The 111,591-nt window shown below is 71.9% G+C and carries 102 protein-coding genes and 10 pseudogenes (1 of these 112 only partly in view); 55 read left to right on the forward strand and 57 right to left on the reverse strand.

The window, feature by feature from the left end; translation table 11 throughout:
* On the forward strand, window positions 1-378 hold a 378-nt coding region (locus ACZ4O3_RS32865), incomplete at its 5' end, for a DNA-directed RNA polymerase subunit alpha C-terminal domain-containing protein (RefSeq protein ID WP_467725706.1).
* Between the two features lie 209 nt (window positions 379-587).
* On the opposite strand, the gene ACZ4O3_RS32870 is transcribed toward ACZ4O3_RS32865, so the two are convergent.
* The gene (locus ACZ4O3_RS32870) at window positions 588-1,031 is read right to left on the reverse strand and encodes an ATP-binding protein (protein WP_362719868.1); all 444 of its coding nucleotides are present in this window, start codon (window positions 1,029-1,031) and stop codon (window positions 588-590) included.
* Between the two features lie 222 nt (window positions 1,032-1,253).
* On the opposite strand from ACZ4O3_RS32870, the gene ACZ4O3_RS32875 reads away from it, so the two are divergent.
* From ACZ4O3_RS32875 to ACZ4O3_RS32905, 7 genes are all read left to right on the forward strand, one after another.
* Window positions 1,254-1,616 carry an STAS domain-containing protein gene (locus tag ACZ4O3_RS32875; RefSeq protein WP_362719856.1) on the forward strand — a complete coding sequence of 121 codons (363 nt, stop codon included), beginning with the start codon at window positions 1,254-1,256 and terminating at the stop codon, window positions 1,614-1,616.
* 80 nt (window positions 1,617-1,696) lie between these two features.
* Window positions 1,697-2,548 carry an STAS domain-containing protein gene (locus ACZ4O3_RS32880; protein ID WP_362719853.1) on the forward strand — a complete coding sequence of 284 codons (852 nt, stop codon included), beginning with the start codon at window positions 1,697-1,699 and terminating at the stop codon, window positions 2,546-2,548.
* Complete coding sequence (locus tag ACZ4O3_RS32885; protein ID WP_362719850.1) at window positions 2,545-2,916, forward strand: STAS domain-containing protein; 372 nt, start codon at window positions 2,545-2,547, stop codon at window positions 2,914-2,916. Before ACZ4O3_RS32880 ends, ACZ4O3_RS32885 begins: the two co-directional genes overlap by 4 nt.
* Window positions 2,913-3,335, forward strand: coding sequence for an anti-sigma regulatory factor (locus ACZ4O3_RS32890; RefSeq protein WP_362719846.1), 423 nt, complete (start codon window positions 2,913-2,915; stop codon window positions 3,333-3,335). The genes ACZ4O3_RS32885 and ACZ4O3_RS32890 overlap by 4 nt, the downstream gene beginning before the upstream one ends.
* On the forward strand, window positions 3,323-4,381 hold the full coding sequence (locus tag ACZ4O3_RS32895; protein ID WP_362719843.1) for an ATP-binding SpoIIE family protein phosphatase: 1,059 nt from the start codon (window positions 3,323-3,325) through the stop codon (window positions 4,379-4,381). The genes ACZ4O3_RS32890 and ACZ4O3_RS32895 overlap by 13 nt, the downstream gene beginning before the upstream one ends.
* 22 nt (window positions 4,382-4,403) lie before the next feature.
* Window positions 4,404-5,861 carry a sensor histidine kinase gene (locus ACZ4O3_RS32900; RefSeq protein ID WP_467725710.1) on the forward strand — a complete coding sequence of 486 codons (1,458 nt, stop codon included), beginning with the start codon at window positions 4,404-4,406 and terminating at the stop codon, window positions 5,859-5,861.
* Window positions 5,833-7,455 (forward strand): SpoIIE family protein phosphatase, encoded by a 1,623-nt coding sequence (locus ACZ4O3_RS32905; RefSeq protein WP_467725712.1) that lies wholly within the window; start codon window positions 5,833-5,835, stop codon window positions 7,453-7,455. Before ACZ4O3_RS32900 ends, ACZ4O3_RS32905 begins: the two co-directional genes overlap by 29 nt.
* On the opposite strand, the gene ACZ4O3_RS32910 is transcribed toward ACZ4O3_RS32905, so the two are convergent.
* The 6 genes from ACZ4O3_RS32910 to ACZ4O3_RS32935 all read right to left on the reverse strand — a co-directional run bounded on the left by ACZ4O3_RS32910 (window position 7,436) and on the right by ACZ4O3_RS32935 (window position 16,901).
* Window positions 7,436-8,323, reverse strand: coding sequence for an alpha/beta fold hydrolase (locus ACZ4O3_RS32910; RefSeq protein WP_467725714.1), 888 nt, complete (start codon window positions 8,321-8,323; stop codon window positions 7,436-7,438). The genes ACZ4O3_RS32905 and ACZ4O3_RS32910 overlap by 20 nt on opposite strands.
* Window positions 8,324-8,398: 75 nt before the next feature.
* Complete coding sequence (locus ACZ4O3_RS32915; protein ID WP_467725716.1) at window positions 8,399-11,209, reverse strand: helix-turn-helix transcriptional regulator; 2,811 nt, start codon at window positions 11,207-11,209, stop codon at window positions 8,399-8,401.
* Between the two features lie 99 nt (window positions 11,210-11,308).
* The gene (locus ACZ4O3_RS32920) at window positions 11,309-14,080 is read right to left on the reverse strand and encodes an AAA family ATPase (protein ID WP_467725718.1); all 2,772 of its coding nucleotides are present in this window, start codon (window positions 14,078-14,080) and stop codon (window positions 11,309-11,311) included.
* Window positions 14,081-14,224: 144 nt separating this feature from the next.
* Window positions 14,225-15,046, reverse strand: coding sequence for an SDR family NAD(P)-dependent oxidoreductase (locus ACZ4O3_RS32925; protein ID WP_467725720.1), 822 nt, complete (start codon window positions 15,044-15,046; stop codon window positions 14,225-14,227).
* Window positions 15,043-15,855: an alpha/beta hydrolase gene (locus ACZ4O3_RS32930; RefSeq protein WP_362731743.1), complete on the reverse strand. Its 813-nt coding sequence runs from the start codon at window positions 15,853-15,855 to the stop codon at window positions 15,043-15,045. The genes ACZ4O3_RS32925 and ACZ4O3_RS32930 overlap by 4 nt, the downstream gene beginning before the upstream one ends.
* Window positions 15,856-15,995: 140 nt before the next feature.
* Complete coding sequence (locus ACZ4O3_RS32935) at window positions 15,996-16,901, reverse strand: LysR family transcriptional regulator (protein WP_467725722.1); 906 nt, start codon at window positions 16,899-16,901, stop codon at window positions 15,996-15,998.
* 135 nt (window positions 16,902-17,036) lie between these two features.
* Here ACZ4O3_RS32935 and ACZ4O3_RS32940 point away from each other — a divergent pair, with 135 nt between their 5' ends.
* Both ACZ4O3_RS32940 and ACZ4O3_RS32945 read left to right on the forward strand, forming a co-directional pair.
* On the forward strand, window positions 17,037-17,879 hold the full coding sequence (locus ACZ4O3_RS32940) for an inositol monophosphatase family protein (protein ID WP_362726743.1): 843 nt from the start codon (window positions 17,037-17,039) through the stop codon (window positions 17,877-17,879).
* 40 nt (window positions 17,880-17,919) lie between these two features.
* Window positions 17,920-18,516 carry an NADPH-dependent F420 reductase gene (locus ACZ4O3_RS32945; protein ID WP_362726745.1) on the forward strand — a complete coding sequence of 199 codons (597 nt, stop codon included), beginning with the start codon at window positions 17,920-17,922 and terminating at the stop codon, window positions 18,514-18,516.
* 81 nt (window positions 18,517-18,597) lie between these two features.
* Here the strand turns inward: ACZ4O3_RS32945 and ACZ4O3_RS32950 are convergent, their stop codons facing one another.
* Together ACZ4O3_RS32950 and ACZ4O3_RS32955 are read right to left on the reverse strand one after the other, a co-directional pair.
* Window positions 18,598-18,987, reverse strand: a complete 390-nt coding sequence (locus ACZ4O3_RS32950) for a VOC family protein (protein WP_362726748.1) — start codon at window positions 18,985-18,987, stop codon at window positions 18,598-18,600.
* A 238-nt stretch (window positions 18,988-19,225) separates the two neighbouring features.
* Complete coding sequence (locus ACZ4O3_RS32955; protein ID WP_467725725.1) at window positions 19,226-19,576, reverse strand: hypothetical protein; 351 nt, start codon at window positions 19,574-19,576, stop codon at window positions 19,226-19,228.
* A gap of 86 nt (window positions 19,577-19,662) precedes the next feature.
* Here ACZ4O3_RS32955 and ACZ4O3_RS32960 point away from each other — a divergent pair.
* The 4 genes and pseudogenes from ACZ4O3_RS32960 to ACZ4O3_RS32975 all read left to right on the forward strand — a co-directional run bounded on the left by ACZ4O3_RS32960 (window position 19,663) and on the right by ACZ4O3_RS32975 (window position 21,774).
* Window positions 19,663-20,558 (forward strand): annotated as a pseudogene (locus ACZ4O3_RS32960) (YihY/virulence factor BrkB family protein).
* 183 nt (window positions 20,559-20,741) lie between these two features.
* Complete coding sequence (locus tag ACZ4O3_RS32965; protein ID WP_362726759.1) at window positions 20,742-21,113, forward strand: phage holin family protein; 372 nt, start codon at window positions 20,742-20,744, stop codon at window positions 21,111-21,113.
* Window positions 21,110-21,502: a DUF3618 domain-containing protein gene (locus ACZ4O3_RS32970; RefSeq protein WP_362726754.1), complete on the forward strand. Its 393-nt coding sequence runs from the start codon at window positions 21,110-21,112 to the stop codon at window positions 21,500-21,502. The genes ACZ4O3_RS32965 and ACZ4O3_RS32970 overlap by 4 nt, the downstream gene beginning before the upstream one ends.
* Before the next feature lie 5 nt (window positions 21,503-21,507).
* Window positions 21,508-21,774 (forward strand): DUF4235 domain-containing protein, encoded by a 267-nt coding sequence (locus ACZ4O3_RS32975; RefSeq protein ID WP_467725727.1) that lies wholly within the window; start codon window positions 21,508-21,510, stop codon window positions 21,772-21,774.
* A gap of 100 nt (window positions 21,775-21,874) precedes the next feature.
* On the opposite strand, the gene ACZ4O3_RS32980 is transcribed toward ACZ4O3_RS32975, so the two are convergent.
* Together ACZ4O3_RS32980 and ACZ4O3_RS32985 are read right to left on the reverse strand one after the other, a co-directional pair.
* Entirely contained in the window at window positions 21,875-22,030 is a 156-nt protein-coding gene (locus tag ACZ4O3_RS32980; protein ID WP_384994342.1) for a DUF6131 family protein, read from the reverse strand.
* Window positions 22,031-22,768: 738 nt separating this feature from the next.
* Window positions 22,769-23,398 (reverse strand): diguanylate cyclase, encoded by a 630-nt coding sequence (locus ACZ4O3_RS32985; RefSeq protein ID WP_362725788.1) that lies wholly within the window; start codon window positions 23,396-23,398, stop codon window positions 22,769-22,771.
* Between the two features lie 138 nt (window positions 23,399-23,536).
* Between ACZ4O3_RS32985 and ACZ4O3_RS32990 the strand changes: the two genes are divergently transcribed.
* The 3 genes from ACZ4O3_RS32990 to ACZ4O3_RS33000 all read left to right on the forward strand — a co-directional run bounded on the left by ACZ4O3_RS32990 (window position 23,537) and on the right by ACZ4O3_RS33000 (window position 27,340).
* Window positions 23,537-24,493, forward strand: a complete 957-nt coding sequence (locus tag ACZ4O3_RS32990; protein ID WP_467725729.1) for an LLM class F420-dependent oxidoreductase — start codon at window positions 23,537-23,539, stop codon at window positions 24,491-24,493.
* 66 nt (window positions 24,494-24,559) lie between these two features.
* Window positions 24,560-25,123 (forward strand): cysteine hydrolase family protein, encoded by a 564-nt coding sequence (locus ACZ4O3_RS32995; protein ID WP_467725882.1) that lies wholly within the window; start codon window positions 24,560-24,562, stop codon window positions 25,121-25,123.
* A 414-nt stretch (window positions 25,124-25,537) separates the two neighbouring features.
* Window positions 25,538-27,340 (forward strand): thiamine pyrophosphate-requiring protein, encoded by a 1,803-nt coding sequence (locus ACZ4O3_RS33000; RefSeq protein WP_467725731.1) that lies wholly within the window; start codon window positions 25,538-25,540, stop codon window positions 27,338-27,340.
* Window positions 27,341-28,368: 1,028 nt separating this feature from the next.
* Here ACZ4O3_RS33000 and ACZ4O3_RS33005 read toward each other — a convergent pair.
* Window positions 28,369-28,871: pseudogene (locus tag ACZ4O3_RS33005) on the reverse strand (Ppx/GppA phosphatase family protein); the annotation flags it as partial.
* A gap of 158 nt (window positions 28,872-29,029) precedes the next feature.
* Here ACZ4O3_RS33005 and ACZ4O3_RS33010 point away from each other — a divergent pair.
* Window positions 29,030-29,356, forward strand: coding sequence for a plasmid stabilization protein (locus ACZ4O3_RS33010; protein ID WP_384994327.1), 327 nt, complete (start codon window positions 29,030-29,032; stop codon window positions 29,354-29,356).
* A 374-nt stretch (window positions 29,357-29,730) separates the two neighbouring features.
* Here ACZ4O3_RS33010 and ACZ4O3_RS33015 read toward each other — a convergent pair whose 3' ends face one another.
* A complete protein-coding gene (locus ACZ4O3_RS33015) occupies window positions 29,731-30,402 on the reverse strand; it encodes an HAD family hydrolase (protein WP_362720876.1) in 672 nt (223 codons plus the stop codon).
* 17 nt (window positions 30,403-30,419) lie between these two features.
* Complete coding sequence (locus tag ACZ4O3_RS33020) at window positions 30,420-31,385, reverse strand: LLM class F420-dependent oxidoreductase (protein ID WP_467725733.1); 966 nt, start codon at window positions 31,383-31,385, stop codon at window positions 30,420-30,422.
* Window positions 31,386-31,822: 437 nt separating this feature from the next.
* Between ACZ4O3_RS33020 and ACZ4O3_RS33025 the strand changes: the two are divergent.
* A pseudogene (locus ACZ4O3_RS33025) lies at window positions 31,823-32,635 on the forward strand (molybdopterin-dependent oxidoreductase); the annotation flags it as partial.
* Between the two features lie 187 nt (window positions 32,636-32,822).
* On the forward strand, window positions 32,823-33,026 hold the full coding sequence (locus ACZ4O3_RS33030; protein ID WP_467725889.1) for a hypothetical protein: 204 nt from the start codon (window positions 32,823-32,825) through the stop codon (window positions 33,024-33,026).
* Here ACZ4O3_RS33030 and ACZ4O3_RS33035 read toward each other — a convergent pair whose 3' ends face one another.
* Window positions 33,027-33,746: an SMI1/KNR4 family protein gene (locus tag ACZ4O3_RS33035; RefSeq protein WP_362726873.1), complete on the reverse strand. Its 720-nt coding sequence runs from the start codon at window positions 33,744-33,746 to the stop codon at window positions 33,027-33,029. It lies immediately after the preceding gene.
* A 104-nt stretch (window positions 33,747-33,850) separates the two neighbouring features.
* On the opposite strand from ACZ4O3_RS33035, the gene ACZ4O3_RS33040 reads away from it, so the two are divergent.
* Both ACZ4O3_RS33040 and ACZ4O3_RS33045 read left to right on the forward strand, forming a co-directional pair.
* On the forward strand, window positions 33,851-34,384 hold the full coding sequence (locus ACZ4O3_RS33040; RefSeq protein ID WP_362726875.1) for a GNAT family N-acetyltransferase: 534 nt from the start codon (window positions 33,851-33,853) through the stop codon (window positions 34,382-34,384).
* A 382-nt stretch (window positions 34,385-34,766) separates the two neighbouring features.
* On the forward strand, window positions 34,767-35,843 hold the full coding sequence (locus tag ACZ4O3_RS33045) for a fatty acid desaturase family protein (RefSeq protein ID WP_362726878.1): 1,077 nt from the start codon (window positions 34,767-34,769) through the stop codon (window positions 35,841-35,843).
* Between the two features lie 32 nt (window positions 35,844-35,875).
* On the opposite strand, the gene ACZ4O3_RS33050 is transcribed toward ACZ4O3_RS33045, so the two are convergent.
* Entirely contained in the window at window positions 35,876-36,130 is a 255-nt protein-coding gene (locus tag ACZ4O3_RS33050) for a Smr/MutS family protein (RefSeq protein WP_467725735.1), read from the reverse strand.
* A 637-nt stretch (window positions 36,131-36,767) separates the two neighbouring features.
* Between ACZ4O3_RS33050 and ACZ4O3_RS33055 the strand changes: the two genes are divergently transcribed.
* The gene (locus ACZ4O3_RS33055) at window positions 36,768-37,436 is read left to right on the forward strand and encodes a class I SAM-dependent methyltransferase (protein ID WP_467725737.1); all 669 of its coding nucleotides are present in this window, start codon (window positions 36,768-36,770) and stop codon (window positions 37,434-37,436) included.
* A gap of 69 nt (window positions 37,437-37,505) precedes the next feature.
* On the opposite strand, the gene ACZ4O3_RS33060 is transcribed toward ACZ4O3_RS33055, so the two are convergent.
* On the reverse strand, window positions 37,506-38,603 hold the full coding sequence (locus ACZ4O3_RS33060) for a ketopantoate reductase family protein (protein WP_467725739.1): 1,098 nt from the start codon (window positions 38,601-38,603) through the stop codon (window positions 37,506-37,508).
* A 398-nt stretch (window positions 38,604-39,001) separates the two neighbouring features.
* On the opposite strand from ACZ4O3_RS33060, the gene ACZ4O3_RS33065 reads away from it, so the two are divergent.
* Window positions 39,002-39,505: a methylated-DNA--[protein]-cysteine S-methyltransferase gene (locus ACZ4O3_RS33065; protein WP_467725741.1), complete on the forward strand. Its 504-nt coding sequence runs from the start codon at window positions 39,002-39,004 to the stop codon at window positions 39,503-39,505.
* A 676-nt stretch (window positions 39,506-40,181) separates the two neighbouring features.
* Here the strand turns inward: ACZ4O3_RS33065 and ACZ4O3_RS33070 are convergent.
* Window positions 40,182-41,213: a nitrilase-related carbon-nitrogen hydrolase gene (locus ACZ4O3_RS33070; protein ID WP_467725743.1), complete on the reverse strand. Its 1,032-nt coding sequence runs from the start codon at window positions 41,211-41,213 to the stop codon at window positions 40,182-40,184.
* A 198-nt stretch (window positions 41,214-41,411) separates the two neighbouring features.
* Between ACZ4O3_RS33070 and ACZ4O3_RS33075 the strand changes: the two genes are divergently transcribed.
* The 5 genes from ACZ4O3_RS33075 (at window position 41,412) to ACZ4O3_RS33095 (ending at window position 45,285) form a co-directional block, all read left to right on the forward strand.
* Window positions 41,412-42,527 (forward strand): GAF domain-containing protein, encoded by a 1,116-nt coding sequence (locus ACZ4O3_RS33075; protein ID WP_467725745.1) that lies wholly within the window; start codon window positions 41,412-41,414, stop codon window positions 42,525-42,527.
* A 124-nt stretch (window positions 42,528-42,651) separates the two neighbouring features.
* Complete coding sequence (locus ACZ4O3_RS33080; protein WP_467725747.1) at window positions 42,652-42,930, forward strand: hypothetical protein; 279 nt, start codon at window positions 42,652-42,654, stop codon at window positions 42,928-42,930.
* A gap of 371 nt (window positions 42,931-43,301) precedes the next feature.
* Complete coding sequence (locus ACZ4O3_RS33085) at window positions 43,302-43,820, forward strand: allene oxide cyclase barrel-like domain-containing protein (protein ID WP_467725749.1); 519 nt, start codon at window positions 43,302-43,304, stop codon at window positions 43,818-43,820.
* Window positions 43,821-44,166: 346 nt separating this feature from the next.
* Complete coding sequence (locus ACZ4O3_RS33090; RefSeq protein WP_467725751.1) at window positions 44,167-44,643, forward strand: MarR family winged helix-turn-helix transcriptional regulator; 477 nt, start codon at window positions 44,167-44,169, stop codon at window positions 44,641-44,643.
* Between the two features lie 78 nt (window positions 44,644-44,721).
* Complete coding sequence (locus ACZ4O3_RS33095) at window positions 44,722-45,285, forward strand: GNAT family N-acetyltransferase (protein ID WP_467725753.1); 564 nt, start codon at window positions 44,722-44,724, stop codon at window positions 45,283-45,285.
* Here the strand turns inward: ACZ4O3_RS33095 and ACZ4O3_RS33100 are convergent.
* The 4 genes and pseudogenes from ACZ4O3_RS33100 to ACZ4O3_RS33115 all read right to left on the reverse strand — a co-directional run bounded on the left by ACZ4O3_RS33100 (window position 45,257) and on the right by ACZ4O3_RS33115 (window position 47,870).
* Window positions 45,257-45,727: an SDR family oxidoreductase gene (locus ACZ4O3_RS33100; protein ID WP_467725755.1), complete on the reverse strand. Its 471-nt coding sequence runs from the start codon at window positions 45,725-45,727 to the stop codon at window positions 45,257-45,259. The two genes, ACZ4O3_RS33095 and ACZ4O3_RS33100, sit on opposite strands and share 29 nt — an antisense overlap.
* 89 nt (window positions 45,728-45,816) lie before the next feature.
* Window positions 45,817-46,059 (reverse strand): annotated as a pseudogene (locus ACZ4O3_RS33105) (SDR family NAD(P)-dependent oxidoreductase); the annotation flags it as partial.
* A gap of 34 nt (window positions 46,060-46,093) precedes the next feature.
* Window positions 46,094-46,954 (reverse strand): DUF427 domain-containing protein, encoded by an 861-nt coding sequence (locus ACZ4O3_RS33110; protein ID WP_467725757.1) that lies wholly within the window; start codon window positions 46,952-46,954, stop codon window positions 46,094-46,096.
* A gap of 46 nt (window positions 46,955-47,000) precedes the next feature.
* Window positions 47,001-47,870, reverse strand: a complete 870-nt coding sequence (locus ACZ4O3_RS33115) for an alpha/beta fold hydrolase (protein ID WP_362726051.1) — start codon at window positions 47,868-47,870, stop codon at window positions 47,001-47,003.
* A 199-nt stretch (window positions 47,871-48,069) separates the two neighbouring features.
* Here ACZ4O3_RS33115 and ACZ4O3_RS33120 point away from each other — a divergent pair, with 199 nt between their 5' ends.
* Window positions 48,070-48,585, forward strand: a complete 516-nt coding sequence (locus tag ACZ4O3_RS33120) for a CGNR zinc finger domain-containing protein (protein ID WP_467725759.1) — start codon at window positions 48,070-48,072, stop codon at window positions 48,583-48,585.
* A 61-nt stretch (window positions 48,586-48,646) separates the two neighbouring features.
* On the opposite strand, the gene ACZ4O3_RS33125 is transcribed toward ACZ4O3_RS33120, so the two are convergent.
* From ACZ4O3_RS33125 to ACZ4O3_RS33160, 8 genes and pseudogenes are all read right to left on the reverse strand, one after another.
* Entirely contained in the window at window positions 48,647-48,931 is a 285-nt protein-coding gene (locus tag ACZ4O3_RS33125) for a GMC oxidoreductase (RefSeq protein WP_467725761.1), read from the reverse strand.
* A 7-nt stretch (window positions 48,932-48,938) separates the two neighbouring features.
* Window positions 48,939-49,310, reverse strand: a pseudogene (locus tag ACZ4O3_RS33130) (nitronate monooxygenase); the annotation flags it as partial.
* Window positions 49,231-50,109: a menaquinone biosynthetic enzyme MqnA/MqnD family protein gene (locus ACZ4O3_RS33135; protein ID WP_467725762.1), complete on the reverse strand. Its 879-nt coding sequence runs from the start codon at window positions 50,107-50,109 to the stop codon at window positions 49,231-49,233. The gene ACZ4O3_RS33135 and the pseudogene ACZ4O3_RS33130, both read right to left, overlap by 80 nt.
* Before the next feature lie 48 nt (window positions 50,110-50,157).
* Window positions 50,158-50,571, reverse strand: a complete 414-nt coding sequence (locus ACZ4O3_RS33140) for a cytidine/deoxycytidylate deaminase family protein (RefSeq protein WP_362724572.1) — start codon at window positions 50,569-50,571, stop codon at window positions 50,158-50,160.
* A 116-nt stretch (window positions 50,572-50,687) separates the two neighbouring features.
* Window positions 50,688-51,457: pseudogene (locus ACZ4O3_RS33145) on the reverse strand (DUF4142 domain-containing protein).
* Window positions 51,458-51,669: 212 nt separating this feature from the next.
* A pseudogene (locus ACZ4O3_RS33150) lies at window positions 51,670-52,077 on the reverse strand (glycosyltransferase); the annotation flags it as partial.
* Between the two features lie 302 nt (window positions 52,078-52,379).
* Window positions 52,380-54,677 carry a heavy metal translocating P-type ATPase gene (locus ACZ4O3_RS33155; protein WP_467725763.1) on the reverse strand — a complete coding sequence of 766 codons (2,298 nt, stop codon included), beginning with the start codon at window positions 54,675-54,677 and terminating at the stop codon, window positions 52,380-52,382.
* Complete coding sequence (locus ACZ4O3_RS33160) at window positions 54,674-54,937, reverse strand: hypothetical protein (RefSeq protein ID WP_362716431.1); 264 nt, start codon at window positions 54,935-54,937, stop codon at window positions 54,674-54,676. The genes ACZ4O3_RS33155 and ACZ4O3_RS33160 overlap by 4 nt, the downstream gene beginning before the upstream one ends.
* Window positions 54,938-55,263: 326 nt before the next feature.
* Between ACZ4O3_RS33160 and ACZ4O3_RS33165 the strand changes: the two genes are divergently transcribed.
* Entirely contained in the window at window positions 55,264-55,479 is a 216-nt protein-coding gene (locus ACZ4O3_RS33165) for a heavy-metal-associated domain-containing protein (protein WP_362716434.1), read from the forward strand.
* 106 nt (window positions 55,480-55,585) lie between these two features.
* Here ACZ4O3_RS33165 and ACZ4O3_RS33170 read toward each other — a convergent pair whose 3' ends face one another.
* The 3 genes from ACZ4O3_RS33170 to ACZ4O3_RS33180 form a co-directional block, all read right to left on the reverse strand.
* Window positions 55,586-56,206 carry a sigma-70 family RNA polymerase sigma factor gene (locus ACZ4O3_RS33170; protein WP_362716437.1) on the reverse strand — a complete coding sequence of 207 codons (621 nt, stop codon included), beginning with the start codon at window positions 56,204-56,206 and terminating at the stop codon, window positions 55,586-55,588.
* Between the two features lie 174 nt (window positions 56,207-56,380).
* Window positions 56,381-57,046 carry a hypothetical protein gene (locus ACZ4O3_RS33175; RefSeq protein WP_467725765.1) on the reverse strand — a complete coding sequence of 222 codons (666 nt, stop codon included), beginning with the start codon at window positions 57,044-57,046 and terminating at the stop codon, window positions 56,381-56,383.
* A 153-nt stretch (window positions 57,047-57,199) separates the two neighbouring features.
* A complete protein-coding gene (locus ACZ4O3_RS33180; protein ID WP_362716443.1) occupies window positions 57,200-57,808 on the reverse strand; it encodes a CGNR zinc finger domain-containing protein in 609 nt (202 codons plus the stop codon).
* A gap of 448 nt (window positions 57,809-58,256) precedes the next feature.
* On the opposite strand from ACZ4O3_RS33180, the gene ACZ4O3_RS33185 reads away from it, so the two are divergent.
* From ACZ4O3_RS33185 to ACZ4O3_RS33195, 3 genes are all read left to right on the forward strand, one after another.
* Complete coding sequence (locus ACZ4O3_RS33185) at window positions 58,257-58,520, forward strand: hypothetical protein (RefSeq protein WP_467725767.1); 264 nt, start codon at window positions 58,257-58,259, stop codon at window positions 58,518-58,520.
* A 67-nt stretch (window positions 58,521-58,587) separates the two neighbouring features.
* On the forward strand, window positions 58,588-59,772 hold the full coding sequence (locus ACZ4O3_RS33190) for a hypothetical protein (protein ID WP_467725769.1): 1,185 nt from the start codon (window positions 58,588-58,590) through the stop codon (window positions 59,770-59,772).
* Window positions 59,773-59,994: 222 nt separating this feature from the next.
* Window positions 59,995-60,234 carry a hypothetical protein gene (locus tag ACZ4O3_RS33195; RefSeq protein WP_467725770.1) on the forward strand — a complete coding sequence of 80 codons (240 nt, stop codon included), beginning with the start codon at window positions 59,995-59,997 and terminating at the stop codon, window positions 60,232-60,234.
* A gap of 168 nt (window positions 60,235-60,402) precedes the next feature.
* Here ACZ4O3_RS33195 and ACZ4O3_RS33200 read toward each other — a convergent pair whose 3' ends face one another.
* A complete protein-coding gene (locus tag ACZ4O3_RS33200; protein WP_467725772.1) occupies window positions 60,403-62,475 on the reverse strand; it encodes a glycosyl hydrolase family 28-related protein in 2,073 nt (690 codons plus the stop codon).
* Window positions 62,476-62,667: 192 nt separating this feature from the next.
* Entirely contained in the window at window positions 62,668-63,642 is a 975-nt protein-coding gene (locus tag ACZ4O3_RS33205) for a GlxA family transcriptional regulator (RefSeq protein WP_467725773.1), read from the reverse strand.
* Between the two features lie 134 nt (window positions 63,643-63,776).
* Here ACZ4O3_RS33205 and ACZ4O3_RS33210 point away from each other — a divergent pair, with 134 nt between their 5' ends.
* Window positions 63,777-64,415 (forward strand): HD domain-containing protein, encoded by a 639-nt coding sequence (locus ACZ4O3_RS33210; protein WP_362716459.1) that lies wholly within the window; start codon window positions 63,777-63,779, stop codon window positions 64,413-64,415.
* 54 nt (window positions 64,416-64,469) lie between these two features.
* Here the strand turns inward: ACZ4O3_RS33210 and ACZ4O3_RS33215 are convergent, their stop codons facing one another.
* Together ACZ4O3_RS33215 and ACZ4O3_RS33220 are read right to left on the reverse strand one after the other, a co-directional pair.
* Entirely contained in the window at window positions 64,470-65,321 is an 852-nt protein-coding gene (locus ACZ4O3_RS33215) for an aldo/keto reductase (protein ID WP_467725883.1), read from the reverse strand.
* Between the two features lie 77 nt (window positions 65,322-65,398).
* Window positions 65,399-66,068, reverse strand: a pseudogene (locus ACZ4O3_RS33220) (zinc-binding dehydrogenase); the annotation flags it as partial.
* On the opposite strand from ACZ4O3_RS33220, the gene ACZ4O3_RS33225 reads away from it, so the two are divergent.
* Complete coding sequence (locus tag ACZ4O3_RS33225) at window positions 65,998-66,225, forward strand: hypothetical protein (RefSeq protein ID WP_467725891.1); 228 nt, start codon at window positions 65,998-66,000, stop codon at window positions 66,223-66,225. The pseudogene ACZ4O3_RS33220 and the gene ACZ4O3_RS33225 overlap by 71 nt on opposite strands.
* 252 nt (window positions 66,226-66,477) lie before the next feature.
* Complete coding sequence (locus ACZ4O3_RS33230) at window positions 66,478-68,103, forward strand: CehA/McbA family metallohydrolase (protein WP_467725775.1); 1,626 nt, start codon at window positions 66,478-66,480, stop codon at window positions 68,101-68,103.
* Here ACZ4O3_RS33230 and ACZ4O3_RS33235 read toward each other — a convergent pair.
* The 3 genes from ACZ4O3_RS33235 to ACZ4O3_RS33245 all read right to left on the reverse strand — a co-directional run bounded on the left by ACZ4O3_RS33235 (window position 68,097) and on the right by ACZ4O3_RS33245 (window position 70,417).
* The gene (locus tag ACZ4O3_RS33235) at window positions 68,097-68,276 is read right to left on the reverse strand and encodes a hypothetical protein (RefSeq protein WP_467725776.1); all 180 of its coding nucleotides are present in this window, start codon (window positions 68,274-68,276) and stop codon (window positions 68,097-68,099) included. The genes ACZ4O3_RS33230 and ACZ4O3_RS33235 overlap by 7 nt on opposite strands.
* 3 nt (window positions 68,277-68,279) lie before the next feature.
* Complete coding sequence (locus tag ACZ4O3_RS33240; protein ID WP_467725778.1) at window positions 68,280-69,302, reverse strand: SDR family oxidoreductase; 1,023 nt, start codon at window positions 69,300-69,302, stop codon at window positions 68,280-68,282.
* A 65-nt stretch (window positions 69,303-69,367) separates the two neighbouring features.
* On the reverse strand, window positions 69,368-70,417 hold the full coding sequence (locus tag ACZ4O3_RS33245) for an aldo/keto reductase (protein ID WP_467725780.1): 1,050 nt from the start codon (window positions 70,415-70,417) through the stop codon (window positions 69,368-69,370).
* Window positions 70,418-70,492: 75 nt separating this feature from the next.
* On the opposite strand from ACZ4O3_RS33245, the gene ACZ4O3_RS33250 reads away from it, so the two are divergent.
* Window positions 70,493-71,029 carry a TetR/AcrR family transcriptional regulator gene (locus ACZ4O3_RS33250; protein WP_362731924.1) on the forward strand — a complete coding sequence of 179 codons (537 nt, stop codon included), beginning with the start codon at window positions 70,493-70,495 and terminating at the stop codon, window positions 71,027-71,029.
* A gap of 50 nt (window positions 71,030-71,079) precedes the next feature.
* Here the strand turns inward: ACZ4O3_RS33250 and ACZ4O3_RS33255 are convergent, their stop codons facing one another.
* From ACZ4O3_RS33255 to ACZ4O3_RS33285, 7 genes are all read right to left on the reverse strand, one after another.
* A complete protein-coding gene (locus ACZ4O3_RS33255; RefSeq protein WP_467725781.1) occupies window positions 71,080-73,200 on the reverse strand; it encodes an MMPL family transporter in 2,121 nt (706 codons plus the stop codon).
* Between the two features lie 162 nt (window positions 73,201-73,362).
* Entirely contained in the window at window positions 73,363-73,869 is a 507-nt protein-coding gene (locus tag ACZ4O3_RS33260) for a MarR family winged helix-turn-helix transcriptional regulator (RefSeq protein ID WP_362722073.1), read from the reverse strand.
* Window positions 73,870-73,985: 116 nt separating this feature from the next.
* The gene (locus tag ACZ4O3_RS33265) at window positions 73,986-74,300 is read right to left on the reverse strand and encodes a hypothetical protein (protein WP_362722076.1); all 315 of its coding nucleotides are present in this window, start codon (window positions 74,298-74,300) and stop codon (window positions 73,986-73,988) included.
* A gap of 216 nt (window positions 74,301-74,516) precedes the next feature.
* Window positions 74,517-75,626: a hypothetical protein gene (locus ACZ4O3_RS33270; RefSeq protein WP_467725783.1), complete on the reverse strand. Its 1,110-nt coding sequence runs from the start codon at window positions 75,624-75,626 to the stop codon at window positions 74,517-74,519.
* A gap of 38 nt (window positions 75,627-75,664) precedes the next feature.
* Window positions 75,665-75,838: a hypothetical protein gene (locus ACZ4O3_RS33275; protein WP_467725785.1), complete on the reverse strand. Its 174-nt coding sequence runs from the start codon at window positions 75,836-75,838 to the stop codon at window positions 75,665-75,667.
* An 81-nt stretch (window positions 75,839-75,919) separates the two neighbouring features.
* Window positions 75,920-79,201, reverse strand: coding sequence for a trypsin-like peptidase domain-containing protein (locus ACZ4O3_RS33280; protein ID WP_467725786.1), 3,282 nt, complete (start codon window positions 79,199-79,201; stop codon window positions 75,920-75,922).
* Window positions 79,198-79,524, reverse strand: a complete 327-nt coding sequence (locus tag ACZ4O3_RS33285) for a trypco2 family protein (RefSeq protein ID WP_362719058.1) — start codon at window positions 79,522-79,524, stop codon at window positions 79,198-79,200. The genes ACZ4O3_RS33280 and ACZ4O3_RS33285 overlap by 4 nt, the downstream gene beginning before the upstream one ends.
* Window positions 79,525-79,629: 105 nt before the next feature.
* Here ACZ4O3_RS33285 and ACZ4O3_RS33290 point away from each other — a divergent pair, with 105 nt between their 5' ends.
* Window positions 79,630-84,183 carry a tetratricopeptide repeat protein gene (locus ACZ4O3_RS33290; RefSeq protein ID WP_467725788.1) on the forward strand — a complete coding sequence of 1,518 codons (4,554 nt, stop codon included), beginning with the start codon at window positions 79,630-79,632 and terminating at the stop codon, window positions 84,181-84,183.
* Window positions 84,184-84,241: 58 nt separating this feature from the next.
* Here ACZ4O3_RS33290 and ACZ4O3_RS33295 read toward each other — a convergent pair whose 3' ends face one another.
* Window positions 84,242-84,448: a hypothetical protein gene (locus tag ACZ4O3_RS33295; RefSeq protein ID WP_362719052.1), complete on the reverse strand. Its 207-nt coding sequence runs from the start codon at window positions 84,446-84,448 to the stop codon at window positions 84,242-84,244.
* Between the two features lie 171 nt (window positions 84,449-84,619).
* Between ACZ4O3_RS33295 and ACZ4O3_RS33300 the strand changes: the two genes are divergently transcribed.
* The gene (locus ACZ4O3_RS33300) at window positions 84,620-84,751 is read left to right on the forward strand and encodes a hypothetical protein (protein ID WP_467725789.1); all 132 of its coding nucleotides are present in this window, start codon (window positions 84,620-84,622) and stop codon (window positions 84,749-84,751) included.
* Window positions 84,752-85,040: 289 nt separating this feature from the next.
* Window positions 85,041-85,169 carry a hypothetical protein gene (locus ACZ4O3_RS33305; RefSeq protein ID WP_362719048.1) on the forward strand — a complete coding sequence of 43 codons (129 nt, stop codon included), beginning with the start codon at window positions 85,041-85,043 and terminating at the stop codon, window positions 85,167-85,169.
* Window positions 85,170-85,199: 30 nt separating this feature from the next.
* Here the strand turns inward: ACZ4O3_RS33305 and ACZ4O3_RS33310 are convergent, their stop codons facing one another.
* The 3 genes from ACZ4O3_RS33310 to ACZ4O3_RS33320 are packed head-to-tail and all read right to left on the reverse strand — an operon-like array spanning window position 85,200 to window position 86,970.
* Window positions 85,200-86,261, reverse strand: a complete 1,062-nt coding sequence (locus ACZ4O3_RS33310) for a DUF6215 domain-containing protein (protein ID WP_467725792.1) — start codon at window positions 86,259-86,261, stop codon at window positions 85,200-85,202.
* Window positions 86,218-86,727, reverse strand: a complete 510-nt coding sequence (locus tag ACZ4O3_RS33315; RefSeq protein ID WP_467725794.1) for a nuclear transport factor 2 family protein — start codon at window positions 86,725-86,727, stop codon at window positions 86,218-86,220. Before ACZ4O3_RS33315 ends, ACZ4O3_RS33310 begins: the two co-directional genes overlap by 44 nt.
* 39 nt (window positions 86,728-86,766) lie before the next feature.
* Entirely contained in the window at window positions 86,767-86,970 is a 204-nt protein-coding gene (locus ACZ4O3_RS33320; protein ID WP_467725795.1) for a hypothetical protein, read from the reverse strand.
* A 282-nt stretch (window positions 86,971-87,252) separates the two neighbouring features.
* Here ACZ4O3_RS33320 and ACZ4O3_RS33325 point away from each other — a divergent pair.
* Window positions 87,253-87,477: pseudogene (locus ACZ4O3_RS33325) on the forward strand (LysR substrate-binding domain-containing protein); the annotation flags it as partial.
* A 228-nt stretch (window positions 87,478-87,705) separates the two neighbouring features.
* On the opposite strand, the gene ACZ4O3_RS33330 reads toward ACZ4O3_RS33325, so the two are convergent.
* Window positions 87,706-89,715 carry a CASTOR/POLLUX-related putative ion channel gene (locus ACZ4O3_RS33330; RefSeq protein ID WP_467725796.1) on the reverse strand — a complete coding sequence of 670 codons (2,010 nt, stop codon included), beginning with the start codon at window positions 89,713-89,715 and terminating at the stop codon, window positions 87,706-87,708.
* A 948-nt stretch (window positions 89,716-90,663) separates the two neighbouring features.
* Here ACZ4O3_RS33330 and ACZ4O3_RS33335 point away from each other — a divergent pair.
* Window positions 90,664-91,104 carry a hypothetical protein gene (locus tag ACZ4O3_RS33335; protein WP_384994403.1) on the forward strand — a complete coding sequence of 147 codons (441 nt, stop codon included), beginning with the start codon at window positions 90,664-90,666 and terminating at the stop codon, window positions 91,102-91,104.
* A gap of 172 nt (window positions 91,105-91,276) precedes the next feature.
* On the forward strand, window positions 91,277-91,948 hold the full coding sequence (locus ACZ4O3_RS33340) for a lysophospholipid acyltransferase family protein (protein ID WP_467725798.1): 672 nt from the start codon (window positions 91,277-91,279) through the stop codon (window positions 91,946-91,948).
* A 39-nt stretch (window positions 91,949-91,987) separates the two neighbouring features.
* On the opposite strand, the gene ACZ4O3_RS33345 is transcribed toward ACZ4O3_RS33340, so the two are convergent.
* The 3 genes from ACZ4O3_RS33345 to ACZ4O3_RS33355 are packed head-to-tail and all read right to left on the reverse strand — an operon-like array spanning window position 91,988 to window position 95,815.
* Window positions 91,988-93,250 (reverse strand): acyltransferase family protein, encoded by a 1,263-nt coding sequence (locus tag ACZ4O3_RS33345; protein WP_467725799.1) that lies wholly within the window; start codon window positions 93,248-93,250, stop codon window positions 91,988-91,990.
* Complete coding sequence (locus ACZ4O3_RS33350; RefSeq protein WP_362729849.1) at window positions 93,247-95,421, reverse strand: glycosyltransferase; 2,175 nt, start codon at window positions 95,419-95,421, stop codon at window positions 93,247-93,249. The genes ACZ4O3_RS33345 and ACZ4O3_RS33350 overlap by 4 nt, the downstream gene beginning before the upstream one ends.
* 25 nt (window positions 95,422-95,446) lie before the next feature.
* Complete coding sequence (locus tag ACZ4O3_RS33355; protein WP_467725801.1) at window positions 95,447-95,815, reverse strand: hypothetical protein; 369 nt, start codon at window positions 95,813-95,815, stop codon at window positions 95,447-95,449.
* Window positions 95,816-96,033: 218 nt separating this feature from the next.
* Here ACZ4O3_RS33355 and ACZ4O3_RS33360 point away from each other — a divergent pair, with 218 nt between their 5' ends.
* A complete protein-coding gene (locus ACZ4O3_RS33360) occupies window positions 96,034-97,044 on the forward strand; it encodes a glycoside hydrolase family 26 protein (RefSeq protein ID WP_362731964.1) in 1,011 nt (336 codons plus the stop codon).
* A gap of 115 nt (window positions 97,045-97,159) precedes the next feature.
* Complete coding sequence (locus ACZ4O3_RS33365; protein ID WP_467725803.1) at window positions 97,160-98,788, forward strand: outer membrane protein assembly factor BamB family protein; 1,629 nt, start codon at window positions 97,160-97,162, stop codon at window positions 98,786-98,788.
* A gap of 101 nt (window positions 98,789-98,889) precedes the next feature.
* Here the strand turns inward: ACZ4O3_RS33365 and ACZ4O3_RS33370 are convergent, their stop codons facing one another.
* Window positions 98,890-99,717: a PepSY domain-containing protein gene (locus tag ACZ4O3_RS33370; RefSeq protein WP_467725805.1), complete on the reverse strand. Its 828-nt coding sequence runs from the start codon at window positions 99,715-99,717 to the stop codon at window positions 98,890-98,892.
* Window positions 99,718-99,866: 149 nt separating this feature from the next.
* Between ACZ4O3_RS33370 and ACZ4O3_RS33375 the strand changes: the two genes are divergently transcribed.
* The 7 genes and pseudogenes from ACZ4O3_RS33375 (at window position 99,867) to ACZ4O3_RS33405 (ending at window position 108,256) form a co-directional block, all read left to right on the forward strand.
* Window positions 99,867-100,556: a response regulator transcription factor gene (locus ACZ4O3_RS33375; RefSeq protein WP_467725807.1), complete on the forward strand. Its 690-nt coding sequence runs from the start codon at window positions 99,867-99,869 to the stop codon at window positions 100,554-100,556.
* A gap of 13 nt (window positions 100,557-100,569) precedes the next feature.
* Complete coding sequence (locus ACZ4O3_RS33380) at window positions 100,570-102,153, forward strand: sensor histidine kinase (protein ID WP_467725808.1); 1,584 nt, start codon at window positions 100,570-100,572, stop codon at window positions 102,151-102,153.
* Window positions 102,154-102,388: 235 nt separating this feature from the next.
* Complete coding sequence (locus tag ACZ4O3_RS33385) at window positions 102,389-103,246, forward strand: endo alpha-1,4 polygalactosaminidase (RefSeq protein ID WP_362730701.1); 858 nt, start codon at window positions 102,389-102,391, stop codon at window positions 103,244-103,246.
* Window positions 103,247-103,326: 80 nt separating this feature from the next.
* Window positions 103,327-103,955: pseudogene (locus ACZ4O3_RS33390) on the forward strand (LysE family translocator).
* A gap of 305 nt (window positions 103,956-104,260) precedes the next feature.
* Window positions 104,261-105,355, forward strand: a complete 1,095-nt coding sequence (locus ACZ4O3_RS33395) for a DUF1996 domain-containing protein (protein WP_362723731.1) — start codon at window positions 104,261-104,263, stop codon at window positions 105,353-105,355.
* Between the two features lie 11 nt (window positions 105,356-105,366).
* Complete coding sequence (locus tag ACZ4O3_RS33400; protein ID WP_467725811.1) at window positions 105,367-107,133, forward strand: discoidin domain-containing protein; 1,767 nt, start codon at window positions 105,367-105,369, stop codon at window positions 107,131-107,133.
* A gap of 82 nt (window positions 107,134-107,215) precedes the next feature.
* Window positions 107,216-108,256, forward strand: a complete 1,041-nt coding sequence (locus ACZ4O3_RS33405) for a LacI family DNA-binding transcriptional regulator (protein ID WP_467725812.1) — start codon at window positions 107,216-107,218, stop codon at window positions 108,254-108,256.
* Between the two features lie 107 nt (window positions 108,257-108,363).
* Here ACZ4O3_RS33405 and ACZ4O3_RS33410 read toward each other — a convergent pair whose 3' ends face one another.
* A complete protein-coding gene (locus ACZ4O3_RS33410; protein WP_384994198.1) occupies window positions 108,364-108,732 on the reverse strand; it encodes a hypothetical protein in 369 nt (122 codons plus the stop codon).
* Between the two features lie 402 nt (window positions 108,733-109,134).
* On the opposite strand from ACZ4O3_RS33410, the gene ACZ4O3_RS33415 reads away from it, so the two are divergent.
* The gene (locus tag ACZ4O3_RS33415; protein ID WP_467725814.1) at window positions 109,135-110,841 is read left to right on the forward strand and encodes an MFS transporter; all 1,707 of its coding nucleotides are present in this window, start codon (window positions 109,135-109,137) and stop codon (window positions 110,839-110,841) included.
* A gap of 205 nt (window positions 110,842-111,046) precedes the next feature.
* Window positions 111,047-111,591, forward strand: the 5' end (the start) of a protein-coding gene (gene ligA, locus ACZ4O3_RS33420) for an NAD-dependent DNA ligase LigA (protein WP_467725816.1). It continues 1,549 nt past the right edge of the window; the window shows 545 of its 2,094 coding nt (coding positions 1-545); its start codon is at window positions 111,047-111,049; its stop codon lies beyond the right edge, outside the window.

Consider the following 111,591-nt stretch of genomic DNA (forward strand, 5'->3'; position numbering starts at 1 on the left):
CTGGTCGAGCTGTTCGGTCTCGCCCGCGAGCTGAACATCGACGCCGAGGGCATCGACATGGGCCCCTCGCCCACGGACGCCGCCCTCGCCGCCGATCTCGCGCTGCCGATCGAGGAGCTGGAGCTCACGGTCCGCTCCTACAACTGCCTCAAGCGTGAGGGCGTCCACTCGGTGGGTGAGCTGCTGGCGCGTTCCGAGGCCGACCTCCTGGACATCCGCAACTTCGGTGCGAAGTCCATCGACGAGGTCAAGGAGAAGCTGGCCGGCATGGGCCTGGCCCTCAAGGACAGCCCGCCCGGATTCAACCCGATCGCCGCTGCCGACGCCTTCGGCGCCGACGACGCGGACGCGGGCTTCGTGGAGACCGAGCAGTACTGACCGTCGCGCCGCGGCGGCTTCGCCGACGCTTCGCGTGAGGGGCAGGAGAGGAACACCTCCTGTCCCTCACCGGGCAGGGCCGCCTCGTGACCGCCACGTTCCGATCGCGATGAGCCTGTCCCCCGTGGCCTTCACCGATCGGACCGATCAGGTGTATTGATCCCGGTCGTTCCCGGAAACGCGCTTCGGCCCCGGCGAGCCCGTGACCGTCACCGGGGGCCGGGCGGAGCGTCCGCGCGACGCGTACCGTCGACGGTGTCGTCGGCCAGGGCGATCCGGGCGGTGACACTCTTGCCGGAGGGTTCGAGGCGGACGTGGAACGCCTCGGCGACGGCCATGACGATCTCCAGGCCGTGCTGGCCGACCCTGCCGGGATCTCCCGGGCGGGCGGCGGGCCGCACACGGGCGCTGTCCCGTACGGTCACCTCCACCGCCCCGTCCGCGAGGCGCAGTTCCATCCACAGAGGTCCAGGGGCGTATTTGCGGGCGTTGGTGACCAGTTCGCTGACCACCAGCCGGGTGAGGTCCACGGCTCGCCCCGACACGGCCACGCCGTGGTCCGTCCTGGCGTTGTCGAGGAAGTCCGCGGCGAGCTGCCGTGCTCGGGCTATGCAGGCGTCGTTGTCGTCCAGGGCGACGGCGGTGGTGGTCATCGGACGGGAACGCGACTCTCCTTCGCCGTCACTGTCGACAGACTGCACGCTTTGTCACCTTCGTTTCCCTTGTCCGTCGGCATCAGCCACGTGCACTGCGCCTCCTGTTCTTCTTACTCCAAGTGCCCGGTTCCACGAACGCTGTTCCCCGTAGTATCTGCGGTGACTCCCCACACAGGAGTTGGCGGCCCCGCCGCTCCAGCGAACGCAGTCGAGGACTCGGTGACAGACGCTCAGCCGGAGCAGCACGGCCAACTCGCAGTCGGCGAATCCACCCTCGACGGGGTCCGGGTCGTCGCCCTGCGCGGCGAACTGGACCACACCACGGGCGATCTCGCCAGGCAGGCACTGAAGCCGCCCGCCGACGAAGCCTACCCGCGGACCGTCGCCGATCTCAGCCATCTGACCTTCATGGACTCGGCCGGCATCAACGCGCTCATCGCCGCTCACCGCGCGGCCGCGGACGCCCAGGGCTGGCTGCGTGTGGCCGGTGCGCAACCCGCCGTCCGGCGGGTACTGGAACTCGTCGGCATCGACGCGCTCATCCCGTGTCATCCCACGGTGAACGAAGCGCTGAAGAGCTGAAGAGCCGGCCTCGGAACAGGTGCCGTAGGCTGCAGGAGCCATCCATTGGCACATGTTTGCGAATCCGAAGGAGCATCCGCATGGCGAAGCCGGGCAACACCGTGGAACTGGTGAGGCTCCTCTCGGACGACGACCGGGATCTCGCCACGGTGTGGATCGCCGAGGTGTCGAGGTCGCTGGGCAGCCGTGTGAGCGCGGCCGAGGTCGACCGCGAGCTGCGCGAACTTTACGAGGCCTTGGTGTCGGCGTTGCGGGAGGGCGCGGTCGACGTCCACTCGGAGCAGATGTACGAAGTTCGGGCCCTGCTGACCGAACTGTCGCGCAACCGCGCCCGGCTGGGTTTCTCTCCGAGCGAGACGGCCGTCAGTGTCTTCGCGCTGAAGCGGGTCCTGGAACCCCTGCTGGCGGACGGGTCCGCCGCGGAGATCCAGGCGTATCTGCGGCTCGTGGTGATCCTGGACGGGCTGGGTCTCTTCACGATCGAGACCTACACGCAGACGCGGGAGGAGCTCATCACCGCGCAGGCCGAGCAGCTCCTGGAACTGTCCACGCCGGTCGTGCGGTTGTGGGACGGGGTGATCGCCGTACCGCTGGTCGGCACCCTGGACTCGGCGCGGACCCAGGTGGTGATGGAGAAGCTGCTGCAGGCTCTCGTGGACACCGGCTCCGAGCAGGCGATCATCGACATCACCGGGGTTCCCGCCGTGGACACCCAGGTCGCCCAGCATCTGCTCAAGACCATCGTCGCCGCCCGGCTGATGGGCGCCGAGTGCACCGTGTCGGGCATCAGTCCACAGATCGCGCAGACCATCGTGGCGCTCGGCATCGAGTTCGACGGGATCGTGACGAAGGCCAGCCTGGCCGACGCGCTCAAGCTGGCCCTGCGCCGGTCCGGTGTGGACATGGTCGCGCACCAGAGCGCGCAGCGATGAGCGAGCGCATTCCGATCCTGCGGATCGGGGACATCCTGCTGGTGTCCGTCCAGTCCGACCTGGAGGACCAGACCGTACTGAATCTCCAGGAGGATCTGGCCGAGCAGATCGTCGCCAGGTCGGCGGGCGGTGTCGTCATCGACATCAGCGCCCTGGAGATCGTCGACTCCTTCGTGGGCCGCATGCTGGCCACGATGGCCGCCATCTCCCGCATGCTCGACGCCCGCACGGTGGTCGTGGGCATGCGACCCGCCGTGGCCATCACCCTCGTCGAGCTGGGCCTTTCGCTCGGCGGTGTCAGTACGGCCCTGGACCTGGAGAAGGGCCTGGCGAAGCTGCGCCGCTCCTCCGGTTCGGCCCCGCGATGACGGCGCTCTGGACTGCCGAAGACGACCTCCAGGTCCATCCCATCGCGCGCAGCGGCGACCTCGTCCATGTCCGTCAGGTCATCCGGACGCTGTCCCAGCAGTGCGGCCTCTCCCTCGTCGACCAGACGAAAATGATCACCGCGGCGAGCGAACTCGCCCGCAACACACTGACCTACGGCGGCGGTGGCACGGTCCGGACCGGACTGGTCACCGCGCGCGGCAGACGGGGGGTGGCCGCCGTCTTCGAGGACTCGGGGCCCGGTATCGCCGACGTCGAGCAGGCGATGACGGACGGCTGGACATCGGGCAGCGGCCTGGGCCTCGGGCTGAGCGGTGCCCGTCGCCTCGTCGACGACTTCGACCTCGCCACCGTGCCGGGCGAGGGCACGGCCGTGACCATAGTCAAGTGGGTACGGTGACCACGACCATGCTGGACGGCGAGGACGTGACGTGGTTCCGGGACAGCGACTCGCTGGCGCCGGCCGCCCGGGCCGCCGCGGCCACGCTGGCCCGGCGGCTGGGGCTCACCAGTCACCGCTGCGCGGAGGTCGCCCTCGCCGTCACCGAAGCCGCCACCAACCTGCAACGGCATGCCGTGGACGGAGCGTTGCTGCTGCGCGTGGTCCGCTCCGAAGGCGAGGCCGGAGTCGAGTTCCTCACCATCGATTCGGGTCCCGGCATGGCAGACGTACCCGCCGCCCTGAGCGACGGGACGTCCAGCGCCGGCACCCTCGGGATCGGGCTCGGCGCCGTCTCCCGGCTTTCGGACCATTTCGACCTGCATTCGGTGCCGGGCCGCGGGACGGTGATGACCGCGCGGTTCTGGCCCCGCACCGCCGACGGAAGAGCCGTCCTCACCCGGCCGCCCGCGCCCTCGGCCGCCGGTGTGACCAGGCCCATCAGCGGTGAGAGCGTATGCGGGGACGCGTGGGCCGTTCGTACCGTCGCCGCCGGAAGCGAACCGCCCGTCGTCCTGGTCATGCTGTGCGACGGACTCGGCCACGGGCCCCTCGCGGCCCGCGCCGGCCAGGCGGCGGTCAAAGCCTTCCACGAGGCGCGCGATCCGAGTCCTGAGGGCGTCCTCAACACCGTCCACCCGGCGCTGCGGGGGACCCGTGGCGGGGCGGTGGCCGTGGCGCGGATCGAACCCGGACCGGGCCGGGTGCTGTACTGCGGCATCGGCAACATCAGCGGATTCCTCATCGGCGACGGCCCCCGCCGGGCTCTGCTGTCGGCTCCCGGAATCGTCGGCGCGCACATGCGGCGCCTTCGGACGTTCGAGGAGCCCCTCCCGGACCACGGGGCCCTGGTGATGCACTCCGACGGCCTGACCGAACGCTGGGACCACGCGGCGCTGCCAGGCCTGCTCGGCCACTCACCGCTGGTCGTGGCCGGCCACCTGCTCCGCGAAGCAGGGGTCCGGCGGGACGACGCGAGTGTGGTGGTCGTCAAGGGGGCCTGGTGACCGAGGACGGGACGAGGTGATCATGACGCCCCACGGGTACGAGCCGAGTCTGCGCGCCGGTGAGCGGCGCGAGAGCCACTCGCCCGTCGCGACCCGCCAGGTGACGCGCTTTCGCCTGTTCTCCGCCCAGGACGTCTTCGGCCTGCGCCGCAGCGCTCAACAGGCCGCCGCAGCACTGGCGTTGGACCGCCAGGACCAGGTCCGGCTGGCGACCGCGCTCAGCGAACTCGGAAGAGACCGCGTGGGATGCCACGACCTGGAGGTCGCCTTCGGCCTGGACGCGGCGGACCGGCCCACGGCTCTCGTCGTCACGTTCTCGTGGAGCGGCGGACCGCCGCCCGCCGCGGACACACTCGACCTGGTCGCGAAGCTCGTGCAGGTCGACCACGAGGACGGCACCGCGGTCAGCCGTGTCGTCATCACCCAGCCGCTCCCCGCCGACGGCGGCAGGGCGCACGAGCGGCACGCGCGGCTGACGGAGGCCCTCCACGACGGCACCCGAACCACCGAAGCGGACTATCTCCGCGCCCAGACACGGGACTTGATCGCCACCTTGGAGGAGACCCGGGCCCAGCGGGAGGAGCTCCGCAGGCTCAACGAGGAACTGGAGGAGACCAACCGAGGAGTGCTCGCCCTGTACTCGGAGCTGACCCAGGAGCTCGAGACCACCAACAGCGGTGTGCTGGCGCTCCACTCCGAACTGGAGGAAAAACGACACCAGTTGCAGCAGGCGAGCGAGTCGAAGACCCGGTTCTGGACGAACATCAGCCACGAACTGCGCACCCCGGTCAACTCCGTGGTCGCCCTCTCCAGGCTGTTGCTGGCCCCCAGCTCCCCGGCGCTGACCGGCGAACAGCGGGAACAGGTCGACCTCATCGCATCGTCCGGCCACGCGCTCCTGGCGCTCGTGAACGACCTCCTCGACGTCGCCAAGGCGGAGGCCGGCCACCTGGAGATCCATCCACAGCCCGTCGATCTTCGGCTGCTCGTCACCCACCAGAGCAGGCTGCTGCTCAGCAGTCACGGCCGGGAGGGGGTTTCTCTGCTCACGCCCGAGCTGGAACGGCAGCCGGCCCTCGTGACCGACGAGACGCTCCTGGTCCGGATCCTGCGCAACGTCCTGTCCAACGCTCTGAAGTTCACCGAGCGGGGCGAAGTACGCCTGGACATCACCGCGGACCCCGAACCCACCGCGCCCTCGGTCCTGTTCACCGTCACCGACACGGGAGTCGGTATCCCGCCCGACGAACTCGACCGCGTCTTCGAGGCTTTCTACCAGGTCCGCGGCCCCCACCAGAGCAAGCGACCCGGCACCGGTCTGGGCCTGCCGTACGCCCGTACCCTCACCGAACTCCTAGGCGGGTCCCTCACCCTCAACAGTCAGGTCGGATCAGGCACCCAGGTACGGATACGCCTGCCGGATCTCGGGCACGTGTACACGAAGGAACCCGATGCCGGAAGAACAAGCCGTGACCGGTAGCGCCGAGGACCTGCTGCCCGCAACCGTCCTGGTCGTCGACGACAACGAGACGAACCGCTACCTCCTCACCAGCTGGCTGCAGCGCGCCGGACACACCGTCATCGCCGTCGGCACCGGCGAGGAGGGCCTCGCCCGTCTGGACTCCGCGCCCGCCGGCACGTATCCGGACCTCGCGATCATCGACGTCCTCCTCCCCGACATGAGCGGCTTCGAAGTCAGCGAACGCCTGAAGGGCTCGCCGCGGACTGCCCATCTGCCGGTCATCCAGATCTCCGCGGCCGCCGTGAGCCCGGAGCATCACGCCGAGGGTCTGCGGCGCGGTGCGGACGCCTATCTCGACCAGCCCATCGACCCCGGCGAACTCCTCGCCACCGTCACCGCCACCCTGCGCTACGCCCGCGCCCGCCGCCGCGCCGAACGGCTCGCGCAACGCCTCATCGCGCTGAACAGCGCGACGCTGGACGTCTACAGCGCCGTCGGTTTCCACTCCTTCGCCTCCGCTGCGACCGGCGGCGCGGCGGCCGTCCTCGCCAGTCCGGCCAGCGCGGTGTTCTTCTCGCCGCACGGACAGGCGGTCCACAGCATGATCGAGGGCCCGCAGAGCACCGTACGCACGCATCCGGTCCCACCCGGTCTCCCGGACCAACTGGCGGCTCGCTGCCTGCACGAGGAGACCGGCGTCGCGATCACCCGGCTCTCCGCCGGCCAGTGGCGGGCCCTGCTTCCCGCCGACCGCCTCCCGGGGAAAGTCGCTCTCGCGGTCGCCCGCACCAAGCGCGGCCGCCCCCCGGTCTGCCTCGCCGTACCCGCCACCGCGCTGCACGGCACCGATGACGAGCAGTTCTTCCAGCAACTGGCCAACTCCAGCGCGCTCGCGCTCGAAGCCCTGCGCACCTACAACGAGGAGCACGCCCTGGGCCTGGCCCTGCAGCGCTCCTTCCTCCCGAAGGAAATGCCGGCCGTCCCCGGCGTCGAACTTGCCTTCCGCTACCTCCCGGCCTCCGAACACGCGGAAATCGGCGGCGACTTCTACGAGGCGGTGCAGACGGTCAACGGGCTGCTGCTCGCCATCGGAGACGTCGTGGGCCACTCGCTGACCGCCGCGACCGTCATGGGCGAGGTACGCCACGCGCTCCGGGCGTACGCCATCGAGGGCCACCCTCCCCACCTCGTCCTGCAGCGCCTCGAAACGCTCCTGCGCCAGTCCCAGCCCGGCATCACCGTCACCCTCTGCCTCGCCCTGATCACCCCTGACCGTCGCCTGCACATCGCCAACGCCGGCCACATCCCGCCGCTCGTGATCGACCCGCGGAACGGCCCCCGTTTCCATCATCCGCACGGGCCGCTGCTGGGACTGGGGCTCCCCCATCCGCCGCCCACCGTCCTCGATGCCCCGCCCGGAACCCGGCTGCTCATGGTGACGGACGGTCTCATCGAGGTGCGCACCACCAGTCTCGACACCAGCCTCGCCGAACTCCGCGACACCGTGGCCGACGGCCCGGCGGGACTCGAGAGCATGTGCGACCTGCTGCTCGCCCGCTTCGGGCAGAACAAGGACGACGACATCGCCTTGATCACGGCTCTGTTCGCCTGAGACGGTTCGGTGTCTCCTCACGACCGGAGAAGAAGTCGAGGTAGGCGCGGGCGAGTTCGTCGGGGGCCTCCAGCGGGATGTTGTGTCCGGCGCTCTCGATGACGACGCTGCGGACGTCCTTCGCGACCTGCGCCATCTGCAGCCCCGGCTCCGCGCCCAGGTAGGCGCGGCCGCCGACCGCCAGCACCGGACAGGTCAACCGGTCGGCGAACTGGGGCCGGTTCTGTTCCGCGTCGGTTTCGGTGGCCCGGTACAGCTCGAAGACCGCGTGGTTGCCTCCGGGCTGTTCGAGGCCGCGTGTGTACTCGTCGGCGTCGGTGTCGGTGTAGGCGCTGGGAACCGCCATGATCCGGCGCATGAAGCACGTCCAGAACGCCCGTTCACGGCCCGCGAGGAGCAGCTCCGGGTAGTGCGGCAGGGCGAACAGCGTGCGATGCCAGCCGGTTCGGGGGTCCTCGGGCGGCAGGGCAGCCAGGTCCGGTACCGGCAGACCGGGCAGCCTGGTCTCCTGGTAGACGAGTTGCACCACTCTCGGCCGGTGGAAGGCCGCGACGGCGTACGCGACAGCGGCGCCCCAGTCCTCGCCCACCACGCGGAACCGCCCGTAACCCAGGGCCGTCATCACCCCGGCGACGTCGCCGGCCAGGGTCCGGGTGTCGTAGCCGGACGTCGGGCGCGCGGAGCCTCCGAAGCCGCGGAGGCCGAGCGCGACGACCGTGTGGCGGGGGGAGCAGCGGGATGACGTGGCGCCAGAAGAACATCGTCTTCGGGACGCTGTGCAGGAGGACGACCGGCTCCCCCGAGCCCGCCAGGGCGTAGTGGAGACCGACGCCGTCCACGGTGTGCCGGCCGTGGCGCAGCCGGGCACCCGTGTGGTCGGTCATGCCGTGCGCGCCCTGAGCCGTCATCCCGGTTTCCTCCGCGTTCGGGGAGGCCCACGCCATCACGTGCGGCCGCGGCTCGCACCGGGGTCGGACCCCGGTTCGCCGATCGCGCGGGGTATCTGTCTCCGGGAGGTGATGCCGAGCTTGCGGAACACCTTGTTCATGTGGAACTCGACGGTCGAGGTGGTGACGAACAACCGCGTCGCGATCTCCGCGTTGGCCAGTCCCGAGACGGCCATCGCGGCTACCTGACGTTCCCGTGGTGTGAGATCGAACCTGGTCCCCTCCGTGCGTCTGCGGGCCGTCTCACCCGTGGCCAGCAACTCGGTCCGGGCCCGCTCGGCGTACGGCAGCGCACCGAAGGCGTCGAAGCTCTCGTATGCGGCACGCAACTGCGTCCTGGCGTCGGAGCGCCGCTTGCGCCGGCGCAGCCATTCGCCGAACAGCAGCCTCGACCGGGCCTGTTCCAGGGCCATCGGGACCTGTCCGAGCAGTTCGACCGACTCCTGGTAGAGCTTCTCGGGGTCGTCGCCGCCGGCCGTCAGCGCCCGGCCGAGGGCCAGGGCGCTCAGTGCCCAGGGCGTACCGGCGAGCGGGGCGCGCTCCTCCAGCCGGGCCAGGGCCGCCGCGGCGGCGGCCCGGTCGCCGGTGCGCACACCGGCCTCGACGACCAGCGGAAGGACCAGGTTGCCGAAGGCCAGGGGGTCGTCCGCGAAGACCGCCCGCGCGTGTCTCATGGCCTGCTGGTAGCGGCCCTGCCCCAGCTCGAACAGGGTCAGCGCGTGCTGCGCCAGGCGCTGGTGCAGGCCGAGTCCGACGCTCCGCATCTCCGCGGTCCGCCGCACCGCCGCCCGCAGCCCGGCCTCCCGGCCGGTCAGTGCGAACAGGTGGAGCCGGTTGATGTCTCCGCCGCCGCGGAAGCCGGTGTCGGCCGCGATGTCGTCGAACTCGGCGTAGCGGACCTCCGCCTCCGTGAACCGTCCGTCCCAGAGGTCGCAGCGCGCCGCGACGAGCTGCGTCATGCTCAGCGCGTACAGCGCGCCGGTGTCGCGCTCCGCCGCCGCCAGACGATCGGTGAGTTCCCGCTCGGCCTGCACGTCCCAGAGATCGCCGCTGGCCATGGACAGCATCACCGCGAACGGGCTGTCGGCGTCCTCGATCCGGGCACCGCCCCGCAACTGGTGCAGGGCGGTACGCAGGACGGGCGCGCCCTGCTCGTAGCCCCCGGCCACGCGACGGGCCAGACCTTCCATCAGCAGGTCGCGGCCGCGCACGGCGGGGTCCGGGGCGGGGTCGTGCCGCGCGGCGGCGACGGCCGCCGCGACCTCGGTCGATGTCGTGCCCCGCGTGCAGTCGTGGGCGACCAGTGCCGCGTGCAGCGCCTCGCAGAGCAGTTCCCAGGTCAGCCGTGGGTCCCGTGGGCCGAGCCGGGTCACGGCGTCCATCAGCGTCGCGGGGACGTCGGCGACGGCGATCTGGAACATCTGAGCGGTCGCCCGCATCCGCAGCTCGCGGGCGCGCATCACCGGGCCACGGAGGTCGGCAGCGGCCAGGTCGAGCGCGGTCCCCGCCGCCGTCGCGTCGCCCGACATCAGGTGGGCCCGCGCCGCGTCGAGCAGCCGCTCGGCCCGTTTGTCCGGGTCGCCGGTGAAGTCGGCGGCACGTGACAGGAACAGGGCCTGCTGGGAGTAGCCGCCGCGGGAGCGGGCGCGCTCGGAGGCCGCCTCCAGGTCGTCGGCGACCGCGCCGTCGACGCCTTCGGCGGCCTCCGCCCGGTGCCAGGCGCTGCGGTCGGCGTCCCGTACGGCGTCACAGGCGGCGGCCAGTGCCGCGTGCACCCGGCGGCGGTCGCCGGGTCCGGCTCCGGCGTACACGGCCGAGCGGATCAGAGGATGCCGGAAGGCCGTCGGCCGGCCCCGGCCGAGGATGCCCGCGGCGACCGCAGGCTCGACGGCGCGGGCCGACAGGCCCAGCCTCCCGGCGGCCCGCCACATCAGCCCCGTGTCGTCCGAGGGGGCCGCCGCGAGCAGCAGCAACAGGGTGCCGGTCGCCGGCGGCAGGGCTCGGACCAGGCGCTGGAAATGGTCCTCCAGCAGCCGGCCCACCGGCAGCGGGTCGGGCAGCGGGGCGATTCCGGACAGCTGCTCGGCGGTCAGGGCGTCGGTCAGCTCCAGCAGTGCGAGCGGATTGCCGCCGGTGCCCGCGACGATCCGGTCGGCCACCGCCGGGTCCACCCGCCGGGCGCCGAAGGTGAGCAGGGTCCTGGCCTCCGACTCGGGCAGGCCGGGCACGCGCTGCGTACTCAGCGCGTCGAACAGGCCCTTGTCCCCGAGCCCTTCGCGGACGGCGACGATCAGGCCCAGGGAGTCGACATGCAGCCGGCGGGCGGCGAAGGCGAGGGCCTCGGCCGATTCCCGGTCCAGCCACTGCGCGTCGTCGACCAGGAACAGCAGGGGCTGGTCGGCGGCGGCCTCGGACAGCAGGGTCAGCGTCGCCAGCCCGACCAGGTAGCGGTCCGCGGGCAGCCCCGCCGCCAGGCCCAGGGCCGCGTCCAGCGCGGACCGCTGCGGCTCGGGCAGCCGGGCCGCCCGGTCCAGGAACGGCCGCAGCAGCCGGTGCAGCGCACCGAAGCCGAGACCGGTCTCCTGCTCGACCGCGGTCAGCCGGACCACGCGCAGGTCCGCGGCCTGCTCCGCGGCGTACTCCAGCAACCGGGTCTTGCCGATTCCGGGTTCGCCGGTCAGGACCAGGGCTCCGCTCAGGCCGTCGCGTACCGCGTCGAGCAGCTGTCCGACCGCTTGCCGCTCGGCGTGCCGGCCGACCATGGCCAGGGGCCGCCCAAAGGCCTGCTGGACGCCGTTCCACACCATGGGACCGCTCCCCCACTCGTCGGTCCCGCTGCCGGGGACCCCCGCACGGGGAAGACTAGGAGCGCCGCGCGGGCGGCGGCGAGCGTCATGTGACGGTGGTCAGCGAAGTGTGCTGACCACCGTGCGCAGCTCGGCGCGGGAGACGACGCCCAGCTTGGGGAAGATCCGGTGGAGGTGCGAGCTGACGGTGCGGTGCGAGAGGTAGAGCCGCTGTCCTATCTCACGGTTGGTCAGCCCCTCGGCGGCCAGGTGAACGATCTGCAACTCGTGGGCGGTCAGCTGGTCCCGGGCGTCCGGGGCCCGGCGGCGGCTGGTCTCACCAGCGGCCCGCAGTTCCCGGCGGGCCTTCTCGCCCCAGGGGATCGCGCCGAGCGCGTCGAACATGTCGCGGGCCGCCCGGAGGTGGTCGCGGGACTCGACGCTGCGGCGTCGGCGCCGCAGCCATTCGCCGTAGGCCAGATGGGCGCGGGCCCTGGTCAGGGGCCAGGCGGTGAGGTCCGCGCCGAGCGCGGCGGCGAAGAGCGCGGCGGCGTCCTCGTCGGAGGCCAGCAGGGCCCGGACCAGACGCAGGTCGGCGTGGAGCACCGGCGCGGGGGTCACCGTGGCGACCTCTTCCAGCTCCGTCACGACCGGGAGGACGGCGTCCAGCCGCCCGCAGTGCGTCGCCGCGTCGACGAGGTCGCCCAGGGTGGTCAGTCGCAGGGCGACCTGGAAGGCGGGGTCCGCCGGGTCGTGCAGCCGGCGGAGATGACCGAAGGCCTCCTCGAACCGCCCCGCGGCCAGCGCGGCCAGCCCGCGTGCCAGCGTCGCGGTGGCCAGTACCGGACGCGCCCCGACCGGAAGGCCGATCTCCTCCGCCTCCCCGGCCAGCCGCAGGGCGGAGTCCACCTCACCGCGCAGCGCGGCCAGCTTGGCCGCGGTGGCGGTCATCAACCCGTACATCATCGTCTGGCTGGTCTCGCGTGCCAGCCTGCGTGACTCCTCCGTCGCGCCGATCGCCGCACCGAGGTCGCCGACGACCAGGGCGCCCCACGCGTCCGCACCGAGCGTGCGGGCCAGCAGCCCCAGGCGTCCCTGGGCACGCAACGGAGCCCCGCCGGCCGCCGAGAACGCCCGGGCCAGGTCGAAGCCGCCGACGAGGAGTGAGGCGGTGCTGAGCATGCGGTAGGCGCGGCCGTCGTCGCCCTCCTTCGGTGTGACCGGTACGACGTGCCGGGCACGGTCCAGGACGAACGCGCCGCGCTCGACCGGCGCGGCGTAGGCGCAGATGGCCAGCCGCCACGGATCGAGCTCGTCCAGGTCCATCCGCTCCACGGCCAGCAGGACCCGGCGGCGGCCCTCCGGGCCCGGTTCGGACCAGAAGCACAGCTGCGCGGCGCTCCACAGGATCCGCAGCGCCAGCGCGGGGTCCTCCGCGGCCATCTCCTCGGCGAGTGCCGTCAGGGAGACGGCGCCGGACGAGTGGCTGCGCAGTCCCTCGTCGAAGCTGCCGCGCAGCCAGACGACCGTGGCGTGCTGGCGTCGCGACAGCGGCCCGGTGAGTGCCTGGTCCAGCAGCCGGGTCACGGTCTCGGGGCGACCGAGCTCGACGGCGAAGTCGGCCGCGCGCAGCAGCCGTTCCGCTCGGCGGTCGACGTCCTCGCTGAGCGCGGCGGCCTGTTCCAGGGCCGTGACGGCCGCCGCGACGCCGCCGCGGCGGGCGGCACGGTGCGCGGTGTCCTCCAACGCGGCGGCGACCGTCTCCTCGGGGCGGTCGGTGGCGGCGGCCCGGTGACGTGTCTGCCGGTCCGGGTCCGCGTCGAGTACGGCCGCGAGGGCCGCGTGCGCGGCATGGCGGACGCCGTGCGGCATGGTCTGGTGGATCGCCGACCGCATCAGCGGATGCCCGAACCGCAGCTCGGTGCCCACGACTTGGACGAGCCGGGCGCGCACCGCAGGCTCGAGCTCCGCGGATCCGGCCGTCGTCCCGGTGAACTCCCGGGTCGCGCGGTAGATCTCGGGGAGCGACGGGCTGTCGTCGAGGGCCGCGATCCGCAGCAGGCCGCGGGTGATGTCGGGGAGGGTCTCCAGGCGGTCGGTGAAGGCCCGTTCGAGCCGCTCGGTGAGGGGCAGCCGGGAGAGATGCGGGTCTGCAAGAGCGCCGAGGGTGCGCGACAGCTCGGTCAGCGCCAGGGGGTTCCCGGCCGCCTCGGCCAAAAGGCGCCGATGCGCGGTGGGCCGCAGGTCCGGGGCGCGGTCCGCCAGGAGTTCCGCGGCCTGGCCGTCGGTGAGCGGGTCCAGGGTCACGGAGGTGACCTCGTCGGCGTTCAGCCGCGACCGGTAGCCCTCGCGTGCGGCTCCCACCATGACCACGGGCTCCGCGCCGGCCCTGCGCGCCACGAAGGCGAGGACGCCGGCGGTGGCGTCGTCGAGCCACTGCACGTCGTCGACCAGGACCAGCACCGGCGCGACCGCGGCCGCGTCGGCCAGGAGGTTGAGCACGGCCAGGCCGACCAGGAAGACGTCGGGGACACCGGCCTCCGCGTGCCCGAGGGCGGTGTCCAGGGCCTGCCGGTGCGGCGCGGCGAGTTCGGCGGCCGCCGCGCCCAACGGCCGCAGGAGGAGTTGCAGACCGGCATAGGGGATGTCGCTCTCGGCCTCGGCACCACTGGTGCTCAGCACCCGGTAGCCGAGCCCCTCGGCGAGAGCCGCGGTCTCGGCGAGCAACGCCGTCTTCCCGATGCCGGGCGCCCCGCGGACCAGCACCGTGCTCCCGTGGCTCCGCGGCTCGGTCAGCAACCGGCGCAACAGATCCAGCTGATCGTCCCGGCCGATGAGCTCCACGTCGTCCCCCGTCAGCCCGGGTCCCCGGGCTGGGTCCGCCTGGAGCATCAGGGTACTGCGCCGCGGCCGGCGGTCTGTGCGGGAGAGGGACGGAACGAGCTGCCGCCCCGCCTCAGGGCCGCTGTCGCAGCAGTACGGGACCGCGCTCGTCCGCACGGCCCCGTACTGCTGCGCTGTGTGAGAGAGTGCTCGTCAGAGGGCGTCGATCAGGCCGCCGTCGATCCCGAAGTCCGCGCCGGTGATGTTTCCCGAGCGTCGGCTCGCCAGGTAGAGCACGAGGTCGGCGACCTCGGCGGGGGTGCTGAACCGGCCGGTGACCGCCGCACCGGCGGCGTTGCGGGCCACCTCGGCCGGGTCGACGCCAAGTGATCGCCCGACGGTGTCGGCGACGCCGCCCGTGCCCTGCCAGAGCGCGGTCTCGACCGGCCCGGGACTCACCGTGTTGACGCGGACGCCCTCCGGCCCGACCTGCTTGGACAGTGCCTTGCAGAAGTTCGTCAGCGCCGCCTTGGCCGCGCTGTAGTCGATGACCAGCGGATCGGGCAGCCGGCCGTTGACCGAGGAGACGGTGACGATCCGGCCGCCGCCGCTCGCGATCAGGTGGGGCAGTGCGGCACGGGTGGCCCGCACCGCCGTCATGAAGTTGATCGTGAAGGCCCAGTCCCAGTCGGCGTCGGAGACGGCCTGGAAGCCGTCCACCCGCGGGTGCACCGCGCCGACGTTGTTCACCAGCACGTCGACGCCGCCGTACGCGGCGACCGCCTCCGCCACCAAAGCGGCCGGGGCGTCGGGTTCGGTCAGGTCCAGTTCTACGACGACGAGTTCGGCGCCGCCCTTGGCCAGGGCGTCGAGGCCGTCGGTACGACTCCTGGAGCCCGCGACGACGTGGGCGCCGGCGCCGAGCAGAGCCTCGACGACCGCCAGGCCGATCCCGCGCCCGGCGCCGGTGACCACCGCGCTCTGCCCGGCCAGACCGAGGTCGAACCCAGCGGGGCCGGAGGTGCCGGAGGTCATCGTGTGGCCTGCAGGTTCTGCCGGCCCAGCCAGGCCAGGACCGTCTCGGCGACCTCGTGCCAGCCGTTGTCGATGGTCAGGGAGTGCCCGCGGTCGGGGAAGTTGATGATGTCGGTGACGGCGTCGGAGTGCCGGTACTGCTTGAGGGTGGCGCGGGTGACGGTCTCGGGCACGGTGTGGTCCTTGCCACCCGAGATCAGCAGCAGCGGGCCCCGTCCGGAGTTCCCGGTGGCGACCTTCGCCGGGGAGTGCGGGTTGAAGTTGGCGGAGGCGGCCTCGTAGAGCGGCTTGCCGGGCGCGGGGATGGTCCAGCGCTCGTACAGCTCCGCGGACTCCTCCTCGGAGACCGCGTTGCCGAAGGCGAACCGGAACTGCTCGGACGTCAGGGACACCGCCCGGCGCTTGTTGGCGGGGTTCTTGAACACCGGGAGCGTGGCCCTGAGCGCCGACAGCGGCACCGGCAGGACGCCCTTGATCTGCGCGGCGTCGATCGCGACGGCCGCGGCGGCGCGGTCCTGGCCGAGCAGCTTCTGCGCGATCATCCCGCCGAAGGAATGACCGATCAGGACGGGCGGGGCGGGCAGTTCGGCGATGAGCGCCGCGTAGTGCTCGACGACGTCGTCGATGCCGTGGTCGGCGATGCTCTCCGGGTTCGCCCGGGCCTCCGCCACGGTGTCGGGGTCGCCCGGCCAGCCCGGGGCCGACGGGTCGTAGCCCTGCTGACGGAACAGGTCGATCCAGGGCTGCCAGGAGGCGCTGTGCAGCCACAGCCCGTGGATGAAGTAGACGGGTATCGGCGAGGCGGTCATGGCTCTGCCCTCCGGCGTGACGGCGTGTCGTTCCTGCGGTGCCTCACCCAACCCGGTTCCTGGCGTGCTCGAACCGTGGTGCCACCCCAGTCCTTCACGACCGGACGCCGGACGGCCACAGCCCGTCCGACGCCGTCCCCTCATCTCGTCATCGCGCCGGTCAACGCGGTCCGTGCCAGATCGCGTAGCCAGATGTGCGCGGGATCGGTGTCATAGCGCTGATGCCACGACAGGTACACCGGGGCCGGCGGCAGGTCGAGCGGGAGCGCGAGCAGGACCAGGCCGAGATCGGCGGCGACCGCACGCGCCGTGGATTCGGGGGCTGTGACAAGGAGGTCGGAGCCTCGCGCGAACGCGAACGCGGCTCCTTCGGTGGGCGCGGTCGCCACCACACGCCGGGTGAGGTCCAGCCGCGCGAGAGCGTCGTCGAGAACGTTGCCGAGCCTTCCGCGCCGCGAGACGGTGATGTGCTCGGCCGCCGCGTACCGCGCCGCGGTGACGGCCTTGACGCGGGTGAGCGGATGTCCCCGCCGTACGACGATGACGTGCGGGCTCTCGGCCACCCGATCGGCGCGGACCTCGGGTGCGGCCGGGCTGTCCGCGTTCGCGGCGAGATCGACCTCGCCGCGGCGCAACTCGGGTGTGTCGATGCTCGATTCCGCGATGAAGCGCAGCCGCACACCCGGTGCCTGCTCACGCACGGCGGCGAGAAGCGCGGGACCGCTGAGGGCGACGAGTGCGTCGTGCCAGCGGAGCGTGAAGGTGCGTTCGAGCGTCGCGAGGTCGAGTTCACGGCTCGGCGCCAGTACGCACTGGACCTGCTGGAGCAGGTCGTGCACCTGCTCCCGGACGGCGATCGCGTACGGCGTCGGGGTCATCGTGCGTCCGGTGCGCACCAGGATCTGATCCCCCGTCGTGCGCCGGATCCGGCCGAGGCTGCGGCTCATCGCGGGGGCGGTGACGTGCAGGCGGTCGGCGGCGCCGGCCACGCTGCCCTCCTCCAGGAGAGCGTCGAGCGCGGCGAGCAGATTCAGGTCCAATTGCATGGGAGTCACTCTAGCCGTGCTTGACATGCACTTGAAGTTAACGATGGCCGCTCCTACCGTCGGGATGCGGGCGCGAACGACCTTGGTTCTCGCCTGGTTGGCCTCCATCACCCCTGCTCAGACGGGAGTACCCCCATGCCCGAGTCGATCCGGAACACCGGTGGTAGCGCAGCCGCCGGCTCCGCCGCCGTCGTCTCTGACGCCGGCCTGCTCGCCCAGACCGCGATCGCCGTACGCGCCGCGGGTTCGGCGCTGCGGGAGCGCTTCGGCGAGGTGGTCCCCTACCAGAGCCGCGAAGAGCTGATACGCGCTCTCGCCGCCAACGACGACACGGCCCTCGACATCCTGCGCCCCCGTCTCACAGCCCTGTGCCCGGACGCCCGATGGGTGGAGGACGAGCCGGCGGGCGGCGCTCTGCCGGCCGGCGAATGGTGGGTCGTGGATCCGGCCGAAGGCAACGTCAACCACCTGCACGCCCTGCCGGACTGGGCGGTGACCGCCACCCTCGTGCGCGACAACCGGCCGGTGTTCACCGCGGTCCACCTGCCGCTGACCGGCGAGACCTGCACCGCGCTGACCGGCGCGGGCGTCCACCTCGACGGCCGGCCGCTGCACGTGTCCCGGACCACGGACCTCGGCCTGAGCATCGTGGCCACGAGCCAGGCGAGGCCGGACGAGGACGAGAAGGTCGTACGGCGCGTCGGCTCCTCGGTCACCGAGATGCTGCTGGACGCGCTCGTGGTGCGGACATCCGTGCCCGCCACCCTGCACCTGCTGAACGTGGCGGCGGGCCGGACCGACGCCTTCTGGCAGTTCGCCGGGGCCCGCGCGGACCTGCTTCCCGGTGCGCTGCTCGTCACGGAGGCAGGCGGCCGGATCTCAGACGCCGAAGGCCGCCCCTGGACCCCGGAGAGCGCGAGCTTCCTGGCCGCCGCACCCGGGGTGCACGCCGCTGCGGTCGCCACGCTCTCCCGCTGACCACTCGCGAGAACAGAAAGACCAGGAGGACCAGTTCACCATGAGCACCATCACCGTTCTGGGCGGCGGCCGCGTCGGCGGCGGCCTGGCCACCGGCCTCACCCGCGCCGGGCACGAGGTGACGGTGGCGGACCGCTCGCCGGGCGCTGCCGCCGCCGCTGCCCGGACCGCGCGGATCGTCATCAACGCCACACCGGGCGCGGGCTCCCTGGAGCGGCTCGCCGCACTGCGCACGGAGCTGCGCGACAAGATCCTGGTGGACGTCTCGAACGCCACCGTCGACGGACCGGACGGGCTGCCCGCCGACCTGCTCTACCCCGGCTCGAGCCTCGCGGAGCAGCTCCAGGAGGCGCTCCCCCGGACGCGCGTCGTCAAGACGCTCAACACGATGCTGTACTCGGTGATGACCGCGCCCGGCTCACTCACCCGGACCCCGACCGCGTTCCTCTCGGGCAACGACCAGGAGGCTAAGGAGATCGTCGGCGGACTGCTCGCGGGCCTCGGCTGGCATCCGGAGTGGATCACCGACCTGGGAGGGATAGAGACCGCGCGGGCGGCCGAGGCCGCGATCCTGTTCGTCCCGCACGTGATCCGCTCCAGCGGGTTCACGCCGTTCGCGATCTCGATCGCCCGCTGATCCACGCGCGGACCGGCCAGGTCTTCGCCGGGCCCTCCCGCTCGGAGCCGGGCGGCGCATCGCTCCCGTAGCGGCAGCCGGTCAGCCGAGATAGTCCGTGCGCCCCTCGTCGTCGAGTTCGAAGGGGCCCTCCGGGATGATGCAGAACTCATTGCCCTCGGGGTCGGCCATGACCAGGAACCCGCCGTCCGTGTACTGCTCCAGCCGACGCCCGCCAAGCGCCTCGACCCGGTGCTGCTCGGCTGCGGGATCGGGTGAACTGACGTCGAAGTGCAGGCGGTTCTTGTCCGACTTGGGTCGCGCGGACCGCTGGAACCCCAAGCCCAGGTCCTTCTCCCTGCGCAGCCACACGTACGGGCCCGTACGGCCCACGACCGGCCTGTCGAGCAGTTCGGACCAGAACGCGGCAAGCCGCTCCGGGTCGGCGGCGTCGACGATGAGGGCATTGATCCGTGGAGAGGTGTGCGCCATGCACCCATCTTCTCAGGGCCCCGAGTGGAGAGCCGGGCCGGACCATCTCGGTCCTGCGATCGCCCCGTCCGCTTCCGCTGCTTGCGACGCCGCGCTCACAGCCGGCCGTTGCGCCGAAAGGAGCGGTACAGCCGGCCCGCGCCGAGTGCCCTCACAACCGGCGCGCAGGGGTGGCCGCAGCGCCGGTCCAGTTCGGGCATGTCGTCGAGGTTCATGCCAGGCACTGATGCGGCGCATGTCATCGTTCTGCCAGGTGCCCGCGGTCGAGGTGGGCGTCGAGGACGGATCCCAACAGGTCGTGGGCGTCATCGGCCGGGGTCGACGACCTCATGACGGGGACCAGGGGCCGGACCGCGTCGCGGAACTCCACCACCTCACCTGTGAGCGAGCAGATCCGCTCGGTCAGGTCCTGGCGCGCCGGTGAGAACACGGACCGTTCCAGTTCGGCCGGATCCGCCCGCACCCGGGCGGCCCCATCGGTGTGCGCGTCGACGACGACGTCCGTCACCGCGTGCGGGACGCCTGCCGGTCCGCGCCATGCCATGACCGGCTGCTCGGCGGGCCGGCGGGCCGCATCGGGATCCGCCACTTTCCGTCCCGCCTCGGCGAGTTGCGCCGCGCGGGGTTCCGGCCATCGGGCGGCGCAGGAGAGGCTTCGGGGGGTATCCGGTGCGCATGCGGAGGCTTCGTATTCCACGGCGGGCGGCACACCGGGGCAGCGGCGAGGACACGGGAGGCGACATACCCACGCCCGAGGAGGCGGGCCCCGGACCCCGCGTCGAACGGCGGGCACCGGACACGCCGACGAAACTCCCGAGACGGGCCTTGGGCGCCGTCCTCAAGGGCGCCCTCCACGAGTTCGCGGACGACGAGCTGACCGATCGCACGGCGGCCCTGACGTACTACGGGGTGCTGTCGCTGTTCCCGGGCCTGCTGGTGCTGGTCTCCCCGCCGGGTCTCGCGGGCAGCTCGACCACCGACTCGGTGCTGCGTACCGTGCGGGAGCCGGCGCCGCCGGAGGCGCGGGACATCATCACCCGGGCCGTGAGCAGTTGCAGGGCAAGGCCGGTGCCGGGACCGTCATGGCGGTCGTCGGCCTGGTGCTGGCGCTCTGTGATGCAGGCCGGCGCCGCACGTCGGGGTCGGGGACGGCGCGCTGACGGTGTGGTCGACCGCCAAGTGGCCGGCCCTCGTTCTCCTCGTCACGCTGGTGATCGCCGTCCTGTACTGGGCCGGCCCGAACGCGAAGGCAAGAGGGTTCCGGTGGATCACACCGGGCATGGTCGTCGCCCTGCTGATCTGGCTGACGGCGTCCGTCGGCTTCGGGTTCTACGTCGCCGGCTTCGCTTCCTGCAACAAGGCCTACGGCACGATGGCCGACGGCGTCGTGTTCCTCGTCTGGCTGTGGATCACCAACCTGGCGGATCCTGCTGGGCCTGGAGTTCGACGCGGAGACCGCACGCCAGCGGGCCGTCGCGAGCGGTCTGCCGCACGAGACGAAGCCCTGCGCCGAGCCCCGTGACACCCGGACGTGCGACGAGGCCGAGGTACGCCGGCTGGACGGCGCATGACCGGCCCCGGCACACACGGCTACCACTCGCTGTCCTGAACCCGGTCGTTCGGGGTACTCGCGCGATCGCCGGACCTGACAGGCCCGGCAGGCAGGGACGGAACGGGAGGTGAGTGCCGTGTCGAGTACGGAGCCGCGCCATGCCTCAGCCGGCCGGAGCACGCAGCACGCCGGCCAGGAGCCGGTGAGCGAACTGGTGCAACGGGCCTCGCAGCAGCTGACCGAGCTGGTGCGCGGCGAACTGAGGCTGGCACAGGCGGAGATCAAGGAGAAGGGCAAGCAGTACGGCAAGGGCGGCGGCCTGTTCGGCGGCGCCGGTGTCATCGGCTTCCTGACACTCCAGGCGCTGGTGGTAACCGTCATCGCCGCGCTGGCGACGGTACTGCCGGTCTGGGCGGCCGCACTGATCGTCACGGCGGTGCTCGGCGTGATCGCCGCGGTGCTGGCCAGGAGCGGACGGAAGCAGGTCGGACAGGCGGCACCCCCCACGCCCGAGCAGACCGTCGAGAACGTGAAGGCCGATGTGGCCACGATCAAGGAGAGTGTGCACCGATGACCCAGCCGCCCCACGACGAACCCACCGCCGCGACTCCCGAGGAACTGCGTGAGCAGGTCGAGCAGACCCGCACCGAACTCGGAGAGACGGTGCAGGCCCTCGCGGAGAAGACCGACGTCAAGGCGCGCGCCCGGCAGAAGGGCGCCGAGGTCAAGGAGCAGACCGCGGTCAGGGCCGGAGCGGTGAAGGAACAGGCCGCGGCCACAGCCGACCGGGTCAAGGCCAAGGCCGCCGGCATCGCGCACCGGACCAAGGACCGGCTGCCCGACCCCGTCACGCACAAAGCCGCGCAGGGGACCCGGCTGGCACAGGACAACCGCAGGCTGCTGTGGACGGTGGCGGGCGCGGCTCTCGTGGTGTGGGCGGTCCGCCGCCGGACGAAGGGCTGAGCCGGGTGAAGGCGTCGAAGATCGCCTACAAGCCGGTGGGGATGGCTCTCGGCATGGTCGGCGGCCTGGCCGCGACAGCGCTGTTCAAGCAGACGTGGAAGGTGCTCGGTCACGACGAGGACGCCCCGGACGCCACTGACGAGTACCGGTCCTGGCGCGAGGTGCTGTTCGCCGCCGCGCTCCAGGGCGCGGTCTTCGGGCTGGTGAAAGCGGCCGTCGACCGCGCCGGCGCCACCGGCGTCCGTGGCCTGACCGGCACCTGGCCCGGCTGATCGCCCCAGGAGCCATGCCGCCCCGCACACGTCCGGACGTGCTCGCGCACCGGCCGCCCTCGCCACCGAGGGGGGCCGGTGCGCGGACCGCGCGAGGCGATTACCAGTAGTGGCGTCGGCCTGCGACGGCGTGTCCCATCCCGCCGAGCAGCCACAGGGCGGCTCCGACGACCGCCAGAATGATACCGATGGTCCACAGGATGGATATCCCGGTGACGAAGCCGATGACGAGCAGGATGATGCCCAGGATGATCATGGTCTCTCCTTTGGGGTGTGGTGCCGGCGCCCCGCGAACGGCGGGAGACCGTAAGGGGGTGGGTACACGGGGTCTCCTCGTGTTCCGTGCGGTGGGCGTGGCGGCCGGCGGCTCGCGGACGGGCCTCGGTGGGCTTGCGTGAGGAGCCGGTGACCCGGCGGTCGGTTCGAAGGGGTGCGCACGGGGCGCCGGGGACGGCGCCGGGTGTCGCCAGGGGCAGTCGACCGACCCCGGTGGCTGTCGAGCCCGGCGCGGAGAATCAGCAGGCCACCGCGGAGTGGCACCGGCCCGACGGGGCCCGGCGAACTGCGGTTCACTACGCGTTTCGGCGTCATGGTGTGACTCCGGTGCTGCTGGTTCCTCGGTCAATCGGTGCGTTGTCGTATGCCTACGACGACATGGAGAGGGTCGGCCGAGCCGGCCGCGCTCGTCGCGGGGACGGTGGTGGGGTCTCCCCTCGCCTGCCGGGTCGCGGAACGCAGTTCCGCGATGGGCTCCGCCCCGGTGACGACGCATCCGGATACGAGCCTTGCCACATTCGGGTACCCGCATCTCGGCATCGCATGCCCGGCCTCGACCAGACCGAGGGCGGCGACTCCGGCGAAGCGGGGTGCGCCCAGAAGCTGCGGCGCCGGCACGCCTGCCCGCACCCCAGCCGTCCGCGCTGAAGAAGAAGGGAGCCGGAGCCGACAGGCCCGATCGCCGCCGGGGCGGCCCCCCGGAGCTGCCGACGTTCCCTCAGCCCCGTGCGGCTCGTACGCAGCGCCGCAGCTCCTCTGCGTACGGCACGGCGACTCCCGCGGCGATGATCCCGGCCAGCGCCGCGAGATACGGGGCCGGCAGCGGGTGTTCCTTGGGCAACAGCCGCCAGTCCTGGGGAGCGTGGGCGCCCCGCAGGGTCCTGCGTACCTGGTCGGAGTGGAGGCAGGCGGTGAACGCCAACGCCGTGAGCGGCAGGACCTCGAGGAAGCTGTGGATGTGCTGCTCGATCGGGCGGACCTCGCGCTCGCCAACGGCCAGTGTCACGTCGTACACGGCCGTGGCTCCGTGGGCGAGGGCGGCGCCGCCCATCACGGTGAGGGCGAGCGGGTTGACCCTGGCCAGCAGGCCCATGAGCACGGGCACCCCGGCCTCGGTCATCATCAGGGCGTGGACCGCGGACTCCTTGGTGCCGCTGGTGTGCTCGATCCGGGTCCGCCGGTGCATCCACCAGTCCGCGAGGCCCGGCACCACCCACAGAGGCAGCACGCCGTACAGGAGGAATCGCCGGCTCGCGTCCTCCACGTCGGTCGAGTGGAGTGAAATCCGCTGGTCGGCGGCGTGCCGCCAGTTCCGCCAGGCTTTCCGGGGGAGCACACGCAGAGCCATGGAAACCTCCCTGAAGTCGTCGATCGGGGAATTCGGTCCCCGGTACCTCACCTGATCAGTGCGACACGCCGTGCACAACCTGGCGGCCATCGGGTACTCGGCGGTCGTTCCAGCCACACACGCGGTTCAGGAGGCACCATGGCGCGCTTCGGATACTTCCTCTCGTGCGAGGAGCACGGCCCGGCGGAACTCGTCGAGCAGGCGCGAATGGCGGAGCAGGCCGGATTCGACGCGCTGTGGATCTCCGACCACTACCACCCGTGGAACGACGCCCAGGGCCAGAGCCCGTTCGTGTGGTCCGTGATCGGCGCCCTTTCGCAGGCGGTCTCGCTGCCCGTGGAGACGGCCGTGACCTGCCCGCTGGTGCGTACCCACCCCGCGGTGATCGCCCAGGCGGCCGCCACCTGCGCGGTCCAGCTGGACAGCCGCTTCCGGCTGGGCGTGGGCACGGGGGAAGCGCTCAACGAGCACATCCTCGGCACCGTCTGGCCCGAGGCGGCGGTGCGTCTGGAGATGCTCGAGGAGGCACTGCAGATCATCCGGCGGCTGCTCACCGGCGAGCAGATCAGCCATCACGGCAAGCACTACACGGTGGAGAACGCCCGCCTGTACACGGTGCCCGACGAGCCGGTCCCGATCGACGTCTCCGCCTTCGGCCCGCAGGCCGCCGAGGTCGCCGCGCGGATCGGCGACGGGCTGATCACGATGATGCCGGACGCGTCGGTGGTGGAGCGGTTCCGGCGCGGTGGCGGCGGTGCGAACCCGGTGTACGGCGGGCTGAAGGTGTGCTGGGGCGCCGACGAGCGGGAGGCGGTCCGTACCGCGCACCGGCTGTGGGCCAACGAGCAGTTGCCCGGCGAACTCCCGCAGGTGCTGCCGACCCCCCGTCACTTCGAGCAGGCGTCCGAACTGGTCACCGAGGACCGGGTCGCCGGGTCCGTACCGTGCGGCGAGGATCCCGACGCCCATGTGAAGGCGCTGTCGGAGTTCGCCGAGGCCGGGTTCGACACGGTGTACGTCAACCAGATCGGCAAGGACCAGCAGGGCTTCTTCGACTTCTACCGCGCCAAGGTCCTGCCCGCGCTGCGCGGCTGAGTGAGGGTGGTGACCGCGGTGGACGGCTCAACCGAGGCCGAGGGCACCGCACTCGTCGTCATCGACATGATCAACACGTACGACCACGAGGACGCCGAGTTGCTCGTGCCCGCCGTCGGCCGGATCGTCCAGGCCGTCGCGGACCTGATCGGCGAGGCCCGGAAGGCGGACGTGCCCGTCATCTACGGGAACGACAACTTCGGGCTGTGGCGCTCCCACCACGGCGAGCTGCTCGACAAGGCGCTGGCTCTGCCGCACGCCGCCCTGGTGGAGCCGGTGCTGCCCGACGACGACTCGCTGTTCGTGGTGAAGGCCCGCCATTCCGTCTTCTACGAGACGCCCATGGCGTACCTGCTGTGGCGGCTCGGCGTCGGTCATCTGGTGCTGTGCGGCCAGGTGACCGAGCAGTGCGTCCTGTACTCCGCCCTGGACGCGCACATCCGGCACCTCGATGTCACGGTGCCCCGCGACGCCGTGGCCTCCATCCATCCCAGGCTCGGTGAAGCCGCGCTGGAGATGATGGAACGCAACATGGGCGCCCGCGTCATGGCGGCGCGTGAAGTGGATTTCCTGGGTACCCGGCAGGCGGTACCCGACAGGGACCCTCACGAGACCGGAGACCGCCCATGAGCCCAGGCGTCCCCGCCCCCGGCGACCTGGTGGCGGCCCTGCGGGCCGGCACCGGCGCCGGGGTCCGCTTCGATGCCGCCAGACCGTCACGTCCGTCCCTCGACCGCGCTGCCACCAGCACACGATCATGGAGTTCGAGGCCGACCGTACGCTCAGGGAGCGCGTCCGCATCGACGCGGATGCCCTCGACGAGGGCTGCTGCCGTCTGGCCGGCATCTCCGGTTTCGAACGCGGCCACCACGAAGTGTTCATGAAAACCGGCGAGTCGGGCGTCCGACCGGCCGCCGCTTCCGACCCCGCCCGTTGGGCGGCCACCGCGCCGTCGGCGCCCTCACGGCCGCAGCCGCTCTGGCGGCGGTGCGTCGGCTGCGCCGCGCATGACGTGCATTCCCCTTCCACGAAAGGTTCTCGGCCATGTCGACGAAGGTCTCCGACCATCTCCTCCAACGGTTGCGCGAGTGGGACGTGGAGTATGTCTTCGCCTACCCGGGTGACGGCATCAACGGCCTGCTCGCCGCCTGGGGACGGGCCGGCGACAAGCCCCGGTTCATCCAGTCCCGCCACGAGGAGATGTCCGCGTTCGAGGCCGTCGGCTACGCCAAGTTCTCCGGCCGTGTCGGCGTCTGCGCCGCCACCTCCGGGCCCGGCGCCATCCATCTCCTCAACGGCCTCTACGACGCCAAGCTCGACCACGTCCCGGTGGTCGCCATCGTGGGGCAGACCAACCGCAGCGCCATGGGCGGCTCCTATCAGCAGGAGGTCGACCTGCTGAGCCTCTACAAGGACGTCGCCTCGGACTTCTGCGAGATGGTCACCGTCCCCGAACAGCTTCCGAACGTGCTGGACCGGGCGCTGCGCACCGCCATGGCCCGCCGTGCTCCGACCGCCGTGATCATCCCGGCCGACGTCCAGGAACTCGACTACTCGCCGCCCGGGCACGCCTTCAAGATGGTGCCCTCCAGCCTCGGCACGCCGCACTACACGACGGTCCCGGACGACGACGACCTGCGGCGGGCCGCGGACGTGCTCAACTCGGGCGGCAAGACGGCCATCCTGATCGGACAAGGAGCGCGCGGTGCCCGGGCGGAGGTGCGCCAGGTCGCGGACCGGCTCGGCGCCGGGATCGCCAAGGCACTGCTGGGCAAGGACGCCCTCGACGACGACCTGCCGTACGTCACCGGCTCGATCGGACTGCTGGGCACCCGGCCGTCCTACGAGCTGATGCGTGAGTGCGACACCCTGCTGGTGATCGGATCCTCCTTCCCCTACACGCAGTTCCTCCCCGAGTTCGGCAAGGCGCGTGCCGTGCAGGTGGACATCGACCCGCACATGGTCGGACTGCGCTACCCCTTCGAGGTCAACCTGGTCGGCGACGCGGCCCGGACGCTGCGCCGGCTGCTGCCCCTGCTGGACCAGATGGAGGACCCCTCCTGGCGCACGAAGATCGAGAACAACGTCAAGGACTGGTGGGAGGTCATGCAGCGGCGGGCCGCGGTCGACGCCGATCCCATCAACCCGGAGTACGTCACCCACGCCCTCAACGGGCTGCTCCCCGACAACGTCATCCTCTCCGCCGACTCGGGTTCGGCGGCCAACTGGTACGCCCGGCACCTGAAGCTGCGTGAGGGGATGCGCGGTTCGCTGTCGGGGACGCTGGCCACCATGGGGCCGGGCGTGCCATACGCCATCGGCGCCAAGTTCGCGCACGGCGACCGGCCCGCGATCGCCCTGGTCGGGGATGGCGCGATGCAGATGAACGGCATGGCCGAGCTCATCACCATCGCCAAGTACTGGCAGGAGTGGGAGGACCCGCGGCTGATCGTGGCCGTCCTCAACAACCGGGACCTCAACCAGGTGACCTGGGAGATGCGCGCGATGGAGGGCGCCCCGCAGTTCCTGCCCTCGCAGTCCCTCCCCGACGTCCGCTACGCCGACTTCGCCCGCTCACTGGGTCTGGACGGCCTGCGGATCGAGGAACCCGACGGGGTGGCCGGCGCCTGGGAGGCCGCGCTCGCCGCCGACCGGCCGTGTGTCCTCGACTTCGTCACCGATCCCGCCGTACCGCCGATCCCGCCGCACGCCGCCCTCGACCAGATCGAGGCCGCGGCCTCCGCCGTCCTCAAGGGCGACAGCGACCGGCTCGCCATGGTCCGGCAGGGCTTCAAGGCCAAGGTGCAGGAGTTCCTGCCGCACCGGCACGAGACCGGGCGACGGTGACCGACCGGCCGGTCGTCGAGCGGGTGGAGACCTCGGTCCAGACCGTCCCGCCGGACGCGCCCGCGGCGGACGCCACCCCGACCTGGGACAGCACCACCCTCGTCCTGGTCACCGTCCGCCACGGAAACGTCACCGGCCTCGATCACTCCTACGCTCCGGCAGCGGCCGCGCAGGTCGCCGACGACCAGTTCGGCGTTGCGCACCGCACGGTGCACGGCCTCGTCGGCGCGCGGCACGTCCAGGGCGGGCAGGCCGGTGACGAAGACGGCGGCGGTCTGCCGGGGATCTCGGCGCAGGCGATCTCGGCGACCTCGCGCTGTGGGACGCCAAGGCACGGCCGAGGAGGCCCTCGGCCCCATCGGCGTCTGGAGCAACTGCTTCTTCACCGGTGTGTTCGCGCGCTTGACCGCGATCACCGCCGACGAGCACGAGCGGGTCACCGCCGTCGACCACCGCGGATTCGGCAACGGCACCCGGACGGCCCTCGCCCGCATGGTGCCTCGGGACCGGGACGCCGCAGCAACGTGCGTATCACCGTGGTCCAGATGCCCGCCGCCTGGTCCCCGCGGTCCTCGACCGCCACCTGGCCCGCCCGACTTCGACTCCCAGCAGACCGACGGCCCCCGCCCGGCGGGCCCGGACAACCGTCGTCCCGGCCGACAACCCGCCGCCCTCCGGCCACGGCGCACACGGCTCCTTCGACGACCGCGCCCACCCCCATTCCCGGCAGGCCGCCCTCGTTCGCCACCCGGCCGCGATCGGTGTCCGGCACCGCACGGGAGGTCACCCGTGACCCGCTGTGACCGGCTGGACGAAAACGTTCTCCTCGCGGAGGTCAGGACGCTCAGGGCAGCGCCGCGGTGTCGACACTGAGCAGGTCCAGGAAATGGGCACGGTGCAGACCGGCGATGTTCGCCAGCAGGATGGCGCAGCGGGGCCGTGGCCTCGGTGTCCCGGTGGCCGGGGTCGGTCGGCGGGTCGGCGTCGGCGTCGGCGTCGGCGTCGGCGTCGGCGTCGGCGTCGGGGAAGAACTCGTTGGTCAGCCTGTTGGCCCCGAGGGGCAGGGAGGCCACGAACTCCGGCATCCGACCCCGGCCGAAGGCGACTTCGAGGGAGCCGCCGATGTCGAACAGCGCGAGCGGACCCGACCGCCAGCCCATCCACCGCCGCACCCCGAGGAAGGTGAGCCCGGCTTCCAGTACGCCGGACAGCACGCCGGACAGCACACACGGGCGTACACCCGAGCGGGCGCGCACCGTGCGCAGTACGTCGATCCGGTCCGGTGCGTCGCGTACGACGGCGGTGGGGAATGCCGGCGGATCCGGGGCACCCCAACCCGGCCGCCGCGGCCGGCCGCGTCCAGCGCCTCGACCAGTTCCTCGGTGGCCGCCTCGCCGAGCCGGCCGACCGCCGCGACCTGCTGGGAAAGACGCATCCTCCACTTCGCGGTGTGCACCGGCAGGGGTACGCCGTCCCGCGGCTCGGCGACCACCAGACGAACGGTGTTCGATCCGGCGTCCACCACGCTCATCCTCGTCGCCGCCGCCCACCCCGCGCCCCGGAACCGATACCGGCGGACCAGAGCGAACGGAAACAGGTGGACTGTGGTGCTTCCGTCCTGCCCTGCGGGGAACTCGTCGGACGGCGGACAGACCTGTACGAGACCCACGGAAGTCAAGGTGAGATGCCATGCCGGCTGGATCGAACGCCAAGCGCGAGCGCCAGTACGAACACATCAAGGACAGTGCCGAGGAGCGCGGTGAGTCGACGAAGCGGGCCGAGGAGATCGCGGCACGCACGGTCAACAAGGAGCGGGCCAGGTCGGGCGAGTCGAAGACCGCGAGCAAGACCTCCACCCGCGACCCGAAGTCGGCGTACCAGCGCGGCGGTCAGCGCTCCCACAGCGGCGCGGAGGGACCCACCAGGGACCAGCTGTACGAGGAGGCCAAGAAGCGCAACATCGAGGGCCGCTCGTCGATGACGAAGAAGCAGTTGCAGAACGCCCTCGGGCGGTGAGCAGGCGTTCTCACGCGACCTGGGGAGTCACGGCGTCCCGCGTCCGCAGCGCCGTGACTCCCCGCGCCCGGCGGCGAGGAGCCTGGCGGCCGGCCGGTCCTCCGGGCAGGATGTCGGCCTCGTGACGCGACCGCCCGGCCTTCCCCAACACCGCCCAGACCGACCCCACGGCACAGGATCGCGGCGACGCCCACCCCGCCACGCTGAGACGGGCCGTCGCCTACATCGACGACCACACCGACCAGCCGATCACCGTCGCCGACATGGCGGCCGCCGTCCACGTCACGATCCGCACCCTGGAATACGCCCGCTTCGGAGTGACACCGGCGGCGACTCCGTACCGAGCGCCGGCTGACCGTCCGTTCCCGCGGCCGTCACTCCTTGTCGGCGAAGACGCTGGTGTCCAGGTGGGCAAGGAGGTCGGCCGGATCCCGGTACACGACGTGGGCACCGGCAGCCTCCAGGTCCGCGCGCGGGATCCCGCCGGACAGCACCCCCACCGCGGTCACCGCGTCCCTCGCGGCCGCCTTCATGTCCCAGACACTGTCGCCGACGAACACCGCGCGTTCGCTCGGCACGCCGGCGATCTCCCTGGCCTGCTGGACGGGATCGGGGGCGGGCTTGCCCTCGGAGACGTCGTCCGCGCTGGTGAACCCGAGGATGACGTCGTCCGCGTCGATCGCGCTTCGCAACGCGGCGAGTTCCGCGCCGCTCGCCGAGGTCGCCAGGACGATCTCCCAGCCGCGTCCCGCCAGCGCCCGCAACAGGTCGCCCGCCGAGTCGAGTACGGGCAGCCGCTCGAAGTACGTGGCGTACAGGGTGTGGTGCGCCGCGCTGAGCTGCCCGTCCTCGTCGGGATCGCGGTCGTCGCCGAGCAGGTGCTCCAGCAGGTCGCCGCCGCTGAGGCCCACGGCCCGGTGGATCTCCCGCATGGGAACGTGATGGCCCGCCTGCCGGAACGCCTCCCACCAGGTGACCACGTGCAGGTGACTGGTGTCGACGAGTGTTCCGTCGATGTCGAAGATCGCGGCGCGTTGCGTGCTCATCTCGGACGCCCGCCCCGTCACAGTGCCCGGAGTGCGGGCAGCAGCTTGTGCTCGGCCCACTCCAGGTACGGCTCCTGATGGTCGCCGCCGATCTGGACGAGCGCGACCTCGGTGAACCCTGCCTCGGCATAGGGACGGACGGCCTCGACGACCGCCTGCACGTCGTCGCCGCAGGGAATGGAGTCGGCCACGTCCCCGGGCCGTACGAACTGGGTGGCCGCCTCGAAGGCGGCGGGTCCGGGCAGTTCGGAGTTGACCGGCCAGCCGCCGCCGAACCAGCGGAACTGCTCATGGGCGCGGGCGACCGCCGCGTCGCGGTCGGTGTCGTAGCAGATCGGCAGCTGACCGACCTTGGCCTTGCCGGCGCCGCCGTGCCGGTCGAAAGCGGAGATCAACTCCGGGCGGGGCTCCGTGGCGATCAGCAGATCGGCCAGATGACCGGCGAGTTCGCAGGAACGGTCGCCGGAGACGGCGACGCCTATCGGCGGAGGCGCGTCGGGCAGGTCCCACAACGTGGCGTTCTCCACGTCGAAATGGGCACCGTGGTAGTTGACGTTCTCCCCCGCCAAGAGCGCGCGGATGATCTCCACGGCCTCCTCCAGTTTCTCCAGCCGGACGTGAGCGGCGGGCCAGCCCCCGCCCGTCACGTGCTCGTTGAGGTTCTCCCCGGAGCCGAGCCCCAGCCGGAACCGTCCCTGGGAGAGAAGCTGCATCGTGGCGGCCTTCTGGGCGACGACCGCCGGGTGATACCGGGTCGTCGGGCACGTCACGTACGTCATCAGGGGAATGCGCTCGGTGGCCTGCGCGGCGGCACCCAGCACACTCCACGCGTAGGAGGCGTGCCCCTGTGACTCCAGCCAGGGAAAGTAGTGGTCGGACGTGACGGAGAAGTCGAACCCGGCCCGTTCGGCGCCCACCACATGGCCGACCAGCTGCCGCGGGCCCGCCTGCTCGGTCATCATCGTGTATCCGATCCGCACCATGCCGCTCATCTCCTCGCAGGGGTTCTCGCAGGGGTGCCCTCGCCAGGGCCGGTGTCGGACCCGGGTACCCCGTCCGGCGACGCTCGACACCGTGCGGGCGTTCGGCGAGGTCTGTGCTACTGCCCCGGCGGGGCGAAGGGCGGCCGCCGACCGTCTTGCTCGGGCATCCCGCCGACGGTTACCCGAGGCCGCAACGGCGCCCAGGGGCGAGAGGGACAGCAACGTGGGTGACCGGCACCCGAAGGATCCCGAGAACCGCGGAGCGGAGAGGTGCGGCCCTGCGAGCAGGGCCCTGCCCGACGGGAAGAGGGCCGGGCGGCCCGCATCCGGCGGACCGCCCGGCCGACGCCCCGCGCGCGGCATCCATCCCGGTGGGTCAGTCCGGACATGACACCCACCATCGCTGCCGGGCGTTCCGGCCGCCGAAAGGACGCACCCTGGGTGTGCGCACGTGGATCAGTGACCGGCCCGCGTTCCGTCAGCTCACCGGATCCGACCCGCTGGGCCGGGGCCGCGCCGCCATGCCGGCGCGCACCGGACACCTCGAACCACGCCCGAAGACCGCCGACCGGGTCGTGCGCTCGATGTGCCCCTACTGCGCGGTGGGCTGCGGGCAGCAGGTCTACGTCAAGGACGACGCCGTCGTGCCGATCGAGGGCGATCCGGACTCGCCGATCAGCCGCGGGCGCCTGTGCCCCAAGGGGTCGGCCACGCTCCAGCTACCCACAGGACCGGCCCGTCGCCACGAGGTGCTGTACCGGCGGCCCTATGCCACCGACCGGGAGCCGCTCGACCTGGAGACCTCCATGGACATGGTGGCCGACCGGGTGATCGAGACGCGGCGCCGTACCTGGGAGTGGGAGTCCGAGGGGATGCGCACCGCGCGTACCCTCGGCATCGCCGAGGAGAACTACCTCATCAAGAGGCTGCTGACCGGCCTCGGTGTGGTCCAGGTGGAGAACCAGGCCCGGGTCTGCCACAGCTCCACGGTCGCCGGGCTCGGTACCTCCTTCGGGCGGGGCGGTGCCACCACCTTCATGCAGGACCTCCAGCACGCCGACCGCATCGTCATCCAGGGCTCCAACCTCGCCAAGGCCCACCCGGTCGGCTTCCAGTGGGTGATGGAGGCGAAGGCGCGCGGCGCCCGGATCATCCGTGTCGACCCGCGCTTCACCCGCACCAGCGCGCCGGCCGACCTGCACGTGCCGATCCGGGCCGGCAGCGACATCGCGTTCCTCGGCGCGATCCTGCTCCTCGGCCCGGTGCACGACTCGGTACCCGCACGCGCCGCCGCGGTGCTCGCGGCCGGCGCCGACGAAGCCGCCAACCGGGCGGCCGAGCGCCGGCTCGGCATGGTCGCGGAACCGCCAGGGCCGCGCCGGAACCCTGCTGCGCACCGCGCGTCTGCTCACCGCTTCCGGCGCGGCCACCGCTCTGGTGTTCGGCCACCGCAGCCGCCCGGCGGCTGCCCTCGCGGGCCTCGCCCTCCTCGCGGGCTCGGCCTGCACCCGCTTCGGCATCTTCGCGGCCGGAGTCGCCTCGGCCGAGGACCCGCAGTACACGGTCGCACCCCATCGCGCGGCCACCGCGGCATCCGGGGAAGGTCACCAGCCCGCCCCCGCCGCACACGACACGCGGTGACTACTCGTCGAGCCAGTCCCCCGGGAGCAGGGTCCGGACCGCTTCCAGTGCTTCCTCGGTCCGAGCCCGCGCAAGCACGCAGCCCTCCTCGTCCCGCAGCAGCGCGTCCGCGCCGAGGAACCAGCGGGTGCCCTCGTAACCTCCGGCCGCATAGACCGGAAACGGCAGCTGCTCGCAGCTCTCTTCGATGATCCGCGGGGTTTCGGGGTCGGGCTCGTAGAGGAAGTCGCTCAGGTGCTGCGGTGCGTGCAGGGACTCCGCGAGTACCATCTCGACGGCCATCCACGACACGCGTTCCATGAACGTCTCCCACTGCTGTGCCTGCCGGTCGGCGAGGTCCAGCAGCACATGAACTCCCGGATCGGCCCGGCCCAGATCCCCGAGCAGCACACCCCAGGAGCAGGCGCCCTGGTTCTCCTCCCGGAAGACGAGCGCTTCGCCGCGGGCATCGATGTAGAGCTCGTCCGGCCGCAGCAGACGATCGTGGTTGCTCGTCAGGTCCTGGCGCCGCCCGAGCAGCCGGTACATCTCGCCGAGGGCGGTCGGCAGACCCACGCCGAGACGTTTCTCCGCTGCTCCGAGGTCCTCCTCGGTGAAGCCGTCGCCGTCGGTGAGCGGCTCGACCCACGCACACGCGAAGTCGCGGACGAACCGCCACGCGCCCGCACGGTCCGCGCGCGCCTGTTCCAGGCCCCTACGAACATCGAACATCTGTGTCATGGCGCAGACCCTAACCGCCGCCCGCGACAATCCCGCCGTCACCCCTTTCACTCCCAGGGCCACCGATTACCGCTGAGCCCGTCGCCTTCGGCAGGATGAGCGCCATGACCGAGATCCGTACACCCCGCCTCCTGCTCCGTCGCTGGCAAGACGATGACCTCGCGCCCATGGCGGACATCAACGCGGACCCGCGGGTCATGCGCTGGATCGACGACGGATCGGTACGCGACCTCGACCGCACGGCAGAAGCCATGGAACTGTGGGAGGAGGAGTGGGACGAGGAAGGCTTCGGGCTCTTCGCCGTGGAGTTGCTGGCTTCGGGTGAGCTGGCCGGCGTCACCGGCCTGTCCGTGCCCTGGTACCTGCCGGAGGTACTGCCCGCCGTGGCGATCAGCTGGCAGTTCGGCACACCGTTCTGGGGGCAGGGGTACGCGTCCGAAGCCGCCCACGCCACCCTGGAGTTCGCCCTCCAGGATCGCGGACTGGACCGGGTCGTCAGCATCGTCCGAGCCGGAGACAACGCCTCCGAGAGCGTCATCCGCAAGCTCGGCATGGCCCTGGAGCGAGAGACGGTGCACCCGGTGCACGGCTACCCGCTGCGCGTCCACGCCATCGATCTCACCGAGTTCCAGGCGTAAGCGCCCCGAGCCGTCGACCGACGCGGGGGGAACCGCCGCTTTCGACGGCGGCCCCGCGCATTGATACTGCGCGAGCCTTCAGACGGCTTCAGGGTGAAGTCCGAATGCGGACCGCCACCCGGGCAACTCGTGGCGGCGGTGCCGATCCGGGCTTTCGCGGTGCCGCGTGAACCGGCCGCCCCGTCCGGCCGACGGGGCGGCCGTGGGAAGTGTGGTGGTGATCACCGCCAAGTGAGCGAACCGGTCTGACCGCCCGGGAAAGGACCAGTTCAGCAGGTGTGGGGGTGGGGACAGCCCCATGGGGCGGTGGGGGCTCGGCCCCCCAGCGGGTCTGGGGCTGACAGGCTGTCGCGGTGTGACGGCCGTAGCGAGACTCGACCGCATGACGACTTCCACCCACGCCTCGGTGGCGACCGCATCGGCCGCCGTGCGTCCCCGCAGACAACGCCCCCACGGCGGCAGCGACTTCGCGCGGCTGTCCCAGCGCATCAGCGAGGCAGGTCTGCTGCGGCGGCGCAAGGGTTACTACACGGTACGGCTCACTGTGGTGACCGCGCTGATGGCGGCGGGTTGGGCGGTCTTCGTCGCGCTGGGCGACACCTGGTGGCAGTTGGCGGTCGCCGCTTCGATGGCCCTGGTCTTCGGCCAGATCGCGCTGGTGGCGCACGACCTGGCACACCGGCAGGTCTTCCGGCAGCAGCGCACGAGCGCTGTCTGGGGCCGGCTCTTCGGCAACCTCGGCATCGGCATGAGCTACGGCTGGTGGATGAACAAGCACACCCGTCACCATGCCAACCCCAACCACGAGGAACTCGACCCCGATGTCGCTCCCGACATCCTGGTGTGGTCCACCGAGCAGGCCCGCAACAGCAACGGTCTGGCCCGATTCATCGGCGGTCACCAGGCGTTCCTGTTCTTCCCGCTGCTGACGCTGGAAGGCTTCAACCTGCATGTGTCGAGCGTACGGGCGCTGCTCTCGCCGTCCATGAAGAGCCGTCGGCTCGAGGGGTGCCTGCTCCTCCTGCACCTGGCGGGTTACCTGTCCGCGCTGTTCCTGGTGCTCTCCCCCGGCAAGGCGATGGCGTTCCTCGCCGTGCACCAGTGCCTTTTCGGTGTCTATCTCGGCAGCGCCTTCGCCCCCAACCACAAGGGCATGCCCACCTTCACCGGTGACGACCGGCCCGACTTCCTGCGTCGCCAGGTCCTCACCTCCCGGAACGTGCGCGGTGGCCGGGTCACCGACCTGATGCTCGGCGGGCTCAACTACCAGATCGAGCACCATCTGTTCCCCAGCATGCCCTCTCCTCATCTGCGGCGGGCCCAGGTCGTCGTACGCGCGTACTGCCAGGAGATCGGCGTGCCCTACCACGAGACGGGGCTGCTGCAGTCCTACCGCGAGGCGCTCACACACCTGCACCGGGTAGGGGCACCCATCAGAGAGCAGCAAAAGGCGTCCTGACAGAGCGCGGCCGAACCGCGGCGGAACGGGGTTCAGGAGCGGGGGGCGAAATGGACCAGGATCCGGCCGGTGTTGGCCGTGTCGATTTCCAATCTGTCGTACAGACGTCTGATGTGCTTCTGGCCGAGGAATGCCAGGACGCGCCCTCTGAGCTGCCCGGAACCCTTTCCGTGAATGATCTGCACGACGGGCTCCCCCGTGTGTTTCGCCTGGAAGACGATCTGCCGCAGCGAGAGTTCGATGTCGCGGTTGTTCCGGAAGACCGGATGCAGATCCAATGTCAGCACGTGCTACCTCCCGCTGCCGCCGCCTGTGACCACGCGGTCCAAGTATGCGGCTCCAGGCAGCCTGACGGTCCGAGCACCGCGGTCCGGGACGGCGGAAGCGGCACGGCACGCTCGTCCCCCTCCCGCCTCGATCCGTCGATCGAGATGACCCCTGACAGTGCGGTCGTGAAAAGGGCCGCCCCGGCGCCGTCCCGTGTGCGGTGATCGGCGGAATCCGGCGTTCGAGGCCGACCCGGGAAAGACACCCGACGCACAATTCCACCTCCACCCCCTTTTCATCCTCTACGCTTCCCCGCCCCATAATGTGTGGATTGCCGCGAGAAGCGTGACTGAAGCGCTGCGCAGTCCGCCGCGCCCCCTCGTGCTCGGCTCAGTACTCACCGTCGCGCTCGTCGCGCAGTCAGCTCTGCTCATCTCCCAGCAAATGCGGATCGACGACCTGCGACTGCAGCCCGTCAACGTCCAGGAAAGCCTGGAACCCGGCGCTCCCGGGGTGGTCACCCGTCTCAGACGACATGGACCACGGGGGACATCAGCACGCGTGCCTTGGCCCTCACCTTCCAAGTCGCCGATGTCGGGCCCTGGTTCGGTGTCCCCCGGGTCGAGGTGTGCCGGCTCGTCGCCCTATGGTTGGCCGATGCGCTCACACCAAGTTGACCGGCCGGCCGATCTCGACGTTGTCCGTGAGTCCTACGACCGGGTGGCCGACAACTACGCCGAGATGGTGGCGACGACGGGAATGGGCGACATCCGTCGCGATCCCTGGCTGAAGGCATCGGTCGACGCCTTCGCCGACACCGTGAGCGGGCTCGGGCCCGTCCTCGACGTCGGCTGCGGGCCCGGAACGGTGACCGCCTACCTCGCCGAACGCGGACTCGACGTCTCCGGGGTCGATCTCTCGCCCGGCATGATCGAGAACGCCCGCCGTCTGTATCCGCACTGCCGCTTCAGCGTCGCCTCCGCCACCGAACTCAGCCTCGAAGAAGCCTCCCTCGGCGGCGTACTCGGGTGGTGGTCACTGTTCAACCTCCCGCGCGACGTCCTTCCTCAGGTCTTCGCCCTGTTCGCGCGGGCTCTGAAGCCGGGCGGCCACCTCATCACCGGAACGCACGTCGGCGACGAGGACGTGGTGCGCACGGAGGCCTACGGAGGTGTGTCCGTCCGCTGGACGACGCACAAATGGCGGCCGGAACGGTTCGTCGCCCTGATCGAGCAGGCCGGACTGCGCCCCGTCGCCGAACTGCGTCTCCCGGCAGGTGAGTTAAGCGGGCCGGGTCTGGTCGTCATGGCCCAGCGCCCCGCCTGAGGACCGGACGCCCGAGAGGGTTCGGATGCTGCGGCGGACACGGCATCTGGTCCGGGTGCACAGGTCACCTCATCCAGTCAGCCCGCTCGGGGAGCGGACAGCCGCCTCGGCCTCGTGCGCCAGTCGCACGAGTTCCGCCTCCGGCACCGCCCCGGCCGGCCGCCGCTCACGTGCGAACGTGGTGGCCAGTCGTTGCAGCAGCTCGTTGAGCGGGGTCGGGACGCCGTACAACCGCCCCAACAGGACGATCTCGCCGTTGAGGTAGTCGGCCTCGATCGTGCCCGTGCCACGGGTGAGGGACTGCCAGGAGGAGCCACCGCCCCCTCCTGCCGAACGCACCTTGTCGCCGCGCGCCTCCCGCTGTTCTCGCTCGCTCACGTGGGGGATCCCGGCGGTCCTGAGGACCGACTCGCCCTCCGCGCGCACCCGTTCGTACAGACGCCCGGCCTCCTCCCCGGCGATCGGCCAGCTCAAGGCGTTGATCGCGTTGGCGAGGTTGCCGAGCAGCTTGGCGTACTGCCAGCGCGCCACGTCGGCAACCGCCGGGGCCTCGAAGCGGGCGGTCTCCAGATCGGCGGCGATCCGGCGGACGGTGTCATCGACACCGCGGGGAAAGCGCCCGAGGTGCAGAATGCCGCTGAGCGGAGCGCCGGGCGCGGAGACCACCCCCGGTTCGACGAAGGTGGAGGGCAGCCAGACGCACACGCCGTACACACGGCGGAAGCGGCGCAGGGCGATCCGCTGACTCTCGACGCCGTTCTGCGCGCACACCACAGGCAGCCGCTCCGCAGCAGTGCCGCCGCCCGCCACCGGCGCGGCGCCCCAGGTGTCCAGTGCGGCCTCGCAGTCCTGCGTCTTGACCGTCAGCACGAGTACGTCGTCCGTTCGCAACACGCCCAGCGCGCCCGGGCCTTCGACGACAGGGAGTCGATGGACGCGTTCGCCGTCCGGAGCCCGCAGGCGCAGCCCCTCGGCCTTCATCACGGCGTGGTGCGCGCCCCGAGCGACGAGGACCACCTCATGCCCGGCCTCGGCCAGGCGCGCCCCGATGGTTCCGCCGATCGCCCCCGCTCCGACGATGATGTAGCGCGTGCCGCCGGATTCCGGCACGTCCGACGTGCCCAGGTCGCTGCGGGAGACCTCGGAGGCTCCGGGAGTGGTGTGCATCGTGATCGCTTTCTCGTATGACGGAGACGGTCGTCGCGGCTCGCGACTCGTGAGGGACGATGTCACCGATCCCGGCGGCGCCGAAGCACGTCCTCCTGAGTGCTCAGGTGTCCACCTGCTTCGTGTGTCGCACCCGGGAGCGCGTCTCCTGCGCACGTAGCGCTCTCCCGGGCCCCTCCCGGGCAGGCCGCCACTCGGGCGTGTGATACCGCGGTACCCGTGGCGGTGGCTGACGCGTTCGTCGCCGACCTGGCCGTGTCCGGGGTGGCACCACCGCTGGATGCGCCTGCCGATCAGCGTCGTACTCCCGCGTCGTCACGTCCGGATCCCGCCAGCACCGGTGCTCGCCGGACAGCAGAGTCGAAGGTGACACGAACGCTGACGAGATGGAGGCGACGATGACCACCTGCACGACGATCACCAGCCCGCTGGGCGACCTGCTCCTGACAGGTGAGGACACCGGCGACGGGCTCGCCCTGGCCTCGCTGTCCATGCCCGGCCAGAAGGACGTCCCGGCCGTCCAGCCCGGCTCGCGCCAGGACAAGGAGCCGTTCGCGGACATCATCCGTCAGGTGGAGGCGTACTTCGCGGGCGAACTCACCCGGTTCGACATCCCGTTCGCCCCCAACGGCACGGACTTCCAGCGGCGTGTCTGGCGCGCTCTGGAGGAGATCCCGTACGGCACCACGACGACATACGGCGCGCTCGCCGAGCGACTCCGCCTGGAGCGCGTACGAATCCAGGCACTCGGCGCGGCGATCGGCGCGAACCCGCTGCTGCTGGTGCGTCCCTGCCACCGTGTCATCGGTGCGGACGGCTCGATGCGCGGCTACGCGGCGGGCGTCGACCGCAAGGTACGCCTCCTCACCCACGAGGGCGCCCTGCAGCCGACCCTCCTCTGACACCGCTCCCCGCGAAGCCAGTTCGCGCCCCGGGAGACAACGGCGTCCGAGCAGCGGTTCCCCGGCCTCGAAAGCGTCCGCCAGGCCGTGAACTCCCTCACCCAGCGGGATGACACCTCCCGTTCGCCCGTCATCAGCGCGGCCGACCTCGCCGCCCACGCGGGCGACCTGCCCGTACCCCAGCCGCACACCGAGGCCGAACTCACCACAGTCGTCGGGCTGTTGACCGGGCCGAGGTCCTGGACAGAGACGGTGGCGATCGGACACGGCCGCGCCGCCTGCCGGAATGCGGCGCTCGCGTTCGCGGCCGCGTGGGCGGCTCGCGGCAGCCGGGTGCTCACCGTCGCGGACTGGCCGGAGACGGCCGCCTCGTGGCTGCGCCCGGCGACCCGGCTGACCGCCGAAACCCCCGACGCCTGGGTGATCGCCGGCCCGACACCCTGCACGGGCTGCGCGGTGCGAGCATCGACGGCGGCACAAGCAGTTCGACCAAGGCGAGCGCCGCCGCACGGTTCCGGGAACAGCTCGCCTGACGGGCGGCCCGCAGCGGAGTCCCCCTCCCCCGCCCACAGTTCGCACGGACGGTCCGACGAGACGCGAGTCCGTGCCCCGGGCGCGGGATCGCGTCTCGCCGGTCCGGGTGAAGTCCTGACCTCGCGCCGCCGGCGGCGCGAGGTCAGGACTTCACAGCGGCGTCTCCCGGCAGTCGCACGACACGGTGGTTCACCGGTGTGTCGGTCGACGGGTCGGTCTCGACACGGGGGGCCTGGGCCTGGGTCCGCGTGACGCGCTCGTGCAGCGGCGCGGTCGGCGTGCGGTCGATGTGCAGGCTGAGGAGCTCGGGGCGGGCGTAGTGGCCGATCGTGTCCGCCATGCGCTTGCGCCGGTCGATCATCGTGAAGTCGATGTCGGCGATCACCTCGCCCTCGCCGTGCGTGACGGGCTCTCCGACGATCCGGCCCTCCGGGTCGACGACGGCGGTGTAGAAGCCCTGGGAGAACAGCGCGACGGGAGCGCCGGTGTCCGCGGCGAGCCGGGCCTTCTGATCCTCGTCGAGCCAGGCGGTCGCGTTGACCACGAAGGACGCCGACTCCAGCGCGTGCTGTCTGATGGCGACCTCCATCTGCGGGGCGAAGTTCTCGCCGCCCAGACCGCCCGGGAACATCGCGGCGTGGATCTGCTCGCCGTCGGCGATCAGGGCGTAGCGGGCCAGCGGCTGGTAGTGCTCCCAGCAGGCGAGCTGGCCGATGCGGCCGACGGCGGTGTCCACGGCGCGCAGGCCGGAGGCGTCGCCCTGGCCCCAGATCATCTTCTCGTGGTAGGTCGGCGTGATCTTGCGGCGGCGCTGGACGAGCGCGCCGTCGGCGTCGAACAGGAGCTGGGTGTTGTAGATGGTGCCGCCGTCGCGCTCGTTGACGCCGATCGAGACGACCATGCTGTTCTGGCGGGCTGCCTCACCTATCGCGTCGGTGTCGGCGGAGGGCACGGTGACCGACTCGTCGAGCAGCAGAAGCTGGTCCTCGTGGATGGTGTACGGCGCCTTCACGAAGCCGAAGTACGGGTAGTACGGGATCACGGTCTCCGGGAAGACCGCGAACTCCACCCCTCGCTCCCCCAGTTCGTGGATCTTGTTGACGACGCGCCCGACGGTGCCTGCGCGGCTGTAGAGCACGGGGCTGATCTGGACTGCGGCAACTTTTACGGTCATGTCTAGATTCCTTGGGTGGGTACGGGGGGCGAGTGGCTTCCTCCTCGAAGCAACAATACGAGCATATGCTCATATATGGCGGAGCGGCAAGGCTTCCCGTCGGGTGCCGAGGTGACGGCGGTCTCGTGGATCCCGCGTTCCACCGATGAGAGCCAGGCCGTGAATCCTTCTGCACTCCCCCGGAAGGAGCTGCTTTCCGTGGCGCCCAGCAGCGAAGCCGGTGGACACCGCGGCGCAGACGGGTCGGAGCGGAATCAGTGCCCGGATGCCGCCGTGGCCCTGCGCGGCACTCTCCTCCGGGCGATCCGGCGGCTGCACGCCGTGACGGCGGCGGTCCGTCTGGCGGACGAGGATGCCGCCGCCCTCGACATCGCGACGACCGGGGGCAGCCCCCGTCCCGGTTCACCCTTCCCGGACGCGTGGCCCTGGACTCGCCGTACGTCTCCGCACGAGCAGTGGTCCCGGGGAAACCGGCCGGTGGCGACCGATCCCGATCCGGCCGGTACCCGTCGGCGGCATGTGGCGCCGTACCCGTACGCGGCCCTGTCCGTCCCGCTCTCCGCCGCGGGCCGGCGCTTCGGCGCCCTGACCGTGCTCAGACCGGAGACCTACGGCACTTACCGACCGGCGGAGCACACGGAACTCCAGCGCATCGGGGAGGAACTGGCCCGCGTCCTCGCCCGGCTCGCCGAGTCCGAGGGCGCACTCACGGCCGGGGCCACACCGACGCCGGTGTCCTTCGGCTCCCACGCCGACACCACCGCCCGCACGCCGGGACGGGGGCCGGTCGTCGCCGGCTCCGCGGGCACCAGCCTGATGCACCCGGTGCGGCGGCTCGCCGGTCTGCTGAACCAGGCCATGGCCGAGGACGACATCCTCGCGGCGGCCCGCCACTGCGTCACGACCCCCTTCCGGGCCCGGGCCGTGGTGCAGGCCTCGGCCGACGAGGGCCGTCTGTGGGTCCTGGGCCACAGCGGTGCCTCCGCCGATCCGGTCCGCGATCTCCACGGGACCGGGCCGGACGCGCGGACACCCGCGGCCGAGACCTTCCTCGGACGCCCGCTGTTCTGCCCCGGCGGGCGGCAGGCGGTCGGCGGCGCTGCGGGACGAGGAGAACACGGAGGCCGAGCACGGCCGGGGACTGCTCATCGTCGAGGCCCTGTCCGGATCATGGAACAGCTCCCCCAACGGCCGCGGCAAGACGGTCTCCGTGGAGGTGCCCGTCGGTCCGCCGACGGAGTGACCGTCGCCTCCTCCACGGATCTCCCATCGACGACCAGCGCCCACCCGCGTAGCGAAGAGCCGGGTCAGTGACACCGGTCGGCGCCTCCGCGGACAAGAGCATCCGAATCGCCACACTTGACCGTTCCGAAAATACGAGCATATGCTCCTTTCATTCTCGCCCGCGGCCGGATCTCAAGAAAGCGAGCCGCTTCCCATGACCTTCAAGAACACGGTGTTCGCCGCCGCGGTCACGGTGGCCCTGGCCGGCGGCGTCACCGGCACGGGAACGCTCTCCGCGAGCGCGGTGACAGCACGGTGCGGCTCCCACCGCATCGGCACCTCCAGCAAGAAGCTCGGTACCTCGCGCGACCCGCGATTCGCGGAGACCGTGCACAGGACCATGGCCCGGACCGGCCGGCCGACGGTCCTGCACCGCGCCGGCGGCGCCGACCCGGCGGAGGCCATCCGCCCGCGCCCCGGCAGGACCGTATGAATCGTCGACACCGCCGACTCGGCCGCCACCGCGACCAACGGCCACTTCCCCCTGGTCAACCGTCCCACCAGGGATTTCGCCCACCCGTTCGCGATGACCTGCGCGAGCCACCGCCACCTCGGCCGCACCCGCGCGCATCGGCACCCGCACGCACAGACCGAGGCGCGCGGACTGATGGGCGATCCGAACCGCGTACCCGACAGCCGGCTCCCGGGCACGAACCTCGGTGTCGTGAAGCAGCCCCCGCGCCCAGGCCCGGAACGGACCGGCAGCGGGCGCGTTCGCCGCCGACCGCGACAGCCCCGCCCGCCTCCCCGCCGACCGCCGCCAGGCGGCGGCACCCGTCCGACAATCCCGTAAGGAAGCGCACCATGCGCAAGATCAGTCTCCGTCCCCTCATCCCGGCCGCCGCGGCCGCGGCCGTCCTCGTCAGCACCCCGCCGGCGTCGGCCGCCGCCGAAGACACGCACCAGGCACACCGAGCACACCATGCGCACCAGATACACCAGGCGCACCAGAGCGCCGGCACCTTCCAGCTGGTCGCCAGACAGACGCAGTCCCAGTCGGCAGACGCAGGGAAGAAGGGGCACAGCCTCGGCGACCAGATCGTCATCGCCGAAGACCTCTACCGGAACGAAAAGAAGATCGGCGACCACGCCGTCGTGTGCACCTACGTACACATCGGCCCGGACACCCTCCAGTGCCTCGGCACCTTCTCCCTGCCCCAGGGACAGATCAGCGGACAGGCTCTGCTCCACTTGCCGTCCCGCTCCGCCGTCGACGTCGCCGTCACCGGCGGCTCGGGCGCCTACAGCGGCACCGGAGGCTACGTCCACACCGCACCCGCGGGCACCACGGAGCGCCACCTCACCTTCCACCTCAGCGACTGACCACCCGCCGGCGGCGCGACACCACGGCCTGCGCCGCGCCGCCGGGCGCAGACGCGGACGCGTTCCGGCACGCCCTGGAACGCCTGCACCGGGCGCACTACATCAACGACGGCTCCTACCGGCGCCGGCACGACGCCGGCGAGCCGCTGCTCACCGGACGTACCGTCCTGCGCTGCCCGACCTGCACGGCGTCGGTAGCGGATTCGAAGCTTCGCCAGGACAACTCGGCGTACGAGATGAACCCGACACCCGGGAATACCGCTTAGCAGCCCAAGCCGTTCACAGGGGACTCCACGGGTCAGGGCCGGCCCGGACTTTGCGGTGCGCGCATATGCTCTTATGATGGGTGTACAGCACTCGGGAGGAGATCATGGGCATGTCACCGGTGGATCCCTCCGACGCCTGCAACAACCTGGCTCTGCGCAAGGCCGCCCGGTATCTGAGCGCGACCTACGACAAGGCTCTGGCATCGGTCGGTCTTCGCGCGACACAGCTCAGCATCCTGCAGAAACTCAGCGCGCACGGGGAGATGACGATCTCCCACCTCGCCGACGTGATCGCCATGGACCGTACGACGATGGCCTCGAACCTCAAGCCGCTGGCGCGGGAGGGCCTGCTGACCGTCGAACCGTCGGCGACCGACCGTCGCGCGCGGATCGTGACGATCACACCGGACGGTGTCTCCCGGCTGAAGCAGGCCCTGCCGCTGTGGCAGGAGGTGCAGGCCCAGTTCGAGGAGCGCTTCGGGCCCGGGGAGGCGGCCCAGCTGCGCGGCTTCCTCCAAGCCGTCCTTCAGACCGGCTTCACGCCCTGGGCCGAGTGAGACGCGCCACCCGCCGTCCTCCGCCCGCACCGAACAAAGCCGTTGAACCGGCCGCGACGGCTAGGCATGATCCACTCTGTGGACACTTACCTGGAGACCGAGCGCCTGACCCTGCGCCGCTTCACCGCCGAGGACGCGGACCTGCTGATCGAGTTGGACAGCGACGCCGCGGTGATGCGCTATCTGACCGGGGGCAGTCCGACCGCCCCGGAGATCGTCCGCGAACGCCACCTGCCCAACATCATCGCCGGCTACCGGAAGTGGGGCGGCGGTCTTGGGCTGTTCGCCGCGCACGAGAAGCAGAGCGGCGCGTTCATCGGCTGGTTCTGCCTGCGCCCCGAGCCGCAGGGACCGCCGGACGAGGCCGAACTCGGCTACCGCCTGAGGCAGGCGGCCTGGGGCAAGGGGTACGCCACCGAAGGCTCGCGGGCTCTGCTGGTCAAGGCGTTCACGGATCTCGACGTGCGCGTGGTCTGGGGCGAGACGATGGTGGTGAACCGGGGTTCGCGCAACGTCATGGAGAAGCTCGCCATGACGCTCGCGGAGACCATTCCCACTCCCCCCGACATGGAGATGGTCGAGGGATCCGAGCACGGTGGCGTGCGGTACGAGATCACCAAGGAGCAGTGGGAGCAGCAGTAGCCGGTCGCGGGGCGGCAGGGCGTGGTGCCGCCCGGCCTGCGGGTCGTGTGCCCGTGGCCACCCTGAGGGGCTGGCCGCCGTCGACGGCCAGGCAGGTGCCGGTCAGGAAGGTGTTCGTCAGGGCGAAGAGGACGGCGTGGGCCACGTCCTCGGGGGTGCCGATGCGGCCCGTGGGGTTGCCCGCGGAGAGCCTGGCGAACAGTTCGGCCTTCTTCCGCTCGCCCAGCGGATCCCATGCACCGGTGTCGATGGTGCCGGGCGAGACCGCGTTGACCCGGATCGGTGCCAGTTCCACGGCCAGGGACCGTACGACGGTGTTGACGGCACCGTTGGTCGCGGCGACACCGAGAAAGCCCGGGTCGGGTTCGAGCGCGGCCACACCGGAGAGCAGGACGAAGGAGCCGCCTGCCGGCATGAGGGGCGCGAAGTGCTTGGCGAGCATGATCGGCCGACGACCTTGGTGCGGAACGACAGCAGGATCGCCTCGGGAGCGAGGTCAAAGACCAGTCCGCGGGCCCGGGCGGAGGCGGTCGAGACCACATGGTCCACGGCGCCCACCTGCGCCGCCAGGGCCTTGATCGATCCCTCGTCGGTCAGGTCGACGGTGGCGACCGCGACCCCGGTGTCCCCGTAACTCCCCCGCAGTGCCGCACGGTCGCGGCCGGCCGCGATCACCCGGGCGCCCTCCGCCGTCGCCGCGTCGCTCACCGCTCGGGCGATTCCGCTGCCGCGGCCCACCACCAGAACGGTCTTGTCCTTCAGGTTCGTGGACACGAGAACTCCTCGTTCGTCCGTTGCCGGTGTGCTGTCAGCGGGTTCTGACCTCGTCGGCGTCCAGGCCGCGGTCGGCGCCGTGCGCGACGACGCTCTGCCCGGGTTCGGGTCGCAGCCGTTCGCCGTCCAGGCGGACCTCGACCTTGTCCGCCTCGAAGGACACCAGGTCGCCGATCCGGTCCACCTCGCGGTAGGCGTCGCGGTACGTCCAGGCGGCGCGGTGGGCGTCGCCGATGTCGTAGTAGTCGCACAGGCCCTTGTAGGGGCAGAAGGTCTGGCCTTCGACGGGCCGGAGCATGGTCTCGTCGACGTCCGCGCGGGGAACGTACCAGCGCGGGGCGAACCCGGACTCGTAGAGCACGACGGGGTGTTCGGAGCGGGCGACCAGGGTGCCGCCGGCACGGACCTCCAGCGTGCGCGAGGTCGCGCGGATGTCGATGCGGTGGTAGGCGTCGGCGGCGTGCCCGAGGATGCGTTCGCCCTCCTCGTAGAACGCGTCCATGGCGCGCCAGGCGAACGCGATACGACCGTCGAGCTCGGCGGCGTGCTCGGGCAGTGCGGTGAATTCCCAGGCGGCGCGCTCGGTGGTGCGGTCGCCGGCGCTCACCGAGTACCAGGCGGTGTCGCCCAGGTCCTGGTGGCGGGTGACCTTCCCGCCGTCGACCAGGGCCGTCTCCTCGACGTCCTCGCGGGGGAAGTAGGCGACCGGGTAACGGCCGGGCTCGTGCAGCAGGACGACGTCCTCGCTGTCGGCGATCCAGGTGCCGTTGAACTTCACGCGCATACGGCGGCGCAGCCGCTCGGCGAACAGCAGGCGCTCGGGCAGTGGTTCGGGAGTGAGGAAGTGTCCGATCGCGCCGGTGGAGAGGGGGCCTTGTTGCCAGGACAGTCCCATGAAGCTTTCCTTCCGGGTGCCGGGGTGGGGGTGCTGGGCGGAGCCGTCAGGCGAGGACCCGGCCCAGGAAGTCACGGATGTGCCCGGTGATGGTCTCCAGCTTGCTCTCCAGGGCGAAGTGCCCGGAGTCGAGGAGGTGGATCTCGGCGTCGGGCAGATCCTGGCTGAACGCCCGGGCGCCGTCGGGGCCGAAGATCTCGTCGTTCGCTCCCCACACCGCCAGCAGTGGCACCCGCGAGTCGCTGAAGTACCGGTGGACCCGCGGATAGAGCGCCACGTTGGTGGGATAGTCACGGAAGAGGCTGAGCTGGATCTCGTCGTTGCCGGGGCGGTCCAGGAGCGCCTGGTCGTGGACCCAGTTGTCCGGGCTGACCAGGGTGGGGTCGGCGACTCCGTTCAGGTACTGCCAGCGGGTGCTCTCCAGGGTGAGGGCGCCGCGCATGACGGCTTCGGTCTCGGGGCCCGGGGAGTCGGTGTAGGCGAAGACGCCGTCCCAGAACGGCTTGACGAAGCCCTCCTCGTAGGCGTTGCCGTTCTGCGTGATGATCGCCGTGATCCGGTCCGGGTTGCGCAGGGCAAGGCGCCAGCCGATGGGGGCGCCGTAGTCCTGCACGTACATCGCGAACCGGTCGACCCCGAGCTGCGCGAGGAGGCCGGCGGTGACGTCGGTGAGGGCGTCGAAGGTGTAAGGGAAGGCGTCGAGGCCCGGCATGGCGGACTGACCGAACCCGATGTGGTCGGGGGCGATCACGCGGTAGCGGTCGGCGAGCGCCGGGATCAGGTTGCGGAACATGTGCGAGCTGGTCGGGAAGCCGTGCAGGAGGACCACGGCGGGCGCCGTGGGGTCGCCGGCCTCCCGGTAGAAGACGTCGAGGCCGTTGACGGTGACGGTGCGGTGATGGACTACGGGAACCATAGATCTAACCCTTCGGGCGGCCATTACTGGTTATGCATCCAGTCGAGCACAGGCGATCTAACCAGTCAAGTGAAGTTATAGGGTTAGGTCGACCGGCAGGGGCGGAAGCCGATATCCAGGCCTCATGCCGACGCGCAGCCGTCAGCCCGCCTTGATGTAACCTGTCAAGTCAATCGATGCGGTTAGGAGGCGGGCTGCCATGGTGACCGGCCGGGAGCAGCAGGACGCGCTGCTGGAGCTCCTCAACAGCACACCCGTGGTCAACGGCGCCGTCCAGGACCTGCTGGCCGACCTGGAGGCCGCCAGGGCCTGGCAGCTCGCCCACGGGGGTACGGGCAGTCCGGAAGAGCACGGTCACCTGGTCCAGGCACGCGATCTCCTGCGGGACGTCGTCAGCGGCGACCGGCCCGCCGCCTCGCTGGCTCCGCTGCTCAAGGACGTCACCTCGCGCCCGCGGCTGTCGGCGGCGGGGGTGGCGTGGGAGGTGGACGCACCCGTGGAACGCGGCTTGGCGGTGGCCGCGGTCCTGGCCTGGAGCACACTGCAGGAGACCATGCCGGGCCGGCTGCGCGCGTGCGGCAACCCGGAGTGCCGCCTGTTCCTCATCGACCGCAGCAAGACCAACAGGGCCCGCTGGTGCTCGATGGCCGTCTGCGGCAACCGGATGAAGGCACGGCGCCACTACCAGCGCACCCGCGAGGCCGCCGCCGGGTGACACCCGGCTCCGTCAGGCTGTCGTCGCCGACCGCGCACGAGGCCGCCGGGCGACGCCGGGTTCAGCGGCAGGGCCGCTCCCTGATCAGCTCGGCCTCCCTTTCGGCGATCATGATCGTGGGTGCGTTGGTGTTTCCGCTGGTGACGGTCGGCATGACCGACGCGCCGACGACACGGAGCCGCTCGACTCCGTAGACCTCCTGATCCCGCCCACTTGTCGGTGAACCGGTCGCGGCCGACCCGTTCACCGATGGCCGCCGGCCAGGACAGGCCCGGCACGATGCCGTGGGCCCACGTCCACACCGTGTCGCCGCCATCGCTCTCGGCGACCAGGCGCTTGTGGGCATCGTGCACCTCGAACGCTTCGGGCGTGGCGAGGAACGCCGTGCCCAGCCGCGCGCCGTCCGCCCCGGCCTGGAGGACGGCCGCGAGAGTCCGGCCGTCGCCGGCGCCCCCTGCGGCCCGCACCGGAACATCGGGGTGCGGCCCACGATCCCGGCCAGGAACGGCAGCAGGCCCATCGTGCCGGTATGGCCACCCGTCTCGGCGCCCTGCGCCACGAGGACGTCCGGCCGCTCTTCCGAGCGACCTCCAAATGCGGTTCGGTGAAGGGAAGGAACGGCGTGATGAAGACGACGCCGAACTGCTACGGCCGGAGAACCTCGATCTCCAACCCGGGGTCGAACCCCGCGTCCGAAGCGACCCTCCGGGCGAACTCGCGGACACCCGCAAGCTGGCGTTCGCCGAAGGAGAAGTCGAGGGCCTCGGTGTAGTAGTGGCGCAACGCCTGCTCGTCGAAGGCCTCCCACCGGGCGGCCTGCTCGCACACCTTGTCGACTTCGGCCATCGAGAGGTCCCGGGACTCCACGAAAGCCCGGTGCACTTCACGCACGATGCGAGGGTTCCGCGCCAGGTAGTCCCTGCGGACGGCCCAGGCCGCGAAGACGAACGGCAGACCGGTCCACGCCTTCCACATCTCGCCCAGGTCGTACACCAACAGTCCCAGTTCCTCGGCCTGGTGAAGGTACGCGCGCAGCGCGACGTCACCGATGACCACCGCGGCGTCCGCGTCCTGCATCATCACCGGCAGGTCCGGCGGGCACGTGAAGTACTCCGGGCGGACCCCTTCCCGCTCCTCCAGCAGAAGCCGGGCCAGACGTACCGACGAGCGCGAGGTGGAGCCCAGCGCGACCCGGCACCCGTCCAGCTCACCCAGCGGGACCTTGCTGACGATCAGGCAGGAGGTCACCGCCCCGTCGCTGCCCACCGCGATGTCCGGGAGCAGCACCAGGTCCTCTGCGTGCCTGAGGTACTCCATGCAGGCGATCGGACCGATGTCCAGGGTCCCGTCGACCAGCAGACCGCTCAGCCGGTCCGGAGTGTCCTTGGTCAACTCCAGGTCGAGCAAACTGCCGGTGCGGGCCAGGCCCCAGTAGATCGGCAGACAGTTGAGGAACTGAATGTGCCCGACCCGCGGCCGCTTCCCCGGCTCGTGCGGGACACGAGCTACGTGAGAGATCTCCACGCCGACAGGCTAGTACGTCGTACTCCGCCTCCTGCCCCCGCGTACGGTCTACCCGGCGTCGGGCTGGTGGGCGCCCCAGACGTAGCTTTCGGGCAGCAAGTCGGTGATGCGGACGGTTCGGACCCGGTCTCCTGTGCCGACGATGACCCCGATGTCGGGGAAGTAGTCGAGAAGAGCCTGGCGGCACCTGCCGCATGGAGGGACGACGCCCCGGTCACGGTCGCCCACGGCGACGACCGTGACCAGCTCGTAGGCGCCCTGGGCGGCCGCCGCGCCGATGACGACCAGTTCCGCGCACGGTCCCCCGGTGAAGTGGTACGCGTTCATCGCTGTGACGATCCGCCCGTCCCGGGCCCGGGCCGCGGCCGCCATGGTGTGGTTGTCGCCCCGGCAGCGCGTGCGCGCGAGGTGCGCCGCGGCCTCGATGAGTTCGTGGTCGACAGGGTGGGTCAGCGTGGTCATCTTCTCCGCCTTCGTCAGGTGTCAGGCGACGTTGACCCGACCGGCGACGGTGTGCAAGCGAATATCGGCGGTCTGGAAACGCCTCATGAGAGACCGCTCATGAGGCTGTCCCAGGCTCAGCCGGTCGTCGGACCGGGGCCGGGAGCCGCACCACCCGCGGCCTCACCTCCGGCGACCGCGCCGATGTCCACCGGAGCGGAGGTGGCGCTCGGCGGCGGGGTGAGTACCACCATCGGCTGCCCGAAGGACGGAGGAGGCGGAGTCAGGTCGGACGCAGGCAGCGTAGGCGGACTGGTCTGCTTCAAGAGGATCTCCTCGAAGTTGACCAGGCCCGTCCTCTCCATGACCGTGATGTGATCAAGCATGGTGTCGTCGGACCGGTCCGCCGGAGCACGCACGAGCGTGTTCTTGGGGTGGAGCGGATCTTCGCCACCGTGTTGACAATCGATCCGTGTGTCATCCGCAGGATGTTGGCGAGATCCGTGTCGACCTGCTCGCCGTTGTCGGCCGTCAGCGTGAACACGAATCCCTGCTGCTGGGGGCTCGCGACACCGGGCAGGGAGATGTTCAGCGTGGGTGCGGTCCTGCGGCAGGTGGTGTCCAGTGCGAAGTGTCCGTCGACCAGGTGCTGACTCGCGGTGCCAACGGCCTTCGAAGTGCCCTTCTGCAGACCGATCTGGCCGACCGGGTACTCCCACAGTCCAGCAGCCCGGCCCTTCACGACGAAGTCCCGGTCCGTCTCGGCCCGCGGACCCCACGGCGTCCGGGCGACGACGGTGTCGTGCGAGGCGGAGGCCGCGCCGGCGCCCAACCTGCCCGGATACACGAACGCCGCGAGCACGAGACTCACGGCCCGCCGATCACGAAAGCTCCCGCCACATGCCACATGCCACGTGCGCGGGACGCACGTGGCTCGACAGCCTTGGTGACGGTTCGAGCGACGCGCACCGGGAAACGGACGGGGTGCGTGCGCAGTACGAGCCTCTGCGGGAGCTGTTCAGCGAGCGTATCGACCGACACCCCGGTGATCTGCGGAGCCGTCGCGGCCCCGCCGTCCTCCCGGCAGAACCCTCCCGCCGCCTCCGCGGGCCGTATCGCTCACGCGTGCCTCGGTGGCCTCGCCCGCCCGGCCAGGTCGAGCAGTCGGCGCGCGGCCACGGCCGCTCCGTCGGTGACGACCGCGGCGGCCACCGCCTTCGCCCGCGCCCGGACCCCGGGTTCCAGGGCCGTGCCGAGCGCGGCCGACAGGGACTCGACGGTCGGGGCAGGGCCGTCGTGTGCCGCGCCGACGCCCAGTTCGGCCACCCGGCCGGCCCAGTACGCCTGGTCCCCGGCCTGGGCCACCACCACCTGGGGTGCTCCGGCTCCGGCGGCCGTGGTCGTGGTGCCCGCCCCGCCGTGATGCACGACGGCGGCGACCCTGGTGAACAGCGCCTGCTGATTGGCCTCGCCCACGACGAAACAGTCGTCCTGGTCGTCGATCGCCTCCAGGCCGGCCCGGCCGCGGTCATACGGTGCCGGGCAAGCGCTGTGCCGCCGGGGACGTCGCCCGAGGTCACGCGTATCAGGCTGGCGGCCGAGCCGCCCTCGTTACCGATGCGGAAGAACGCGGCCGTCTGCGCCGCCCCGGCGGACGGCAACAGGACGCGTCCGTCCGTGACTGTCATGCGTGCGGGACTGCCCGCCCTGCCGGTTCCGGTCCAGGCGGTCAGGCCCGCCAGTGCCACGATGCACGCGGCGACGGGAACAAGGACGGCGAGCGCCGTCCCTCAGCCGCCGTCGGTCACCGAGCACCGTCTTCGTCCACTTCACAGAACCGCCGCCTTCCCTGACCGTGTTCCGCGCCCTCGGCCGCCGTCCGGCGCCGGCTGCCAGCCGCGCAGCCGCAGGCTGTTGGCCACCACCAGAACGGAACTCACCGACATCGCGGCGGCGGCGAGCATGGGGGTGAGCAGTCCCACCATGGCGAGGGGCACGGTGACGACGTTGTACCCGAAGGCCCACAGCAGATTGGCGCGGATGGTGCCGAGCGTGCGCCGGGCCAGCCGTACGGCGTCCACGAGCGCCTCGATGTCGCCGCGCACCAGGGTCAGGTCGGCCGCCCCTATGGCCACGTCCGTGCCGCTGCCCATGGCGATGCCCAGGTCGGCGCCGGCGAGCGCGGCCGCGTCGTTCACACCGTCGCCGACGGCCGCGACCCGGCGGCCCTCCTCCTGCAGCCGTCGGACCAGGCCGGCCTTGTCCTCCGGGGAGCAGCGGGCGTGCACCTCGTCGATCCCGAGTGCCTGCGCCACCGCCCGCGCGGGAGCCTCGCGGTCCCCGGTGGCGAGCACCGGGCGCATGCCCAGTCGTCGCAGCCGCTCCACGGCACGGTAACTGCCGGGCCGTACGAGGTCGCCGACGGCGAGCAGCGCCGCGGCCCGGCCGTCCACCCGGACCACCACGGACGTGTACGCCTCCTCCTCCGCCACGGCCAGAGCCTCGGCCAGCGCAGGCGGCAACTCCCCTTCTGGTGCGGCGACTTCGACCGCACGACCGAGCACGCGCCCGGTGACACCCCAGCCCGCGGCAGCGGTGAAGCCGACCACGTCCGGCAGTGGCTCCTCGTTCGCCGAGCGGCGCGCGTACGCCGTCACCGCCCGTCCGATCGGATGCTCGGAGCCCTGCTCCACCGCTCCGGCCAGGCGGACCAGTTCCTCCGGTGCCGGGCCGCCGGGCACGGTGGCCACCCGGACGACGGTCATGTGACCGGAGGTCAGGGTGCCGGTCTTGTCCAGGACGACCGTGTCCACGTGCTGGAGCGCCTCCAGTGTCCGCGGACCGCTCACCAGCACGCCCAGTTGCGCCCCGCGTCCGGTGGCGGCCATCAGGGCGGTCGGGGTGGCCAGGCCCAGCGCACAGGGGCACGCCACGACGAGGACGGCCACGCAGGCGGTGAGCGCCGCCTGCGGGTCGGCACCGGCACCGAGCCAGAACCCGAGGACGGTCACCGCGATCGTCAGCACCACCGGTACGAACACTCCGGCCACCGCGTCGGCCAGTCGCTGCGCCCGTGCCTTGCCCGCCTGCGCCTCCGTGACCAGCCGGGTGATCCGGGCGAGCTGGGTGTCCGCGCCGACGGCCGTCGCCCGTACGAGAATCAGCCCGCCGGCGTTGACGGCCCCGCCGACCAGCGCCGAGCCCGGGCTCACCTCGACCGGTTCGCTCTCTCCGGTGACCAGGGACAGATCCACGGCGGAACTGCCCTCCGTGACCCGGCCGTCGGTGGCGACGCGCTCGCCCGGACGCACGACGAAGACCTGCCCGGCCCTCAACTGCCCGATGGGCACGTGCCGCTCGCCGTGCTCGTCGCGGACGGAGACCTCCTTGGCCGCCAGGTCCCCCAGCGACCGCAGGGCCGCCCCGGTCCCCCGGCGCGCCCGCGCCTCCAGGTACCGCCCGGTCAGCACGAACAGCGGCACGCTCACCGCCGCTTCCAGGTAGACGTGCGCCGTACCGTCCGACGCGGACGGCAGCGGGCTGAACGGCATCCGCATCCCCGCCTCTCCCGCTCCTCCGAGGAACAGCGCGTACGCCGACCAGGAGAAGGACGCCACCACACCCAGCGAGACCAGGGTGTCCATGGTCGCGGCGGAGTGGCGCAGTCCGCGCAGTGCCCGCTCGTGCAAGGGCCAGGCGCTCCACGCCGCCACCGGGGCGGCCAGCGCGAAGCACAGCCACTGCCAGTTGCGGAACTGAAGGTCGGGCACCATCGACAGCACCAGCACGGGGACGGCGAGCAGCGCGGTGACGAGAAGCCGCTCGCGCTCCTGCCGGTCGGCGGCCTCGGGAACGTCCGCGTCCGCCGACCTCTCGCCCTCCTGGACGGGCGGCGCGGGCAGGGCGGCCTGGTAGCCCGCCTGTTCGACCGCGGTGACGAGTTCCTGCGGCGCGACGCCCTGGGGGTGGCTGACCCGGGCCACGCCGGTGGCGAGGTTCACGGTGGCCGTGACGCCGTCCAGCCTGGCGAGCTTCTTCTCCACCCGCCGCACACAGGCCGCGCAGGTCATCCCGCCGACGGTGAGGTCCGTGACCACGAGGCCGGTCAGCGCTTCGCCCGCCGTCACCGGCCGCTCCCGTCCGTCATCCCGTGCATGTCCTCCATACCGCCGCCCTGACTCCCGCCACCACCGTCGCCGCCGCTGCCTCCTCCGCCGCTCCCGGTCCCGTGCATGCCGGGCGCCACCGGTCCTGCGGCCGATCCGGCGGCGTAGGACGCCGAGAACACGAGGACGAGGAGCAGCAGGAAGCCGCACAGCGCCGGGGGCGGCAGCAGCCTGCGGGCGGTCACTCCGGCAGGGTGGGACGGTTGTCGGATCTCGGCCATGCTCGACCCTCCTGGTCACATCGAACCGTCGTACGCGAAACGGCAGCTGATGCCGTGACGCTTCAGTAGTCGGCGGGACGAAACATCGAGTTCCCGCATCAAAACGTGACGTACGACACACATCGGGCCGGGTGAAGGAACAGCCCGCAGCCGGCCCGGCGCCGTGGAGGCGTCCTGCCCTCGTGCTCCGTTCCGGCACCGGCACAGCCGCTCCGGAACTTCCGGCTCCGCCCAACCGACTGTTGTGGTGACGGAAAGGGACTGAACGTCTGACCCCATACGTCCGTGGACCATCCAAACCCCCATTGGCATCGAGGAGTTGCGCCATGGCACAGAAGCAGTACAACGTCACCGGCATGAGCTGTGAGCACTGCGCGTCAAGCATCAGAAAAGGGGTCTCCGAGGTCGCGGGAGTGAGCGAGGTCGTGGTCGACGTCGCCGCCAGGTCCGTCACCGTGCACGGAACGGACCTCGACGACAGCCGGATCCGCGCAGCGATCGTCGAGGCCGGATACGGCATCGCCGGCACGGTCGCCGCCTGAGTTACGCGCCACTCGCGCCGGGAAGGCCGGACAGGGCCCGCCAGCCGCTCCTGTCCGGCCTTCTCCGCAGACCGCACGCGTGCGTGCGTCAGCGTCGCGCCTGCCCTCAGCCCGCGAGAGCGGCGGGCTCGTCCGTCGCCTCAGCCTGTTCCAGCAGGCCGATGAGGGTTGCGCGGGCACGGGCCACCCGGGAGCGGACCGTGCCGATCGCGCAGTCACTGACGCCGGCCACCTCCTCGTAGTGCAGGCCGAGCAGTTGGGTGAGGACGAACGCCTCACGGCGTTCGTCGGGCAGTGCGGCCAGCAGGTCCAGCAGCGCGATGCCGTCGTCGAAGCCCGGCAGGTCGCGGGGCTGTGCCAGCTCGACGGCCAGCTGCCAGTCCGGCACGTCGCTCCGGCGCGGGCGGGCGGCGGCGTACCGGTAGCTGTCGATGACCGCGCGGCGGGCGATGGACAGCAGCCAGGAGCGGGCCGAGGAGCGCCCCTCGAACAGGTGCAGGCTGCCGAGCGCCCGCAGAAACGTGTCCTGTGCCAGGTCGTCCACGGCCTGGGGATCGCCGCACAACTGGGCGACGTAACACCGGACGTCCCGCTGCAGGGCGCCCACGAACCGCTCGACCGCGTCGGCGTCACCGCGTCGGGCGGCCAGCGCCCACGCGGTGATCGATTCGTCGAGCGCCGCCGTCTTGCCGTTCCTGGTACGCGCGGGCAGGGCAGAGGTGATCACCTGGTGTCCTTCTCGGTCGACCGTGATCCGGACCAGGGCGCACGAGAGCCCAGCGAGGTCCGGTGAAGTGGGGGAACGGCCTACCGCACGGCGGCGACACTGCGCCGGTGTGCGGTCGTACGGCCGTGGCCCGAGGCACACGCCATGAGGGGTGCCCCGGGAAGCCGGCTGTCCTCAGACGACAGCAAACGTCAGCGGTGGGCCCCGAGAAGTGATCGCGTGGACGAGGAGGAACAGGCAGGGCGCCCGGTCCGCATGGCGTCCGCCCGGGCACGCGGGCGGGTGATGAGTGGCCGCGGGCAGGGCGAGCAGCAGACGAAGCGGCGCCGTCAGCCATCCGGCGGCGGCGCGCGTGATGCGGTAGACGGCCTGCTCGCCGTACGCCAGCCACAGTCCGCACAGCAGTGCCGCCGCCAGGTGGGCCACCAGCATGCCGGGCGAGGGCGAGGCCCCGGCCAGGGAGCGGCCCACCTGGTCAAGGTGATCCATGTGGGCCATACCCATGGAGCCGCCGCGCATCAGGCCCATGCTCATGGAATGCGCGTCACCCATGTTCATGGAATCCGCGGGGACGAACGCCCCGGCCGCCGGTCGCGCGAAGGAAAATCCCTCGTGCAGCAGCGCCTGGGCGGCGACCACGGCCGCGACGATCGCCGGCATCCCCCGCTCACGCCCCGTCAGGCACCAGCCCACGGCGCCGGTCGCGAGGACCCCGGCCGCCAGCGCCCACGCGGGCGCCTCGCCGCCGGACATCATCACGTGGCCCAGGGCGGCAAGCAGCACGCACACGACCGCGAACACCGCGGCCCGCAACGCGCGAGAACGCCACCCTGCTGTCATGGCGCCACATCCTGGCACCCGGAATCCGGACGGCGGGGCTGCCGCACGGAACCCACAGGCGTTCCCACCCGATCCCCAGCATGTGATCTGAATCACGTGAGCTGCCTGGAACTCGAGCACTCTCGGGCCCGACTCCTGGAGGAGAGCCAACCGTCAGGCCTGGTCGGCGCCGGCCCGCTTGCGGGCACGATAGTTGCGCAGGTTGGCCGCGTTTCCGCAGACATGGACGTCGTGCCAGACGCCGCTGTTGTTGCGGGAGCGGTCGTAGAAGGCGGTCAGGCAGCGGGGGTTGCGGCAGGTCTTCAGGCGGCGCAGGGTGTCGGTGCACTGCGCCTGGAGGATCTCGATGAGGGCGAGTGACGCGGCCTGGCGCCATCCCGTACCGCGAGGCTCGGCACGGACGATTCCGTGCTCGTCGAGCCGCAAGGCGGTGGGCAGGGTCAGCAGCGAGGCCACCGGGGCGGGCTCCGGAGCGGTGTCACCTTCGTGCTGGGCGTGGAGGCTCCGGGCCAGGTCCTCACGGAAGCCCTGGAGCCCCCGCACGTCCTCGGCGGTCAGTTCGACGGTGGGTGCGGGCCGGCGGGTCGCCGCGCTCCAGCTCCGCAGCGCCTGGTCGAGCCAGGCCCGGGCGTCGTCGGCGGTCTGCAGGAGGTCGGGTTCGCGCGGCTTGCCTGCCGACAGCGTGTTGAGCAGGTCCTGCACGAAGGCCAGCCCGCCCGGGGCGGGCGCCAGGCCGTATCGGGCTGTCGCGGTCCAGGACATCGCGGGTCTCTTTCGGTGACTGCGGTCACGCCGACATAGCCATGACCTATTCAGTTATTACACGTTCCAGTGTAGCGCTCAGCCCTTGACGGACCCGGCCGGGCCCACAGTGCTCCCCGGCCGGCCAGGCCGGCCGGGGAGCCATGCGACTTCCGCGAGCTCCACTCGAAGGTAACTGAAGCAAACAACAGACACAAAGAATGCATGCACATGTCGCACTCTACGCACCACAGGCGCCCTCCTTCGAGCCCGGATCCCAAGGGAGTCCGCCGTTGAACGGCACCTTCGCGATCAGGACCGTGGCGAGCATCGCATCGATGCGACATATCTGAAAGGAATACGATTCTGTCGCACGAACATTTGCACCTTGAGGACAGGTGCTCAGCACCGTCGTGCGAGCCACTCCTGGTAGTCGTGGACCGCGCCTCAACCCGACGGAGGTCCGAAGATGATCATTGACGCCGCTGAACTCGACGCCACACCCTGCCCGGTGGGATCCACCGGGTCGCCGAGCGTCCGGGCCGTCGGTGGCGTCTCCGCGGCGGACGAGGCGATGTCCGACACCGCCATGCCGTTGTTCACGACCGACGACGTCACCAGGAGGCTCGCCTGCGCCGTCAAGGCCCTCAAGGCGAAGCAGCCTCGACGCGCCGTCGACTTCGGGGCCGCTGACCGGCCCGGACACCCCAGGCCCCGTTCAGCGACGTCCTGACCTGGCCGAGCGCCGACCACATCGTCCTGTCCCCCTCACTCTCACTGCCGCCGTTCCGTCACCAGTCATGGAGAAACCCGGAGTGCATCCCCAGCCCCGCCCCCCGCGGCACAAGCGCCGCTATCCCGTCCGCCTCTGGCTCCAGCCGTTCCTGATCGGCTTGGTCATCGTCTCGGCGTTCGTCACCTGCTACATCGGGCTCACACGCGATCCCCAGCCCCACCGGATCCCCGTGGCGGTGACGGGTCAGAAGCTGGCGGACAAGGTCCAGCAGGCCCTGGGCGACTCGATCGACGTGCGGCGCGGCGACACCCCCGCCGAGGCACGCGACGCACTGCGTCACCGCGATGTCGTGGCCGTGCTCGGCGCCGGTGCCCATGCCAAGGACCTCAAGCTCGACGTCGCGAGCGCCAACGGCCTCTCGACGACCTCCGCGGTCACCAATCTGGCCACAGCCTACGCACACGGCGCCGACCGGCACCTCAGCGTCTCCGACGTCGTGCCGCTCGAACGGTACGACGCCCGCGGCCTGGCCGGCTTCTACGTCTCCTTCGGAGTGACCCTCTCCGGCTTCGCCCTCGCCCAGAACGTCGTGGGCCTCAGCAACCTGCTCCACCTGCGGCACCGCTTCACCCTGATGACCGCTTTCGCCGCGGCGTCGGGCCTCGTCGCGGCGGCCATCGCCGGCCCCGTCCTCGGAGCCGTCCCGGCCCCGTTCCTCCCTCTCGCCTTCGTCCTGGCGCTGCTGGCCGCGGCCGCGGCCTTCACCACGAAGATGCTGGCCACCTACATAGGCCCGCTCGGCATCCCCGTCGCCACCCTGTTGCTCCTGACCGTCGGCAACTCCACCAGCGGCGCGACCATCGGCATCAACCTCATGCCCGGCGGAGCCCGGATCCTGTCGGAGCTGCTGCCGCCGGGCGCGGCCGTCCGCGCCGTCGCCGACCTCAGCTACTTCCAGGGCTCGCACGTCCTCGCCCCGCTGGCGACACTCGTCCTGTGGGCCGCGGGTTCCGCGGTTCTGCTGACCTTCCGCGCCACCGGACAGGGCCCGGCGCCCGCCGCCCCGGCCCCGGCCCCGGCCCAGACGGCAGACGACCTGCCCGCAGGGCGCCGGTCCGCAACCGGCGACACACCCACGGCCCACCGGGCCGGCGCGGACGCGGACGCGGACCGCTTCGCACCGGTCGGTCCGTACCCGGTGACCGACACCGCGCCCCTGCGTGCGACCGCCGTCACTTCACGGGCATGAGACCAAGAGGCACGCACGCTCCATGACAGCCGAGCTCCGCTTTCAGGTGCATGTGGCCGATCCGACTCCCGAACACAGCACGCCTGGTACCAGGGACCAGCCCGACGACGCGGGGGCGGCGGTCCTCCGGCGGACGCGCACCTGCCTCAGCACCTTCCAGCGCCTGCACGAGGAGGGAGGCCGTACCATCGGCCGCTCCGCCCCCGGGCAGGGGAGAAAGAGGTGGTCGGTGGCCATGGCCAAGGGGGGCGGCGGCCCAAGGCGGATCCGGACAGCGGCGTCGAGGACGCGATGATCCGGGTCGACGCGGAGCGGATGCGTGACGGTCAGCCGGCCTGGACGTTCCGGGCCTCCGGCGGGCTCCTGGACGGCGGGTTGAGGGCCGACGGGGCCTCGGTCGCCGAATGCACGAGCAGGGCGTCGGCCGGATTGCGAGAGGCCGGACTGGTCGTCCCCTTCTGAAGACGCGGCAGCGGGTGGCGGGGCGCCGGTTCCTCGAACAGAGCCTCCGTCCGGGTCCTGACCGGGTCGGGTTCCGGCGCGCGTCGCCGCCCGGAACGACGTGGCGTGCCGCCGGGACCCGCCGGCACGCCGCGTCATCGATGGTGTGCGGACCTCACCCGTGGTGCCTCACCAGGGCGCCGGGGCCGCCGGCGGGATCACCGGGGGCCGGTCGTCGCAGGTGATCGTGTTCGGCAGTTCCCAGGACGCCAGCCAGGGACCGGTCGTGCCGCCACCGTCGTTGCCGCCGAGGTCGTTCACCGTGAACTCGGAACCGGAGGCGGGGAAGTTGAAGGATCCGCAGTTGTTGACGCCGACCGCGCCGACGTTACGGGCGTCCACGTTCTCGAAGGACGCCGAGCCGGCGGAGCGGGCGCTGAGCACGGAGGTACCGGTGCCGTCCACGCGGATGTCCTTGAAACGGACGCCTCGGATCGCGTACTCGTCCTTGACCGGGAAGTCGGAGACCAGCATGACCGCGTTGTAGGTGTTGTCGAGGAAGTGGTCGCCGGTGACCTGGATGTCGGCGTCGATGTCCCGCTCCAGGGCGTAGAACCAGATGGCTCCGAGGCCGATCTTCCAGTTGAGCTCGAACGGCCCTGACCTGACTGTCGTGTTGTCCGTGATCCTCAGTTGTCCGCCGAAGGGCTCGGCGCCGAACCGGGAGCCGACCTGGATGGCGCTGCCCTCTCTGATGGGGTCGGCTATGAGGTTGCCGGTGACCGTGTTGTCGGTGCCGCCGTACAGGGCTATGCCGTTGGCGAGGACCGGGGTCTGCACGGTGTTGTGGGAGAGGACGTTGCGCGCGTCGCCCGTCTTCTCCGACCACATGGCCAGACCGTCGTCGCCGGTGTTGCGCACGAAGGTGTCGGAGACACTCGAATCGGTAACCCCGGTATGGAAGTTGAGGCCGTCGGCGATCTGGTCGGCGATCACGGTGCGGGTGACACGCAGCCGGGTCATCGGGCCGTCGAACCACATGCCGACCTTGGTGTGGTGGAGGTACAGGCCGTCGATCGTCGAGTCGCCGAGGGCCCCGCCCAGGGCGTTGACCTGGTCGGTGTCGATGCGTTCGCGTACGTCGCCCTCGACGGCGAAGCCGGACAGGTGGACGTCGTGGCTGCCGCCGTCCGCGGCGTCCTTGCCGTAGAAGCCCACACCGGTGTGCACCGAGCCGTCGGGGGCGGGCGTGTCGAGGGTGACCTGGTGGCCCTTGACGATCGTGTACCAGCTGCCTGCCCCGACGATCGTCACGTCGTCCACGGTGATGTGACGGTTCACCTGGTACGTGCCCGGCGGCAGGTACACCTTGAGGTGGTGTCTCCCGGCGTAGGCGATGGCCCGGTCGAAGGCGCCGCCCGCGTCCCGCCGGCCGGTGGGATCGGCGCCGAACACGACGACGTTCACGGCGTGTTTCTCGACGTGCGGCGCGCCGACGAGTTGCGTGTCGAGCAGGTCGATCACGGTCCAGGCCGCGGTGCTGTTCCTGGGCGCGGTGAGACGGACGGTGTCACCGGCCGCGTACCGCTTGCCGAGCAGCAGTCTCTGTTCGTCGTAGAAGTGGCTCGGCCGGAACGGCTTGCCGATGGCGGGCGTCGGACTGGTGGCGGCGGGAACGCAGCCGCATTCGGTGATCCACCAGTCGGGGTGCAGCAGGTCGCCCTGGGGGTCGTTGCTGAACGGGTACTGGTTGTAGAGCCAGGAGTACTGCGAGGTGAGGGTCATCGTGGTGCGGCGGCCCCCGCCCACGGAGACGTCGAGGGGCGCGGTGATGCCGCCGCCTCGCGGCGCGTCGGGGATGCTGTACCGCACGGTGAGGGCGTTGGCCGCGTGTGGCAGGGTGAACTCGACGTACTGGCCGGGCTTCAGGCGCACCGCGGTGCGGCCGGATGCCTCTGAGGGCAGTGTGTACGCGGTGCGGTCGGGGCCGATGACGGTGCCGTCGGTGGCGGCGTTCTCCGCCTCCTGTTCGTCGAAATCCACCGCGGCGCCCCGCCCCGCGACGAGGGCGGGGTCGAGCCCGGCGCGGGTCACCACCGGGGTGCCCGCCCGGACACCGTGCGCCGTCGCGGCCGGGGCCGGAGAGCCGAGCCCGAGGACGAGTCCGGCGACGGCCGTGGTCAGCGCGACGAGGGTCCGCGCCGGTCTTCGCGTACGGTTCCCGAGCCGCACGGCAGACAGGTGGTGGGTGTACCGCGCCATCGGATTCTCGTTTCTCTGGGAGCGGAGGTCACCGAGGGCAGCTCGGCGCACGGCGGGACGGCGGGAACGGGCCGTGCCGCTGCGTACCGGGACATTAGGGTGCGCCAGGACGGCCGGACAAGATGGTGGACGCTTCTTTCCATCGATCAGTAAGAATCCTGCAAGCGATTGTCGATTCCTTGCGGATGCGGGTTACCCCGGGGCATCACGGCGGGCAGTGCTGACGCGGCGCTGGTAGGCGGCGGGAGCGACGGAGAGCTCCCGGGCGAAGACACGGCGGAGGCTTTCGTAGCTCGGGAACCCGGCCAGGGAGGCCGCACGGGTCGCGGTGTGCCCCTGGTCGAGCAGGGACCTGGCGATGCCGAAGCGGATGGACTCGACGTACCGGGCGGGTGTGGTGGACAGCTCCTCCCGGAACAGGCGTGTGAGATGGCGGGGGCTGAGGTGGAGGTGCCCGGCGAGTTCGTCGACCGAGTGGTTGCCTCCGGGATCCGCCGTCACCAGGTCGACGACCGTACGCAGGGCCGGGGACCGGGGCGGCGGCCCCTGCAGCGGTGCGGAGAACTGCGACTGGCCGCCCGCGCGTTGCAGATAGACGACCAGGGCGCGGGCGACGTCCCGGCTGACGTCGGCGCCATGGTCCTCCTCGACGAGGGCCAGCGTCAGGTCGATGCCGGCGGTGACGCCGGCCGAGGTGTAGGTGGTGCCGTCGCGGACGTAGATGGCGTCTGGTTCGACCTGGATCCGCGGATGACGCTCGGCGAGTTCGCCCGCGATCTTCCAGTGGGTGGTCGCGCGCTTGCCGTCCAGGAGGCCGGTGGCGCCCAGGACGAACGCCCCCGAGCAGACGGACGCCACCCGGCCGGAGCGGCCCGCCAGTTCCCTGGTTGCGTCGGTCAGTTCGCGGGTGACGGGCGCCCGGGGATAGACGGCCCCGCCCGGCATCACGAAGGTGTCGGGGTCCGGTTCGGCGGCCGGGCCGCCGTCCACGGCGATCCGGATGCCGGTCGAGGAGGTGACAGCGGTGCCGGTCGCCGACAGCAGGGCGATCCGGTAGTCGGCACCCAGCCGGTTCGCCTCCCCGAACACCTCCGCGGGACCGGCGACGTCCAGCAGTGCGACCCCGTCGTAGACGAGGATCGCGACCCGATGCGGTGCGGAGCTCACTGTCCCGTTCCCCAGGTGTCCGGATTCGAGTGGTTCATGGCCGTGCCGGGGTGGCGGCGCGGGCCGCGCGATCGGCACCGTGGAGATGAGGCGAACAGCCCGCTCCGCACGATCACACCGAAAGCGCGAACATCATGACCGACATCATCGCAGCAGTGGAAATTCCCGAGACGGCGGCTGTGACGGAGGCCACCGAATTCCTTCGGGAAACGGCCGGACCGCTGATCTTCCACCACTCCCGGCGAGTATTTCTGTTCGGTTCTCTGCAGGCCCGCGCACTCGGTCTGCGGCCGGATCCGGAGTTGCTCTACATTTCGGCGATGTTCCACGACACGGGGCTGTCGACCCCGTTCTCGGAGGTCGAGCAGCGCTTCGAGGTCGACGGCGCCGACCACGCCTACCGGTTCCTGATCGACCATGGCTTCTCCAAGAGCGCCGCGGAGGTGGTCTGGACGGCGATCGCACTGCACACCACCCCGGGGATTCCCGGCCGGATGGGCCCGGAGGCTGCCGCCACGAACTACGGCGTCCTGACGGACGCGATCGGCTGGGGGCTCGAGCGACTGGACGGCGGCCGAGTGGACGAGATCGTCGCCGCTCATCCGCGCGGACAATTCAAGGAAGGTTTCTTGCGGGCGTTCGTCGACGGACTGAAGAATCGTCCCGACACGACGTACGGGACCGTCAACGCGGACGTGCTGGAACATTTCATCCCGGGTTTCCGCAGCCCGACGATGGTCGAGCGTGTGATGAACGCACCCTGGCCGAATTGAGGCCGCGGAACCCAGCCGAAACGAGATCTCCCCCGGAGCCCGCATCCGGTTCCCTCATGCCTCGGGGATGGCGCGGCCGTAGGCGGCGAGCGTGACGGCTTCGGGCTCGGGGTCGCCGCGCCGGCCGGTCTCCAGTGCGTCGAGGGCGGCGAGCTCATCGGTGGTGGGCTCGAAGTCGAAGACGTCGATGTTCTCGGCGATCCGCTCGCGGCGGGTGGACTTGGGGATGACGGAGCGGCCCTGCTGGAGCCCCCAGCGCAGCAGCACCTGGGCCGGGCTCCTGCCGTGCGCTCCGGCGAGGCGCGTGACGACCGGGTCCCGCAGGACGCTCCTGCGGTCCTGGCCGTAGCCCGGGTAGAAGGTGATCCCGCCGATGGGGGACCACGCCTGGTCGAGGATGCCGTGCTCGTCGTCGAAGCCGAGGACGGCGCGCTGCTGGAAGTAGGGGTGGATCTCCAGCTGGTTGACGGCGGGGACGACCGACGTCGCGTCGAGCAGTGCGGTCAGGTGGCCGGCCATGAAGTTGCTGACGCCGATGGCACGGACCTTTCCGTCGGCCAGGAGCTTCTCCAGGGCGTGGTAGGCGGCGATGGTCCGGTCGAAGTCGGAGGGGAGTGCCTGGTGCAGGATGAGCAGGTCGATCCGGTCGACGCCGAGCTTCGCGGCGCTCTTGTCGAAGCCGTGCAGGGTCTCGTCGTATCCGTAGTCGCTGATCCAGATCTTGGTCTCGATGAAGAGCTCGTCGCGCGGCACGCCGGAGTCGCGGACGGCCTGGCCGACCTCGCGCTCGTTGCCGTAGGCCGCGGCGGTGTCGATGTGCCGGTATCCGAGTTCGAGCGCGGCCGTGACGGCGTCCCTGGTCTCGCCGGGCGGTGTCTGGAAGACACCGAGCCCGAGGGCGGGCATCTCCACGCCGTTGTTCAGGGTGAGGGTCCGCGGCACGCCCGCCGCGCCGGCCACCCGGTCGGTCCGGGACCTGCCGTTCACGGCCGCACCAGCACCTTCAGCGCCTCGCGCGCGTCCATGGCCCGGTAGCCCTCCGGGACGCCGTCGAGGCCGACGGTACGGTCGAGGACCCGGCCGGGTTCGATACGGCCCTCCAGTACGTCGGGCAGCAGCTCGTCGATGTGGGCGCGGGCCGGGGCGGGACCTCCGGTCAGGGTGATGTTGTGGCCGAAGAGGCTGCCGAAGCCGACCGGGGCCTGCCCGTACTGCGGCGCGCCCACGCGGCTGATGGTGCCGCCGGGGCGGACCACTCCGTAGGCCTGCTCGTAGGCGGGCCGGTGCCCGACCGCCTCGATGACGACGGGGCTGCCGCCACCGGTGAGCTCGCGTACCTTCTCGATGCCCTCCGCCCCGCGTTCGGCGACCACGTCGGTGGCGCCGAAGACACGGCCGAGGCCGGTGCGGGCGGGGTGCCGGCCCATCAGGACGATCTGCTCGGCTCCCAGCCTCTTCGACGCGAGGACCGCGAGGAGGCCGACCGCGCCGTCCCCGATCACGGTGACCGTGCTGCCCGGCCAGCACGTCGGAGAGGGTGAGCAGGGAGGGAATGAGCGCGTCGTCGACGCCGACGGAGAGCTTGACGAGGGTGCCGTCGGCCAGCGGCACGCGCGCCGCCTCCCCCTGGCCGCCGTCGACACCGTTCCTCCCCCTGCGCAGTCCCGAGGTGGCCTGTGTGGTCGCGGGCTTCCGCTCCGGCGACGAGGTCGCGGCCGCCGCCCGCTGGAGCGAAGCCGCCCTGCCCGATGAGGCATGGGCCGACCTCGACGGCCTCGCCGAAAGGGCATGCGGCGTACGTCTGTGGTGAGGAACGGGTCACGGCGGGCCTGCGGCCGCGCGTCCGGCGCTGGGATCACCGGAGCGGGGTGGAGCCGCGCCGCCACCGGTGGTCCGGTCACCTCCGATCGACGCGGAGGGAACCGGACGGTCCGGACGGGTCCACGGTCGTGGATGTTCCTACGGCAATTGCCGATCCGGTCGTCCATTGCTCATCCGCCGTTCACGACGCCCCGGAACAGTCGACGCGAATCCATGTAGCGACCACACACCATGAGGGCACATGTGTCTTGACGGACATTGCGAACACGAGGTGGACGTCCTCCACGTCGAGCAGAGCGACGACGCGACGAGCGCGCCCGGGCGCCGCCGGTTCCTGGCCGCGGCGGCCGCCGGTGCCGCGGCGCTCACCCTCGAGTCGGTCTCCTTCGCGCAGAGCGCGGACGCATCGGTGCGAAGCACGCCGCCCGGGACGGGCGAAGTGACCCGCACCATCAGCGGGCATCTGGACACCGGTGTGGCGGACTTCGTCTACCTGCCGGTCGAAGTACCCAAGGGTGTACAGAAGATCACCGTGTCGTACTCCTACGACAAGCCGGCCGTCCCCTCGGGCACGCCGGGCAACTCGTGCGACATCGGCGTCTTCGACGAGCACGGTGTCGCGCTCGGCGGCCGGGGCTTCCGCGGATGGTCCGGTGGTGCCCGGACCTCGTTCGAGATCAGCAACAGCGAGGCCACACCGGGATATCTCCCCGGACCCGTCGGCCACGGCACCTGGCACGTCGTACTGGGCCCCTACCAGGTGGCACCGCAGGGGCTGAACTACCAGGTGCAGATCACCCTGACGTACGGCCCGGCCGGCCCCGCCGCCCCGCGCAATTACCCGCCGCAGCGGGCCAAGGGACGCGGCCGTGCCTGGTACCGCGGAGACTGCCACCTGCACACGGTCCACTCCGACGGCAAGCGTCAGCCCGTGGAGGTGGCGGCGGGAGCCCGCGCCGCCGGCCTGGACTTCATGGTCTCCACCGACCACAACACCTCCTCCGCCCACGCGGTATGGGGCGACTTCGCCGGTTCCGACCTGCTGATCATCACCGGTGAGGAGGTCACCACCCGCAACGGGCACTGGCTGGCTCTGGGCCTGCCTGCCGGCGACTGGATCGACTGGCGCTACCGCAACCGTGACGACGCGTTCCCCCGCTTCGCGCGCAAGGTGCGCCGTGGCGGCGGTCTCGTGGTCCCGGCGCACATGTACTGCGCCTACGTCGCGAGCCAGTGGAAGTTCGGCTTCGACGACGCCGACGCCACCGAGGTGTGGACCGGCCCGTGGACGTACGACGACGAGCACGCCATCAGCACCTGGGACCAGAAGATCGGCGAAGCCGTCCGCTCGGGCGGGCGGTGGGTCCCCGCCATGGGCAACAGCGACGCGCACAGCGAGCCGCAGGTGATCGGCCTGCCGCACAACGTCGTCCTCGCCGAGGACCTGAGCACCGACGCCGTCATGGACGGCATCCGCGCCGGACGCAGCTGGATCGCGGAGTCCTCGGCCGTCCAGCTCTCGTTCACCGCCAGCGGGAACGCGCGCCAGGCCGGCATCGGCGAGACGCTGACGGTACCCGCCGAAGCTCCCGTGGACATCAGGCTGGACGTGAAGGGCGTCCCCAACGGCACCGTCCGCTTCATCACGGACGAGGGCCAGATGCACCAGGAGTCGGTGGACGCCGCGGGCGAGGGCACGGTGGTGTGGCGTACGACGGCTTCCCTGGCCGCCTACGTCCGCGCCGAGGTACGTCACCCGATGGCGAACGGCTCCCCGGGGCAGGGCAACACGATGGGCGACGCCCTGCTGTTCGGCCCCATGGCAGCCCTGACCAACCCCATCTTCCTCACGCCGAACCGTCACTGACGGACGCCGGACGCCGCGGTGTTCCGCTCGCGGAACCCCGCGGCCACGGCCGCTCGGTGGGAGGAGCACCGGCCCGGTTCACCGTCGTGGTGCCGGCGGACCGAGCCGGACAGCAGGCCCAGCAGCCCGTCGTCGGTGGAGAACCCGTCGCGGACAAGAGCCCGACGACGCACCGGTCAGTTCCCGATGCCGTGGGCGAGGAGGCTTTCGGCTGTCTCCGCGACGGTGTCCTCGATCGGTCGTGCCCGCCACCCCAGAAGGCGCTCCGCCTTGGCGCTGGTGGCGTCGGGATACTTGCCCAACTGGTGCCTGAGCAGTCGCAGTTCCGGGTTGACGGCACTCAGCGCGCGGGCGAGCCACACGGGCATTTCACGGGTCGGTGCCTTCGTGGCACGCTCACCCAGACGGTCGTGGAGGATGCGTGCGATCCCGATGACGCGCAGGCCGCGCCCGGCGGTCGCGAGGAACCGCTCGCCGGCGGCCGCCGGATCGGTCATCGCGCGCAGGTGCAGATCCGCGACATCGCGGACGTCGACGAAGCCCATGCCGAAGGGAGGGCACGCGGGCACCTGGCCCTCCAGCATTCTGCGCACCAGACGCAGGGACGGCGGGTCGTCGGGGCCGAGGAGGGGCCCGAGGACTCCTACGGGATGAACCGCCGTCAGTTCCAGTCCAGCGCCTTCGTCCGCGACGAACTGCCAGGCCGCGCGCTCGGCGAGCGTCTTGGACCGCTGGTAGGGCGGGATGCCGGCGTCGACGTCGGTCCAGTCCTCCTCCGTGAACGGGGTCGAACGTGGCGGATGTCCGATGCCGACGGCGCCGAACGCGCTCGTCAGGACCACCCGGCGCACCCCGGCGTCGCGTGCGGCACGCAGCACCCGCAGGACGCCCTCCCGTGCCGGGGTCACCAGCTCGTCGTCGTTCGCCGGCCTACGGCGCAGGGTCGACGAGGCGACATGGAGGACGAAGTCGCAGTCGGCGACGGCCTCCCCCCAGCCGTCGGGGTGTTCTAGGTCGGCGCGTACGACCGTGAGGCGGTCGTCGTCGAACGGCGCCGCCGCGTGGAGCCAGGAGCGCAGCGCCGGCTCGCGCCGCAGGTCGCGGACTGTGGTGCGTACGGTGTGCCCGGCTTCGAGCAGGGCCAGGACGCACCAGCTCCCGATGAATCCCGTTCCGCCGGTGACCAGTACCCGTGTCATCTCTGTCTCTTGTGCCTTCGGTGGCTCTTGTGCCTTCGGTTCGCGCATCGTGCGGGCGGGGGGTCTCATGCGAGTGCCATGCCGGGCACGCGCTTGCGGATGGCTTCCATCTCGGCCTCGTCGGAGACGCCCTGCCAGTCGTGGCGTGGGGTGTACGGGGCCTCCAGGGCGCGCACCTCGTCGTCGGTGAGTTCGATGTCGAGGGAGGCCACCGCCTCGTCGATCTGCCGGGTCGAGCCGGCGCCGACCAGCGGTGCGGTGACGACCGGCCGGCGGCGCAGCCAGGCGAGCGCGACCTGGGCGCGGCTGGCGCCGTGGGCGTCCGCGACCTGTCCGACCGCGTCGATGATGGCGTGGTTGGACGCCTCCTGCTCGGGCGAGTACAGGCTGTCCGCGTACGCTCCGTCCGCCTCGGAGCGCGCCGTCGAGCGGGCGTCGTCCCAGGCACGGGCGAGGCGGCCGCGGGCGAGCGGAGACCAGACGACCGTGCCGACGCCCTCGTCCAGGCAGAGCGGGATCATCTCCCGCTCCTCCTCGCGGGCGAGCAGGTTGTAGTGGTCCTGCATGGACACGAACCTCGCCCAGCCGTTCTGCTTCTGCAGGTGCAGTGCCTTCGCGAACTCCCAGGCGTGCATGGACGAGGCGCCGAGGTAGCGGACCTTGCCCGCCTTGACGAGGTCGCTGAGCGCCTCGAGCGTCTCCTCCCACGGGGTGGCGTGGTCGTTGCGGTGGATCTGGTACAGGTCGATGTAGTCCGTGCCGAGGCGGCGCAGCGAGTGGTCGACCTCGGTCATGACCGCCTTGCGTGACAGACCGCGGCCGTTGGGCCCCACCCGCATCGGGTGACGCAGTTTCGTGGCGATGACCACGGCGTCGCGGTCGGCGAAGTCCCTGAGCGCGCGGCCGAGGATCTCCTCGCTGGAGCCGTTGGAGTACATGTTCGCGGTGTCGAAGAAGTTGATCCCCGCGTCCAGCGCGTGCTTGACGAGCGGGCGCGCGTCCTCTTCGCCCTTCGACCAGACGGGATGCCCGCGGTCAGGTTCGCCGTAGGTCATGGCACCGATCGCGATCGGTGACACGTCCATCCCTGTGGTGCCGAGCTTGATGTACCGCATGATGCCCCTCTAAAGTAAGTGGAGAACTCTCCAGATAACGTAATGGAGAGCTCTCCACTTATCAAGTGAGGTCTTGTGGTCCGTTCAGACGCCCGGGAGAACCGGGCACGCATCCTCGCGGCCGCCCGGGAGGCATTCGCCAAGGACGGCGGCGCCTCGATGAACCAGGTCGCCCAGCGCGCGGGTGTCGGCGCGGGCACCCTGTACCGCAACTTCCCCACGCGCGAGGCTCTGGTGCTGGCCGTCTACCAGGACGAGGTGACACGCATCGTCGCCACCGTGCCCGACCTGCTGGACGGGATGCCGCCCCTGGAAGCGCTGCGCCACTGGACGACCGACCTCGTGGAGGCCATGCGCAGAAAGCACGGCCTCGGCGACGCCCTCAGCCCCGGCGCGCACCAGACGATCACCGAGCAGAGCTACGGGCCGGTCATCACCGCGATCACCGAGCTCCTCGACGCCGGGAAGAGGGACGGAAGCATCCGCACGGACGCCGACCCCGGCGACTTCCTCCAGCTCACCGGCGCGCTGTGGCGTGCCGCGTCCAGCCCCGAGGACCGCGCACCCCACATGCTCGCGCTCATCCTCGACGGACTGCGCACGCCCCGGTAGCCGGCACGGCGCCGCGGCCCCGCCACGCCGGCGGGGCCGCACCCGGGACGTCAGGCGACTCGGGTTCCCTCCGGTTCCGGCGTACGCGGCCCGTGCACGCGGCCGGCACCGGGACGGCCCGGCCACCAGGCCACCTCTCCGAGGTCCCGGACGAGCGCGGGCACCAGCAGGGACCGCACCACCAGGGTGTCGAGGAGAACGCCGAAGGCGACGATGAACGCGATCTGCGCCAGGAAGGTCAGCGGGATCACCGCGAGCGCGGCGAAGGTGGCCGCCAGCACCACGCCCGCCGACGTGATCACGCCGCCGGTGCCGACCAGCCCGCGCCGCACGCCCTCGCGCGCGCCGTGCCGCAGGGTCTCCTCACGGACGCGTGACATGAGGAAGATGTTGTAGTCGACACCGAGCGCCACCAGGAACACGAAGCCGTACAGCGGGACCGAGGGATCCGTGCCGTTGAACCCGAACACGTGGCGGAAGACGAGCGAGGAGACCCCCAGCGTGGCAAGGAAGTTGAGGCCCACGGTGGCGACCAGCAGCGCCGGGGTGAGCAGCGAGCGCAGCAGCACGGTGAGGATCACGAAGATGATCGCGAGGACGACGGGCACGATCAGCGTGCGGTCGTGCACGGCGGTGCGCTGGGTGTCGTAGCGCTGGGCGGTGTAGCCGCCGACCTTCGCGTCCGCGCCCGGCAGCGCGTGCAGGGCGGTGCGCAGCCGGACGACGCTCCGCTCGGCGGCCTCGCTGTCGGCGGCGGAGTCGAGCGTGACGTCCACCCGCACCCGTCCGCCGGCGATCTGCGGGTCGTCGCCGGGCCGTCCCGACGCGGCGACCGCGGCCGCCGAGGCGACGCCGTCGGTGTCACGGGCGGTCGCGAGCACGCGGTCGAGCCGGTCCGCCCTGGCGATGACGACGGCCGGGTTGCCCGAGCCGCCCGGGAAGTGCCGGGCCAGGGTCTGCTGGGCGACGACGGACGGCGTGTCGTCGACGAAGGTCTCGTCGAGGGCGACGCCCCTGGAGACCAGGGTCGGGGCGAACGCGGCGCTCAGCAGCAGGCCGGCCAGCGACACCGCCCAGACCTTGCGGGGCGACCTGTCGACGAGCGCGGCCACGCGGCGCCACACTCCGTGCCCGCCGGACGGGCCGTCCGCCGGGCGGGGCGCGGCCGGCCAGTACGCGGCCCGCCCCAGCAGGACGAGCACGGCGGGCAGGAACGTGAGCGCGGAGACGACCGCGCAGACGATGCCGATCGCGCCGACGGGTCCGAGCGCCCGGTTGTTGGTGAGGTCGCTGAGCAGCAGCGCCAGCAGGCCGAGCGCGACCGTCGCGGCGCTGGCCACGACCGCTCCCCAGGAGCGGCGCAGCGCGGCCCGGGCGGCGGCGAACTGGTCGGCGTGCGCGGCGAGTTCCTCCCGGAACCGGGCGGTGATCAGCAGGGCGTAGTCGGTGGCGGCGCCGATGACCAGGATCGAGAGGATGCCCTGCACCTGCCCGTCCACCCGGACCAGGTCGTGGTCGGCGAGGACGTACACGATCGCGCAGGCCAGGCCCAGGGCGAACACGGCACCGAGGATGATGACGAGCGGCAGCAGGACGCTGCGGTAGACGAGGAGCAGGATGACCAGCACGGTCACCAGGGCGACGGCGAGCAGCAGTCCGTCGACGCCGGCGAACGCGTCGGCCAGGTCGGCCTGGGCGGCGGCCGGTCCGGCCAGCTGGACCGTGACACCGGGTACGCGCTGTGCCGCCGCACGGACCCGGTCGAGGGTGCCGGGCAGCCGGTCGCCGAGGTCCGGCCGGAGCTGCACCACGCCTTCGAGGGCGGCACCGTCCTTCGACAGCAGGGCCGGCGACGCCCGGCCGACGACTCCGGGGGTGCCGGCGAGGGAGGCCAGCGCGCGGGTGGCGGTGGCCTTGCGGTCCCGCACCGACCCGCCCGTGCCCGCGGTCCACAGGACGACGACGGGCAGCGTCTCGTCCTGCCGCAGCTCCTGCCGGGCGGCGACGACCTGGGTGGACTCGGCGCTGCGCGGCAGGAACGCGGCCTGGTCGTTGGTGGCGACCTCGCCGAGCCGGCCGGCGTAGGGGCCGAGGGTCCCGCCGACGCCCAGCCAGACGAGCAGCAGGAGCAGCGGCACGAGGAAGCGGGCTCGGCGCGAGGTGAGGGACATGGATCTCCTGGCAACGCGGACGGGGACGGCAGATATCTCAAGGAAAAACAATCTCAATCATCAAGATATAAGACCGCCGGACGATCGTGGGTGACGCCACCTCTTCCGCGCCCGGGGCCCCGCCGGATGCGACGGACGCGGAGCGGTTCCTCGCCCGGACGGTCAGGCGCCGGGGGACCTGACCGGGACGAGTTCCTCGTTCATGGCCGCCAGGAAGCGCAGCACGACGTCCAGTTCCTCGTCGGTGAAGCGGGCCCGGGCGGCTTCCGCCGCCTGGGCCAGCGGCCGGAAGTAACTGCGCGCGGCGGCCCTGGCGTCGGCCGCGTAGTACAGGTGCACCACCCGGCGGTCGGCGCTCTCGCGGACCCGGCGGATGTGCCCGGCCCGTTCGAGCCGGTCGAGGCAGGCGGTGACGGCGCCCGAGGTCAGGCCCAGGTGCGCGCGCAGTCGTCCGGGGGTCATCGGGTCCTCGGCGTCCAGGATCGCGGCGAGCGCCTGGACGTCCGTGGCGTGCAGACCCTGCTCGCCGGCGAAACCGTGGACCAGCCGGTTGATCTCACCGTTCATCCGGCGCAACCGGACGGCGAGCGTGTGCAGTTCCGTCCCCGCCGCCCCACCGGAGGGTCCGGCCGCCGAAGGGCGCCGCTGCTGGTCGTCCGCTGTGGTCACACGGCCAGCCTATAGAAGCCTCCGGCCAGTCCCGGCCCATGGCGGCAGGCGGGCGACACGCCCGGGCCGGTCCAGGCCTCCGCAGGTCACGGGTCGGGCGGTGACCGGTACCGGATTCACTCGCAGCCCCGGGAGGCCACCGGCGGCGCCGCCCTGCCGGCCTGGGCGCACCAGGCGTGCGCGCTGACGTCGCTGCGCGGGGCGGGCGTACGGGCGGTGAACGCGTGGGACTTCGCCGAGCAGGATCTGCCCGACGGCGGCGGGCAGGCCGTGTGGACCTGCGCCCGCGCCGACTCGTGGCGCGGTCCCGGCGATGTCAGGGTGGGCCTGCGTACGAGCCGCGACGGCCCGGCCGAGCCGGTGCGCACGGTGGCAGGCGCCCGGTCCACCGGCGCGTGCAGCCGGTTCGGGCAGCACGTCGTGGCCGCCACCGGCCGGCGGTCACCGAAGGGCCGCTGCTTCGTGCTGGCGGCCGGGAGCCGAGCGGTGACGGCTCTGCGCCTGACCGGTGACGTCTCCGCCACCCAGGACGGACACACGCCGGCCCGGCGGGCACCCGGGCAACCCCACGTCACGGTACGGGCCCGGCTCACCACCGGACACGACCTCGACGGCCTGGACCAGCGGGGCCCGCCCACACCGGCGACTCAGCGGGGGCTGTGCAACGTCAGTACCGTGTCGGCCGGCACGTCACGCAGCACCGGCGACTCGCTCCGGGCCTCCCACCACCAGTCCCCGTCGTCGTCCGCCAGGAGCAGCAGCCGGAAACGGGTGGCGGGCGCGGCGAACGCGCGACGGGCGACGGTGTCCAGCAGGGCGAGCAGGGTCTCGGACCGGGTGTCCGCGTGGTCGACGACGAGGAGCAGGGGCACCGCGGTGTCGGCGACGACGTCCAGCGCACGCTGGTCGGCGGCGGTGGCGACGAAGCCGGTGGCCCAGTCCCGTCCGCTCATCCTCCCGAGCAACGCCTGGGCCAGGCGCCGCCGGTGGTCGTCGTCCGCTCCGACGACGAGCCGTGACGAGAAGGAGTCCCGCTCTTCGCACCACCGCGTCAGTGACTCCGCTTCGACCGGTTCCGGTCCTTGGGGCGCGGTCGGCCCCTCCTCGAGAACGGTCTGGAGTTCGGCCGCCTCCAGCGGCCCGGGAGCTGCCAGGGCGCGGAAGCCGGAGTCCCGCACCAGTGCCTCCGCCGGCACCACGCTCAGCCACGCCGTGCCGGGTTCACGGCCTGCGTCGGCCACCACGCCGAGGACGAGTCCGTGGCACACCACCGCGGCACCCGCCGTCCCGGGCCACGGCTCGGGGCCGGCCGCAGACGCCGAGCCGGGCAGCGTCACGTGGTAGCGGCCGGCTTTGACCGATGACCCGGCGTTGACCGTGCCCTGGACGACCACCGCATCCCGGCCGGGAAAGACGGTGACGCTGACGGGGACGGACGGGCGGCGGGTAGCCAGTCTGCCCCAGCGTGGTGACGGCGACCGGCTCCGCATCCGGCCCTCGTCCCAGTCGTCGTCGAGGACGCGCAGCAGCGCCGCGTCGAGCCGCGCGGCCCGGGGCCGGGCCGGGTCGTAGCGGTGCCACCGCATCGCGCACCGCCAGGGGCGGTCGGCGCCGGGCAGCCGAAAGGTGACGGTGGAGGGTGCGGTGCCCACCAGTTCCGCCGAGGTGAGCAGCAGGCCCCCGTCGAGGAGGTAGCCGGCACCCTCGCCCTCGGGTCCGCGGACCTGTACGGCACGCGGATCCGCATCCGGCGGCACAGATGATCCGTCCGAGGCGCGGGGCCGGACGGATGCCGTCATTCGGCGGGCAGTTCGTCGAGTTCGTCCCCGACCTCGGTCATCGTGAACTCGTGGTCGCTGAGTTCGGCGCCGAGCGGCTGCTGCTCGGGCGCGGGCGGGGCAGCGGGCGGCGCGAGGTCCGCGGCCGCTTCCTGCTCCGGCGCATCGGCGTGCGACGACTGCTCAGGCATGATGTTCTCCCCTCACGTCACCCTCCGAGCGCGAGCCTACCGGGTCGCCGACGCCTCGTCGGCCCCGGCGCTGGTCGGTCGTCACGTGGCCCGGCCGGGGGCCAGACCGCGCAGCGCCGCCGCGCAGCGGTCCGCGAGGCCGGTGGCACCGCAGCGCACGGCGTCCTCGGCCGCCTGGCGCAGGAACTCGCGTGCGGCCGCCGGATCGCGGGCCCCGAGAGCCAGTCCCCGGTACAGCAGGATCCGCCCGGCGGTCGGGCCCGGCCCCGGCGGGCGCCATCCGGCCGTGCGTGCCACCGTCAGGGCGCGGACCGCCTCGTCGGTCACGCGCTCGGCGTCCTCCGACCGGCCCGTGTGCCACAGCAGTACGGCTTGGTCGGTGAGGGCCACGGCCAGTCGGCCGGTGGCGGCGGAGCCGCCGTCCGCCGCGAGCGTCCGGCGCAGGGCGACGGCCTCGGCGAGGGTGTCCAGGGCGGACCCGGTCCGGCCCGCGTCCGTCAACCGGGCGGCCAGGCCGACCAGTACGGCCGCCAGGTCCGACGTCCGAGGCGGCGAGGTGCCGTCCCCGGCCAGCCCGCGGTGGATGACCGCCGCTTCCTCGGCGCACATGAGTGCTCGGTCGGGCTCGCGCAGCGCGGCATACAGGCGGCCCTGGTCGTGAAGGGCTCTGCCCAGTGCGGCGAGATGGCCGTCCGATGACTCATCGGCCAGCCGCCGCAGCATCGCGACGGCCTCGCCCAGCGGCCCGGCAGCCGCCTCCGGGTTGCCGTCGGCCTGGAGGTACAGCGCGTGGTTCAGCAGCGAGCCGGCCAGTTCCCCGGCCGGCCGGCCGGGGTCCCGAGCCGCGAGCAGCCTGCGGATCTCGACACTGCGGGCACCCGCGTACAGCGCGTCGGCGGACCGGCCGGCCCGGTGGCACCAACAGGCGTGGTGGTGCAGGATCCTGGCCAGCCGTTCCTGGTCCTCGGCGTCGTCCGCGGCACGCGCCGGGGAGCCCGCGCCGTCCCCGGACAGGACCAGCAGACGGTCCCCGGCGCGTGCCGCCTCCTCGTGCCGTCCCACCTCGTCGAGGCGGGCGCCGTAGCCGAGGAGCACGTCGATCAGCTCCGCCTTCCCGGCACCACCGCTGCGCAGTCCTACGGCTTCCTCCGCCGCCGCGACCGCCTCCGGATAGTCTCCGGCCGCGGAGAGCCGGTAGGCGAAGACGCGCAGGGCGTCGGCGAGTCGAGCCGGTGCGGCGTCCGGCGCGGTCCGCAGGCGGGCGACGTTCTGCCGGGCCATGGCCAGGGCGGAACGGGCGAGGACCTCGGTGTGGCGCGGTACGGCGGACAGCAGATCGGCGGGCAGCGCCTCGTCGGACGTCACGTTCGCCAGGACCGCGTCGAGCGCGGTGGTCAGGGTGGTGTCGGGTTCCTGGGGCATCAGGTCGACGGCGGCGAGGGCCAGCGGGCGCGGGCGGGCCGTCACGGCCTCGATGATCCGCTCCCCCAGTTCCGGGAAGGGCTCCCGCGCCCGGCAGAGCACCCGCAGCACGTGGCGGGCCCGCTCCCGGGTCGCCCGTCCGGTGATCTCGGGCAGGAGTTCGGGGAAGTCCCGGAGTGTCTCGCCGACCTGGTAGGCGCCGAGGGGGTCCGGGGCCAGGCCGGTCCAGTAGCCGTCCTGACCGCCGTACAGCTCGTGGAGCCAGACCGCGGCGGCGAGGGCGGTGTTGGCGGTCTCACCCGTCAGGCAGGCGAGGCCGGTCAGGAAGGCGCGGGCCTCGGCGAGGGTTGCGGCCCGGTGCAGCGTTGCGGCGGCCACCAGCTGGCGCAGGGTCGCGGGGTGGAGGTGGCCGATGCCATGGGCGTTCGCGCTCTGCGTCCAGTACCGCTCTTCGTGCAGGAGCAGCGTCTCTTCCCCGTCCGCGGTGGGGCCGCCTCGTCCGGGCACGGGTCCGTCGCGTTCCAGCAGCGCGGTGAGCGCGGCCACGTTCAGGGCGAGTGCCCCCCGGTGGCGCCGGTCGGCCAGACGGAGCGTGACGTGCGGCGCGGCGCCCGCCTTGGCCGGCATGCCGGGCAACGCCGCCAGTGCGGGGGCCAGTTCGTCGACCACCTGTCTGAAGGCCTCGGCCCGGCTCTGCGCGTCAGGGGCCAGTGGCTCCAGTTCCCGTACCGCGGCCGCCGGCAACTCGCGCAGCGCCCGCGTGGTCGCTCGGGCCTGCCGCCACCACTCCCCCGCGGCCCGGGCGAGCAACAGCAGCCGCACCCTCGTTCCGCTGCCGGTGCCCGGCCGCATGACGCGCAGGCAGGCCCGTAGCTGGTCGGGGCGGGTCTCGGCGTAGTCCATCACCAGCAGCAGCGGATCCGACAGGGTGGCGAGCCTGTCGAGGTCGTCGTCGGGGCACTGGTCGTCCAGAAAGCCGGCCGCCCAGCCGCGATCGGTCATACGCTCCACCAGTTCCCGGCCGAGCCGGGTCTTGCCACGGCCACCGGGGCCGGTCAGCAACCGCAGGGAGAACTCCGCCGGTTCCTGACACCAGTCGGTGAGCGTGGCGAGCAGGTCGTCCCGTCCGTGGCAGCCGACCGGGCTGACCTCCGCCCGGAGCAGGCCCGCCGGTGAGCCGGGCGGTGCGGGCGGTGGGAGCAGTACGGAGGCGAGCTCGACGCTGCGCGGGCGTACGCCGCCGAGGAGCCGTGCCGCGTCCGGATCGGCGAGGAGGGACTCGACGGGGACGGCGGTGAGCGCGCCCCCGGTCGGATCGCCCGGGTCGACCGCCACGAGACCGACCAGCAGCCCCTCGCACACCACGCCCGCGCCGGACATGCCGCTCCAGCGGGACGGCGGGCAGCGCCCCGCGTCGGCGGTCGGCGGGGCGGGACCTCTCGGCCGGGCGGGTGGGACCGGGGTCCGGACCGCGATCTCGTAGCGGCCGGCCTTGAGACGGCTGCCCGGGACGATCTCCCCGGTGACATGGGCGCTGTCGCGGAAGGCGAGCGCGCCCTCGGTGAGCAGTTCCATACCGGCCGGGAAGCCGACGGCTTCGACCGCCCGGGCGCCCCGGGTGCCGTCGAGCCGTCCCCAGCCCAGTGGGGGCAGGGCACCCGGTGGCCGAAAGCCGCGCTCGTCGAGGCCGAGCAGCGCCGCGTCGACGCCGGTCCCGTACGGCTCGTCGTGCCGGGACCACAGGACCACGCAGGTCAAGGGCTCGGTCCGGCCGGGAATCCGTACCAGGGCCCGGCCTCCCGCCGGACCGGCGACATGACCGGCGGTGAGCACGAGGCCGCCGTCCACCAGGAAGCCGGTCCCCATCGCGTGCCAGCCCGTCGTCCTGGCCCGGTAGACCTCCACCGCCCGTCCGGCGGCGGGCGTCCGGGACCTGGTCACTGTCCGGGCACGTGCGCCGTGGTGCCGGAGACCTCCAGCGGACCGCCCGCCGGGCTCTGCGGGGTGAGGGTGAGCCGTACCGAGTGCGTGGTCCGGTTCTCCGTGTTCCGCCGGCCGCCTGCGGACAGTACGTAGAACTTGGCGCCCCCACTGACCTCGGCCCCGCTCACCAGCTCCACCTGGAACTCGAGTTCGACGGGACCGACCTCGAAGCGCAGGCTTCCGGGCGGCGCGAGCCGCCGGGCGGCCTCCAGTTGGGCTCGAAGCGACTCGATCGCCTCGGCGAGTTCGACCGCCGTCCCGGCGCCAGCATGCTCGGCCATGCCCCTCCTCCGTCCGACTGCAAAACAGCCCTACCCACCGTCAACCGGTCCTATCGCTGCCACAATCCCGTCACGGGCGCAGCAGGGCATCCACGGAGGCGATTCATGGCGGTCGACGGGCAGCGGTCGGACGACGGGGTCGTCGAGGTCGCCGCGTATCCGGCCGGCTCATCCCGCGTGACCATGGGTTCGGGTCGGCTGCTGCCCGGCGGACATGTCCTGACCGCGGCCCATCTGGTGCCCGAGCCCGGAACCGGTGAGATCTTGGTGCGTCCGGTGGCCGGACCCGACCGGGACTGGCTGAAGTGCACGGTGGTGTACCGCCGTTACGTACCCCGGGGCCAGACCTCGCCCGGCCGGGACGCGGTGGATCTGGCGGTGTTGCACTGCGCGGATCCACGGCTGGCGGAATCACCGGGGCTGGCTCCGCACCAGTGGGGGCGATTGGTCACCGACCCCTGCCGGGCCCTGGTGTCGGCGACCGGGTTCCCGAGCGGTTCCACCGTGTTCGACGTCGAGGGGATGCCCGCGTTCCGGGACACGGCACAGATCGACGGCGTCATGAACTCCCCTGTCCCCGCGATCGGTTGGCATGAGTTACGAGTGCGCGGTCCGGTTCCGGCGGCACTCGCGGGCCGCCGGGCGGCTTCCCGGTGGAAAGGGATGTCCGGGTCGGGCGTGCTCTGCAACGGCCTGCTGGTGGGCGTGGTGGTGAACGCCAGGCCCGAACCCGAGTCGGGCCGGCTGTTCGTCCAGGACCTTGCCCCGCTGTGGGACGACCCCGGCCTGCGCGACCTGCTGCGGCTGCCGGCCGAGGGGCTGCGCGCCGCCGAGCTGCAGCCGCTGCTGCACCCTCACACCGGGCACGCGATGGACTCTCCGGTCTCCCTGCTCCGCCCGGAGGCGGGTGTCGTCCGGTTCCGCGGCCGGTGCGCGGAACTCCGTGACATCGCCGACTGGCGGGACGGCGACCGGTCCGCGGCGGTTCGTCTGGTCACCGGACCGGGCGGTCAGGGCAAGACCCGGCTGGCCCTGGCCGCCGTCGAGGAAGCGCGCCGGGCGGGCTGGGCCGCCGGATTCCTCGCCGACCGGGCCGACTTGGACGAACTGCGCGCGTTCCTCGCCGCCCGTTCGGTGCCGCTCCTGCTCGTCCTGGACTATGCCGAGGCCAGGACGGGTCAGGTGCGGTCCCTGTGCGAGGCCTTGCACGTCGAGCCCGGCCTCCCTCCCGTACGGATCCTTCTGCTCGCCCGGAAGGCCGGCGAATGGTGGACGGCGGCCGGGGAGTACGCCCGCGCCCGCCGGCTGCTGGACGACGGACCCGACTCCTTCGCTCTGCCCGCGCTCGCACCGTCCCCGGAGGACCGCGGTGAAGCCGCACGGTTCGCGGCGCGTGAGCTCGGTGAGCGCCTGGGCGGACTGCGTCCCGGCACCGACCCGCTCGACGCACCCGTCCCGGACGTCACCGACCAACGTTTCGCCGGGGCCCTGAACCTCCATATGGCCGTCCTGGTGGCCCTGCTCCAGCACGTGGACCCGGTACCCGTGACGGGTGGCGAACCGGACGAGGTGATCCTGCTTCTGCACGAGCACAAGCACTGGCGGAGGACGTTGAAGCCGTTCGGACTTCACGGTCTGACCCGCAAGGAGCTGAACGTGCTGGTCGCGGCCGCGACGTTGTGCGGAGCCGCGGACATGGACGAGGCGGTGGTCACGCTGGAGCGGCTGCCGCGGGACGGTGTGGCCGCTGCCGACCGCACCGACGCGGCACGCTGGCTGGCCGGCCTGTACCCGTCGGACGGGCGCTACTGGGGGGCGCTGCAACCCGACCGGCTGGGCGAGTTCCTGGTGGGCAGCGTGCTGGCGGAGGAGCAGCGGCTGCTGGAGTGGCTGTTGCCGACGGCCGGCCGACGGCAGGTCGAATCAGCCTTCCATGTCCTCTCCCGCGCGGTACCGCACCAGGCCCCGGTGGCGGAGCGGCTGCGCGAGGTGGTGACCCGGCACCCCGGGCAACTCGCCCTGTCCGCCGTACGGACGGCCACGGAGGTGGCGGAGCCGGCCCCGCTGCGCCGGGCACTCGACACCGTGCTGGAGGACCTGGAGCGTCGTCCCGGCAACGACGCGGCGCTCGCCCGTGAGTTGTACGAGGCCGTGCCGCTCCCGACGCTGGCGCTCGACCAGTGGGCCGCCGATCTCGCGGCGCTCCTCGCCCGCCGGGCACGCGACGTCACCACCGGTGGAACCGCCGAACTCGCCGGCCGTCTCCATCGCTACGCCATCCGGCTGGGCGAGGTGGACCGGGCCGAACAGGCGCTGCCCGCCGTCCAGGAGGCGATCGCGCTCCGGAAGGAGCTGGCGGTGCGCGGTGATCCCGGCGCGCAGGAGGATCTCGCCCTCTCGCTCAACACCCGCACGGGTCTGCTCGCCGACACCGGCCGCACGCTGGAGGCGCTGGCGTCCGCCCGAGAGGTGCTCGAGTGCTACCGCCGGCTGAGCGAAGACGATCCGGAACGGCATGTCCGTGATGTGGCCATGGCCGAGACGAACCTCGCCAACCAGCTGGGGGACGCCGGTTCGCGGACGGAGGCTGTCGCGCCGGCTCGAACCGCCGTGGAACGCTACCGGAGCCTTGCGGCGAACGATCCGGTCTACGCGCCCGACGTCGCGCTCGCCTGCCACAACCTGTCGCACGCGCTGGCCTGGGCCGGGCTCAGGTCCGAAGCCGTCGCGGCGGCCGCGGACGCCGTGGCCGCCTACCGCGACCTTGCCCGGGAGACACCCGACAGTTTCGTCCCCGAACTCGCGGACGCACTGGTCAATCTGGGCAACCAGCTCGAAGAGGCCGACCGTCATCACGAGGCCGAGGCCGCCATGGACGAAGCCCTGGACATGTACCGGAAGATCGCCGACCGCTCCCCCGCCCGGCACCTGCCGAAGCTGGCCGACGCCCTCTCCAGTGCCGTGCAGGTCTTCCGGTCGTGCGGAGACGGCACACGAGCGGTCGCGGCGGCGGAGGAGGCGGTGAAGCTGCTGAGGCCGCTGGCCGAGCGGCAGCCGCTCGTCTACCGGTACTCGATGGGTACGGCGCTGAACAACCTGGCCAACCAGCGCTCCGAGGAGGAGCAGCCGGAAGAGGCCGTGCGGGCCGTGCGGGAAGCGGTCCTGCTCTTCCGGGAAGGCATGCGGACGCTGCCCGACGCCTACCGCCCGGCGCTGGCCGACGCGTTGTGCAATCTCGGCAACTTCTTGAGCGACACCGGACGGCACTCGGAGGGCCTGCGGACCGTCAGGGCATCGATCGACCTGTTCAGGGAGCTCGTCGCGACGGAACCAGAAGTCCACGCGCCCCGCCTGGCGGTCGCCGTCGACGTACTGGGCAACATCCTCACCGACCTGGGCGAGGAGGAGGCCCTGACGCACTACCAGGAGGCGTACGAACTCCTCGTCCCGTTCGCCGAAGCCGAGCCCGGCGCCCAACTGCATGCTCTGGCCGATGTCGGCGCCAACTGGGTGGCGGCCCTGATCCTCCTGGACCGCTGGAACGACGTGCTCGTCCTCGCCGAACGCACCGTCGGCCTGCTGCGCACGGCACGGCATCACCCTGCTCCCTACCGGAAGGCACTGTCCAAGGCCCTCAGCACGCGCGGTATCGCGCTCGAGGACCTGGGCCGCCCTCACGACGCGGTCGGCCTTTTCCGTGAGGCGGCATCGCTGTCACGACAGGTGGTCAAGGAGCGGCCGGATCATCTGCCGGTCCTGCTCCACGATCTGCGGCATCTGGCCGACGCCCTGCACAATGTCGGCCGTCGGCGTGAGGTCGCCGAGGTGACGGCCGAGGCTCTCTCCGTGCACCGGCATCCCGCCGCGGCCGGGCTCCCGCCCGAAAGCGAGGCCGAGGCACTGATCGCACACGCGGAGGCACTGGTGGAGGCGGGCGAGCATCAAGGTCTGGAGGTGGCCGCGAAGGCCGTGGGGAGGTGTCGCGAGCTGGCACCGGACTCCGCCGAGGCCGAGGCGCTGCTCTGCCAGGCGCTCGCCTGGTACGCGTCCGCCCTGTCCCGGGAGCGGATGCAGCAGGCCTCGATCGAGGCCTGCGAGGAGGCGCTGCGCCGTAACCGGGAACTCTCCCTCGACGTGGCGTCGGCAGCGCTGTCCCTGGCCTGGGAACTGGCCGAGACCGGTTCCGGCGGACGCGCCGTCGAACTCGCCGAGGAGTCCCTGCACCTGCTCGACTCCGAGGACCCCGACATGGACATCGAGGTGGCCACGGCGTTCGAGGTCATCGCCAGAGCGCACATCGGGCTCGGCCAGGCGGACCGGGCACTCGCGCCCGCACTGCGTTCGGTCGACCTCCAGCGCTCCCTCGCGGAGAAGGTGCCGGAGGTGTACGCGTCGGGCTTCGCTCAGGCACTGGGCCCCTACGCGCTCGCCCTGCGCGCCGTGGGCCGCCACGCGGAGGCGAAGGCCGCCGCCGGAAAGGCGGTGGCCCTGGTCCGCGGCCGCTTCGCCGAGGAGCCCACGGCCTACGCCTTCGACCTGGCCTCGGCGCTGATCCTTCAGGGCCGTGTGCAGCCCTCGTCCGCCGCCCTGGAGGAGGCGGGGCGGATCGCCCTTCGGTACGGCTGGCACCGCCTCGCCGAGGAGGCGCGTCCGGCGTAGCGGCGTTCCGCCGTGCTCTGCCCGGGAAGCGCCCCGTGGCCGCCCCCCCGGCACGGAGTCACATCTCGTGCACGTCGACGGAGAAACCGCGGGCGAGCGCGCTGTTGAGGTGTTCGGCGTGTGCGCCGAGCCACTGCACGGTGGGGGTGCCGGGGGCGCTGATCCCGAGGAGTACGTAGTCGTCGGCGTCGTCGGTGCTCCGTCCGCAGACGCAGCACAGGAGGCGCTGGAACATGGTGTCGGCTGGGCTTGTGGCACTGGGCATGAGCGGCAGGGTAATGAGCATGTGCGGTCCGGCGCCGGGATTTTGTGCCGCGCCCGGTGCGCACCGGCTCGGCACCAGACTGGCTGAGCCTGCTTCCTTCCTTTGGCGGAGCCCGGGTGACACCGGTGGGTTCGCGGCGGTGACCTTGACGAGGACGCAGGGCACGCGCCGATGACCGGCTGGGTACGGTTGCGTCGGGGGCGCTCGTACCGCTACGACCAGCGCGGCACCGGCGAGTCCCGTTGGCGGGGCCGCCATACCCTCGCCCGGCACGTCGGGCAGCTCGGCGGCGAGCTGGGGTGACACCGGGTCGTCACCGCCCGGGGCCGCCCGGTCCCCGCCACCGAGCTGCCGTGGCTGCGCGCCCGCGAAGTGTGCGTCCATGCCGTCGACTTCGGCACCGGTACCACCTTCACCGGCCACTCGGACGGCTTCCTGACCGCGCTGGCCGACGAAGTCCGGGGCCCGGGAAGCTGCCAGGCACCGCTCACCGTCACCGACAAGGTGGAGGTGCCCAGTTGGAGCAGCGCGCCGTTCGAGGAGCCGGCCGAGATGACAGGCGCCGGCGCGGCCCGCCTGTTCGCGTCGATACGTGCTGCGGCTGTACCCGTGCGCCGCCACGTTCCGTCCGGAGCGCCGCCCGGTGGTGGAGCTGTCGAACGACGAGCCACCGGCCGACGCGCACAACGCGCTGCTGCCGCCGGACGCGACGCGCTCCTGACCGGCACGCGAGGCAGGCGGCGCGACCGGATCAGACGGGCCGTTCGGGAATCCTCGGCAGAATCCGCTCGGCGAGGCCGAGGAGAGCGCCGTCCTCCGGGAGGGCTCCTGACGCGCTCCACACCGTGATCTCGCAGTAGCCGCCCCGGTCCTTGCGGTCCAGGGCCACGGACAACGTCCTGGCCAGGGGACCCTGTTGGACCGGTCCGCCGGATCCGCCGCCTCCGAGATCTATCTCGAACCTCATGGTGTGATCGGAGAAGAGGACCGCCGGCCGGCCGAGAACCGTGAGGGTCCTGATGTCCTGCTCGTGGCCGAACTTCATGAGCTTCACGTACTGGTCCGTCGACAGCTCGTTGTAAGTGGCCGAGACATTCACGGTGTACGTGTCGAAGGAGACCTGGGCCTGTGGCCGGGCGACTTTCCCGCCGGTCAGCGGGGCGGAGTCGCTGGTGCCGGAAGCGGAGGCCGCGGTCTCTCCAGGCGTTCCGAGGAGCTCGGCCAGGTCCGGCCGGTTGAGCGCCTCGCACAGCTCGTCACCCGTGACGGGCCGGGGCGTCCGCCGGTAGGCCTTCGGCAGCTTCCCGTGTTCCCCGCTCGCACACGAAGCGGGGTGCGGAGTGCTGTCGGCGGACGGCGTCATGCGGGGAACCACCCACAGCGCGGCCCCAATGGCCCCGAACAGGGCCACGGCCGCGACGGCTTGGACCCAGGCGTTGGGCTCCTTCTCCTGAACACCGGAGCCGGGACGCGAACCCGTCACGGCCTGGGCCTGCGTCTGGGTCTGGGTCTGGGCGTGGATCCGGGTCTGAGCCTGGGGCTGGGGGACAGCCGTGGCAGCGCTGACGATGCCGACCGCCGCCGCATCCGCGGACGTTGCCGGGTTCGGGTTCCGGCGTGCGCGCAGGGCCCGGACCACCGCGTGGACTCGTACCGCGGTGAACACGAGGAACACCGCGCCGAGACCCGCCGCGATCCCGTCGTGATCGCGGACGGCGAGATACATGATGCGTACGCCGAGAACGGACCCGATCGCGATGAGCAAGGGCTCACGGACCCAGAACGGCAGGAAGCGGAGGAGGATACCGAGCACCCGGTGATCTCACCAGAACAAGACCCCGAACGCCGTGGTGGAGGCCACAGTTCCGGTCGCGCGGGGCACGCCGGAGAGGTCGAGGCGTCGGCGGGGCCCAGTCGGCGGGCGGCCCGGACTGGGCCGGGACCGCGCCCAGGCTGTAGAAGTCCTGGTCGGCGGCGATCCGGTGGCCGTCCCGACAGGCGGCGCGCACGGTGACGTGGACGTTCCCGATGAGGCTGTCGGTACGGGCCTTCCACCCGGCGATCTCCTGACGCCCATGGAAGGTGACGCCTATGCCCTGGTCGGTGCAGGTGCCGTCGGCGGCGGACAGGGAGCCGAGGGCATCGGGGTCGGCGCCGTTCCAGGCGGCGGACCAGTCGGTGACGACCCTGGGCAGATGCCGGCCGGCAGGCTGCGCGGCGGAGGCGGTGGTACCGAGAGCAGCGGTGGTGACCATGACGCCGAAGAAGTCCCCACACACAGCATCGCGATATGCAAGTACGTTCGCTATACCCTCTAACTATGGACGAAGGGACGCGGTCACTCCCCGCCGGTCCGGCCCCTCAGCGGGGCGGCGACGACGGCCGCCGACCTCGATTCCACCCGGGCGGTAACTCTCGCTCCCGCGGACGGTGGAGCGGTAGTCCTCCAGGAAGAGCTCGCCGCTTTTTCCGAAGAAACGGAAGTCCTGGAAGGCGTAGTTGCTGCGGGCGGATCCCAGCAACTGGCCTACCTTTTCCCTGCCGAGAACCTCACCGTTGGCGAAGTTGCCCCGAAGGATGACGTCGTCGGCGAGACTATCGAGCCACTCCGGGTAGTAGTCCAGCGTGGGGTGCCTGATTCTTCGACGTGGTCATGACGGCTCTCTCCTCGTTCCCCGACTTATTCGGCATGCTTCCTGACCGCCCTGTCGGTGCTTTCCGAACAGGGCGGGACCCGGAATTGATAAAGAGGGGAGTTCCTCCGGTGACAAGAATCGGTGAACGTCACCGCCGCTGTCCAACGAATGTCGGTGACCGGACCGATCTCGCCGGGCGTCACGCTCACCGACCTCACCGCCCCGGTGCTCGACCTCGTCGTGCCGGCCGGCCATCCGCTCGCCCGTCGCCACACCGTGCCGATCACGGAACTGGACGGCCCGGACTGCGTGGACTTCCCCGTGAGCTACGGCATCCGGACCGTCGCCGACCGAGCCTTCGCCACCGCCTCCGTCACCCGGCGCGTCGCCCTGGAGATCACCGACCTCCCCACCGGCGTGGCCTACGTCCGCGGCGGCCTGGGCGTGGCGCTCTCGTCAGGGCAGCGGACGTCGCCACGTCGACCGTCGACGACGCGGACCTGGTCTGGCCGTTCTCCCTGGCCGTCCCCTCCGAGCGCGCGCCCTGATCGCGACGGCCCACGAGTTCCTCATCTGGCGGGACTGACCGCCGGTCTTGCCGGCGGGACGGCAGCGAGCCGCTCAGCGCAGGCCCGCTGCCTCACCCGGTCCGCCGGGCTCGGACCGCTGTGGTCCCGGACCGGGAAGGACCCGTGGCTCGGGGCCGGTGCCGCCGGGGCGGCCCGGCCCCGCCGTCAGCACCAGCACTTCGTCCTCGGCATGCCACACGCGCCGTTCGGACTTGCCCGGAGCCAGCTGGACGGCGCCGTACCGGCGGGCCGCCCGTGGAAGGTGCGCGTGATAGCCGATGGCGCACTCGCCGCGTTCCAGCGCCGCCGCGACCACCGTGGCGAACGCGGCCTCACGGCCCGGTGTTACGTAGTGGTCGGCCGTGCGCAGGGCGAGCGCTCCGCCGCGCTCCGTGAAGATCTCCTCGAACACGGCGGCGAGTTCGGGGGCGTGCGCGATCTGGGCCATGACCAGGGCGGTGAGTTCCCCGCGGACCACGACGTCGGAGGCGTGCCCGAGCGGGGCTACCCTCCCACTGCGGCGGTCGTGCATCTCCGCCACCACCGGCAGCACCCGGCCCGTCCGTTCCTCCCACGACCGCAGGGTCAGCAGCGCCAGCAGGGTCGGGGCGTCGGAGCCCGCGGGAGCGGGCCCGTGGTCCGTACCGAGAGCGATCACGCTGTCGTACACGGACAGTTCGAGCCCGTGGAGGGCCTCGGGGGCAGCCAGGTCGCGGGTGTGGTGCGTGACGGCGAGCGCGGGCGCGTCGGCGGCGGGGCCGGGGGATTCCTGCCGCGCGAGGGCGAGTTCGAGGTCGGTACCCGGATCCGTGACGACGTCGAGGGACGAGCCCGGCCGGACGGTTCGGCACAGGGTGTCCACGATCATCGGCGCGCGGCGGTTCCAGCCCAGCAGCAGGAGCCGGGAGGGCGGTTCGGGCACGGGCCCGGGCGGTGCGCCGGCCATCATGTCGACCGGCGCCCGGCGGTCCAGGAGCGGGGCGGGCCGGTCGTCATGGGCGACGGTGACAAGACGGTCGCCCTGTTCCAGGACCGTGCGGGGTGCCGGGGTGAGCAGGGGCCGCCCGTTGCGGAGCAACCCGACGGCGCAGGACGTGTCGAGGCGGAGGGCCACCTCCTCGAAGGACAGCCCGACCGCCTCAGGCACGTCGGTCACATGGAACTCGGCGCCGGAGAAGTCGAGGAGGTCGCGCAGGACCGACGGCATCCCCGGGCGCCGCGCGGACTGGACGAGCAGCCGTGCGGCCGTCCGGTCGGTTTCGAGCACCGTGCCGCGCGGCCCGGCGGCCAGGCGCGCGGCGGGCAGATAGCGGCCGTCGTGCACCGCCGCCACCACCCGTGGCCCGGGCCCGTCGGCCGGCAGGGCGCGCAGCGCCAGCAGGGTCCGTACGGTCGTCAGGTCGCCGTCGGCGTCCGCGGCGGGCAGCACCACCACCGCCCTGGCCGCGGCCGGCGTGACCAGCGCCAGGTCGTCCGGGTCGGTGAGCGTGCCGCTGCGGCAGACCAGCCGGACGCCCTCGGTGACGCCGAGGGCGGCCGTGAGCGCCATCCCTGTCTGGGCAGGGTCCCGGTCGGCGAGCACGGTGATCACATGCCGCCCGCCGCCGGCCCGTCCGGCGATCAGTTCGCGGATCACGGTGACGATCTGGTCGTTCCAGCCGACCACCACGTCGTGGTCGCGCTCCAGTACCCGGGAGCGGCCGCGCCGCAGCTCGGTGAGCTGTTCGCCGAGGCCCGTGGTGACGACGCCGACGACGGTCGACACGCACAGCAGGGCGATCAGGCCGAGGAGGAGGGACAGCAGCATCCGCGCCGGCGCGCCCGTCACCGCGCCGAGCCGCAGGGTCTCCGCGCTGGTACGCCACACCTGGGCGAGGCGGCCGGAGAAGGAGTGCGGCGCGTCGGGATCGGTCCACACCAGCAGGGCGCTGACGGGGACGACGACGGTCAGGCAGCAGACGGCCAGCCAGCCGAGCAGCGTCCCCGTGCTGCGGGCGAGTGTCCTGTCGAACAGGTAGCGCGCCCGGTGCCGTAACGGAGTCCGCTCCTGCCCTCGGTCCACATCTGCCCCCTGATGATCTCCGCGTACGTCTCCCGGAGTCGAAGCGTGCCCGGCACAGATATCGCGACACGCCGTCCGACCGGCACCTTCACACTTTCGGGCAGCATCGGTCGGCTCAAACCCGGGTGCGGCGGCCGGGTTTCCGCACCGCGGCCAGGTCGACGGCGGTGCCGGTCAGGGCGAGCAGGGCGGGGCGGGTGCGGTCGAGGGCGCCCTCGGCGAGGGCGGCGAGCGCCTCGGCTCCGATGCCGAGCCGTGAGAACCCCAGGACCGCGAGGGCGGGCTTCGACCAGGCCGGCAGCGGGAGTCCGCGCCCCGCGGCCGGCCCGGGTGAAACGCTGCCGGGCCAGGGCGATCACCGTCCACACGCACAGCAGGCCCAGCACGAGGAGCCAGCCGACGCCGAAGAGCATCGAGCGGATGGGGTCGCCCTCGGCGGCACGGAGCCGTCGGGCGTTCAGCACGCTCGCCGTGAACAGAGCGAGCAGCACCACGGCGGTGGGGACGAGCAGCGTCCGGGTGTCCCGCTGCCCGGGGGTCAGCATCTCCCCGACGCTCCCGGCCAGTTGCTCGTACTCGTCCAACGTCTTCACGTGCTCGCCGGAGCGCGGTGCGGCCCGACGGTGTCAGGGCGAGGACCCGGCGACTGCGGCCGCTCTCCCGCCGGACCTCCGTCAACAGGCCGGTCTCCGGCAGCCGTTCGCACGGTGCGTAGACCTGCGCGTGCGACACCGACCAGAACGGCGCGGCGGTCCGGGCCGCCTCCGCGCATCCGCGCGGGCGCCGCGCGGACCGGGTTCGCTCCAGGGGCCGTTCCGCGACGCGCACTTGTCCCACCGCCGATTCCCGCTAGCGTGGGGGCGCCAGGTCACCAGGTCCGCCTCTCCCCCCGCCCCAGGAGGCTCCGTGTCCATCCGTCCTCGCCGGCTCGCCGTCCCCGCTCTGTTCATGGCGGCCGCCCTCGCCGTGGCGGCTCCGGCCGCCCAGGCCAGCGGCACCAAGATGACCCAGGCGGCCGCGGCCGCCAAACTCTCCGCCGCGGGCATCACCTGGAGCTCCAGCGGCAACTGCACCACCCGCTCCAACTCCACGTGTACGTCGTTCGACCAGATCAACTCCGGCACGGTCGACGCCATGATCACGCTGAAGCGGGCCAGTGGCTGTGCCGTCAACATCACCGGCGGCACGGAGGTCGGCCACGCGTCCGGCACCTACAGCCACTACAACGGCTACAAGGTCGATCTGGCGCACAACTCGTGCCTGGACGGCTATGTGCACAACAGCTTCACCTACATCGGTTACCGCGGTGACGGCTACCCGCAGTGGCAGGCCGCCTCCGGCAACCTCTACTGCGACGAGGGCAACCACTGGGACGTCACGGTCTACTGAGTTCAGCGGCGCGGCCCAGGCGCGACGCCGCGCCGCAACGGAACGCATCCGCCCGCCGGGTGCCGGCCGGGATCGAGTACCGAACGGCGGCAGGGCTGAGTACGAGCACTCACCCCCGGCCTCCTCGGACCTTCGACACTGGGGATCGTACTCGTCGAGACCAGGAGATCCGATGCTCAGCCGACTCGCCGATTCCCTGCTCCCGGCCCTGGGCCGCCTCACCGTCACCGCCGACACCGACGCCGCCCTCGCGCCGGGCAGCATCGTCGTCTCCAACCACACCTCTCTCGCCGACCCGGTCGCCGTCCTCGCCTCGCTCCGGCGCGTCGGCGTCGAGCCGGCCGTCATGGCGGCCGCGGGCCTGTGGCGCATCCCTCGTCTGGGCCGCATGCTCGCCCGCGAAGGCCACATCCCCGTACACCGCGACGACCACCGCGCCTCCCGGTGCCTCGGCCTGGCCGCGGCGGCCCTCGGCGAGGGCCGTCTGGTCCTCATCTACGGCGAGGGCCGGCTCCCCCGCCGCACCGACCCCTCCGAGGCCGCACCCGCCGCCTTCCGCAGCGGCCTGGCCCGGCTGGCCGAGTACACCGGGGCCCCCGTCGTCCCTCTCGGTCAGGCGGGAGCCCGGCGGATCACCTCGGGCAACACCGTCAAGCAGATCGCCGGCCTCGTCACCGCCCCACTGCGCCGGCCCACCGTGCACGTCCACATCGGGGCGCCGATCACGCTCACCGGCGACCGGGCCACGCGCACCGCGCAGGCCCACGGCGCGGTGACGGCCGCGTGGCGGACGGCGGCCGAACGCCTCGGCGAACCCGCCGGGCCGCCGTCGCGTCACGGCTGACCCGCGAGCCGGACGGTCGGCCTCGCCGGGTACGGCCGCCTAGCCGCGCCGCCGGCCCTTGGGGCGGCGGGGGTAGGGGAAGAGCCGTGGGCGGCGCTTGGCGGCCACGTCCTCGATCCAGCCGAAGAGCAGGATCGCCAGGCAGATCAGCGGAACGGCGATCACGAGCGGCGTCCACTGGCTCGCCAGCAGCCACTGCGCGTGGTCGTAGAAGAAGCTGTTGCTCCACAGCGGGTCGATCAGCGGCTCGGTCAGCACCAGCGCGAAGGAGTGCCACAGGTAGACCGTGACCGCACGGGAGTTGAGCAGGCTGATCACTCCGTTGAACCGCTCCAGCGGCCTGGGCCACCGCTCCCAGGACGGGCTCAGGTGGAGCAGCAGCAACACCGCGCCGAACGACCAGATCGCCTGGGCCACCGGCACCGCTTCCAGGTCGTGCCCGAGCCGTGGGTTGTCCACCGGCGACCGCAGCAGCCACCAGCAGCCGAACATGAGCACCAGCGGGGCGAGGGACGGCACGACGTACTGCGGGATCCTGCGGAGCAGCCCCTCCTGGTGCGCCATGCCGAGCAGCCAGCAGGCACCGAAGGTGGTGAAGTCGGTGGCGGCCTCCATCAGCCGTCCGGACTGCTCGACCAGACCGGAGTTGATGACGAACGCGAGCGCCAGCGGCACCAGCAGGGTGACCCAGGGCAGTCTCCGCATCGCCCTGAGCATGAGCGGCGAGAGCAGGACGTACCAGAGGTAGGCGCGCAGGTACCACAGCGGCACACAGATCTGTTCGGCCCAGGAGCTCGGCAGGTGACCGCCGAACGTGTGCAGTGAGGCCCCGAACGGCGGCTCGCTGAGCGGCAGGACCCAGTACGCCAGATCCGTCCACCACCAAGAGGGGTGGTGGACGTCGGGCCGCCAGCCTTCCAGGAGCATCAGCGGCACCACGACCGCGCCGAACAGCCACATCGGCGGCAGCAGACGGCGCAGCCGGCCGCGGATCACGCTCAGCGCGGGCCGGTTGAGGGACCGCGCCATCAGCGACCCGGCCAGCGCGAACATGACGCCCATGGAAGGGAAGACGATCGGCAGCCAGTTCCAGCTGAAGTTGTGGTAGACCACCACGCGGACCAGGGCGAGCGCGCGCAGCAGGTCGAGGTAGCGGTCGCGGCCGGGTGTGCGCGCGGGCTCCGGCGCCGCTTCCCCGGCCCGCGGGAGGTGCTGCGGGGAAAGCACGGCCGGGTCGATCACCCGCAGGGCGACGGTGGAAGCGTCCTGGATGCCGAGGGCACCTCGTTCCGCGGTACTCATGAAGAAGTCGCCCCCGTGGTGACGTCGAGTCCTACCTCACCGGTGCGCCGCAGCTTCTGCCAGCGCAACCGGCCTCCGGTCAGTGCGGTGATGAAGGACTGCATCAGCACCATGTACATGAGCACCCGGTAGACCACCTGCTGGGCCGGCAGCGTGATCAGGTGCCACGCCTTCTCCCTGTCCAGGCGGAAGGACCACCAGGCGCAGACGGCCTGCAGGGCCATCACCGCGAACCACGCGGCCAGGGTCTTGTACGCGTCGACGAAGACCACGCCGTAGACCATGCCGATGTCGATGGCGGGTGCGAGCATCGGGGTGACCACCATGAACAGAGCGACGAACGGCAGGCCCACCCGGCCGAAGCGGCCCGCCGCGCCGCGCTCCAGCACCGCGTGCCGGTGCTTCCACATCGCCTGCATGGTGCCGTAGCTCCAGCGGTACCGCTGCGACCACAGCTGCTTCATGCTGACGGGCGCCTCGGTCCAGGCGCGGGCGTCCTCTGCATAAACGATTTTCCAGCCGGCCCGGTGCAGGGCCATGGTCACGTCGGTGTCCTCGGCGAGCGTGTCGTCGCTCATGCCGCCCGCCTGCGCGAGCGCCGTACGGCGGAAGGCGCCCACGGCCCCGGGGATGGTCGGCATGCAGTCGAGCACGTCGTACATCCGGCGGTCGAGGTTGAAGCCCATCACGTACTCGATGTGCTGCCAGGCGCCTATCAGTGTGTCGCGGTTGCCGACCTTGGCGTTGCCCGCCACCGCGCCGACGCGCGAGTTGCCGAAGGGCTGCACCAGCTCCCGGACGGTGGCGGGTTCGAAGACCGTGTCGCCGTCCATCATGACGACCAGGTCGTACGAGGCGGCGGCCACACCGGTGTTGAGGGCGGCCGGCTTTCCGCTGTTGGGCTGCCGGATCAGCCGGACCATCGGCAGATCGAGCTCGTCCACGAGGGCGGCCGTGTCGTCGGTCGACCCGTCGTCGACCACGATCACCTCGATGGGATGCTCGCTTCTGGCAAGCGAGAGCAGGGTGTTGGTGATGCATTCCTGCTCGTTGTACGCCGGTACCACCACGGTGACCGGTTCGACGACCGGGTCGCCCCAGGAGAAACCCGGCCTGCGGATGCGCCGCACGTGGATCGCCGAGAGCACCAGCATCAGCGCGAACCGCGCCATGACCAGCACGCCGACCACCGCGAGCAGCCCGACCAGCCACGGCAGCAGCCGTACCGAGAAGGTGGTGCACCACAGGAACGCCTTGCCGACCCACAGGTTGTACCCGGTGACCTCGGTGTTGGCGGAGCCGGTGCCGAGCGCCTCGCCGAGGGTCTTGAAGGTGTAGCCCTGTGCCTTGAGCTTGTCGATGACGACCGGGAGCGCGGCCAGCGTCTGGGCCCGGTTCCCGCCCGCGTCGTGGAGCAGGATCATCTCGCCCTGGCCGGGCAGGTCGGGCATGGCGGACCGGACGATCGAGTCGACGCCGGGGCGTTTCCAGTCGTCGGTGTCCTTGTCGATGAAGGCGGTCAGGTACCCCTCCGACCCTGCCTGCTTCGTCACCGGCCACGACCAGTCGTCCAGCGCGTCCACGGTGGAGGAGTAGGGCGGCCGGAACAGGCTGGAGTGGATGCCGGCGACACCGGCCAGCGCGAGCTGGGTCTCGCCCAGTTCCCAGGTGAGCCTGGTGCCGGAGTGCAGCGCGAGGTCGGGGTGGGTGAAGGTGTGCAGTCCGATCTCGTGGCCGTCCGCCACGATCTGGCGGATCAGCGACGGGCTGCGGGTGACCATCGAGCCGGTGACGAAGAAATCGGCGCCGACGTTCTCCTTCTTGAGCACCTTGAGGATCTTCGGCGTCCACTGGGCGGACGGGCCGTCGTCGAAGGAGAGGACGACCGTCTTGTCCGGGATCGTGTAGTTGACCGGCTTGCCGTTCCTGTCGCCCCGTGCGTCGACGACCGGTCCTCCCTCCAGCACACTGGTCGGGACGGTGCCCTTGTCGACCGAGACGGCGATGCGCTCGTCGTGGAAGACCTCGTTGTTCGCCATGCCCCGGAGCACCATCAGCGCCAGCAGGGTGGCCAGGACGGTCACCGGCAGGAAGAAGCGCAGGGGAGGTGCGGCGAGCCGGCGCGGCCTCGCGATGGACTGCCGGGAGCGGTGGCGGCGTGAGCGGGACATGGTCTTCCTGGTCGGTCGCGTCTGGCTACTGCGCGGCGGCGGTCACGGAGCCTGACGCCGCCGTACCGGCCGTCGCCGTCGTGGCGGTGACCGACGCGGTGGCGTCGGACGTGGCCGCTGGGGCGGTGGCGCCCGCTCCGGACCCGGCGACGCCGGGAGCCGCGGGCAGCGGTGCGTTGAGGTACTGGCCCGGCGGGGTGGTGTCCGCGGTGCCGGGGACGGTGAGCGCGGGCGCCTGCGACTGGGTTCCGGCCAGGCCGGAGACCATCGCCACCACGAACCCGGTGCAGACGAGCCCCACCAGCCAGCCGAGTCCGCGCAGACGGCGGCCGCGCAGGCCGGTCCGGTCCACAAAGACGGGAGCCGATTCGACCTCCGTGGAGGCACTGCTCATCGACGGCCTCGAGCTTCCTTGATCGTGTTGCGACTGTCAGCCCGGTGCTGCCGAAAGCAGTGACTGGTACGGAAAAAGATCAATGGGTACGGCAAGGAGGTCATCCCGCCCGCTTCCGATCTTGCGGCAAGATTAGTATGGAGATTCAGTGAATGTCACGCGGGTCTCGTAGAGTTCCTGCTGAGTCGCTTGCCTTCAGCCCGATCGGACCTCGCCGCATGGCCATCGCCCGCCGCCACCACCGCCTGACGGTCGCCGTGATCCTCATGGTCGCCGTCTGCTTCGTGGCGGATGCCTGCGGCGGCGCGGGAACCAAGGGCGCGGCCGACCCGGCCGCGTCCGCCACCCCGGCCGCGCGCTTCCGGGTTCCGTCCATGCTCAGGCCGTCCGGCCGCGCGCTCGGTGTCGTCGACGACAAGACGCCCTGGCAGTACGGGATCGTCAGCACCTTCACCCACGAAGCTGGGCGGGCGCCCGACATCCGCGAGTACTACAGCTCCTGGGGCGACGACTTCGACACGGAGGGCAACGCCTTCCTGTGGCGGCGCGGCCGGCTGCCCATGATGGCGCTGGTCCCCTCCGACACCTCGCTCGCCGACATCGCGAAGGGAACCGACGACCCCTACATCCGCCGGCTGGCAGGCCAGATCACCGCCTACGACGGGCCGTTGGCCCTCTCCTTCGCCGGCGAGATGAACGGCCCGTGGAACTCCTGGGGTCCCCGGCACACCAAGCCGTCCTCCTTCGTCGCGGCGTGGAAACACGTGCACGACATCTTCGCCGCGCGGGGCGTCACCAACGTGATCTGGGTGTGGACCCCGCACGTCGTCGACTCGGGCACCACCGCCGGGCTGCGCCCCTACTACCCGGGCGACGCCTACGTCGACTGGGTCGGCCTCATCGGCTACTACGGGCCGATCGACGGCGCCGCCTTCTCCAGCCTGTTCACCCCCACCCTGCGCCAGATCAAGGGCTTCTCCGGCAAACCGGTACTGATCGCGGAGACCGGGGTCGCTCAGAGCAAGGACAAAGAGGCCCACATCCGCGACCTGTTCCAGGGCGCCGCGAAAGCGGGCGTCATCGGACTCGTCTGGTACGACCAGCACAAGGACTGGCCGGGCAGCAAGCAGCTGATGGACTGGCGGATCGGCACCTCGACAGGTGCGCTGGCCGCGTTCCAGGTGGAGTCGGCCCGCAACGGCTTCGGTCATCCGTTCAAGAACGGCTGATCCCGAGCAGGCAGGGCAAGCCGGGCACAGGCCCGCAGGAAACGACCCTTATCACCGCGCGTCGATGCGACCGGAGCATGCGAGCGCGGCTACCCGACCAGGGGGGATCACGGAGATGACGAAGGAATCGTCACCGGGCCAGCGAACTCCGCGGGAGGAGCCCGGCTGGGCCTTCCAGCCCCGCCGGCGGGCCGCCGCCCCGCGGCCGTACGAGGAGCGGCGGCAGACGGAGCCGTCCGCACCCGGGCACGGCCGGCCGTCCGGCAACTCCTCGGCCCCGCGCTGGGACACCACCATGCCGCTGCGGTTCCCCGAGCCCCGCACGGGCCGCCACGAGGCCGTCCCCGAGCCGGACCGCGGCAACCCGCCGCTCCCCCGGCGCGGCAGCGAAACGGTCGTCACCGAGCCCGGACACCCGGCAGCGGCCACCGCCGTCCTCGACCGGACGGGCCTCACCCACCCGGAGTCGGCTGCCCCGCAGCCGGCCCCCGCCGCGGGCGCGGGCGGCGGCGAACGGCGTGGGGGGACCAGCCGGTTGGGCAGAATCGCGCTCGTCCTCGTGGTCCTCGCCGCCCTGGTCGGGGCCGCCGCCGTCCTGCTCGCACAGGAGGACGCGGCCACCGTCGCCTCCAGCAACCTGAGACAGGCGTGGCAGATACCGGCGCCCGCCGCCGACGACACGCTGACCGGCAGCTGGCTCACCGGCGAACTGCTCGTCCGGGCCGGCAGCCGAGGCGGCCTGCGGGCGTACGACCTCACCGACGGCGGGCAGCTGTGGAACACCACACCCTCCGCCGACGCGGCCGAACGCGGCACCGTCCCCTGCGCGATGTCGCCGACGCTCAGCGCCCGGGGCATCGGCACGGTCGCCTTCGGCAAGGACGGCAGCACCTGCACCTGGCTGGCCGGCGTGCGGGCGGCCACCGGAAAGATCCTCTGGTCCATGCCGCTGACCAGCACGAAGCACCCCGCCGCGGCGACCGCCACGACCTACCTGCAGGGTGATGTCGCGACCGTCGTCAGCGAGAACTTCCTGGGCGGGGTGGACATCCGCACCGGCGACCGGGTGTGGGGGTACAAGGCCCGCGGCCACTACTGCAACGCGTACGACTGGGGCACCGACGGCACCGTACTCGTTGGCGACTTCTGCCTCGACCGGAAGACCAGGTTCACCCTCACCGCGTACGACGGCAGGACCGGCAGGAAGATCTGGCAGAAGCCCGAGAACGCCCACTCCGAGGTGACCCACATCCTGTCCGGCTCACCGCTGGTCGCCGCCGTCCACACCGCCCGGCAGGGCGCCGTGCGGGTCTTCGACACGAGCGGGACCGGCCGCAAACTGGCCGTGGGCGACGACGAACTCACCAGCGGCAACGACACCGCCGCCGATCACTCCGCCCGGATCTACGGCCACGTCCTGGTCACTCCGGCCTCGGCCGCCGGCCGCACGGTGATCGACGGCTTCGACGTCACCACCGGCGCCAGACTCTGGACCCATGACTCCGCCGTGCTCGCCGTCCCCGCGCCGGGCGCGGACGACACGGTGTACGCCGTCACCACGTCCGGCTCCCCACAGCTCATCGCCATCGACCCGCGCACCGGTCACAGCAGACCGGTAGCGGGCCTGCCGGCAGGGACCGGCACCTGGCACCTCACCTCCGGCACGGTGTACGTCCGCCCCAACGGCGGCGTGCTGGAACTCAACGCCCTCGGGACGAACGGCGGCGTACGGCTCTACCAGTAGGGCACCGTGCGCACGAAGCCCGGGCCACGCGCCCACGGGCGGCTCGTTCGCCCGCGGCCCCGTGCGTCGCCGGATCCGCGGCCCTCGTGGCGACCGCGCCGCTACGAGTCGTCCGATCCGCGTCCCCGACCGTGGAGCGGCCCGTCGTCGTTCGCCTCGTGGTGGGACGGGGCGTCCTCGTCCGTGTGGCGGCCGGGCCGGTCCTCGGGCGTGGCGTGCCGGGCCCCGGCGTCGTGCGCGCTCCGGTGCGTCGGGCCGTCGTCGGTTCCGTGACGGTGGTGGTGGACATCTTCGGCGGGTACGGCGGTGACCTTCCCGGAACCCGTGGCGACCGACACCTCGTGCGCGGCTCCGTCCGCGCCCGCGACCGACACCTGCCAGACGCCCGCCCGGCCCCCGTCGCCGTCGATCTCGACGGACGTGGCCGAGCCCGGGACGCGGGCCAGCGCCGTCCGCACCGCCGCGGCCAGACCCGTGCGCGCGGACCGTGCGAGGGCGGCCTCGCCACGGTCGTCGTTCCCGTCGGGCCGGCTGCCGGTGACCGTGCCGTCGGCGGGGTTCACGCTCACCTCGTGCCGGACGCCCCGGGCGGCGACGATCTCGACCTCCCAGACGGTCCCGTCCCGGTGCTCGTCGAGTTCGACGGCGGTGACCGTGCCCGGCTGCGACGCCATGCCCGCGTCGGCGGCCCGCGTGAGGCTGATCACCCCACCCGGGACCGCGGTGCGGCGGGCGGCGGACGGGGAGTCGTCCGCCCGCCGGGGGTGCTCGGTGGTCCGGGAGGCACCTGCCCGCGTGCCGTCACGAGCGCCGTCGTCTGCGACGGCCACCGCCGTGACGGCCCCCGCGCCGCCGAGAGCCGCGGTCACCGCGAGCACGGCCGCCACGGTACGCCGTCGACCGGCCGGGAAGCTTCGGGAAGTGTTCATGACGCGTGGTCCTTTCGCTCGGTTGCGGCCGGAACCTGGCCCCGCGGGAGCGCGGCCGGCCCGACGTCGACCACCCTGCGGGAGCGACCCTGAAGCCACGCTGAAGCTTCCTGAAGACCTCTTCAGGAACGGTCTGCGACCCTGTGGGCATGCGCCTGCTGATCGTGGAGGACGAAAGACGTCTCGCCGTCGCCCTCGCCCGCGGCCTGTCCGCCGAGGGGTTCGTCGTGGACGTGGCCCACGACGGGGTCGCGGGCCTGCGCCTGGCACAGGAGCGGGAGTACGACCTGATCGTGCTGGACATCATGCTGCCCGGCCTCAACGGCTACCGGGTCTGCGACCGGTTGAGGGCGGCGGGCGACGAGACCCCGATCCTGGTGCTCACCGCGAAGGACGGCGAGTACGACGAGGCGGAGGGCCTCGACACCGGCGCTGACGACTACCTCACCAAACCGTTCTCCTACGTCGTGCTCCAGGCCCGCATCCGCGCCCTGCTGCGCCGCCGCAACCGTGCGGGCGCCGCCCCCGTCCTGCGCTTCGGGGACCTCGCCGTCGACCAGGGGGCCCGCCGTGTCGAACGGGCGGGCACCGACATAGCCCTGACCGCGCGGGAGTTCGCGGTCCTGGAGCACCTCGCCCTGCGCGCCGGACAGGTGGTGTCGAAGTCGGACATCCTGGCCCACGTCTGGGACTTCGCCTACGACGGCGACCCCAACGTGGTCGAGGTCCACGTCAGCGCCCTGCGCCGCAAGCTCGACGCCCCCTTCGGCCGGCGCACCATCACGACCGTACGGGGCGCCGGTTACCGCCTGGAGACCGACGGCGGCCCCGGTGCCTAGGCCGCTCGCCTCCGTGCGAGCCCGCGCCGCGCTCGCCGCGACCCTGGTCGTCTCCGTCGCCCTGGTCGTCACCGGCGTCGCCGTGATCGCCGTACTGCGTCACAACCTCACCGGCCGGGCGTCCCTGGAGTCCGAGGTCGCCGCCCGTACGGTGGCGGGCGCCCAGGCGGCGCTCACCGGAGACTTCACCGCCCTGGACCTGCCCGACGACCGGGAGCGACTGGTCCAGGTCGTCGATTCCGGAGGCCGGGTGCTCGCCGCCGGCGAGGCGCTGCGCGGACGCGGCGCGCTCACGGACTTCGCGCCGGCCCCCGCCGCCACCGGCACACCGAGCACCGTCTCCACCCACCCCACCGTGTCCACCAGTCCCACCGTGTCCAACGCGCCCACCGCCTCCGGCACTTCGGCCGACGACGATGACAGCGGCGACGACCACCGCGGTGGCCGGAGAAGCGGCCGACGCGGCGACCGGGCCAGCGGTCACGGAGGCGACGCGGGCGACGACACCCAGGGCAGTGCCCCGGCCCGTGGCAAGGTGGGCACCGGCGTGGACCGCGCGACGCTGGCCGTGCGGTTCGGCGACCGGACCCACGACTACGGCTTCGCCGCCGTCCAGGGCACGACCTACGACGGCCGCGCCTACACCGTCTACGCCGGCACGTCGCTCGCGGACGAACAGGCCACCCTCGACCAGGTCTCCCGCGCCATGCTCGCCGCCCTGCCGTTCCTGCTCCTCGTCGTGGCCGGCGTGACATGGCTGGTCACCCGGCGCGCCCTGCGCCCGGTGGAGGGCATCCGGGCCGAGATGGCCGCGATCACCGGCAGCGGCGACCTGACCCGGCGGGTCCCGGTACCCCGCTCCCGCGACGAGATCGCCCGTCTCGCCCGCACCACCAACCAGACACTGGCCGCGCTGGAGAAGTCCGTCGAACGCCAGCACCGGTTCGTCGCCGACGCCTCCCACGAACTCCGCAGTCCGATCGCCTCGTTGCGCACCCAGATAGAGGTCGCCGACCAGCACCCCGGGCTGCTGGACACCGGAGACCTCCACCACGACGTCGTACGCCTTCAGCACCTGGCCGCCGACCTGCTGCTGCTCGCCCGGCTCGACGCGGGCGAACAACCCGGCCACGCCCGCCTCGACCTGACCGCACTGGTACGGGAGGAGGTCGCCCGGCGTTCCCCGTCGGACCGGGTGACGCCCGGTGTACGGGCCGACGAGGACGTGCCGCAGGTCCGGGGCAGCCGCGGCCAACTGGCCCGCGTGCTCGGCAACCTCCTGGACAACGCCCAGCGGCACACCGCCACCGCGATCACGGTGACCTTGGTCCGCGCGGGCGACGACGCCGTCCTCACCGTCGCCGACGACGGTCACGGCATCGCGCCCGCCGACCGTCCCCGGGTCTTCGAACGGTTCGTCCGCCTCGACGAGGCACGCAGCCGCGACGAGGGCGGGGCCGGCCTCGGCCTGGCCATCGCGCGGGACGTCGTACGCAACCACGGCGGGGACCTCACCCTCGCCGAGGCGCCCGGAGGCGGCGCCGCCTTCCTGGTCACCCTGCCGGGCGCACCGCCCGGCGACGGCGACCGTGTCTGACCGCGTCCCCGTGCCCGGGCCGTGACGCCGGCAGGGCCGGAGCACGAGCGGCACAAACCGGTCGCGAGGGTTTTGGTATCGTCACGCCGTCGGACCACCCAGCATCCTCACGGTCCGCGCAACCACGGCATTCCCAGCCGGTGACACGAGCCCACGAGCCGTCAGTCCGGCCCCAGTCGCCAGGACCACGCGCGTCCGAGGCGGGGCATGCTCTCTCGTCCAGAGGCAGACCGTCATGCGCAAGATCCGGGCCGGCTCCCGCCGTGCCGCCGTGCCCCTCTCCGTCGTTCTCGCCGTGGCCTCCCTCGCCGCCGCCGGCTGCTCCGGCGGCCGGACCGGCACGGGTACGTCCCCGAAGGCACCGGCGGCGAAGGTGTCGGCCCCGCCCGTCCACGCCGGCGTCGACTACCAGCTCGGCGGCGCCTACACCCCGCCGAAGGGCGTCTCCGTGGTCTCCCGCGACCACACGGCGTCTCCCGCCCGTGGGCTCTACAACCTCTGCTACGTCAACGCGTTCCAGGCCCAGCCGGGCGCCGAAGGGGAATGGGACGCCGACCTCCTGCTGCGGGACCGCTCCGGGAAGGTCGTCATGGACGAGGACTGGGGCGAGGCGATGCTCGACATCGGCACCCCGGCCAAGCGCGCGCGGATCGCCGAGAAGGTGGACGACTGGATCGACACGTGCGCCGACAGGGGGTTCGACGCCGTCGAGCCGGACAACTACGACAGCTACACCCGCGCCCCGCGCGGACTGCTGACCGCCGCCGACGCCGAGGCGTTCCAGACCCTGCTCGCCCGCCACGCGCACGCCCGGCACCTCGCCATCGCCCAGAAGAACACCCTCGAACTGGCCAGGGACCGCAAGCGGGTCGGCCTCGACTTCGCGGTGGTGGAGGAATGCGGGCAGTACGACGAATGCGGCTCCTACGTCGACGCGTTCGGCGACCACGTCATCGTCGTCGAGTACACCGCGAAGGGCATGAAACGGGCCTGCGCGGGCTGGGGCGACCGGATCAGCGTGGTCCGACGGGACCTCGACGTCGCCCCGGCCGGCCGCGAAGGCTACGTACGCGAGACCTGTGACCGCTACTGACGACGAACCGTCAGGGCCGGGCCGGCCGACGCCAGACCCCCGCCCCGAGGGGGCAGGGATCCGCTGCGAGAACTTACGCCGTGTTCGCTCAGCTTCTCGCGGCCACGGGTGTGCTCGCCGTCCCGACCGTGGTCCCCGGCCCGGACATGGCGGTGGTGACGAAGCGGGCCATCGCCCCGGCCGGCGGGACGGGCTTCGGACGGTGGGCGGCATCACCGCGGGGCTGCTCATCCGGGGCGCGCTCGGCGTCGCCGGTCTGGCCGCCGTGCCGGCGGCGTCCGCCACGGCCTGCACGGCAGTCAAGCTCCTCGGCGCGGCCTACCTGGCCCTCCTCGCGATCCAGGCGCTCCGGCAGAGCCGGGGCGGCCGTGCCGTCACCGCGCCCGCTCTGCCCCTGGCCGGCAACCCGTGGCGGACCGGGCTGGTCGGCAACGTCCTCAATCCGAAGATCGCCGTCTTCTACACGGGCCTGCTGCCCGCTCTCGCACCGTCCGGCTTCTCGCCGCACGCCGGGACGGCCGTTCCGGGACGGCCCCTGCTGGTCCTCGTCCACACCGCCCTCACGATCGTCCGGCTCGCCAGCTGGGTGATGCCGCTTCCCCGAGCCCGTGCCTTCTTCGGCAGGCCCGCCGTACGCCGCGCCCTGGACCGCGTCACCGGTGTCCTCCTGATCGGGTTCGGAATCAGGGTCGCCACCTCTCAGCCCTGAACCCGCATGTCCGGGCATGGCGCCCGGCGGGCGGCGGGCGCCGAGGGTGCTGCCTCCCTGCTTAGTTCATGACTTGATTTAACTGGTGAGTTTCAACGGTCCGCAAGCCTCGCGCAGGTGGAATCTTTCCGGAGCCCTCTTCTGCCGGATCCCTTGACACCTGGATGACATGCCCTCAACACTCCTCGGCGGGAGAGCGCTCTCCCAACGTCTCCCGGCGCCCCCCACGTCAGCCCGTCCGACACCACGTCATGGGGGCGCCCGGCGACGGCCTCTGACACCCCACCGTCCAGGAGGAGGTCTCCATGCCACGGAGATCGAAAGGCCTGTCAGCCACGCTGATCACCGGCGCGCTCCTGCTGACCTCGCTCGGCCTCGGCGGCATCGCCGTCAGCGCCGGGCCGCCGGCACCGCACAGCGCCGCCGCGCAGTCGTTCGCGGCCACCCACTCCGGTCATGCGATGGCCGCGTCCACGGCCAACTCCCCGGAGGATCCGGACGGCGACGGCTACATCCCCGCCAACCCGCCGGTCACCGGCGTGACGCCGTCCACCCAGGACCCGCCGCACCGCTACTTCCACGAGTTCCAGGCCAACTGTGCGGTCACGCACACCAGGCCGGACGACCCCATCGTCTACCCGCAGCAGCCGGGCAAGTCCCACGACCACACGTTCATGGGCAACACGACGACCGACGCCAACAGCACCACCGCCTCGCTGTCGGCCGGCGGCACCACCTGCAAGGCCCCCGGCGACCTGTCCGGCTACTGGATGCCCACCCTGTACAACGGCGACCAGCAGATCCTGCCCGTCGGCCCGCAGGTCATCTACTACAAGTCCGGTGTCACCGACTACACCAGCGTCCGGCCCTTCCCCAAGGGTCTGCGCTTCGTCGTCGGCAGCCCCCTGCAGAGCGCCGACGAGTTCCGGCACCATCCCGGATTCGTCGAGGGCTGGGAGTGCGGTGACAGCTACTTCAACACCGAGTTCCCCGCGACCTGCCCCAACCGCGCGGACGTCCAGCTCAACATCCGCTTCCAGGCTCCCAGTTGCTGGGACGGAAAGTACCTCGACACTCCGGACCACAAGAGCCACATGGCCTACCCCGTGGTCAAGCCCGGCACGAACGACAACATGTGCCCGGCCGACCACCCCGTGGCGCTGCCGATGATCGAGTTCAAGATGGCCTTCCCGGTCAACGGCGACATGTCGAAGGTCCGGCTGGCCAGCGGCACGGGCCACAGCTTCCACTACGACTTCTTCAACGCCTGGGACGACCGCACGCTCAAGGCGCTGGTCGACCACTGTGTCGTCGGCGGCCTCCAGTGCGACGCGCGCGGCTACGACGAGACCCACCCGGAGGCGGGCGCCGCGCTCGACGAGCACTACCGACTGCCCTGAGGAGCTCGCGAATGACCCCACGCACCCGCACCCGCACCCGCACCCGATCCAGCCGTGTCGTGGCACCCCTGACGGCCGGCGTACTGGCCGCCGGATTCCTCGCCGCTCTGCCCGCCACCCAGGCCCACGCCGCGGGCAGCGTCGTCAAGGTCACCGGCGGCCAGGGCGCCTGGCAACTGACGGTGGACGGGCAGCCGTACCAGATCAAGGGCCTGACCTGGGGCCCGAGTGTCTCGGACGCCGAGAAGTACCTGCCGGACCTCAGGTCCATGGGCGTCAACACGATCCGCACCTGGGGCACCGACGCCACCAGCAAGCCGCTGTTCGACTCCGCGGCCGCCCACGGCATCAAGGTCGTCGCGGGCTTCTGGCTGCAGCCGGGCGGCGGTCCCGGCAGCGGCGGCTGCGTCAACTACCTCACCGACACCGCCTACAAGAACCAGGTGCTCGACGAGTTCCCCAAGTGGGTCCAGACCTACAAGGACAACCCCGGCGTGCTCATGTGGGACGTCGGCAACGAATCGGTCCTCGGGCTGCAGAACTGCTACAGCGGCGACGAACTGGAGAGGCAGCGCGACGCCTACACCACCCTCGTCAACGACATCACCAGGAAGATCCACGCCATCGACCCCAACCACCCGGTCACGTCCACCGACGCCTGGGTCGGTGCCTGGCCCTACTTCAAGAGGAACGCGCCCGACCTCGACCTGTACGCCGTGAACTCCTACAACGCGATCTGTGACATCAAGTCCGCCTGGCAGCAAGGGGGTTACACCAAGCCCTACATCGTCACCGAGACCGGGCCGGCCGGCGAGTGGGAGGTCCCCGACGACGCGAACGGCGTCCCGCTGGAGCCCTCCGACCAGGCCAAGGCCGCCGGCTACACGCGGGCCTGGGGCTGTGTCACCGGGCACCAGGGGGTCGCGCTCGGCGCCACGATGTTCCACTACGGCACCGAGTACGACTTCGGCGGCATCTGGTTCAACCTGCTGCCGGCCGGCCAGAAGCGGCTGTCGTACTACGCGGTGAAGAAGGCCTACGGCGGCGACACCAGCCACGACAACACCCCGCCCGTCATCTCCGACCTGACCGTGGAGGGCGGCGCGGGCCAGGTGCAGGCCGGACGAGACCTCGTCCTCGCCGTGAAGGCCACCGACCCAGACGGCGACCGGATCTCCTACGAGGTCCTCGACAACAGCAACTACATCGACCAGAGCAAGAACCTGGCCTCGCTGCCCTTCACCGACCTCGGCGGCGGCCGCCTGAAGTTCACCGCGCCCGACCGTCCGGGCGTCTGGAAGGTGTACGTCAAGGCGACCGACGGCAAGGGCAACGTCGGGGTCGAGACCCGCTCGATCCGGGTCGTGCCGCCGGTCCCGTCCGGCACCAACGTGGCACGGGGCAAGCCCGCCACCGCCTCGTCGTACCAAACGAGTTACGGTGACTGCCCCTGCACCGCGGCCAACGCGGTCGACGGCAACCAGACCACGCGATGGGCCAGTGACTGGAGCGACCCCCAGTGGCTCCAGGTCGACCTCGGCACCCGCACCACGTTCCGGCACGTCCAGCTGTCCTGGGAGGCCTCGTACGCCAAGGCCTACACCATCCAGACCTCCGACGACGGCCAGAACTGGCAGACCGTGCGCACCGTGTCCGACGGCAACGGCGGGATCGACGACTTCGACGTCACCGGCACCGGCCGTTACGTCCGCGTCAACGGCACGGCGCGGGGCACCGGTTGGGGCTACTCGCTGTACGAGTTCGGCGTCTACGCCTGACCGAGGCAGCTCTCCCGGAGCGGCGACCCCGCTCCGGGAGAGCGCTCTATTGCGAGATTCGCAGGTCCGTTAGGGTGCCTGCATGAGCAGACGGGCCCCGACGCTGGAGGACGTCGCCCGGGAGGCCGGTGTCTCCCGGGCGACCGTTTCCCGCGTCGTCAACGGCATCCGGAACGTGGATCCGGAGATACAGGAGGTGGTCCGCGGGGCCATCGAGCGGACGGGTTACGCGCCCAACCGGGCCGCCCGTTCCCTGGTGATCCGGCGGGCCGAGACCGTCGCCCTGGTGGTGTCCGGCGCCGGCGACACCACGGACGCCGGCCAGAACGCGTTCGCCACCTCGGTGTTCGCGGACCCCTTCTTCGGACGGGTCGTCAGCGGGATCGTCGGCTTCCTGCGCCCTCGCTCGATGCACCCCGTCCTCATGTTCGCGGAGTCCGCCCAGGCCCGGGAGGAGGTGCTGACCTACCTGCGCCAGGGCCGTGCCGACGGCGCCCTCGTGGTCTCCACCCACGCGGACGACCCGCTGCCCGCCCTCATCGCCGACGCCCGGCTTCCGGCGGTGCTCTTCGCCCGCCCCTCCCATCCGGTCCGGCTCAGCTACGTGGACCTGGCGCACCGGGACGGCGGACGCCTCGCCGCGGAGCACCTGCTCGCGCGCGGCTGCCGCCGGCCCGCCACGGTCTGCGGCCCCCTGGACGTGGCGGCGAGCCAGGAGCGGCTCGCCGGGTTCCGTGACGCGCTGGCCCGCCACGGCCACCCCTGTGTTCCGGTCGCCGAGGGCGGGTTCACCCTGGACAGCGGTCTCGCGGCCATGTCGGACCTGCTGGCCCGCCACCCCGACACGGACGGTGTGTTCGCCGCCAACGACCTCATGGCGCAGGGCGCCTGCCAGGTCGTACGGGAGCACGGACGGCGGGTGCCCGAGGACGTCGCGGTCGTCGGCTTCGACGACTCCGGCATCGCCGTGACCTGCCGGCCCCGGCTGACCACGATCCGCCAGCCGGTCGAGGAGATGGCGGCGGAGATGGCCCGCCTGCTCGACGAGCACATCCACGGCGTACGCACCGAAGCGACGTCGGTCATCTTCGACCCGGAACTGGTGGTGCGCGACTCGGCCTAGCGCCGGGTGGAGGCGGACGGGTGTCGGGCGTGGTCGGGCCGTCGGCCGACGACTCGTCCGGTCCGGGAACCCTGCCACCGGCGCAGTGATCCGCCGGACCGCACGCGCTACTCGTCGAGGAACCGGTACGCCTCGCCCAGGGCCCGGATCACCACGGTGCCGTCGCGGACCTGCCACTCACTCATGCCGTCGACCTCGTGGCTGACGACGAAGAGACCGGTGATCAGGTCGTTGTCGTCGTCGGAGGCAGGAATACGCGCCACGCTCCGCAACCGCTCCAGAAACCAGTCGACGGACTGAGCACGCATCTGGGCCCCGAAGAAGACCCAGTTGACGAAGTTGTACTGCCGCGGGGGAAAGGCCCAGCCACCGCTGTACGTCCGGTCAGGATCGTCCGATCCGACGATCTCCCTGACCTGGGCGAGTTGCCGGTCATCGCACTGCAGCCAACCCCTGGCGTCGACGAAGACACCCACGACGACCACTCCCCCCGCGTTCCACACGCCGTCCGGGCCGGCCGTCCGCCCCGTCGGCACGATAGAGGCGACCGGATCGTTCGAGCAATGCGTTTCGGCCCGCGCGGGAGAACCGCACGATCCTTCGCGGCGGCCGGCGGCGCGCTCCGGCGCCGCGTCCGGGCCGTCGCCCGCGGGCACCACCTCGCCTTGGGCGCCCAGTTGCCGACCTCGGCCGGCCGCGCGTCGAAAGGCGGCTCCGGTGGCCCCGCGACGCCCCTGGCGCATGACCTCGTGCAGACCCCCTAGGCGTACCGACCAGTCGGTACTACCCTCTGGCCACGCTCTCGGAGCCGGGCCGCCGCAGTGCCCGTCGCACCGACGCGAAACGCCCGGTTTCCGGGTATCCCTGGGAGGAGCCGCATGTCCGCTGCCACGACACCGTCCGACGCCGACAGACCCGCGCCCGATGTCCCCTCCGCGGACACCCGCGGCCCGATGGCCCGGCTGTACCGCCGCGAACTGACGGACTACCCGCCCACCGGCCGCCGCATGGCCTACCTCGCGATCGTGGTCGTCACCACGGTCGTCCTGTACTACATGCTGTACATCCAGTACGCGGTGGCGACGTCGATCATCACGCACTTCGACATGACGTACCGCTACTTCATCTGGGTCTCGGTGATCGGCAACGCGGTCGGGGCCTTCGCCTCGCTGGTGGCGGGCCTGGCGGACCGCTGGGGCCGGGCGAATCTGGTGGTCTACGGGCTCCTGGTCGCCGCGCTCCTGGTCTTCTTCGGGCTGCCGAACGCGGCGCACGAGACCACCTATCTGGTGCTCTTCGCGCTCGTCAGCTTCATCGAGGGCATCGTGCTGGTCGCGACCCCCGCACTGATCAGGGACTTCTCCCCGCAGCTCGGCCGGGCCACCGCGATGGGGTACTGGACGATGGGCCCGGTCATCGGCTCCCTGGTGGTCACCACCGTCACGAGCAACACCCTCGACAGCGCCACCTGGCAGGACGAACTGCGCTATTCGGCGATCGCCGGGTTCGTCGTCTTCGTCGTCGCGGTCTTCGCGCTGCGCGAGCTGTCCCCGGCGCTGCGCGACCAGATCATGGTGACGCTGCGGGACCGGGCGCTAGTCGAGGCACGCGCCAAGGGGCTGGACACCGAGGCGCTGCGCCGCGGCGAGTGGCGGCAGATGATGCGCCTGGACGTACTGGGCTCGGCCTTCGCCATCGCCGTGTTCCTGCTGCTGTACTACGCGGCGGTCGGCAACTTCGTCGTCTACTTCTCGACCGTGTTCGGCTACAGCGAGCAGCGCACCAACGCGCTGGCCAACTGGTACTGGGGGGCGAACGCCATCGCCCTGGTCCTGGTCGGCCTGCTCTCGGACCGGCTGAAGGTGCGCAAGCCCTTCATGATCGTCGGCGCGGTCGGCTCGATCGTGGTGACCGCGGTCTTCGCCACCCGCGCCACCCACCTGACGACCGGCTACTACACCTTCGCGTGGCTGTTCATCGGCATCGGCGTCTTCAGCGGCATCGCCTACGCGCCCTGGATGGCGAGCTTCACCGAGACGGTGGAGAAGCACAACCCGGCGGCCACCGCGGCGGGTCTGGCGGTGTGGGGCTGGACCGTGCGCATCGTGGTCGCCGTCTCCGCCGCCTTCATCCCGGTGCTCGTCACCTCCGTGACCCCCCTCGTGGAGCACGGTGCCGAGGTCAAGGCCGCCTCGGCGCAGGCCGCGCCCGCGCTGGCCGTCGTCAACGCGCACCCGGAGCTCTTCGCCGAGATGAACAGGTACCCGCCGGGCAAGGTGCCGCCCGCGCTGGGCGCCCGCGCCGTCCAGGAGGTCGGCGCGGAGAACCTCGCCGTCGTGAAGAAGGCGGGGCCGCAGCTGAAGCTGTTGCAGGAGTACGGCGCCAAGGTCGAGAAGGCGTCGAAGGACGGCCCCGGCGAATGGCGCACCTGGTGGTGGATCTGCGTCGGCGGCCAGGTGCTCTTCCTGCCCTTCGTCTTCGTGATGGCGGGTCGCTGGAGCCCCAGGAAGGCGCGCATGGACGCCGAGGCGCACGAAGCCGCCGTCAACCGCGAACTGGCCGCGCTCGCCACCGCCGAGGAGTGACAGGACGCTGGACCCGGCACCGGCCGCCCCGTACGGGGCGGCCGGGATCACCCGGCAGGAGCCGCCCGGTGGATGAGGCACGGATCGCGCCGGGGCGCCTCGCGAACCGCGCCCTGGCCTCGATGACGGACGACCGAAACACCCTGTTTGGTCCATGAAGAGGAGGAACGTCGCGTTGTCAGTGGCGGACGGCAGTATGCACGTCATGACAACACCTGCAGCACAGATCGTGGATGCCGTCGCCTACGCGCGGGCGGTCCAGGAGGCCGTCGGGGCGGCCGCCGCGTACTACGCGGGCGGCACGTCGCCGCTGGACGACGACGCCTACGACCGGCTGGTGCGCTCGATCGCCGGGTACGAGGCCGGACACCCCGAGCAGGTGCTGCCCGACTCCCCCACCGGGAAGGTGGCCGGCGGCGCGGTGGAGGGCGATGTCCCGCACACGGTGGCGATGCTGAGCCTGGACAACGTGTTCGCCGCTTCGGAGTTCACCACCTGGACCGAATCGCTGGCCCGTCGGATCGGGCGCGAGGTCACCCGCTTCCACGTCGGCCCGAAGCTGGACGGCCTCGCGATCGCCGCCCGCTACACCGACGGCCGCCTCACCCGGCTGATCACCCGCGGGGACGGGACGGCCGGGGAGGACGTCTCGCACGCGATCGGCATCGTCGAGGGGCTGCCCGAGCGGCTGGCCGAGCCCGTCACCGTGGAGGTGCGCGGCGAAGTCCTGATGACGACAGCCCAGTTCGA

The sequence above is a fragment of the Streptomyces sp. NPDC026515 genome, from assembly GCF_055567595.1.

Excerpts from the sequence above, each read along its gene's own strand:
- ACZ4O3_RS32870 (WP_362719868.1), bottom strand. The coding sequence starts at position 1,031 with ATGACCACCACCGCCGTCGCCCTGGACGACAACGACGCCTGCATAGCC.
- ACZ4O3_RS32880 (WP_362719853.1), top strand. The coding sequence starts at position 1,697 with ATGGCGAAGCCGGGCAACACCGTGGAACTGGTGAGGCTCCTCTCGGAC.
- ACZ4O3_RS32885 (WP_362719850.1), top strand. The coding sequence starts at position 2,545 with ATGAGCGAGCGCATTCCGATCCTGCGGATCGGGGACATCCTGCTGGTG.
- ACZ4O3_RS32890 (WP_362719846.1), top strand. The coding sequence starts at position 2,913 with ATGACGGCGCTCTGGACTGCCGAAGACGACCTCCAGGTCCATCCCATC.
- ACZ4O3_RS32900 (WP_467725710.1), top strand. The coding sequence starts at position 4,404 with ATGACGCCCCACGGGTACGAGCCGAGTCTGCGCGCCGGTGAGCGGCGC.
- ACZ4O3_RS32905 (WP_467725712.1), top strand. The coding sequence starts at position 5,833 with ATGCCGGAAGAACAAGCCGTGACCGGTAGCGCCGAGGACCTGCTGCCC.
- ACZ4O3_RS32915 (WP_467725716.1), bottom strand. The coding sequence starts at position 11,209 with ATGGTGTGGAACGGCGTCCAGCAGGCCTTTGGGCGGCCCCTGGCCATG.
- ACZ4O3_RS32920 (WP_467725718.1), bottom strand. The coding sequence starts at position 14,080 with ATGCTCCAGGCGGACCCAGCCCGGGGACCCGGGCTGACGGGGGACGAC.
- ACZ4O3_RS32925 (WP_467725720.1), bottom strand. The coding sequence starts at position 15,046 with ATGACCTCCGGCACCTCCGGCCCCGCTGGGTTCGACCTCGGTCTGGCC.
- ACZ4O3_RS32930 (WP_362731743.1), bottom strand. The coding sequence starts at position 15,855 with ATGACCGCCTCGCCGATACCCGTCTACTTCATCCACGGGCTGTGGCTG.
- ACZ4O3_RS32935 (WP_467725722.1), bottom strand. The coding sequence starts at position 16,901 with ATGCAATTGGACCTGAATCTGCTCGCCGCGCTCGACGCTCTCCTGGAG.
- ACZ4O3_RS32940 (WP_362726743.1), top strand. The coding sequence starts at position 17,037 with ATGCCCGAGTCGATCCGGAACACCGGTGGTAGCGCAGCCGCCGGCTCC.
- ACZ4O3_RS32945 (WP_362726745.1), top strand. The coding sequence starts at position 17,920 with ATGAGCACCATCACCGTTCTGGGCGGCGGCCGCGTCGGCGGCGGCCTG.
- ACZ4O3_RS32950 (WP_362726748.1), bottom strand. The coding sequence starts at position 18,987 with ATGGCGCACACCTCTCCACGGATCAATGCCCTCATCGTCGACGCCGCC.
- ACZ4O3_RS32970 (WP_362726754.1), top strand. The coding sequence starts at position 21,110 with ATGACCCAGCCGCCCCACGACGAACCCACCGCCGCGACTCCCGAGGAA.
- ACZ4O3_RS32980 (WP_384994342.1), bottom strand. The coding sequence starts at position 22,030 with ATGATCATCCTGGGCATCATCCTGCTCGTCATCGGCTTCGTCACCGGG.
- ACZ4O3_RS32985 (WP_362725788.1), bottom strand. The coding sequence starts at position 23,398 with ATGGCTCTGCGTGTGCTCCCCCGGAAAGCCTGGCGGAACTGGCGGCAC.
- ACZ4O3_RS32990 (WP_467725729.1), top strand. The coding sequence starts at position 23,537 with ATGGCGCGCTTCGGATACTTCCTCTCGTGCGAGGAGCACGGCCCGGCG.
- ACZ4O3_RS32995 (WP_467725882.1), top strand. The coding sequence starts at position 24,560 with ATGATCAACACGTACGACCACGAGGACGCCGAGTTGCTCGTGCCCGCC.
- ACZ4O3_RS33000 (WP_467725731.1), top strand. The coding sequence starts at position 25,538 with ATGTCGACGAAGGTCTCCGACCATCTCCTCCAACGGTTGCGCGAGTGG.
- ACZ4O3_RS33010 (WP_384994327.1), top strand. The coding sequence starts at position 29,030 with ATGCCGGCTGGATCGAACGCCAAGCGCGAGCGCCAGTACGAACACATC.
- ACZ4O3_RS33015 (WP_362720876.1), bottom strand. The coding sequence starts at position 30,402 with ATGAGCACGCAACGCGCCGCGATCTTCGACATCGACGGAACACTCGTC.
- ACZ4O3_RS33020 (WP_467725733.1), bottom strand. The coding sequence starts at position 31,385 with ATGGTGCGGATCGGATACACGATGATGACCGAGCAGGCGGGCCCGCGG.
- ACZ4O3_RS33035 (WP_362726873.1), bottom strand. The coding sequence starts at position 33,746 with ATGACACAGATGTTCGATGTTCGTAGGGGCCTGGAACAGGCGCGCGCG.
- ACZ4O3_RS33040 (WP_362726875.1), top strand. The coding sequence starts at position 33,851 with ATGACCGAGATCCGTACACCCCGCCTCCTGCTCCGTCGCTGGCAAGAC.
- ACZ4O3_RS33045 (WP_362726878.1), top strand. The coding sequence starts at position 34,767 with ATGACGACTTCCACCCACGCCTCGGTGGCGACCGCATCGGCCGCCGTG.
- ACZ4O3_RS33055 (WP_467725737.1), top strand. The coding sequence starts at position 36,768 with ATGCGCTCACACCAAGTTGACCGGCCGGCCGATCTCGACGTTGTCCGT.
- ACZ4O3_RS33060 (WP_467725739.1), bottom strand. The coding sequence starts at position 38,603 with ATGCACACCACTCCCGGAGCCTCCGAGGTCTCCCGCAGCGACCTGGGC.
- ACZ4O3_RS33065 (WP_467725741.1), top strand. The coding sequence starts at position 39,002 with ATGACCACCTGCACGACGATCACCAGCCCGCTGGGCGACCTGCTCCTG.
- ACZ4O3_RS33070 (WP_467725743.1), bottom strand. The coding sequence starts at position 41,213 with ATGACCGTAAAAGTTGCCGCAGTCCAGATCAGCCCCGTGCTCTACAGC.
- ACZ4O3_RS33080 (WP_467725747.1), top strand. The coding sequence starts at position 42,652 with ATGACCTTCAAGAACACGGTGTTCGCCGCCGCGGTCACGGTGGCCCTG.
- ACZ4O3_RS33085 (WP_467725749.1), top strand. The coding sequence starts at position 43,302 with ATGCGCAAGATCAGTCTCCGTCCCCTCATCCCGGCCGCCGCGGCCGCG.
- ACZ4O3_RS33100 (WP_467725755.1), bottom strand. The coding sequence starts at position 45,727 with ATGCTCGCCAAGCACTTCGCGCCCCTCATGCCGGCAGGCGGCTCCTTC.
- ACZ4O3_RS33110 (WP_467725757.1), bottom strand. The coding sequence starts at position 46,954 with ATGGGACTGTCCTGGCAACAAGGCCCCCTCTCCACCGGCGCGATCGGA.
- ACZ4O3_RS33115 (WP_362726051.1), bottom strand. The coding sequence starts at position 47,870 with ATGGTTCCCGTAGTCCATCACCGCACCGTCACCGTCAACGGCCTCGAC.
- ACZ4O3_RS33120 (WP_467725759.1), top strand. The coding sequence starts at position 48,070 with ATGGTGACCGGCCGGGAGCAGCAGGACGCGCTGCTGGAGCTCCTCAAC.
- ACZ4O3_RS33125 (WP_467725761.1), bottom strand. The coding sequence starts at position 48,931 with ATGCCCACAAGCGCCTGGTCGCCGAGAGCGATGGCGGCGACACGGTGT.
- ACZ4O3_RS33140 (WP_362724572.1), bottom strand. The coding sequence starts at position 50,571 with ATGACCACGCTGACCCACCCTGTCGACCACGAACTCATCGAGGCCGCG.
- ACZ4O3_RS33160 (WP_362716431.1), bottom strand. The coding sequence starts at position 54,937 with ATGGCCGAGATCCGACAACCGTCCCACCCTGCCGGAGTGACCGCCCGC.
- ACZ4O3_RS33165 (WP_362716434.1), top strand. The coding sequence starts at position 55,264 with ATGGCACAGAAGCAGTACAACGTCACCGGCATGAGCTGTGAGCACTGC.
- ACZ4O3_RS33175 (WP_467725765.1), bottom strand. The coding sequence starts at position 57,046 with ATGACAGCAGGGTGGCGTTCTCGCGCGTTGCGGGCCGCGGTGTTCGCG.
- ACZ4O3_RS33180 (WP_362716443.1), bottom strand. The coding sequence starts at position 57,808 with ATGTCCTGGACCGCGACAGCCCGATACGGCCTGGCGCCCGCCCCGGGC.
- ACZ4O3_RS33185 (WP_467725767.1), top strand. The coding sequence starts at position 58,257 with ATGATCATTGACGCCGCTGAACTCGACGCCACACCCTGCCCGGTGGGA.
- ACZ4O3_RS33190 (WP_467725769.1), top strand. The coding sequence starts at position 58,588 with ATGGAGAAACCCGGAGTGCATCCCCAGCCCCGCCCCCCGCGGCACAAG.
- ACZ4O3_RS33200 (WP_467725772.1), bottom strand. The coding sequence starts at position 62,475 with ATGGCGCGGTACACCCACCACCTGTCTGCCGTGCGGCTCGGGAACCGT.
- ACZ4O3_RS33210 (WP_362716459.1), top strand. The coding sequence starts at position 63,777 with ATGACCGACATCATCGCAGCAGTGGAAATTCCCGAGACGGCGGCTGTG.
- ACZ4O3_RS33215 (WP_467725883.1), bottom strand. The coding sequence starts at position 65,321 with ATGCCCGCCCTCGGGCTCGGTGTCTTCCAGACACCGCCCGGCGAGACC.
- ACZ4O3_RS33230 (WP_467725775.1), top strand. The coding sequence starts at position 66,478 with ATGTGTCTTGACGGACATTGCGAACACGAGGTGGACGTCCTCCACGTC.
- ACZ4O3_RS33240 (WP_467725778.1), bottom strand. The coding sequence starts at position 69,302 with ATGACACGGGTACTGGTCACCGGCGGAACGGGATTCATCGGGAGCTGG.
- ACZ4O3_RS33245 (WP_467725780.1), bottom strand. The coding sequence starts at position 70,417 with ATGCGGTACATCAAGCTCGGCACCACAGGGATGGACGTGTCACCGATC.
- ACZ4O3_RS33255 (WP_467725781.1), bottom strand. The coding sequence starts at position 73,200 with ATGTCCCTCACCTCGCGCCGAGCCCGCTTCCTCGTGCCGCTGCTCCTG.
- ACZ4O3_RS33275 (WP_467725785.1), bottom strand. The coding sequence starts at position 75,838 with ATGCCTGAGCAGTCGTCGCACGCCGATGCGCCGGAGCAGGAAGCGGCC.
- ACZ4O3_RS33285 (WP_362719058.1), bottom strand. The coding sequence starts at position 79,524 with ATGGCCGAGCATGCTGGCGCCGGGACGGCGGTCGAACTCGCCGAGGCG.
- ACZ4O3_RS33290 (WP_467725788.1), top strand. The coding sequence starts at position 79,630 with ATGGCGGTCGACGGGCAGCGGTCGGACGACGGGGTCGTCGAGGTCGCC.
- ACZ4O3_RS33295 (WP_362719052.1), bottom strand. The coding sequence starts at position 84,448 with ATGCCCAGTGCCACAAGCCCAGCCGACACCATGTTCCAGCGCCTCCTG.
- ACZ4O3_RS33300 (WP_467725789.1), top strand. The coding sequence starts at position 84,620 with ATGACCGGCTGGGTACGGTTGCGTCGGGGGCGCTCGTACCGCTACGAC.
- ACZ4O3_RS33335 (WP_384994403.1), top strand. The coding sequence starts at position 90,664 with ATGGCGGCCGCCCTCGCCGTGGCGGCTCCGGCCGCCCAGGCCAGCGGC.
- ACZ4O3_RS33340 (WP_467725798.1), top strand. The coding sequence starts at position 91,277 with ATGCTCAGCCGACTCGCCGATTCCCTGCTCCCGGCCCTGGGCCGCCTC.
- ACZ4O3_RS33345 (WP_467725799.1), bottom strand. The coding sequence starts at position 93,250 with ATGAGTACCGCGGAACGAGGTGCCCTCGGCATCCAGGACGCTTCCACC.
- ACZ4O3_RS33350 (WP_362729849.1), bottom strand. The coding sequence starts at position 95,421 with ATGTCCCGCTCACGCCGCCACCGCTCCCGGCAGTCCATCGCGAGGCCG.
- ACZ4O3_RS33355 (WP_467725801.1), bottom strand. The coding sequence starts at position 95,815 with ATGAGCAGTGCCTCCACGGAGGTCGAATCGGCTCCCGTCTTTGTGGAC.
- ACZ4O3_RS33360 (WP_362731964.1), top strand. The coding sequence starts at position 96,034 with ATGGCCATCGCCCGCCGCCACCACCGCCTGACGGTCGCCGTGATCCTC.
- ACZ4O3_RS33365 (WP_467725803.1), top strand. The coding sequence starts at position 97,160 with ATGACGAAGGAATCGTCACCGGGCCAGCGAACTCCGCGGGAGGAGCCC.
- ACZ4O3_RS33370 (WP_467725805.1), bottom strand. The coding sequence starts at position 99,717 with ATGAACACTTCCCGAAGCTTCCCGGCCGGTCGACGGCGTACCGTGGCG.
- ACZ4O3_RS33375 (WP_467725807.1), top strand. The coding sequence starts at position 99,867 with ATGCGCCTGCTGATCGTGGAGGACGAAAGACGTCTCGCCGTCGCCCTC.
- ACZ4O3_RS33385 (WP_362730701.1), top strand. The coding sequence starts at position 102,389 with ATGCGCAAGATCCGGGCCGGCTCCCGCCGTGCCGCCGTGCCCCTCTCC.
- ACZ4O3_RS33395 (WP_362723731.1), top strand. The coding sequence starts at position 104,261 with ATGCCACGGAGATCGAAAGGCCTGTCAGCCACGCTGATCACCGGCGCG.
- ACZ4O3_RS33400 (WP_467725811.1), top strand. The coding sequence starts at position 105,367 with ATGACCCCACGCACCCGCACCCGCACCCGCACCCGATCCAGCCGTGTC.
- ACZ4O3_RS33405 (WP_467725812.1), top strand. The coding sequence starts at position 107,216 with ATGAGCAGACGGGCCCCGACGCTGGAGGACGTCGCCCGGGAGGCCGGT.
- ACZ4O3_RS33415 (WP_467725814.1), top strand. The coding sequence starts at position 109,135 with ATGTCCGCTGCCACGACACCGTCCGACGCCGACAGACCCGCGCCCGAT.